Here is a 115,343-nt window from a genome sequence, read left to right as displayed (position 1 = left end):
ATGCTAATATTGGGGGTGGAAATATATTACAATATTTGCTATTAGAAAATCAGTATATGGAGTTGATAATAACATAATGGAGGAATTATTAATTCTCTTTATTTTTCTTTTAGTAATAATTATTGCTCTACTTATGGGATACTTTGTAACGAAAAAAGTATCCCCCTATATGGATTCATTAGGTAGAAAACTTTCTTTATGGATGTTAAGTAAAATAAAAACTAAGCATAAAATAGTACTTATAATAAGTGAGAGCATTTATATAATAATCCTATTATTTACTCTTTACGGAGTTTTAAGTATTCCATATTCACAAGAATGGAAAAATTATCTTCAGTCTTTTGTTATCCTTTTAACTTATTCTCTTTTTTTAATTATATTTACACCATTCATATTTGAATTAAGAAAAAAAATAAGCAGTAAAGTAGGGACGTTAAAGTTCGTAAGTATTTTAAACAATAAAATAAACAAAGAAAACTATATTATAAACAGATTTTTTTTATTATTTGGAAGAACGGGTTTAGGACTATATATTTATATTATTACAATTATAGTGTTACTTTCTGTGATTAATGAACTGCAAGAATTACCGTATCAAGCATACTATATTTTCCTAATTCTTATTCCAATTGGATTAGCAATTTGGGTAAACATTACTTCATTTGATAAAACATCTCAAAATTTGAGGAGGATTTTAGTCTATTTTCTACTCTTTGGGATTACTATTGTTAAAAGTTTTTATGATTTTAAGATATTATTAGATTTAGAGAAAGCAAACCCTTTTAATGATTATTTAATATTGTTGTTATTATCTATTTTTGTAGCTCTTGACAGATTAGCCAAAAGTATTTTTGATGATTACCATGACCACATGAAGTTTAAAAAAAATGAGGAAAACTGTGATGTAAACTAATATTACCTTAAACCTCATTTATAAAAAAAGATTTTACCGCATTACTAGTATAAATTAAGAGGAAGTGTGAATTAATAGAATTATTAAAATAATATTGATGCGAATAATACCAATTTATAGTAAGATAATTTAAAAAAGTGAATTGGAAGTGTAGATAGATGCTCAAACCAGGTACTATAGTAGAATTTGATAGGATAAAGCAATTTGTTCACGTCAAGTCTTTAGGGCAAGGTGGAACTGGTGATACACACCTTTTTAAGGATGAAACTACTGATATGTATTTTGCATTCAAAAAATACGCACCAAAAGACTCCAACTATATAGATGAGAATTATGTACGTTTTGTAGAGGAAATTAAAATTTTGTTTAAGATATCTCACCCTAATATTGTAAGGGTATACAATTACTACTTGTACCCTGAGAATAAATTAGGTTACCTGCAAATGGAATATATTGAAGGAGTTTCAATTGCCGATTTTGATCCGATTTTTTCGAATAAAGATTGGGGAGAAATTTTCACTGAAACAATTGCGGCGTTTCAATATTTAGAATCTAATAATATATTACATAGGGATATTCGCCCAGCAAATATTATGATAGACAAACATGATAATGTTAAGGTGATTGATTTCGGTTTTGGAAAAAAATTAATAGGACGGGATCAGGATGGAAGAAGTGTTCTTTTAAACTGGCCAGTAACACAGTTGCCAAATGAAACAGCCGATGAAGGAATATACAACCATCAAAGTGAAATTTACTTTGTTGGAAAATTATTTAGTAGTATTATTGGTGATGATCTTACTAATTTTAAGTTTAAGCATATTATCGACAAGATGAATCAATTAAATCCTCATGATAGATATGCCTCATTTCATGAAATTTCAGTTACTATTTCTCAGGGAGTACTTGGAGAAATAAACTTTACAGAAGATGAAAAGATTTTATATAGGAATTTTGCAGATATACTTTCAAATTTTATTTTAAAACATTTAAATCGGTATGAGCCTGTGAATGACCCTAATGTAACAATAAATAGATTAGCTACTCTAATACGAAATAGTTCTCTTGAAACTTATATTCAGGACAATAGTCAATTAATAAATTGCTTTGTTAATAGTAGTTATGAATATACACGAAGAAACGATATTCCACTTTCATTAGTAATTGAATTTTATAAACTATTACAACGATTAGTCTCTTATAAACAAAAAATAATGTTAGATAATATAAATAACAGATTATCTAATATAAAAATAGAAATAGACTTAGATGATTTACCTTTTTAAAAAGTAAGGGTAATACCATTGCTTTTTACAGAGAAGTTATCCAATTGGATAACTTCTCTTATTTATTCATTAAATAGAATAAATAAGTTTTAGAATATCTTAGCTGTTAATACCATTTAGAAATAAGAAGTGAAGATTTTAATTATTTATAAACTTTAAACGATCGTATACTTCATATTTTTTAAAATTCACCTCGAGTTCATTGTACAAAAAACGGTCGTTTTTGTTACAAGAATAGTATCATTATAAAAACATCCATAAACTCAGGAAATGGTTGTAACAAAAATATGTAACAAAATAAAATGTAACAATATGATAATTTTATAGTTTTTGATACAATAGAATAAAAAAAGGAGACATGACCTGGTGAAATTTGGATATATGCGTGTGTCAACAATGGATCAGAATCTCGACAGACAAAAAAGTCAGTTGGAAGATTCAGGATGCCAAAGGATTTTCTTTGAAAAAGTTACTGGAACGAAAAGAGACCGACCTGAACTGAATAGTATGCTCGAGTTTTTAAGAACGGGTGATGAAGTGGTAGTTACAGATCTTACCAGGTTATCTAGATCGACAAAGGACCTCATTGAGATTACTGAGAAAATATCCCAAAGAGGTGCTCACCTGAAAAGTTTGAAAGAAGCATGGCTGGATACAACAACGGCTCATGGAAAAATGCTTTTTACCATTTTTGCAGGAATCGCTCAGTTTGAACGTGACTTGACTTCTGAACGTACGAAAGAGGGAATCCTTGCTGCAAGAAAGAGGGGAAAGCATCCGGGAAGGCCTAAAGCTGATACTGAAAAGATACAATATGCGCTCTATTTAATAGAGCAGGGAATTACGCAGATGGAAGCTGCTGAAAAGGCTGGAATTTCTCGTATGACACTTTATAGAAAAATGCAAGAACTACAGCTGAAATAAATACGATGTATATAGCTATATATAATAGTAGAAACTCGTCTAGAAGAACACGTTCCAAAGACGAAATCAATGTGAACCAACCTAAATGGGTTGGTCTTTTTTTGTCGGGAAAATTGATAAGGAGTCTGCTTACAGCTGAATAGAAAAAGAGTGCTTCGGTTCAGAGGTGTCCTACAGGAAATAGTAAAGTAATCAGTTAAAATAGTGTGCTTTTTCATTAATGTAATTTAAACAGGATGTTGGATAATTGTGATAAAATGGAAATATCAGTTATTCCATTAAAGCAGGATTGTGGAATAAGAAATTTTGGAGGTGCTTATGTTTACATACGATTCATTCGAAACCTTAGGAGCATTCACGTTATTAAGACCTATCTATGTCACGTTTATTATTACGGCTTTGCTTATGTTTTTTATCATCATTTTTCCTAAAATAAAGCTGGCTAGTGGTCTATCTGTAGTGGGATTATCAATAGTATCGGTAATTGCATCTGCACAATTGCTTTACTACGACGCAATAATTGTAGATGAACTTGGTTTAGGAGGAGATGTAGTTACTACCTATATGTTCTTAGTAATTTTAATCCTCGGATTCGTTAACCCAATCACCTTTTATATACGACGTAAAAACCTAACGAATTAATCTTCTGTAAATGGGAGCGATTGCTTAACAAAGTGTCTCCTTTTCTTATTGAAGAATCGGGCGAGATTTTTGAAAAAGGGTTTATCCTAAAAATATCTGAAGGAGATGCTTATATGAGTGGTGATGGAGTAATATGGAGCGTATTATTCTTGAGTCTAATAGTTTTAAATATCTTAGCTATAACTTTATACAAGAAAGAAAAAATGCCTTTATGGGGGTCTGGTTTAATTATTGGAATTCTAGGACCAATAATTGCTTTTATATCGGGCTCTGTTTTTGTAAAGGTTGACCACAGTATGGGTGGAGACGGTGTAGGAGCAGCCTTTGGAGCTGCTTTCATAGGTATAGTCATCGTGAGTAATGGAATACTCTATCTCATTATCGGTATCATTTCCGTGATTAAGAATTTCATTAGACAACGTAATTTAAACCAGTCAAGATAGAAAAAACAATAGTTTTTCAATAATAGGGGGCTTTAATGGAAGAAGAAAAAAGGAACTTTGATATACTGCTGAAGTTCCTTTTTTTGCTGTTTTGTTAATACCGGTTAATAAATGGCAGTATGAATAGCACCTTAATCATAAGGACTTTGCTGCTAAACAAAGTTCTGCTAATTGCTATGAGACTTGATAGGTTAAATATGAGTAGTAACTACAAGTTACTCTATTAAAAAGCATACCAGCTTTCAAACGAACTTGTTAATAAAAGAATTCTAATTTTTGATTGGAAAAAATCCAACAATGAACAAGTACTAATCTTTGACTTGAACATGATAGAGTGTGGGTCGCAAGCGATAGACAATGGATGGTGTTTTGGGACTTAGTTGATATCCTTTCTGATTTCCCTGACGATGTGAGTGATTTCCAATAGAATGATTTTTTCCATGGCGAGAGAAACCGAACCGGTGGATCCAGGCATGGAGAAAACAGCCGTGTTTTTTGCGATCCCGGCAGTTGCTCTACTCATAATTGCAGCAGATCCGATATCTTCTGTATAGCTCAGCATACGGAATATCTCACCAAACCCTGGGAGCTGCTTTTCAATTAAACTTTCGACGACATCAATGGTTACGTCACGTTTCGCTACACCCGTTCCTCCATTCAACAATATCACATCAATTTCTCTGTCTAAACATCCTGCCATGACTTCTTTATAGATGGCTGCAAAGTCATCTATCACAATCTGATAATCCCGAATTGAATGTGACCTTTTCTGAAGCATCTCAATGATTAATTGACCACTTTTATCGGTCTCTTTCGAACGAGTGTCACTGACTGTAATGACTTTGCAAATTATATTTTTAGGTGCTTCAAGTTTATGTTGGGTAACACTCATTACCTATTCTCCTCTCATAAAGTATTTAATCAAACTCTTTAAAAGATTTTGGACGATTCAAAGACGAATGACTTTCCTCATCAAGATAAATACGACTTTGAACGGCCATATTCTGTCGATTATACTTACCAGAATAAGCAGGGCTTTCCTGATCAAGTTCGGCTAATACGAGTTGACATATCCTTCTACCAGCAATTAATTCAATTGGAACTTGGTTCGCATTGTATAATTCAAGGGTAATACGACCTTCGAAGCCAGGATCCACCCATCCTGCATTTTGGATAAATAATCCAAGTCTCCCGATAGAACTTCTCCCTTCGACAAAAGCCGTTAGATTATTAGGAAGCTTAACCCACTCTAGTGTCGTACCCAGAATAAATCCATTGGGAGGAATCAATATCTTTTCTTCATAAAACTCTTTATAGGCAGCTTCTTTTTCCAATGATAGGCAAGAAACTGATGTTTCATCGATCGCTAAGAAATGGTTTCCAAGGCGAAGATCGATTGAAGCTGGCTGAAGTTGAGAATTAGTTAATGGTTGAACCTCCAACTTTTTTTCGTTCATCTTTTGTTGAATGGTTGCACAAGAAAGAATCATTTATAGGTACCTCCAAATGTTATTAAGGGGAAAGGAAATACACACCCCTTGCAAAACGTAATGATTACGATTTATAATGGTGATTATAATTTATCATTTCATTTAGATTTGGACAAGTACTTTTACCGATTCCGATGGAGAGAGCGACTATTTGATTTAATCTGAAAGAAATAGAAGGAGGAGCACTATGGCGACTTGGGATTTAACCAATACAAAGCATCATTTATTATTTTGCAACGGGAGCAGTTGCAATCAAGCAGGCGCAGAGGAGCTAACTCAAGCCATCCGCAGGGAAATTTCTGAAAGAGAAATGGATGATGTCATTCACACTACACGAACACGTTGCAACGGAAGGTGCCATGATAGGTGTGTGGTCATCGATTATCCAAAAGGAACCTGGTATAAGGATTTAAAACCGGAAGATGCTTCCCCGTTCATTGATTCTCTCCTTGTCAATGAGGATTATATAGAAAAAGTAAGCCACACCGTTCACGATCAAGGGTTTAAGCGTTCTGACGGCATTAGTTCTGGTGTATCTAAGGACAAAGAACGAGTAATGAAAGTTTCAAAAACATTGTAAAAGAAGGAGCAAAAAAAGTGATTAATCCAAACAAAATCCCTGTAACGATCCTGACCGGATATTTAGGTGCAGGAAAAACCACGCTTTTAAACCGTATTTTAACAGAAAAGCATAACCAAAAAATTGCAGTCATTGTCAATGAGTATGGAGAAGTTGGGATAGATAATCAGCTTGTCGTCGATGCAGATGAAGAAATCTTAGAAATGAACAATGGGTGCATTTGCTGTACAGTTCGTGGAGATTTAATTCGTATCTTACGGACTCTTGTGTTTTCCATGGAACAAGGTCAAGTGAAGTTTGACCGTGTATTAATTGAAACTACCGGCTTAGCTGATCCTGCACCTGTCGCTCAGACATTCTTTATGGATGATTTACTCTCTAAGAATTTTGAAGTGGACAGTATTATTACCGTGATAGATAGAAAGCATATTACGATGCATTTGGATGGCCATGATGAAGCTCAAGAACAAATTGCTTTCGCTGATGTAATGATTTTAAATAAAACAGATTTGGTATCAAAAGACGATTTGAGTACGTTGGAACGAAGAATTATTAAGATGAATCCTGCAGCTAGACGGCTTCACGCCCAAAATTGCAATATCGAGTTAAAAGATATCTTAGGCATTAATACGTTTGATCTGAATCGCAAGCTTGAAATTGACCCCCACTTTTTAGAAGACCATCACCATCACCATCATGATGATAAGGTTTCATCCATTGCCTTTAGGGAAGAGAAACCTCTGGATTTCGAGAAAGTAAACAGGTGGATGGCTTATCTTGTACGTGAAAAGGGACAAGATCTTTTGCGTTACAAAGGTATTCTTCATATTCACGGAAGTGAACAACGACTCGTTTTTCAGGGTCTCCATATGTTGTTTTCTGGGCATCCTGATCGGAAATGGAGAGAGAACGAAACAAGAGTCAGTGAGCTCGTTTTTATTGGGAAGGACTTAAATAAAGAAGAGTTAGAAGAACAATTTAAACGATGCATAGCAAACTGAAATTGCTAGCCAAGAGATTGTGAGTATACTTGAAAAAATAAGCTCTAGGATGTAATAACTATAGAATTTCAGCTGACTATCAAACACTAAGGAGGTATTTATTATGGTGCTTGATAACCTTTACCGGCAAGTTATCATGGATCATTATAGACAAAAGCGGAATTTTGAGGAGTTAGAAGGAAGAAATGTGCAAAAGGTACATTATAAAAATCCTACTTGCGGTGATATCATGACATTGTTTTTAGACATTAATCAAGACCGAGTGAAAAAAGCAGCTTTTATTGGAGAAGGTTGCAGCATTAGCATGGCATCTGCTTCTATGATGACAGGTCTTATTGAAAACAAATCGATTAAAGAAATTGCATCCATTAGAGAAGCGTTTGAGAATTTAATTCGCTATGGAAAAACACCAGATGCTTTGGACTTAGGAGACAGTATTTCTCTGCAGAGTGTTCATCAATTAAGAGCGAGACATAATTGTGCATTAATGACGTGGCAGGCACTAGATAAACTATTGAAAGACGATAAGGAGTACAACGTCCCTGCAATGAGGTAGAATCAGGAAGTATTAACTGTTTGGTCACTTGCTTTAGTAAATTAGATGATATTTTAGGAGGAGTTATGAGCTCTAACATACATTCTTTTCAACTAGGGAAATTTCATTTGAAAGCTATATCGGATGGTGTCTTTCCTGTCTCTAAAGATTTCTTTTTCAAAAATACTCCCGATACCATCATTCAGCACATTCCACCCCATTATGATGCACCACTTAATTTCTTGTATATAGATACAGGTGAAAAAAAGATTTTAGTGGATGCAGGATTTGGTGTAGAGCATCTGCCGACAAGTGATCAGTTGCTGAGTCATCTCCAACGGGAAGGAATTTCACCTGAAGACATACACACGGTTATTATTACTCATGGCCATCTGGATTAAATCGGAGGATTGTCTCATGAAGGAGATCCTATCTTTCCAAATGCACAGCATATGATAAGAGAAGAAGAATGGCATGACTGGATGGCTCGTCCTGACACAAATGAATATAATAAATTATTCGCGTTAAAAAATCAAATAAAGTTAATTTCGTCTGACCTTGACATTCATCCTGGTATCCGTCTTCAGCATACACCAGGTCATACAAAGGGCCATCTGGCGATCTCCATTCAATCAGAAGGTTCTACATTGTTAGTGGCTTCAGATATTCTCAATGATCCGAGCACCCTTAAGCATCTACCTTCACATATCGCTGCTGAGGTGGAACCAGAAAAAGGACTTCTGACACGTGAGTTATTTTTGGAACAAGCTTATACTCAATCAGCACAGGTTTTTGTGTGTCACTACCCTTATCCTGGGTTAAGCCATGTAGAGAAAAATGATGAGGGGTGGACTTGGCTTCCTATTGGAGCTGATGAGAGGGGCTGATGATTTGCAAGAAGAGACATACATAAAGCGCATTAAACAAAACGGTTACAAATGTACACCACAACGTTTGGAGATCTTATCTTATTTTCTAAGGCAGAGAAACCGGTTGGTATCAGCCAAGCATTTACTCTTGCACCTTCGAAATACATTTGGAAAAGTCAGCTTTGATACCATTTATCGAAATCTCTCTTTGTTTTCTGATATTGGATTAACGGATTTCACTTTTAAAGACGGAGAAAACTTCTATTATTTAAAAGAAGATAAACAGACCCATCAAAACCTTTTCATCTGTAAGAAGTGTTTGACTACGAAGAATCTTACGATGTGTCCGATGGATATTATCCAGGACCTTGAAGGTTATACGATTTATCATCATAGGTTCGAAGTTTACGGAATCTGTCCGTCTTGTTTGTAAAGAAATGTCTAGGCGCAGTCTCTTCCTTCAGAAAGCTTTTCACAAATAAAAAATTCGTATCAGTATTAAATCGTAATATTTACGATTTTAGGAGGTAAATGATGAAGAACATACCAGTGACTGTTTTAAGTGGCTATTTAGGTGCAGGGAAAACAACGGTTCTCAATCACATATTGAATAACCGTGATGGACTAAAGGTGGCGGTTATCGTTAATGACATGAGCGAAGTCAATATCGATGCAGAAACCGTTAAGCAAGGCGGAGGATTAAAAAGGACAGAAGAAAAACTCGTGGAAATGTCAAATGGCTGCATTTGCTGCACGCTACGTGAAGATCTGCTAATAGAAGTTGAAAAGCTTGCACGAGAGGGAAACATTGATTACATCGTCATTGAGTCTACTGGAATCAGTGAGCCTGTTCCAGTTGCCCAGACTTTTTCGTATATTGACGAGGAATTGGGAATTGATCTCACGCGGTTTTGCACACTCGATACGATGGTTACTGTTGTGGATGCCAATCGATTTTGGCATGATTTTCGATCAGGAGACAGCCTCCTTGATCGAAAAGAAGCTCTAAGTGATGAAGATGACCGTGAAATTGCAGATTTATTGCTAGATCAAATAGAGTTTTGCGATGTGCTGATCGTGAATAAGTGTGATCTTGTCAGTGAGGAAGCACTAAATCACTTAGAACAGGTTCTTCGGAAGCTCCAGCCAGAAGCGCGAATGATTCGAACAAGCAAGGGGGAAATTCGATCAAGTGACATACTTAATACAGGGCTCTTCGATTTCGAAAAGGCCAGTGAGTCAGCTGGGTGGATCAAAGAGCTAACGGCAGGACATCAAGAACATCAGCCGGAAACCGAAGAATATGGCATTAGCTCTTTTGTCTATAAGAGAAGACTTCCTTTTCATAGTGACCGGTTTTATCAGCTTATGCATTCTCTTGCCAAAAACGTTGTAAGGGTAAAAGGAGTTGCCTGGTGTGCAACAAGAAACGAGTTTGCTCTTTCGGTGTCTCAAGCAGGACCCTCTATTATTATTGAACCGGTTTCATATTGGGTAGCAACCTTGCCAAGACTTAAACAAGAGGCAATCTTAAATGAAAATCCACATATTGAAAAAGAATGGGATCCCGAATTTGGTGACCGTATGACACAAATGGTATTCATTGGAACAGATATGAATGAAAAAGAGGTTTCCAAACAATTGGATGCATGCTTGTTGACTAATGATGAATTCAATAATGATTGGAATATGCTAACCGATCCTTTTGATTGGGAAATCCCAGTAAGAACCTAATAAAAACCCTGTAAAGGGTTTTTATTGTTATGTAATCTTTATTCTTTGATATAAAAAATAATTAGTATGGCTGGGGTATTATCATTGTGACCATAATGACGGTTTGGCAGGAATTTGGGAGAATGAGTGCGTCGCTATGTAACTCAAAAAAGATGGGCATTTCTTTTCTTCGCACCGGCATCATTTTTAGCTTTAGCCTGTTGTTTTAACGTATATAAACGAACAAAGAAACCTAATTAATAAACTGGAAAGAGGGACATGGTATGAAAAAAGAAGTTGAAATTTATATCCTGACTGGATTTCTTGGAAGTGGAAAGTCAACTTTGCTAAAGGATTTATTGATAGAAGAAAAAGAAAAAGGCCGAAAAGTGGCTGTGTTAATGAATGAGCTTGGTGAATATTCTGTTGATACGGGGATTATTGGGACAGATGTTGCCCTTAGGGAACTTTTAAATGGGTGCATTTGCTGTACGATGAAAGATGAGGTGGAGATTCAACTTCTTACGTTGTATCAGCAGGAAAAGCCTGACGTTATTTATATTGAAGCTACAGGTGTTGCACACCCAATTGAGATATTAGATGCTTGTTTGTCGCCAGTTATTGCTCCGTATGTTCATGTTAGATCAATTATTAGTTTAGTAGATTCAAAGAGATGGATCAATCGAAAAGAGTTAAACCTCCAGCTTCAAAAATTATTAAAAGAGCAGGTTAAGTATGGTGATCACATTATAATAAATAAATTGGACACTGTGTCAGAAGAAGAACAAACTGTTATTCAGGAAGACATAGCAGAACTAAATCCAAGGGCTAGTCTTTTCATGACCACCTTTTCAGATATTCCATTATCTGAAATCAGGAAAAGTCGAGAAGAAAAGAACAATCAAGACCAAGAAAAGTTGCATGTTCATAATCACCTACATATCCAATCGATGACTTATCCATTTCAAGGAGAAATACTTAGAGCGTCATTTGAGCAATGGCTTGAAAAGATTTCACCTACTATTTATCGGATTAAAGGGTTTGTTCGCTTTAAAGGAGATCCTCGTACACATTTGGTTCAATATTCATACGGAGTTCCGTATATCTTTGCCCAGTCGATCAAGTTTCCATTAAACATGGTCATAATAGGAGATAGCTTAGATAAAGACAAGCTGAAACAGGAGTTATCAGCCTTGGAGCACTAGGAAAATTACATTGAATTAAATAATTTAGCAAAGGGGTACTTTTCATGGGTGAAATGCTCCGTAAAGCTGTTGAAAGCAGAAAGAAGTTTATTATTCATGCTCTCTTAAAAAATGGACGTTATGAAAAAGATGATAAGCAGTTATATCAACTCTGCCTTAGTGATTTGGAAAGGGAGTATTGTCATGCAAATGAGGAGAAGATTGGTTATTCAAAAGAAAACTTTTAAAGAGTTAATAGACGATAATAAGAAAAGTATCTTGGATGATGCTAATCTATTAGATGAAATTTACGAAAAGATGGACAATAAATATTTAGTGACAACAAGTAGAGAAAAATCAAATGAGTCACCTCTTTATCGAGGTATTGATAAGAGATGATTTTGTATATTTCATGAGTATGTATTGGAAAGTCTATTTGGTAAATATAGACTTTTCAGATTTGCATAGGAATAGGCCAAGAGATTATATTTAGTTGCAAAAAGAAACGAATTTGATGCCTACTTTTGAGAAGAGAAGATCCAAGGGTTAAACAATGGAAATCATAACTATGAGGACTATAAATTTTTCGTGTTGATGGGCCTCATATAATAGCTGATGCTTGCTCGGATGTGCTTGTACAAGAAGTCACGAATCATACATGCTTACGTTTAATAAAGATTAAAGAACTAAAAAAGAAATGATAATATAAAGGAAAAGTGCTTGATCTAAGGATCAAGCACTTTTTTGTAACAGCAGCTGTTTTGCTGAAAAAATTAGAAACGTCCACCCATGTTTTGTTGAGCAAACTGCACCAATCTCTTCGTAATTTCGCCACCAACAGAACCATTAGCGCGTGCAGTAGTTTCAGCTCCTAAATGAACACCAAACTCTTGAGCAATCTCTAATTTCATTTGGTCAATTGCTTGCTGAGCTCCTGGAACCAACAATTCGTTGCGATTACTGTTTCTTTCTGTCATGGAATACAACTCCTTTATAAAGTGTAGAGGTTATGCTGGACTTGCACCAGCTGTAAATACTCTTTTTACCCTCTAGGCTAACCCTTAGAGGTTATTATTCCTTATAAAATGATATTTATGTAATTATAAACTTCCAAGTCAACACTAAGATAAAGGTAGAAGGAACAATTTAATAATCACCCTGAAAGATAAGGGAGTGAAGGATTTTCGTTATAACTTTGCGTTAAATTCTTATTTAACGAATATAATGCAGATAGATGTAATATATGGTAAAGTTAATTAAAAACCTTTTTAGATAATTACTTAAAGTTCTTATTTATTTAATCTTTTTGCATTTTACCATTTTCAAATAACTCTATATTAGGAGAGATAATTAGATGCTTAAGTGTAGAGGTAGCAAATGTAGAGAACAGTTAGTTAAGCAGTACAAGATAATTCCTCGTTCACACACAAAGCTCCTAAACGGACAGGTAAAGAAAAGCTGCACTGGTGATATTTTAATAGATAGCTATTATTCCTTTGAATACACTAGTCGAGTAGATTCAATGGATAAAGGTGGTTTTTTCTGTGGCAGCCATGCAACAAAACATTTTTTACAGTTAATAAGCCATCCTGGTTTAGCAGAATTTAACCCTCTCTCATCTTTTGGTAAGCCCACAGATTCATATTTGAGTAGCAACTCAAACAAAAATAAGCGTTGGGATCCTACAGCAAAAGAGCTTTATAATGCTATAAACTTGTTAATAATTTGTTGGGATAAACCCATCTATGGAAAATTAGCAGTAATTAAAGAAGGTTTAGAAAAGTTTCCGGATAAATCCTCTTTTTGTGAAAAAATTAAGCATGTAAATGCAATAATTAGTAAAGATTCAAGAAAAAGAACTTTGTCTACAATGTTAACTGAATTAAAAAAAACTAATCCTACATTAAAAACTTATAAATTTAATTTACTTAATACAGAATTATATGATATGAAAATCCCCTCAAACTTTTAATTACGATGAATTAAGGCAGGAAAGTTATTCACAGGTTCTCATTGTTCTGTGGAGGTATATTGGATTTAAATATCTTATTGCGCATTCTCAAAGAGCGTAAATAATCTACCATATGGTTTAGGCAATTATTCTCCATCAATTCGGTTGACAATTCCGGTTTTGTTGAATGTTTAACTTTAATAAAGTTAATAAGTCTTAAATTTCTGTCAGGGTTGTGAAGAGTTAGGGAAAAATAAAAAGGAGATATTTATATGCCCATACAATCAAGACAAAGAATTATTCATGAAAAAAGGTTAGATTCTCACCTCCCTTCGTTACCCGATTATGTAATTGAATATATATTGTCTAAAAAAAGAGCCGGATACTCCTCTTCTACCCTTCTAGGGTACGTCCATGAGTACATAAAGTTTTTTTCTTGGCTGCAGGAACAGGGAATCTCTAAAGTAGCAGATATTAAAGATATTCCGTACACTGTTCTTGCTGTTTTAAGTAAAGAAAATGTAGAGTTTTATATTGATTATTTACAAGAAGAAGACATTAGAACTGAAAAAGAAGTAAATGCCGGTCTTCCGGTGAGAACAAGATCTTCCCAGGCTGTCTATAGAAATGTTAATGCTTTAAAATCCTTGTTCAATTACTTAACGCAAGAAACTGAGAACGAAGACGGAGAATGTTATTTCTATAGAAACGTATTTAGTAAGATAAAACAAAAAAAGGAACAAGAAACTTCTAAACGTAGAGCAAAGAAAATAAACTCTACAGTGCTTACTACTGAAGAAATTAATGAATTGCTGGACTTCATCAAATTTGATTATGAAAAAGATTTAAGTGGCCGCAAATTAACGTCCTTTCTCAAACAAAAAGAAAGAGATATTGCAATTATTAGCATGCTCCTGGGAAGTGGGGTCCGGGTAGGTGAGATAGCCAGTTTAACTCTTACGGACATTGATTTTAAAGAAGAAGAAATAGACATCATTCGTAAAGGTAGCAAAGAGGATACAGCAGACGTGCTCCCTTCTGCTCTGGAGGATCTTAAAGATTACTTGTCAGTAAGAAAAGAACGATTTAAGACGAAGAACACAGATGTATATGTTTTTGTTACTAATTATGCCGGCAAGATTCACCCAATTTCTGTCCGCAGCATTCAGAATATGGTTTCTTCTTATACGAAAGCTTTTAAAATAAAATATGATGAATTTTATAGAGGAAACGGGTTGAGCCCACATAAATTAAGACATACTTTTGCAACTGACTGGATCAATAAAGGTGGAAATATAGTACTCTTAAGGGACCAGCTAGGGCACAGCTCAATAGAAACGACTTCTAAGTATACTAACCTCTCCAAAAAAGAAGGTAAGAAAGTAATGAACGCCATAGAAGAAACAAGAGCTAGCAATGTTAATTTATTGGATCGGTAACTCTTCAGATTAACTTCATAAGCATACTAAACAAAGCCCTTATCGAATTCGATAAGGGTTTTTGTTTAGGCGTTTACTGCAGCAACTATATTCCCATCTTCTCAAGAGATCTTTTAAGAATGTTTTCATCAATTTGGTTTACCATAGAATATTTTTCTTTATAAATAGCCTTTATAACATCATTCATCTCTCTCTCTATTATCTGATTCTGGTGATGTCTTTTATAAAATAGATTTAACGGGACATCGTTTTCCTCTGAATGTAAAGACGGTTGAACGTAATTTATCCTAGTGTACCGTTTGTAGTTATTTTTCTTGAAAAACTGGCTTCTTTTAATGCATTTTTCCTTTTCTTCCTCTGTGTGTGCCATTTCTTCTGTTTCCGTTTCTAAAACTATTGTATTTACTGACGGGTTTCCTGCTGAAACAGCATCTTGATTTAACAATTCTTCTAATCTTTTAAGAGTTCTTGTTCCCACTCCCTTACTTCGCGCTAAGGGATTTGTAACAATATATACGATGAAACCAGCATTTACTTCAGCCAAATAGTGCCCTGTTGCAAAAGATACAAGTTCTTCTCCCTCAAGACCAATTAAGAATCTGAAATTATTCGGTTTTCGATTGTTCCCGTACTTTAAGCTGTTGAAAAAAGTGTTATGGGACTCTCTTACTTCAATAGGAAAGGTTCTGTTATAAAGCAGAAAAACTTCGTCCAAATGCTTTTGATTAGTCAATGTTATTTCATTCCATTTTAAATTCATGATTGCTCCCCTACTTCTATTATCTATTCAATCCAATAATAATATTGCGTTTGAATTTAACATATATGTATATGTTAAATACAACATTGCTGTAATCAACAACTTATGTCTCATTATGGTTTGAATTTTTATACTCAGTATACCTAAAAAGTATTTTATAGAAAGTGAAAGAGTAAAAGAAGATATGTATTTAATTTAAATGAATTAAAGGAGCCAGCTTGTTAAAATCACACTATGGGTTTTAAATGTAGAATCATATTTCTTAGTTGTGCAATATCTAGATTCAATAAAATTTATACAACATTATTAAAATTGTTTTTAAAAAAGTAAATAATGTTGACAATGATATATATGTTAATGCATATGTTGTTTTATGTTAAAAATGAGACAGCGCGCACTGTCAGTGCGCGCTGCTGAAATTTTGAGAATTAAACCTTACTTATTGGCTCCATAGCTGATAAGGTTCGTAAATATTCGATAGCCCCCAGGCACCTGCCCCTGAATTTGACGGTAAAAGACCAAGTTTGTATAGAGGTAGGTCCCTTTTCCGTAGTTTGCCATCAAGATTCCGCCATCGAAGGCTTCCTCATTAGGGTCCGCCATGCTAACGAACGTTTCAAAACGATCGTCCCACTTCATCGGATAATAGAGTCCGCGCTCCTGGACCCAGCCACTCCAATCCTTTTCTGTAATTTTGTTAGGATAGTTGAAAAGGGCTGTCTCTGGCTGAAGTACATTGACAGCCGCATTTTCATCTGTCACTCTCCACCGGATAGAAGGATTTCCTATGGTAAGTGGATACGGTGCCGTAGTCATCGCATTCCATCCATCGTTAGGTTTGTGGTATTGGACAACAAGGTGCCCGCCATCTTCTACATATTTCATGAGGCGTGCATTATTTGTTTTCAGGTCTTCTCTTGAGAGGTAGGCCCTGATTCCGGTAACAATCGTATCGTATTGACTCAAGTCCCCTGTTGCAAGATCCGATTCAGACAACTCAATAATATTTAACCCTGTATTCCGTAAAGAATCTGCAACAGTATCAAATCCGCTGTCAATATAGCCTATTTTCAGGTCTGGCTGCTGCAGCAGTTCAAAAGCCACTCCATCTATTTGTGCAGGATACTGATAATAGAACGTTCCTATGTGGTCATATTTTATCTCCTGTATGGTGGAGCTATAGGTCTTTCCGTTTGCAGTTGCTTTCGCTGCAATCTGAAACTTGCCCTCTGAAATTCCTTTTGGAGGAGTCAGTTTGAATGCCACATCTTTTTCTTCATGCTGTTTACTGAAAGCGACGTCTGTCTTTTTCGGTGTTGCCTTCCAGCCATCAGGAACGTCTAACGAGATGGAAGATTGATTTTTACCCCTTTGATAGCTCTTAATCTTTACTGTAACAGGTATCTCTTTTTGTACATTTGCAGTGTTAACAACAACATCCTTAGGTGACATGGAAAGTGAAAGATCAGGAAGAACGGCTACTGTTTCTTCTAATTGCTTTGTGTACCCCGTCTGTGTGCCGTTGAATTTGTAATTAACATTGATTTGCACGGCAGGTTCTTCGTAGGCATGGTAGTATTGGGCGTTCTTTGGAACACTAACCTGGTAGCTGATCTCTTTTCTCTCTCCAGGAGAGAGTTTTTTTACTCTGTCTCCAGTCTGTACTTTCCATCCTTTAGGGAGAATCAAGTTCAGATCCATGTTTTTCAGTGTTTGCTTCCCTTTGTTTTTCAATGTAATTTTGATGGTCGTTTTTTCGCCTTTCGTTAAAACATTTGATGCTGTTTTAACAGAAACTTCAAGGTTTGAAGAAACAAGGCTTACGGTTTCAAGCTGATCTTCTTTGATAGACAGCTTATGCAGAAGATCTTTTTTCAGTTTCTCATCAAGTTTAGCTTTATTTGTTTTTTTGGTTAATTTACGGACATCATCTAATGCCGTTTGTGTTTTGGTGAATACCTGGTTTCTGTTTGGATACGCTGAAACGATCTTATCCAAATCTTTTTGAAGTTCTGTAAAATGCACGCCTAGAGATTTCTCTTTTTTAGGAAGTGCCTGTGCCCATTCTGCTAAGTCGTAAGGTACTCCTGCGAATAATTCATTGCTTTCATTCGTATCAACTGACGCTTTAAGCAATTCCAGGTGGGTTTGTCTAGGAGCGACCGGGATGTCGTTGCCCATGCCTTGGCTTTTGTGCATGTAACGTGATTCTTCTCCAAGCTGAGGGTAGGACATGTTGTAGACAGGATCGAGCATGCCGATCTCAATTGAGGTAGTAGCTGTTTGTTGTGATTCTGCCGGAAGGAACAATTTCTTAACTTGCCATACGGACAGTCCTTCCTTTAACTGCTGAGGGTATATATTGGGATTTGCTGCATCTTCAAAAGCTCGTTCACTTAAAATTTCCATTGCTCTGTGGTGTCCATGCTGGGTGTGGTCGTTTCTGAAAGACGGCATAAGGATATCAGGATGATACGTGCGAATGAAACGGATTAAACGTTCGTAAGTGAGGTCCTCTCCCCATTTTTCTAACGTTTCTTCTGGAGTTTTGGAGAAGCCGAAGTCATAAATTGGATCAGAAGTGGTCTTGCTCAAGTGATACGATTTAACGCCTGTTATTTTCGACGCTTCAATCATTTCCCTGGAGCGAATAATTCCCAGTGCATTGTCTAGCTCGCTGCCGATTTCGTTTTGTCCGCCCTCGCCTCTATTGGCGATCAGACTGGCAGTCGTAACGCCAAGACCTCTTGACAGATAAGCTAAGAAATCACTTCGTTCATCATCGGGATGAGCACCGGTATTTAAGAAAGTAACCGTTGTTTCTAGAGGCTTTAACGTGTTCCACAGTTCAACATCGTGTTTTTCCCCAGAAGCATTTGCCCTTCCTCCCAATTGCAGCGAAGATAAGACGAGACCGATAGAGAGAAAGATTACTATAAGTTTTTTCAATGAATGTAACCCCTTTCATTTTTTTGTTTTCTTTTCGTTGATATCTCCTTTCCAGCCAGGCGGGCATATAGTAGGTTAGTGAATCTTACTAACTAACTCAGGGTGAGAAACCTTACTTAATGAATAACACAAAGACCAAAAAAAGTAAATACTCTATATTTTCAGATAAATAAAGGTGGTGTTTATTTATTCCAACAGTTTTAGTGGGGATAACCTTTGTAAACGTGCTGAAATTACGATATATTTTAATTACTTATGAACTATATCAATATATTGAGGCCGTGATGCTATGAGTTTCAAAGGAATTCCCATGCATATGAAATCATACAATAAAAAGTGTATTCTTCAGTGCATTAAAGATCAATCTCCTATATCAAGAGCAGAAATTGCTGTAAAAACGAATATAAGCAAACCTACGGTTTCACTTTTAGTAGACGAATTAATCAGTGATAACTGGGTGCTTGAACGGGGGATAGGCGAGTCGTCCTCCCAAGGCGGAAGGAGACCTATCCACTTATATTTTAATGAGAAGGCCGCTTATATCTTTGGAACGGATATTGGCGGCACCAATGTCAGGATGGTTTTAAGTGACTTGAGTGGTAACGTTGTATCTTCCTGCAGCTTTTCAACACAAAAATATTTAAACTCAGGATTGCTTAAACATCTGTCCCAAAAGGCAGAGAAGATGCTGAAAAAGCAAAACCTTCAAGGTGCAAAGGTTCTCGGGATGGGTGTTGGCGTACCGGGCATCACAAATACATCCACAGGCGTTGTGGTTGAGGCACCAAGCTTAAACTGGATAAACTACTCTTTCATTGAAGAGAGCAAGCGCTATTTTTCTTTCCCTGTATTTGTTGATAATGATGTCAATGTTGCGTGCCTTGGGGAACAGTGGCTTGGAAATGCCAGAAATAAACGAAACGTTCTCTATATTTCAGTGGGTACCGGGATTGGCTGCGGAATTGTCATCAATAATCAGCTTTACCGCGGATCAGCGAGTGCCGCAGGGGAAATAGGGTATATGGTCACCGATAAAAATGATATCAAGAACGATTTTAAGCCGGTCTTCACCCATTACGGTTATCTTGAAAGTGTTGCAGGAGGAAAATCAATCGGGAATGCGTTTGCTGAGAAGGTAAAGTGTATGCCGGATCACCCTCTGTATGACGCTTCTATTTCTTCAGGCCTAACTGGAGAAGATGCGTTTAATGCTGCCAAACGCGGTGATAAGACTGCACTATCTGTTATTGATGAAGCGAGTGAGCACTTAGCTTACGGCATCATAAATGCTGCGAGCTTGCTCAATCCGGAAATCATCATATTAGGAGGAGGCGTCTTGAAATCATCAGATCTCATCCTTCCGAAAATAGAAGAAATCATCTCGAAGTATCTTCCGAGCACGGTGGAATTAAAATGTTCTTATTTAGGCGAAGATTCCGGGCCAATCGGCGCTGTTTCCCTTTTTCTGAGAGAGTACGACAGTATTGTTCAATTTACGTAAACAAAACCTGCTTTTGTTAACGGGTTTAGGTTTTCGAGTACAAAACTAAAAATCACAGATCAAAAGGAGTGCCGAATCGTATTGATTTTGTCACTCCTTTTTTCTTGATTTACCGGCGTTTTTGACGATAAATCTTCATTGTTCTTCAAATTATGTGATGAGATTTCTTATACACTTTAAGGCAAACAAAAAAGAACTGAGCGCAGTATGCATGATAAAATGGAAATATCAGTTATTCCATTAAAGGGCAGTTTAATAGAATAATGGTTTCAACTTTTTATTCAACAATCGGGCCAGATTGTTGAAGATCGCTTAGTAATAAGTTAATAGTTAATATATAGATGTATATATTTCACTTGAACTAAGCCGATCTCATTGTGAACAATGCCGAGAAGAAATGTTTCATGAATATTATAAAGGGATACATGGGAAGATGTATCGAATACAGTCCCCAATAATTAGGGTAGAAGAAAAATGGACCGGGCGTACTTTGTTCGGTTTTTTTTATATTTTTGTAAGATATTTGAGTTTATCGCGTCTTATATGTAAGGAGGTGAGTTGGTGACACAGCTTGAGGATATTTATAATACATACTTTAAAGATGTATTTTTATATGTGTATAGTATATCTGGCGATAAGCATATCGCAGAAGATATCACTTCGGAAACTTTTATGAAGGCATTAACATCGCTAGACAGTTTCAGAGGGAATAGTGATATCCGTGTTTGGTTATGCCAAATTGCCAAAAACAGTTATTACTCTTATTTGCGTAAGAATAAAAGCTCGGTGGATCTTGAGTCGGTTCCAGAATCAGCTAGTGGAGACAATGTAGAACAAGAAATAGCCATTTCAGAAGCATCTATGAAGGTACATGAAGTTATCCAGAATTTGAAAAAGCCATACAAAAAGGTCTTTACTCTCCGTGCATTTGGAGAACTGTCATTTAAGCAAATTGGCAAATTGTTTGGAAAAAGTGAAAACTGGGCTTGTGTTACTTATCACCGTGCTAGAGAAAAAATTAAAGCGCGATCGGAGGATTATCGATGAAAATTAGCTGTAATATGATTAGGGATATACTGCCGTTATATGTCGAGGATATGGCAAGTCAAGATACTAGAGATCTAGTTGAAGAACATATAGCTTCTTGTGAGAACTGTAAAAAACGACTTGAAGAAATGAGGACTTTTGAAGAACCGCCAGTAGATACCGATATAGCTCCCTTAAGAAACATACAAAATACATTGCGAAAGAAAAAGCTGCAAACGATTATTCTTTCAGTCATGGTAACATTGGTTTTTGCAGTGGTTACAATCGCTTATCTGACAACCCCAGCATACATCTCTTATAATGAAAATGCGGTTTCAATTATTGAAAAGGATGACGGAACTGTACTTTTGAATTTTAGTGAAGAAGTCTCTGGATTTAATGTAAATCACTATCCAGCAGCAGACAATTCAGGTTATGTCTATGATATAACAACATGGGAAACGATTTGGCAACAGAAAATAAACAAAAACAACCTGGAAAATACGGTCTTAAACCCGAATGGGGAAACGGTCGCTTCGATCTACTATTACAATACCGATGGAAGTGAAAATACTTTAATTTATGGAGATCCAATAACGGATGGTTCTGTCATGACGTTACCTCGGCTTGTTTTAAGCTACTATGTGTTGTTGGCTATAGGATTTTTACTTATTTGTGGAATTGGATTGGTCATATTCCGTAAGAACGAAAAAATAAGAAATGGACTAGAAAAAATGATTCTATTGCCTATCTCGTACCTGTTTGCTCACTTACTTATAAAAGGTCTTCACTCTGCCACTTACCTTGCTGGACGAGACCTTTATGTAATATTACTTGTCACAATTTCTTTATATGTTGCGTTGTTAGCTGGAAGGAACATATTAAAAAAAATATCAATTAAGAAGCCGAAAAGCACTTTATAATAGTAATAATTTCAAAAACATGGCAAAAAGTACTCTTTAAATTGGCCAAAAACTCAAAATTCTACTGACCATAGGCAAATTGCAGAAGATGGGCTAATTCTTTCTGATAAGGAGTCCATCTTCAACAAACGGGCGCATTTCCGAAACAAGGAAAGCGTTTTTTTGCGAAGAAAAAGATTGTGTTGTACGATTAGTTTTGAAATGATTGGTATTAAGCAATAGGGCAGTTTATTAGAAAAACTACAGTGTTCGATAGTAAAGGAATAAAAAAAGTGAGGATTTTTTTAATATGTCTAAAGAGATGTATATAAAAGTTTGTGATTTTCAAAATGAGGTGATGGTTTGGGGTTTGAGGTGCAGATTTCCAAACATTTAAGCTTAATTCTTTGTTTGAAAAGAGAGTTATATTTTCAGGGGTTATAGGTGTTATGTTAGTTGGGCTATCAGTCATCTGATTTACACCAGGCAGCTCCGATATTATCGCTGAGATTGAATAGTAAGGATTTGGGTGCTCTTCTGTTCCACCAATCCTTCTCATCGGTACAATAATATTAAATGCAAACACACTGTATATGTGTCGGGGCAGAATAGTAAGATGTTTATTTTTCGTTTGGAAGATAGATTGTGAAAGGTACATTAAGTAAAGATGAATGTTTGGAAGAAGCAGATACGCCTTTCACTATTTAGTCGAATAGTTAAAGAACCAGAAATAGAAAGATAAGTGACTTTTGGGGGCATTTTATGGGAGAGCAAGAGAAATTAAAGATCTTTGATGATAATAAGAATCTAATAGGTGTAGCTACTCGGAGTGATGTTCACAGGATTGGATATTGGCACGAAGCGTTTCATTGTTGGTTTGTTAGTAATGAACAAGGAATAGATTATATTTATTTACAGCTTCGTAGTAATAATAAAAAAGACTACCCTAACCTATTAGATATAACTGCTGCTGGACATCTACTAGCTGATGAAACAGTTGAGGACGGAGTAAGGGAAATTAAAGAAGAAATTGGTATAGATTTAGCTTTTAAGGAGTTAATAAGGTTAGGTGTAATTGATTATTGTGTTGTGCAAGAAGGTTTCATTGATAAAGAATTAGCAAACGTTTTTTTATACAAGTGCGGAAATATCTTTGATGACTTCACACTTCAAGTGGACGAGGTTTCAGGAATAGTAAAAACCAAATTTATTGATTTCACTCAACTTTGGTCTGGAGAAAAAGGTGAAATCGAAATAAGTGGATTTAAAATAAACGAGGAAGGACAAAAGCAAATAATTAAAGAAAGTGTAAACAGAGATAAATTCGTTCCACATCAAGTTACTTTTTACAAAGAAGTTATTCAAAAGATTCAGGAACAAATTAGATAAAAGGCAGTCACTCTTTCGCCGATGAGCAGTATATTAATTAAACAGTTCATAAACAATGGTTCGTTTCTTATTGAACGGAGAGAACCATATTGGAGGGGAAAATGAGCACATTTGTTTATATGGTGAGACACGGTGACTCACCAAGGGAAGGCAATGAAAGAACAAGAGGTTTAACCGAAAAAGGGCTTTTGGATGCTCAACGAGTGTATAACAAATTGACAAATGTGAAAATTGATGCAGTTATTTCAAGCCCTTACATTCGTTCAATTTTAACTGTCGAAAAATTAGCAAAACAATTAGGGCAAGAAGTTTTAATATTTGAAGACTTAAAAGAGAGGATGTTTTCTTCTGAAGACGATCGAATATCTGATAATGAATTGGTTCCACTGTTGGAGAGGTCTTTTTTAGACTCAAATTTCGCTCTAGTCGGAGGAGAATCAAATGCTGATTGTCAAAAAAGGGCTATAAAGGTTTTAAAAAAGGTATTAGATGTTTTTAGAAATAAAAGAGTAGTAATAGGTTCTCACGGAGCTGTGATGACTTTAATGATGGGATATTTCGATAGTAACTATGACTTGAATTTCTTACATAGTACATCAAAACCTGATATATATAGAATTGAATTTAATAATCAGGAACTAGTGGGTGTTAAAAGAATATGGAGTTAACGAACTAGTTTTGGCCACTAAGTAACTCTGATAATATTGCTGAAATTTTGTAGCGGTATCAATAAATGCTTGAGTGAATCATTCACAATCGGGGGCTTTAATTGAAGAATCGTAATAAAAAAATGGTCAGAGGCACATCAGCCACTGACCATTTTTAATAAAGCAGAACCCGTTATGCTTTTGATGGCATATCATTTTATCAAACCAGGCTTTTTCAATTTTTTAGGAGTCCTCTCTGTACAATATATTGAAAGGGCTCTAAACTTGCCAAAACCGAGCAACTCTTTGGAAACTGAGACTTTACCTTGCCTTCGAGCTGCTTTCGAATGTAGTCATTATGCTTTAAGATACCGCCTTGGAGCACGATTATGTTTGGCTCTTCTTTCTCCAATGTTTTGTTTATAACCGTTTCAAGCAGCGAATACAGTTCGTCTGCTGCCTGGTCCAAAATTCTTCTTGCAACAGCATCATTCTCAAAAGCGCAGGCTTCTACAGTTTGAGATATGGAGCCTATCTTTTCAACGGAACTGTTTGTACTGTATACCCAATTGTAGAGGGATTCAACGTTCTTAAGATCAAAAGCATCCAATACTCTTGTTTTTAATAGCGTGTCAGACCCTCGCCCATCACTCATCTTAAGGATGGCACGGATTGCCTCGAGTCCAATCCAATAGCCGCTGCCCTCATCTCCCACTGTGTGACCCCATCCCCCTGAACGGACGTATGAACCTTTTCCGTCATGGGCAAAAGCAATGGACCCCGTTCCAGATATCACGAGAGCACCCGGCTTATTTTTTGTTGCGCCGATTAAAGTGGAAAGGGCATCATTTTCAATAATCAGCTTTTCAAAACGGAGCCCAGCTTCTTTATTGACGTCTGTTACCAGGCGTTTAACTATTACCTCGTCTTCACTAGTATCAATGCCCGCCAGAGCAAAAACGCCCGTTTGAAACGAGATTCGCTCACTTTCGATGCCAAGTTTTTTAACTGCGTCACCAATGGCTCTAAAAATTGATTGTTTGGCACCTTCAACTCCTGTTACCTGATAGTTTGAAGCGCTTGAACGCCCAGTGGTCAGCACGTTCCCCTTAGAATCGGCTATTACGGCAAGTGTTTTCGTCCCTCCTCCATCAACAGCCAAGAGGGGAAACGATGAATTATTCATCCGTATGAGCCCACTTATGAACATAATCATTTAATACTTGCTCATACTGTTTGAGGGCTTCTTTTTTATTTTTCAGCCAGGAGGTAAGCTCCAGCTGTTCTTCTTTTCTCTCTTCCAAAGTTGACTCCATTCTGCTAGGCGCCGGTCCCCCGGGGAGTGTTCGGACCTTGATGAAATAGTCAGGGTCAAGTGCGCTTGCAAAGACTTCTTCAGTCAGAGTGGTCTTTTTCCCTGTGATTTTTACAGCGTATTCGTTAACGAGTTCCAGAGTAAGGTCTTTTAAAGAATCTTTTCCCTGCGTGGTCAGTGATGTGACAGCACCGCTTACAATATGATGTGATTGCCTGAAAGAAAGGCCGTCATTTCGCACGATCGTATCAGCAAGTTCCGTCACGTTTGCAAAGCTTTCTCTGGCCCGTTTTAACAATAGGTCTTTATCGACTTCCATCGTCAACAGGACACTTGATAGGAGGTGATAAATTCCCTTCAGGCGTTCCAGTGCTTTCCACAGGTATGGCTGCATGTCATCTTCTGTGTCCACGATATCTCCAAAAGGTGTGTTATGCACCATTGTAAGTACAGTCTGTGCATCACCGGCTACACCTGATAAAAGGGCTCTCATGTGTTCAATTGAAACCGGATTCCGCTTTTGCGGCATAATGGAACTGATTTGAACATAAGGAGCAGCAAGCCTGAATGCGGCAAATTCCTGAGTACCCCATAATAGGAAATCCTGTGTGGATCTTCCCAGATTAAGAGCTGCAATGTTTACAGCAGAGGCGGTCTCCATGATGTAATCCGCACCGGACACGGCGTCCCACGCATTATCGATCAGTCCATCAAACCCGAGCAATTCCTGCATGCGGCTGCGGCAAATCGGAAAACCGGATGTCGTGAGGGCCGCAGCACCCATGCTGCTTTTGTTTACGGTTTTAAAGGCAGATTGAAGCCGCGATATATCCCGTGTGAGCATGTCCGTCATGGCATTGAAATAATGACCCAAGGTTGTTGGCTGAGCCTGTTGGGTATGTGTGTAGCCAATCATAACGGTTCGGATGTGTTCTTTTGAAAGTTCAATCAGCGATTCCCTTAAATGCAATGCCCCTTCAATGAGATCAAGAATTTTCTCTCTGAGGGTCATACGGTAAATGGCTATACCCATGTCATTGCGGCTTCTCCCGATGTGAAGGTTGCCTGCAATGTCACCAGCCTGTTCAATCAGGCTGTGTTCCACCTGGAAGAACAAGTCTTCAAACTGAGGATCGTATTCGCCTTTTTGAAGCTTTTCAATTTCTACGCCGCCTACTGCCCGGCCTATCTCTTCTGCCTGTTCCTCAGACACCAGTCCTTGTTCCTTAAGCATCACAAGATGTGCCGTGTGTATTTGAAGCATTGACTTTAAAAAATTCTGTTTTGCTTCATTGTATGCCGGTTTTAAAACCATTGCTGTATATGAAGTTGAAGGAAACGTCTCACCCTCGAACTCAATCACTTGATTTCTTAATGGTAGCCTCATGTTATTCTCCTCCCTCGGTTCCGATTAGCCAATTTTCAATTAGATTGTTCATGTTTTTAGAAGCCGCCCTGACGATGACTTCTCCTTTATTCAGTGCTGTTTGCCCTATCCGTCCCGTATAGCCGTCCCAACTCTCAGGATTTCCCTCAACCGTGATATACGGATGGGTTGAGTATTTGGCTGTATCACGGAACTCGGCATCTTCTTTTTGTACGTTCACCAGGTCTGGCCGGAATGCTTTTACGGCAGACATTTCATAGGGTCCGCCATGTCCCCTGCCGCTTGTTCCCTCAAACCCGATTTGTTCAGCTTTTTCAACTTCAACCATTTGCCACCAGTTTATCAGTAGAAACTTCGCCTCAGGATGTCGAATGGTCACATACTCGGCAACAGACCGCGATAGGCCCATGTTTGCATCATGCGCATTAAGCAGGATGATCCGTTTTATACCAAGTTGAAGGATGCCTTCAAGCAGATCTGACAAGTACTCAAGCATGATGGATGGCCTGATGGAAACAGTACCTGGATAATTAGCTGTTTTTCCGGGGCAGGAGGAATACGGGACTGCCGGATAGACGATACCGCCAAGTTCTTTTTTTATCAAAGCCCCAAAACCCTCTGCAAGAATGATATCCGTTCCAAAAGGAGAATGAGGGCCGTGGTATTCAAAGCTTCCCAGTGGAAGGACCGCAAATGGTGCCTGTTTTAACTCATCTAGGTCTCTTCCGTGCATTTCGGATGCGTTCATTTTCCTCCCCCCTTACATGGCAGAACCGGCTTTGCCGTTTGTCAGTTTCTGCGAAACAAATAAAACGATGAGAATCAGCAGGATCTGCAATACGCCATACGCACAGGCAGTTCCAAACTTAAACGCGTACATCTTTTGAAAGATTGCAACGGATAAAGGCATTGTTGATGTGCTGTATATCAGAATGGATGCAACAAATTCGCCAATACCCTGTACAAAAGCAAGCAATGTCCCGGCAAGAATCCCGGTCATGGTCATAGGCAGGACAATCCTCCTGAAGGAAGTGATCCAGCCTGCCCCCAAACTGCGTGCGGCTTCTTCAATGGACTGATCCATCTGCATTAAACTTGCAGATGTGGACCTGAAAATCAACGGCAGATGTCTGACAAAATAAGCAAGGGGCAGGATCCAAAACGTTCCAATCAACACTTGATTGAAGCTGAATGCCGATGGCTCACTGAATGCTGCAATGAGGTTGACCGCAACGACCGTACCCGGAAGTGCCCAAGGTACCATGATCAGAATGTCTAAAACCGTTTTCCCTTTAAATTTGGTCCGTACCATCACATAAGCTGCAGCGACCCCGAATATGATGTTACCGACTGTTGCTACTAAGCTCATCTGAATTGAGTTCCAGATGGGGCGCCACGTTCGCTCGTCTGTAAACAGGGCCTGGTAATGCTCAAAGGTATAAGCAGGCGGCAAGACTTGAATCGTCCATGCTCCGTCGACCGAAAACGAAATCAATACAAGGACCAGAATCGGCAATAAGAGAACGATGACTCCAATGACTGAGAGAGTCATAGAGAAGTACTTCATAAAGGAAGAACGGACCTCCGTTCTGTGAACGCTTATTCCTTTACTTTGATTTTGATAGTTACGTTTGTTCTGGTACCATCTCATCAGGATTAAAAATGAGATAGAAACAAATGAGAGAATAGTAGACTGCGTGGCTGCCATGTCAAGATTCCCATTTGTTCTGGATAAATAAATCTGCATCGTCATGGTTCGCTCCACACCAAAAATAAGGGGAGCTGTATAGCTTGCCATGGCTATCATAAACACAAGCAAGGATGAAGCCACCATGGCAGGTGTCAGCATTGGCAAGATGACCTTCAGCCAGATGCGGATTCTTCCCGAACCCAAGCTGGTTGCAGCCTCTTCCAATGAAGGATCAAGCCCCTTAATGGCTGCTGAAGCTGTCAGATAAAAGTATGTGTACATGGTAAATGTATGTACGACAATGACTCCTGTGATGCCTTTTAAAGAAAAAGGCACGCTATCTAGATTGAACAGTTCCTGAAATGCACGTGGGAAAATTCCGCTTTCACCGTACAAAAACGTAAACGAAAGCACTCCGACAAGTGGAGGCAGCGCCATTGGCACCAGTACGAGAACGGATAAGATCTTTCGTCCGGGAAATTCATATCTTTCGAGCAAGAAGGCCATCGTGACACCGACGATTGCACACGTAATGACACTTAAAACCGATATGTACACACTGTTCCATAAAGCCTCTAGATTTGCGGTACTTTCAAAACTGAAAAACTTTTTGTAGTTGGCAAATGATCCGTCAGTGCCTGAAAAGCTCTCCATAAATGTCTGGTAAAACGGGTATACAACATATGCCAGCAGAATTAAAAAGAGAGGGGATATCAAAACATAGATAAAATACTTTGACCGCGTCAGTTTTGACCATGAAGTCTCTTTTATTGAACTGTCTCTGTCTACCATGCGTTCCACCTCCTATTCTCCAATAAAATAAATACTTCCTTCGGAAATGTGAAGCGTGATGAGATCACCCCGGCTCATTACCTTGTTCCCTTTATTGACGACCATGACTTTGAAGGTTGTCTCTTTTGCCTTTACGATATAATTAATGGTTACTCCCGTAAATTCCACAAACTGAACTTCTGCTTCGAACTGATTGGGTCCCGTTCCCTCTGCCAAGGCTTCTGGGCGGATTGAAAGCTTAACCGGTTCACCTGTACGGAATGATACGTTCGGAGACGCATTTTTAAGAAGTCCATTAAACGTCAGGCCGTCGCTTGTTCTAGCTGTTACCCGAGTTTGGTCCATATGCTCAACTGATGCATTCAGCACATTGGATTCCCCGATAAAGGAGGCGACGAATTTATTGACGGGTTTGTTATAGATCTCTTCCGGCGATCCAATTTGCTGTATCACCCCGTTATTCATGACCATTATGCGGTCTGACATCGCCATTGCTTCCGTCTGGTCATGTGTCACATAAATGGTGGTTACACCGAGCTCCAATTGCAGTCGTTTGATTTCAAGGCGAGTTTCCTCGCGCAGTTTGGCATCCAAATTTGACAAGGGTTCATCCAATAGAAGAATGTTTGGTTCAATGACAAGTGCCCTTGCCAAGGCGACACGCTGCTGCTGTCCGCCGGACAATTCGTTTATCTTTCGTTCACCATACTTCTCAAGATGCACCATTGACTGGGCTTTCTCTACTTTTCTTCGTATCTCTGATTTATTCAGTTTTCTTACTTCAAGACCGAATGCAATGTTTTCAAAAACAGTCATATGAGGGAACAATGCATAGTTTTGAAAAACCATGCCGATGTTCCTTTTGTTTGGCTGCAGGGTCGTTACGTCCTGATTATCAAACAGAACCTTTCCTTCAGAAGGAAAATAAAATCCTGCTATCATTCTTAGCGTTGTCGTTTTCCCGCATCCGCTTGGCCCGAGGAACGTGAAAAACTCTCCAGGTTTTATATCGATATTGACGTTTTCAACTCCACGGGCTTTACCGAACATTTTGCTTACCTTATCAAGCTTCACGCTTTTCATATTAAGCACCCCAATTCTATGAAACTTCAAATAAAGAGAAGGCCTTGAGAGAACTGTTATCTCCTCAAAGCCCTCCTGCTGCACTGCTTTTGCTTTTACTCAAAAGAACTTTTATTTTCCTTTTATGTTCTCATCCCAATGCTGCATCCATTCCGCTTCTTTTTCCGCCATGACTGACCAATCAATATCAAGCGCTTTTAAATCAAGCTCCTTATACCAGTCAGGCATATCCTCTTTTGCAATATCTGTACGAGTCGGAATTTGATACAGCTCGTCTGCAAGTTCAGCTCTTGTTTCTTTTGAGAATAGGAATTCATAAAAGAGCTCTGCATTTGTCTTGTTTTTTGCACCGTCCACCATCGCAACGCCATCTACTAAAATCGGTGCGCCGCTTTCAGGATAAATATAGTCAAAAGGCTGATTGTTTTCATTTTTCTGAAGGAGAATATCCTGCAGGTTCCAGAGCGATACCAATCCTTCTTGTCTGGCTAATTTTAGATAGAGGTTTGTTGGATCCTGAGCGTACTCTTTTGTATTAGCCTCGAGCTTTTCAAGCCATTCGTACCCTTTTTCAGGATTTTCGGCTCCTTCACGGAAAATCATAGATGAGTAGATGGTTCTCATCGTTCCTGAAGCCATAACCCCACGAATAATGATCTTGTCTTTCCATTCTTTATCCAGAAGGTCATCCCAGTCTTTCGGAGCGTCTTCTTTCTTTAAAGCTTCACTGTTGATCATGATGACCTCTGGCAAAAGCATTTCACCGTACCACCGGTTTTCTGAATCTTTGTGTTCGGCTTCAATCACATCATCAAAAGATGGCTTAAACGAAGCAAGCAAATCTTCATCAGCTGCTACCATGAGAGAAGACTGTGTACCGCCCCACCAAAAATCAGCCTGGGGATTTGCTTTCTCTCCGCGCACACGCTCCAATATCTGCTGAGCGCCCATCGTAAGTGTTTCAACTTCGATATCCGGATACTTTTCGTTAAACATTCCTACTACTTTGTCTACCACTGCCTGGTCACGGGCTGTATAGATGACAAGTTTTCCTGACTCTTCTTTTTTTCCTTCTTCTTTTGGTTCAGTTCCGCCGCTTGTGCTGCTATTGCAGGCAGTAACAATTAGCAGTACCAGTACCAAAAGCAAACTTAATAACCCCTTTTTCTTAACCATGTCAACCCCTCCTAGATTATAATGTTCTATTCTGATAGCCGAACTGGGTGAATTCCTCTAAAGCAAGATGAATGGCACCGTACAGCCCGGCTTTAGAACCAAGTGTTGTCAGTAAAATGGATGGCGCTTTTGGTATGTATCTTTCAATGCTGCTTTTCAACTTCTCGAGGTGCTTATCATGTAAATCCGACATCTCCCCGGATAGAACAATCAATTCGGGGTCAAGCATACATGCCAGGTTTACAATGGCCTTCGTCCAGCTGTCCAGAAATTCGTTTAATAACTCTCCAGCAGATGAATCCTGCAAAGAAAGGGCCTGAAGCTGTTTGACCGCTTTTTGACTGCTGTCAACAGGCAAACCAAGCTGGGTCATTTTTTGAAGCAATCCATTCGTCCCGTAATTAGATTCAAAAACACCCATATCAAAATTTTTATATAAAGGGTTGCCAATAAGCATGTAACCAATCTCTCCAGCTGCCATGTGAGACCCTCTGATAAACTCTCCGTTCAAAATGATACCGCTTCCAATTCCGTTGCCGGCAAATAAATAGATGGTGTTTTGAAAACTTGCACCCAATCCTTTATAAAATTCGCCCAGTGTCATGAGGTTTACATCGTTGTCGATGACAACCGGAACTCCTATGCTTTCCTCAAATTCGCTTGCAACATCATTGTCAGACCATGAAACTCCAGGAGAAAACCTTATTCCTCTTCCTGATTCCGCAGTAATTCCAGGAACACCAATGACCAAACCTGACACTTGAGTTTTTGATACTGAGATCGAGGACAGGATTTTAATCAAAATGGAATCTACCACACGAATGATCTCATTTTCGCTTATGGGCAAATGAACTGCTTCAGCATCCGTTTTAATTAATTTTCCGTCCATATCAGCAATCGTCACTTTTAGCGAATCATCCTGCAAAATGGCTCCCGCAACATAATTCGATTGGGCATTGTACTCCAGTAAAATTGGTTTTCGGCCACCGTTGGAAGTCGAATTCCCAACCCCTACTTCACGGACCATTCCTTCGCGTATCATTTCCTTTACCAGTTCGGACACACTGGGCCTGCTCAATTTTGTCTTTTTAGCCAGAGCAGCACGTGACTGATGAGGGTGAGAGCGAAGCTCTTGCAGTATCAAATTTCGGTTAAGTTCTCTCATTAAGGGGGGACTGGCTTTCCCTTTTGAAACAAAACTCAAAGTGTTCACCTGCCTTTTGTTTGTTAAGGTAACTAACAAACTATGTAAAAAGTATAGACTTGCCAGATTTAAACAGTCAAGAAGTTTTCTAAATTTTTTAACAACTATTGTGAATTTATGAATCTAGATGTATATTAAAATGGGAAAACGGGTAAACTGTTAATACCCCCCAATCAAATAAAGAATTACCGGTCCTTCTATCTAGAGAAGGATTTTTTTATCTGAATCAAAGTATCCCTATCGATAAAGTGTTATGAAATAAGTATTAAAGTTTTCTAAATGACAGATTAACATTATTGTTGTTGATGAAACATATGTTACAAACAATATATATTTTATTGATAATGTTAATTGTATAATTCCAGTCTGATGGTATGCAGTTGATTGCATTGAGGAGGGTTAAATAAGGCGGCTATGTTTCTTGTCTATCCCAAAGTATGAGATGCAAATAAGACAAAATTTTTTCAATGTAAAATAAAAGGAGTTAACCGAATATCACGGTTAACTCCTTTTCAGCTTTATTTTTTACAAAGAACGCTCTAGAATTTGTCTTACATCATCTTTGGCTAACGGAACATAGTTTCCTATTGTGTCTTTCGTAAGGGATCGTTCAACCATTAGATCAATTTCTTTATTATCAATATCATAGTCAGACAGTTTAGTAGGTGCACCAATAGCCTTCCAGAATTCTCTTAATCTGTGTATTGTTTCTTTTGCCAATTCTTTGTCATCTTTGGAAGCGTCAAGATCAAACACTCTGACTCCCAATTGTGCGACTCTTTCAGGTTTTGTTTCAGAGACATAGTCCATCCAATGAGGGAATAAGATAGCAAGTCCTCCGCCATGTGGAATGTCATGTACAGCCGAAACCGCATGTTCAATCATGTGAGTAGCCCAGTCGGTTTGAACTCCCATTGATAGAATCTTGTTGAGGGCAAATGTTGCATTCAGCATTATAACTTCACGGTAAGCATAAGATTCCAGATCATTAAGTAGTTTAGGTGCCACTTCAATCGTCGTTTTTAAGATGGACTCTCCAAAACGCTCTTGTGTCGGAGCATTCTCAGAAACATGGAAATATTGCTCCAACACATGTGACATCAAGTCAACAATTCCGTAAACTGTTTGATCCGTAGGCACGGAAAATGTGTTCTGAGGATCGAGAATACTAAATTTCGGATATGTGTGAATAGAGCTGAATGCCCTTTTATCTTTCTCTTCCCAATTCGTAATAACAGAGTTGCCGTTCATTTCTGAACCTGTAGCTGCCATTGTCAGGATAGTTCCGAGTGGTACAGAAGAAGATGGAGAAACTTTGCCTGTCACGATGTCCCATACATCTCCATCATAATGAGCACCTACAGAAATAGCTTTCGCACAGTCAATGACGCTGCCCCCGCCAACTGCCAGAATAAAATCAAGCTGGTTCTCCTTGACTAGTTGAATGCCTTTTTTAACCGTAGTAAGTCTAGGGTTAGGTTCTACACCTGCAAGCTCGATAATAAGTACATCGGAGCTAATGCGATCTAGTTGTTCTAGTACTTGTTCATACAATCCGTTCTTTTTTATGCTTCCTCCCCCATAGACTAATAGTACTCGATTACCGTAAGCTTCTACCTCTTTAGTTAGTGAATCTTTCACTTGGTTTTTACCAAAAATCAATTTTGTTGGATTCACATATTGAAAATTATCCATTCTTATCCCTCCTAAAATATTTCCTTCAGCTCAGCTGAATTCTTTTATACCCTACACCTTAGAGTCCAGTCGAAAGCAAATGATATGATTTTTTTTATTCGCAAAGAAAAGAAGAAGTATCACTATTTGGATACTCCTTCTTTTCCAGATCATCGAAGTACCGCAATTTTTTTTCTATTTTTTTAAAAGCAAGATCTAATTCTCTTTGTTTTTCTAACATCGCTTCTCTATGTGCTAATAGTATTGCTTTTCTCTCTTGTATTGTATGATTTCCTTCCAACGTCAGGTCCATGATCTTCTTTAATTCTGTTATAGGAATATCCGTTTTACGCAAGCAAGAAATAAAATCCAGCCACTCGATATCGTGATCAGAAAATGAACGATAACCTGTTTCGTCTCTTTTTAACAGAGGGAGCAATCCTTGTTTTTCATAAAACCGAATTGTGTGGGAACTCATCCCGACTTTCTCTGAAGCTTCTTTAATCGTAAAAGACATCTATTTTCACCTCCATATTGTTATTGAAATGATGGTTCAAGTGAATGCTTCCTTATGGATGAAAAAGTTTGAAAAGATGTTTTATCTTCAATCTTGAATAATTCAAATCCGACTAATGTATTAATAATTAATTGATTTCGGAATACAGACAGCTTTAGATTGGTCGATGCCGTACCATGTGATTGATCAAGATCAGTTAATGCGAAAAAATGATTGGGGTTGTTTTTCTTAAAAGAAAGATTATAATTTCTTCCCACTTTAAAGTGCTCATCGCTATCCCATTCAATCAGGTGTGCAAAATTGTTATGAAACCACTCCGGAATATTTGGTTTAACCCCTGTAGCTAAAATGACCGCATCTGTTTGAATGCTAAATGACTTTTCTTCTTCAAGATGTTTTACATTTAGTTTAAAGCCTTCTTCAATTGAAGATAATTCTGTATGAAGACGGATGCTTGCCTGTAAATCGTTCGGGCAAAGAGAACGATGATACAGTTTTCGGTAAATATCATCCAAAGTCTTAGGATTTATACCGTTTCTTAATTGATAAAAATAGGATAGTCCTTTTTGTCGCTTTTCAAGTGGTAATTCCTCGAAGTACTCAACATAAGCAGGAGTGAACATCTCCAGTCTAAATTTAGTCGTTTCCAATTCTCTGAGTGCCGGGGACCGGGTTATCCATTCTACCGCAAAAGAATGGTTTTGCTGTTGATCTAGAAGGTCAAGGAAAATTTCCGCTGCACTTTGACCTGATCCCACCACAGTAATAAGATCTAAGGTCAATATTTCTTCCCTTTTGAAAGAATATCCCAATGCAGGAAAGATTCGTTCACGCCATTCACTGTCTATTGTGACCGGAACGCTTGGTTTATGACCTGTTCCCAGTACTACATGTTTGGAATAATATTCTTTTTCTGTTTTCGTTATTGAATTATAGACGATTACAATATAGCCTTCCTCATCCAGCTCAACGTTAACCACTTTGGAACAGAATTGAATATTGTCTAACTGTCTCGCTACCCAGGATAAATAAGCGTTGTATTCCATTCTTGGAATGGTAAATTCATTGTAAGAGAAGAATAAATAAAGCTTTCCTGTCTCCTTTAAATAATTTAAAAAGGTATACTCGCTTTTTGGATTTGCCATTGTAACTAAATCAGCCATAAAAGGTACCTGAAGAGTGGCCTCTTCCAATAAAAGTCCTGGGTGCCAGCTAAACGTTTCTTTTTCTTCAAAAAATAATGCCTGACTATCTGTATTCTCTTTGAGAAGAGCTGCTAAGCCTAGGTTAGAAGGGCCGAGCCCTATTCCTATTATGTCGTATTTCATTTTTTAACCACCTCTAATGTTAAATGTTGTTCTTTTTTATTTAGATGTTCGTCTTTAAATATGAGTAGTAATGCTACTACCAGAAATAGTAATCCAACGCTCTTTGACCAACTGAAAGAAATCATATCTGCACCAAATAGACCAAATTGATCTATGATAAATCCTGCATTTAATTGACTTACCATCGCAGTGATATTGCTTACGGCAACACCTATCTTAGGGCTACTTGCTCCCTCTAAACTCAGCGCTATTCAGCAACAAGAGGAATCAAAAATAGAATACTTTCTACATATTTAAGCCTACTTGCCTTATTTGTTATTACTTGAGAAAGTCTATACGTTAGACACGACTCTAAGGCAAGAGAATTGATTCATGTTTCGTCGTTTTATATCAAAACAGAAAGTAACTTAATGATTTGAGATGAATTCAAACCAAAGTTTTCTTCATTCGCTTTAGGAAAGGGGGATTATTAGTAGTTGATTGAAGGGTGAGAATTTGGTAAAACAAAGGGACTGTAAAGGATAAGGGGCAATTCCATCCTAATCATCTGCAGATGAAAGGAACCGGATCGAATTGTTATTTTTTAGCTTTCTTTCCATACCATCCTGGAGATCAAACTGTAGCAAAAAGTCAGTAAATACAGGGAACATCGATTTATTTTCTTTACTAGATGTTGTAAAATTTTAATATGAATTTAGGAAGCGAGACAGCAAATTTCTCTATTCAGAATGGGATATTGCATTTTTGAAATTCACATTAAAAATAACATTAATAGTAAAATTAAAAACAACATTAAAAACAACATTAAAAACAATATTAAAAACAACATTAAAAACAATATATACATATATGTTTAATTTTATCCTGAAATTTTCCTTTTCCTTTTCCTGTTTATTAGGTGCAGTATTATATAGATGACAAATAAAAGTAGGTTTTTGAAACAAGGTAAGACATTTCGCTATTTTCGTGATATAATTTCAATCTTTATATGGTCATGAAAGGAGTAATTGATATGTTAAATCAAGAGGAAATCAGGTTTTCCAATGCCTTAAAATCAGTTGCAAGAAATGGAGATATAAAAAGCTACATCCAGAATTCAAAAGAGCTCTATCCCTTATTTATGCGTGCAGCAAAGCGTTTTGTATCAGGTGAAACGAGGCTGGATGCAATCAATAAAGCAAAAGAACTTATGGAGAAAGAGTATCTTGTCTCTTTAGAATATATAGGTGAAAATACAACAAATGTTGAGGAGTGCCATGCGGCAAAAGAAGAGTTTATTTCTCTAATTCACCAATTAGGTTCTAATGGAATTACATCTACGATTTCATTTGACTTGTCACATATTGGCATGTCGGTAGACAGAGAGCTTGGCTTGGGAAATTTGAAGGAAATGGCACAAGCTGCTGAAAAGTATAATATTAATTTAATGATCAGCATGGAAGAGTCTGAAAAGACAGATCCTATTTTAGATATCTATAAAGAAGCCGCTTCGATATATAAAAATATAGGAATTACACTACAGGTTCAGCTGAAACGTTCATTAGACGATTTGAATGAATTGTTTAAATATCCTGGAAAAATCAGAATTGTAAAAGGTGCTTATCAGGAACCTGCAGAAATTAAGATTGGCCGTTCTGAAGAGTTAAATAGTCGGTACCTTGAATTTATCGAAAAGTGCATCGAAGCTAATCAGCCCATATCGATCGCTACCCATGATGAGGAACTTCATCAGAAAATATTGGAGAAGGGTTATCTAAAGAATTCAAACGTTGAGCTTGAAATGCTAGATGGGGTTAGACCGGATCTAATTAAAAAGGTGAAAAATCAAGGATACAAAGCGAGAGTTTATATAACCTACGGCACAGAATGGTATCTGTACTTAGCTCATCGCATTGCAGAATACCCTCCTAATATATACACGGCTGTTTCAGATATTATTGCTTATGAAAATAAAACTTCATCTTACTAAGTCTAAACTCATATTGAATAGAAATAGACTCTCCGGTTTTAAGAAGTATATCTTGTATACAGCTTACGGATAGTTTAATTGCGGTTAAAATTTATATAAATCTAGATGTATATTAAAATGCTAAAACGGGTATACTGCTAATACCCCCTTATAAAAATAAAGAATTACCGGATCCTTCTCTTCAGAGAAGGATCTTTTTTTATCTAAATCAAATTATATCCCTATGTATAAATCTACCTCTTTTGGTCAATAGTGTTACCAATACACTACGAATCAAGGAGAATCAGAATCATGGAATGCAGAAAATGCGATAAAAACCTTAGAGTCAGAGACCGGTCCCAATTCAACAAGCGCAACGGACTGTGCAAGTCCTGTCATGACTTAGAATTAAAATGGATCCAGCAAGGACTGAAGTTTGCAGTACCACCAAAAAGAAAAGCAAAGTAAAAAGCCACCCAAAAAAGTGACTTAGTAAACAACCTGCTGTTTTCCCCCGACGCTAATGATGGTTGGATAGACTTTGTAACGGTCATTGACATTGTATTTCTCCTGCAGCGCATAGACAAAGTCCGGAGAGTTAACGCATGCTTGAAGCAGATAATCAGCAAGCTCTGAACGTGAGAACCCGGTGCTGACTGCCAAGGCATCCAATTTCTTTTCTGTATCATTACTGACGGATATGGAGAACCTGCAGCATCTCTTTCCGCCAAGGCCTTTTGTTTTCGCGCTCTTTGATCTGTTTGGAATCTTTATTTTAGCCAATAGAATCAACCTCCAAAAGTGAGTTAGTGGTGCAGTGATGTTATAGGATATGCAAGATCCTTAAGGAAAAGAACTGTTCATATTTATTTAAGCGTAGAAAAATACGTCTGTACTCATAACCGGTAATTTTTTTTAGCTTAACAGTCATGTCGAAAAACGTTTAAGAAAATTAGGTCACACAACTCGAGAGAATTTCTGTATTTTAATTCTTTTATGAACACGGGCGGATGAAATCGTTCGTGTTTTTGAGTTGTTTCAAAAGTACCGAATACTGGTCAAAGTATTTCTTAAAATTTATTAAGCTGCTAATCAATCATTCTTTCAGACTTATTTTCTTTTAAGACACCCCCTCCCCTCTCTTTGCTTTTTGTTTATTAAAGGGATTTTTGTAGATTTTTAAAGCCGAGAAAGTGGTTCAGTGATGCAAACGAGGTACTGCACCTAGAGAGGGAGGAGGGGGATATTTTTAAATGTTCGTTTCATATGATAGTTAGGAGCTAGCAAATACACTATCCTATAAGCTAGCTCCTTGCAGCGATTATTCAAAAAAAGTTTGGACAAATGCAGACAATCACTCGGTTGAATACAGAAAAGGTCTTTGATGGGTTATCTGAAAGGGAAAAAGATCTTATGATCCAAAAAGCTTTGTCAGAGGTTGTGATGGAACAGATAACATGGTTTCGTCTGCCCAATGAAGATAAAAACAATAATTAATTATTTAAGACATATATAGTAATAACAAAGTATATGTTGTTGTTAATGTTGATTATATTGTTATAAATATATTTAAAAACAGTGATGTCGTTAACAATGTTTTTATAGACGTTTATAATATTGATTATGTCATTAATTTTTATGACCTACTACATGACTTATATAAAAAAGAGTGCAATATACCCTTTCGGGAAATTGCACTCTTTCTTTTGCTTTTCATAGCAATCTTACTTCTGTATTACACCATACTCCTCAAGCAACTTTCTGATCGCTGCGTTAATGAGTTTTGACTTATCCCCTTTTTCGCCCCTTGAAGCAATCTTGTCAACTTCAACAGCAAGTTCTGGCTCCATATAAAAAGATGTAAAAACCTTTTTAGCTTTTCGCTTTGGCGTCTTTTTCCCCGATACAAGGCTGCGCAAGTAATCATCATCTTCATCTACAACATTATCAATATTGTCATTGTCATCATATGTTTTTGTATTGTTGTTATTATCAATTTCATTTTCAACAATATCTTTAGTGGTAATAACATTGTCAGTTTTGCTGTCAGATTTATCTATCGGAGATTCTGTTTCTTTGGCTGGTGTCTCTTTCTCATATGAATTGAAAAAAGCCTGAGTAGCGTTTGGTTTTTTAATTTTATCTTTGAGGCTGTTTTTGGTTGACACGTTCCTTCAGCTCCTTAACAAATGGTATGTAATATTCTAAAGCGTTCTTCAGTTCAATATTCCCCTCAAAACCAGAGATTGCGAGTCTTCTGGTGGAAGCTTTTCTTTTAATGATGGACTCGAACATTAAACCTGGATACTCCTCCCGTACGGCCTCTTCCATTCCTTCGTTTTCCTTAGCCCTGGCGTCGATTAAAGAAAATAATATTCCAGCCGTTTCTAATGCTGGATTATATCGCTCTTTTGCACCTTCTATAATTTCAAGGAACTTAGGGATGGCATAATACGCAAACATGGATCCGTCAAACATGACTACTGCGTAGGTGCCAGCTTCTGAATGTGTGCTTAATGGCATGACTGTTTGCTCTGATAAAGCTGGCGGTGTGTCAATAATTATCCAATCATAATCTTCCATAACCGGTTCTAGAGCTCTTTGCAGTGCGTCCAGTTTTAATCCCTTTTCAAACATCCTTCTTGGCAATGTTGCAAGAAAATCATTTGATGGAATCAAGTCCAGATTTTCCTGGATTTTAATAATATATGAGCGTGCATCTTCTTCCATAATAGCTTCAAGAATGGTTTTCTCTTCAAAGACATTGCATATATCATATTCTCCAGTCAAGAAGCTTGTAAGGTTACCCTGACCATCCATATCGATAGCTAAAACCTTCTCTTCTTTACTCAATAAGTAGGCCGTTATTCCACTGCTTGTAGATTTGGAACAGCCGCCTTTACTAATTCCAAATGTCACTATTTTTGCTGTCATAATAAACACCTCTTTTTCCCTTATTCAAATATGCGAATCTGAGATAAGAATTATAATAAAACATATGTTATTGTATATGTTATCTTATATATTATTTCACACTACATCGTTGATATCAATGGCTTTATCACTGAAAGTGCAAAATTAATATTCAGCTAGTACATTGATTCAATTATATGTTAACGTCACAAGTGCTTTAATAAACACAGCATATATGACATCATATACTTTAATGATAGCGTTAAAATCGTTGTTAAATACATAAATAACAATACTGTTTTGTTTAACATTGTTGTATTTACGTCTGTATACAATAATGTTAACAATATAAATAATGTTGATGTATAGTCTATGTTAAAGTTATGGTTAACAACGTTGCATGTTTCACTATATATAGTGAATTTAATAACTTTATTAACAATGTTGTATATATATAATTAGTTAATAATAATAACTACAATAATATTATTAACTATGTTGTTTATGTTGTTGTTAAAAACAACAACATTGTGTATGTTAAAATATATGTTAAGTATAAATATGAAAACAATGTTAATTATAAAAATAATGATATTGTTAAATATAATATCACTTTATATGTGTACATGATTATTAAAATTGAAAACGTAAATAATGTTTATGAAAACAATAATAATGCAATTGTTTTTAACAATATTGTATATGTTTATGTATATATCAATGTTAATGATATGAACATTATTATATTCATTAACAATCATGAAATTGAACGAAAAACATTTTATATAAAATGATAAGGGTTATTTTGTTTAAAGTATTAAATGACAGTTCAACCTGTTAAAATTAATGATGTTATTGTTATATACAACAACATTATTAACGTATATGTCGACAATGTTGTTGTCTTATTAATGTTAAGTATTTCTTTTTTTATGCCTGTTCAAGACAGCTTGAATCCTCCACTATTGAAAAGCTTTTAACTAATTAGGACTCGTTGTATAATTATAGGAGGAGGAGTTTGACTTGAAACGATTAAAGCCTTTAAATGATTTTGTATTCAAAAAACTGTTTGGTGAAAATAAAGACAAAGACATCTTAATTGGATTTCTAAATGCGGTTTTGGATGCAGAAGTTGATGACTTATACATTGTAGAAGAAAAACTGAATAAAGATAAGATTGATGATAAACAAGGAATTCTCGACATAAAAGCAATTTGTCATACCGGTGAGAAGATTAACATTGAGGTGCAGCTAGTCAACGAACACAACATGATCGAAAGAACTTTGTTCTACTGGTCAAAGCTTTATGCGGAAGACTTCAAGGCTGCTGAAAAATATTCAGATCTCAATCGAACAATTACAATAAATATATTGGGTTTTAATCTTTTACATGAAATTGAATCTTTTCATTCCATCCATAAAATAAGCGATACGAATACAGGAAAGACTTTAACAGACCTACTTGAACTACATTTTATCGAAATGCCGAAGTTCAGTAGCATCACACCAAATGTGCATAATTCACTTCATCGATGGTTATTATTTTTAAGAGAAGATAAAAACGAGCAGCAAAATTTAGAGGAGGTGTTTATCTTGGATCAATTGGTAGCAAAAGCTGAAGATAAACTACGCCGTTTAAGTGCTGACGAGGAAACCATCAGGATGTATCAGTTGAGGGAGAAATATCTATCCGATCAGAAGACACAAATTGATGGAGCCAGAAATGCTGGGAGAGATGAAGGGAAATCCGAAAAAGCAGCAGAGATTGCTAAAAACCTTCTCAAAGTCCCTGGCATGTCTGTTCAGGATGTATCAAATTATACAGGCCTCTCGTTCGATGAGGTTAAAGAACTCGAAAAAGAAATTCGTTAATGCAGAAAGTGTGTGATCCAAACCGATCATACACTTTTTTTATTCCTTGGGTTTACCTAGTTAATTAAGGTGTTGAGAAATGACAAACAAAAGCAAGGGTAGGGTAAAAATAATTAATATATGTCGTTGTTATTGTTGATTGCATGTTATAAACAAAAATATTTATGTAAATAACATTAATTTATTTAATAATACAATATATATTTTAATGACGTATTTAACATATATAACAACATATATGTTAAATACTCATTTAAAGAGGTCCTTTATAAAACAAATGTGATAAAATGGTAATTGGTGTTATTCAACAATCGGGCAGGATTGTTGAATAAGAGATTTACATTAGATAACAAGAAATTTAATTAGATATGACAGGGGAAATTAATGTGAAACAAATAGAAGCCATTTTTTTAGATAGAGATGGAACAATTGGTGGTGACGATACAGTTCATTACCCTGGAGAATTTAAACTTTTTCATTATACAGCTATGGAAATCAACAGATTAAAAAAAGAGAATGTAAAAATATTTTCTTTTACAAATCAACCTGGAATTTCAAGAGGATTAGCAAAAGAGAAAGATTTTGAAGAGGAGTTAAGAGGGTTTGGTTTTGATGATATTTTTATTTGTCCACACAGTCCTAGCGAGGGATGCTCTTGTAGAAAGCCAAATACAGGAATGTTAACAGAAGCTCAGCAAACTTATAACTTAACTCTTGAAAACTGTGTCGTAATCGGGGACCGTTGGAGTGATATTGTGGCAGCGGCAAAAGTAGGCTGCATTAAGGTATTGGTTAGGACAGGGGCTGGAGAATCTGCGCTTAATGAACACTTTGATAAAATAAGAGACTTAAATATAGACTACATAGCTGATGATTTTAAGGATGCTATATGTTGGTTATATAAAAATTTTATTTTTAGTAACTGAGCATAGCATTTATTCATTCAAAGGGAGCAATTGCAGCAAAGTGGATTCCCTTTTGTAATTGAAGAATTGGGGGCGATTGCTAAACAAAGACGCCCCTCCCTGAAGTATTATGGAACTTCTCAATGGGGTTATTTGGGGTGAGTGAATTTTGAAATTTATTGAAATTGGGATAGGAAACAATTGGTTAATAAGGACTGAAACAGAGTTGGAAGATGGCACTGAATACGAGGAGAAAGGCATCATAGGTCCAATCAAATTCCACTCCTTTTATATAAGAATTTGGTTTGGTAAAACCGTTCTAATAGCAGACTTCAAAGAAGGTTTTAAAACACAAAAGAAAAATCGTAAAAACTTTAAAATCATATTCGGCATAGTTAGTGTTTGAATTTTTTTCAACTATCGGGGGCGTTAATCCAAGAGGGATAACGCTCTATTTGTTGAATTAACTATGAGAAGTATTTTAAAACAGTTAAACTAAATTCTAACTTTCAGAGAGGCCTATTATGAACGATTACGTAAAAACAATGAGAAAATTAATTGGTCAAGAAACCCTACTCACTGTAGGTTGCGGAGCCATCATTGAAGATGAACAAGAAAGAATTCTGTTGCAACAAAGGACAGATTATGGGTTTTGGGGAATCCCCGGAGGCATACTGGAACTTGGCGAAACTTTTGAAGAAACAGTTAAAAGAGAAGTCCTAGAGGAAACAGGTCTGTTCATAACCAAGTTAGATCTGTTTGGTATATATTCAGGAGAAAAGGGCTTTGCTAATTATGCTAATGGTGATCAAGTATATAGTGTACAAATCATCTTTTATACAACGGATTATACAGGTTTCTTAGAATCTAACAATGAAAGTAAAGAGTTATGCTTTCTACATAAAAACGAATTACCGAAAAATATTAACCCGCACCAATCTTCCTTTATTTTAGATTGGAAAAATAAAGTAACCAAACCCGTTATAAAATGAATTTTTATTGGATGTATATTAGATTCTTAAATTAAAGTATGGGGTGATCTTATGGATTATATAAAACATTTAAGGTCAATGGTAGGGAATGAAAAAGTAATTATGGTAGTAGCAGGTGCCTTGGTGTTCAATTCAAAAGGTCTTTTGTTGTTGCAGCTAAGATCAGATAATCAAAAGTGGGGACTTCCAGGTGGCTTTATGGAATTAAATGAATCTGTTCAAGACACTGCTAAAAGAGAAGTGTTTGAAGAGACTGGGTTGAATCTTGGAGAGATGTCTTTGTTTGGAATCTACTCAGGTCCAAACAAAGAAAAAACATTTCCTAATGGAGACCAAGTAGCTTTAGTTGAAGTATTTTTTAAATGTAATGATTATACTGGAGTTCTAGTTGAAAAAAATGAGGAATCTCTAAAAAATAGATTTTTCTCGTTAGTTGAGTTGCCTAATAATATATTTTTAGAACATATAGGAGTAATCAATGATGTGTTGTCTGAGAAGAAACTACCTGTTATTGGTTGAAAGTTGGATCCTCTTCACTTAGTCAGATATTCAACAATCGGGGGCGATTGCTTAACAAAGTGTCGCCTTTTCTTATTGAAGTAAAGGAGCAATTTAGTTAAAGAACGGGTTAAGCTACTATAATTATGCTGGTTAAAGAAAAAGAAGTAATGCGGGGGAACAAATTTGAATATTGAACAAAAAATATATCAAGCAGCAAAAAAACTGATTGAAAAAAGATACCCTACTGGCTGGGGCGGTGCGGCAGCAATGTACACTAACAATGGTGAAATATTGACAAGTGTTGCTCCAGAGGTCATAAATGCTTCAACAGAGTTATGTATAGAAACAGGTGCAATTTTGGAAGCACATAAGCTTAATACAAAAATAACTCATTCAGTTTGTGTTGTAAGAGATAATGAAAATGAAGAATTTAAGGTATTAACTCCTTGTGGGGTCTGTCAAGAAAGATTGATTTACTGGGGAAGGGATGTAAAGGTAGCGGTATCTTCAAGTGACGAGAAACCATTACTTTTCAAAACATTAAAAGAAGTTCAGCCGTATCATTGGTCTCAAGCATACAAAGATGAAGAATTATTCGACTAACGTATGCTTTTCTTTAATAAGACTTCACAATGATCTTCAAAAAGCTGGCCCTTTTCTTTGGTAAGACAACATAATTGATATTCAACAATCGGGGGCGTTAATCCAAGAAGGATTGACGCTTTTTGTGGCGAAATTTAGTGGAATGGCTTATTAAAGGAGCAATGAATAAATAATGAAAAAACAATTAGCCGCGGCACTACTATTACTCGGTTGTTTAGTATATTTGATTTTTGCCCTATTCCAAAGCGAACTATACCTTTCTCACTTCTCTGTAGAGGCAGTCAACCCCATTAGTTTGGACTGGAATAGCATCAACATTGATACTAAGTTTCAAGATGGAGAGCCTGAATCAGTCTACCGTATTTGGTTAACGCCCATATACGGAGTTGTATGTTTGTCTTTAGTATTAATTGCTTTGTCATTTAGAAGGAAGAACACATAGTTATCAATCTTCCGCAATCGGGGACAATTGCTTAACAAAGTTTCTCCTCCTCTTCATATTAAAGAAAAGAGCAGAATTGTTGAAAGAACTAAGGTTAATTGTTTTAAAGATAAGAGATGGAGGATTTATTATTGAGTTCTAATGAGATTACTTTAAAAGCAAAGACTGATATTGATGTGGATACATATAAAATTTTGAGTGAATATCTAGGGGAAGGTCAAGTGAAATCCTTGAACAATAAAGCTGTAACCTTACAAAATGTTGAGGTTATCAATAAGTTTTATTATTCAATGAGCGTAAAAGACACTAGAGATCATTCAGACGTGGCGTTCACATTTCATGTATTTAAATTAAAGAATGAATTATTCATTGTATATGTTAAGACTGATATAAAGTTCTCTTTTGAAGTTAAAGAAACAATTCAAGAAGTGAGAGAAAAACATACCTGGTTCATTGAGCATATTATTGATTTTCACAGAGATGTAATTATTTCAAAAAGAAATTAGTACAAGTGCATTAGATATCATCATTAATGCTATTACTGTATGGAATACAGTTCATCTCACAGAAGAAACAAAAGTTTTAAGTGAAAAAGAAATACTAAAACATACATTATCATTAAGGTGGGAAAAAATTAACTTCTTACGAGAGTATACACTTGAGATGAAAAAATGACAGAACTTAACTCTTTAATATCATTAGATCGAGAAGATCCTGAAGGTACCCCTGTTAAATAATCATTTAATTCCTGGAATGGAAATCAGTTGTATTGACAGATTTAAACGACACAGATAAAATCAAAAATATTAATATCTGCATAATGAAGATTTGTTCAAAACATATCGGAGTATAAGGGTAAAGGCTATGATAAGAAAGAGTAGCAATCATGTAAACAAACAGAAAGTTACCGGTTGATGAGAGGTGCATGTTGAACGATTGTGAATACATCTTGGAGCTGTGTATCGAACGGGTATTCCTTAGTAGACTACACCGGTTAGGCATCCGTAATCATGTGCTAAAGTATTGTCAAATGACTTTACTTATAAAGATAAGCGATGTGAGTTGCTTATAAATTAAAGGTGGTAACACGAGATGAATCGTCCTTTTGGTTAATCCAAAAGGGCGTTTTTTTATTATCCTTTACTTCTTATAGAACTTGCAATGTTAGAAATAATATTTCAAGGAGATGTTAGTATGATGGTAAAACCTGTAGAACAATTAAAAATTATTATGAAAGGTGTGCAAGAATTAGTAAACGAGGAAGAATTGATGGCGAAATTAGAAAAGTCATACCAATTACAGACTCCGCTTACTATTAAATTAGGACTTGACCCTTCTGCACCTGATATCCACTTAGGTCATGCAGTCGTCTTAAGAAAAATAAAACAGCTGCAAGATTTGGGGCATAAAGTTGTAATTATTATCGGTGATTTTACAGGTCGTATTGGAGACCCAACTGGAAAAGCGAAAGGCCGAGTGGCTCTAAATGACGAACAGGTTATAGCAAATGCAAAAACATACTTTGAGCAAATCTTTAAGGTGCTAGATTCAGAAAAAACAACTGTCCGCTTTAACAGCGAGTGGCTTTCAAAATTAACCTTCGAGGAAGTCATTAAACTAGCAGCAACAACATCGGTTGCAAGATTATTAGAACGTGATGATTTCCAGAATAGATATAAAAATCAAGTGCCAATAGGAATACACGAATTTTTCTACCCACTAATGCAAGCGTATGATTCTGTAGAGATTCAAGCGGATATTGAATTAGGTGGAACAGACCAAACATTTAACATTCTAATGGGCCGTACACTTCAAAAACATTTGGGATTAGAAAAGCAAATTGCCATTTTCATGCCCTTACTTGAAGGTCTTGATGGTATGGAAAAGATGAGCAAAAGTCTTGGGAATTATATCGGAATTAATGAACCTGCAGAAGTAATGTTTAAGAAGGTTATGGAAGTACCAGACAGCCTAATTATTAAATACTTTGATTTGGCTACGGATCTACATCCAGATGAGATTGCAAACATTAAACAACAACTAGAAAACGGAGTTAATCCGAGAGATATCAAACTTGTTTTAGCTAAAATCATTACGAATTTATACTGGGGAGAAGAAGAAACCAAACGAGCGATAGCATACTTTGAAACAGCATTTAGTAAAAAAGACATCCCAAATGATATACCTAAAATTTTGATAGAAATTGGGGAGGAAACAGTTGAAGCCATCATTCCCCAGTTAATAGAAGAAGGGTTCATAAAAAGTAAAAGCGAATTTATTCGTTTAGTTAAACAAGAGGGTGTACAGCTCAATAAAGAAAAAATAAATCACGATGATTTAGACCGAGTATTAATGAATGAAGACGTACTACAGATTGGTAAAAAGAGATTCCTGCGTTTCATTAAATAATTTAGTGATTTTGAGGAGCGTTAATTGTGTATTCCAGCATTAACGCTCCTTAATTTATACCTACACCTAATATAACTTTTTTTCTCTAATCTACATGAAGACGTTTTTTATGTGGAACAACCATTCCGAAAAGCCAACTAGATATTTCTTCCTGTTATTTTCGCAAAATAAGAACTACTCTATTTAGTGCATATAATCAAAAAGTATCATTTTCCTTTTTATGTATTGACTCTAAGTGTGATTAGGATATAATTCATACTAATTTAATAGAATTACTTCTTTATCAAGAGCAGGTGGAGGGACAAGCCCGATGAAACCCGGCAACCGGTCGACATTGATTCGATACGGTGCTAATTCTTGCAGCTTTTAGAGCTGGGAGATAAGGAAGAGGAATATTGTCTTTATTATACAAAGCCTCTTTCTTAGGAAAGGGGCTTTTTTGTGTGGAGAAAGGAGGATTACCGACAAAGCAATTGTATAAATACAAAATACTGAAGGAGAATGAAAATGAAACGACCCATTATATCAATGTTACTAAGTGTCTCTTTACTTGCTGGAATACTTCCAGCTACTGATGTACTTGCAGAAGGTAATAAACCCGTCGAACGAAAACATAGTCTTTTCAACACAGAAAAATACGACTACATAACGTATGACGCGCTTAAACAAAAACTAACTAACTACGAAAAGACAAGCAGCAGAGTTAATTTAAATATTACAGGTAAGTCCTCTACTGGCAAAGACTTATACACAGTGACGATAGAAGAGTCAGAGTCTAAGAGTTCTGCTGAGAAATATAAAACGCTCCGTAAACTAATGTCTGATGATCCTGTAAAAGCCCAGCAATATTTAAAAGGTAATCCTGATATAAAAGCACCCATATTAATTCACGCGTCTATACACGGTACAGAGTTCGTAGGCACGGATGCGGTTATCGAACTGATTGAACGATTTGGTTATGAGAACGACAAGGAAACGAAGGAGATTTTAAAAAATTTTACAATAATCATAAATGTCAATGCTAATCCAGATGGAAGAATAGATGCAACCAGGTTTAATGCTGAGGGAATTGATCTAAATCGAGATTTTGTAACACAATCTCAGCCAGAGACAAAAGCAGTGGTTAAACAAATTGCAGATTACAACCCGTTAGTTCTCTTGGATCTTCATGGATACGTGAAACAGAGGGGAGCTGCTAAACATCCTGGCCTCATCCTTCCAGGAACACCTCCTCATAACCCAAATTATGAATATGATCTGTTATATAAATGGATGAACAAACAAGCGGAAGCGATGGAATCAGAACTAGTAAGTGAAAGAGAAAACTATGAATCTGAACTCTATCAAACAATGGAAGGGACGCATATTCCATTAAGAGATTCAGCCTCCGGATGGGACGTATATCCGCCGATTTACACACCTGCGTATGCAATGCTGCATGGGGGCTATGGATACACACTTGAAGCGCCTACAAACGATTGGGACGGTGTGAAGTGGCAAGTCGATGCTGTTTCGGGCGCATTGAAATTTGCTCTTCAGAATAAACAGGCAATGCTAAATGATCAGATTGAAGTTTTTGTTCGCGGGGTCAAAGGTGAACATCCGAATAATGAAGAACATTTCTATCCGGAAGCTTATGTAATACCAGAAAATAAAGAAGATAATTCAGTAGTGCAGAAGGCTGTTCAGCATTTAGTAGACAACGATGTGAAGGTGGAAAAAAGCAAGCAGTCCTTTACCTTGGATGGAAATCGTTATGAAAAAGGAACGTATATAGTAGATCTGGACCAAGCGAAGGCGGGTTTAGCAAACGTTTTTCTGTGGGACGGTGAAGACATTTCAAATGATATCGATGCCATGTATGACATTTCTGCCTGGAATCTTCCTGAGTTATGGGGATTCGAAGCAGTCGAATCGCATAAAGAACTTAATGTAAAATCAACAAAAGTGAAAAAGGCAGATCATGCGGGGAAAGTAACTGGCTCTGGTCCGTACGTTATCCCAAATACCTCTGTCGAAGCTGTTTCACTTGTTAACGCACTTCTAAAACAAGGAGTATCCATAAAGAAAGATACAAAAGGGAATTTCTATGCCTATGCAAAAAGAGTGCAAATTCAAAAAGAGGTTCAGAAATCTGGATTATCTTTAAAATCTGGTAATACGCCAAGTAATGCTGTTACTGTAAAAAGTAAAAAGGTTGCGATTCTAAAAGATGGTGGATTGGGGAAAGTTCAATCTCATGCTGGAACGAAACTAGCATTAGAACGTTTAGGGTTTGATGTGATTGAAGTACACCCAAGAGAAGTAGCAGATCAGGGGTTAGATTCTTACGATGCTTTTGTTTATAGCGGTTCAGCAAGCCTCGTGTCTTATAAACTAAGCGAAGCTAACAAGGAATTTGCTCTAACAAGTGAAGATGAAGTAAAGGCGTTTTATGAAAAGTTGAATCAATATGTCCAAGGAAAAGGTAAGTTCATTGCAGTAGGAGCAGGAGGATCTCAAATTGCGAAAGAAGCTGGACTTACAGATGTTGAAGTGAAAAGAGGCTTTTCAAGCAGCAATGGAATCGTAAACGTTGAATATAAGGATTCACCGTTAACAGCAGGCTATAAACAACAGGATATTGGGTTTGTCTACAGTCCTGTCTGGTACACCAACACAGACAATGTGAACGTTGCTGCAACTTTTGCAAAAAGCGATGACTTCTTTGTAGCAGGACACTGGAAGGATAGAAACGATGCAAAAGGACAGGCGGTAATCATACAGGAAAAAGAAAAGCCTGTGACGCTGATTGGTTTGGAGGCAGGCTTTAGAAATCACACGGATTATTTGTTCAGATTGTTATCTAATAGTATTCACTAAAATCGAGTTAAATTGTTGCAACATAGGGAATCACGATCTACTACTTTAATTGGACATTGAAGTTGACTCAATAAGGAGTTAACCCAAATCGTTAGGTCCTTTGTAAATGAAAAGATATTGTAAGTGATGGCGTACACACTAATAAGCACCTAATTTAGCGTTGGGGAAAATATGGTCCCCTCTAGATTAGGTGCTTTTTTCATGTTTTCAAGAATTCATTCTTCATGTTACCCTTCTTTCAAAGTATGCAAAACAAATAGCCAAGAAAGGTATCTATTGCGTTTAATTTAAGCATTGTTTGCATAATTTTACGCCAATGTATTTTGCGCTGTTTTTTCTTTCAGCCAATTAAGCATCTTTATATCATTGTTTTTATTCTGTCTTTTATTTTCCCTGCGAATGTATCTTGAAAGCGTTGTGTGAGAAATCCCGATTTCAGATGCAGACTGACGGATGCTTATGTTCAATGCCTGAATCATTTCCTGCATAGCATTGGGAGAGAGCGTTATTTCCGTATCTGTACCTGCCTCTGCAAAATGAAAGCTCTGCTGGGTGTACTCCTCTTTCTTGACCAAATCTGGCTCCATCATTTCAATCGATGCAGCTGTCTGCCTGTGGCCAATTGCTTCAGGTTTATATGAGTCTGAAACAGCAACAGGATAGTCACTGTGGTGCATTTGCTGCTGGATACTGCTCATGATCTTGTCTTCAAGACTAGTGCCTGTATTCTCCAAAAGGTTTTTCTGATTTTCCTTAACCACGATCTCCGTCGGTAAAAGCACAATGCTCAGCTTGCTCCAGTAATTTTTAACCCATCCCTTTTTTCCGACTTTTTCTTCTGCAATTTCTTCCGTATAAGCCCAGGATTTAATCACTTCATCCTTTTGCAGTTCATCAAGGACTGTCTCGAATTTGTCTCTTATCTGTACGCCGTTATAACGGGATGAAATATCCATCACCTTGAGCAATGTAGCCACTTTAAAAGGCTGCTGGAGCGTCTTTTTCATCGTGCGTATTTTCCATTGAAGGTTCAAATACCTCGTTAATCGCTTTTGTTCCCTCTGTGTAAAGTGACTGTATTGGAACACTTTCAAGTCGAGAAGGCCGATGGATCTGTTCGGCCCGACGAGATAGGGGGTAAGAATGGACGTGGGCTTCACTTGCACCGCGTATATTCCTTTTGCTTCTCCCGATTTTTTGTCATAAGCCACCCGTATCTTCCCAATCTCAAACATGCGCTGGAAATCCTTGAAGTTGTAGAGCTCATTTTCCTGCATTTCCTGCGTGTTGAGGACTTTCACTTTTTGGTCTCCAAGTGATATCCAGATGCTTGAGAGGGCTGCGACCCGTTTCATGATATTGAACCGGTCTTCTTCCCTGAAGTCGAGCACTCTGCCGTTTGACGTTCTCTTTTTTAAGTTTCTGAGCCGAAGGGCGTCGCTGCTGTGAAACTCTATGTACCCGTCGCTGCTTTTAGGGGATACCATCCATAAGTATGTAATCAAATCAAAGAGATCTGCAGTCATTTCGTCTAAAGAGTTAATGGTTGAACCGATCATTTCAAGCCACATAGCCTGCTGTTCGGTTGTCACTTCAGCAATCGATGTCTCGTATGGCCTGAGCTCAGCCAGACCTTTGACCTTTCCTCTGTTATCAATGATTTCGGTTGCGAGGTGTCCGGTTTCATTTTCTTTGAATTCTTTTTTCTTCGTGACGATATCTCTCATCAAATGGAAGTCTATGTCCATGCTGCCATATATGTAATCACGGTCCAAGGCTTCAGTGATTTTTTCCTCATTCATACTCCGTTTGATTTCATCGTTCGGAAACTCATTTATGAAATGTCCAGCAAGAATGATCCTGATGGTTTCACTGTATTTTTCTACGCCTTCGCGAATTAACTTCTTTGTTATATGCTTTTCTGAATAGAGAGTCTGCGTGAAGAGGTAAAACAAGGCCCGGAAACTGGGGCGCATCTCTTCACATGGCGATTGGTGCCTGTACTCATAATCAGTCATTTCAAAAGCATCTTTCTTCCAGTGATCTCGTATGTAGGGCCTGTCGTCAAACAAATGCTTTGTTTCTTCATATATCGCTATTTTCAGAAGTTCATAGTTTAGTATCAGTGAGTCGGAAATATCTGCATATTTCATGTAATCATCCTTTCTTCATTCAATGAAGAACAGTGTGCGCTAAACCATAAAATGCACCACTTCTTTTTATTATAGCAACTGCCATGATTCCTGTGTATATGAAATGCACCACTCCCTGCGAAAATGCACCGGATTATTCAGATTTAGGACCTGATTCGACAAGAAACGCACCAATTGAGCACTCAAATGCACCAAATACTACACATGTTCCGCTGAACTGAGCACTTTGGTGCATATTTCATAACAGCCCTATAATTTTTCAAGGTAAAGTGGTGCACAAAAACCTTCCGAGTGTCTTGAGCGGAACCTGTTCACTATTTCCCTCAATAAATGTGCACCATCAGGACAGGGTGAGCGGAACCTGTATGGAAAGAAACTTTGTCTTGGTGCACTTTTATAATGTATACCGATCTATTTTGCACCACGACTGGTGCGGAAAAACTCATAATAGGGCGAAACCTGTACCCCACAAATGCACCACTGTACAACATGTTAGAGCGGAAACCGTGTACTAACTGAGCAGACCGTATTTTCATCATTCCTTGATATAGAAGTATTTTTGTGTGTATTAACGGACCAAGTTCAATCCTTACACGTGGTGCATTCAACGTAAAATGGTGCAAAAGATGAGCGGAACCTGCATCATATAAAAATTGCAAAGTTTTTTTCTAACCCTTGGTGCATAAAGCATCAAGGGGCTTTTTTATTTTGGTGCATTTTGCTTAGAGAGAGGCAAGTTGCAAAATTCGATTTCGTTATACTGATTACAGCAAAATATTCCAATAAATTTAACGTGGGAGGGTGTGTACAGTGGGGAGAGAAAATATAAACAGCGTTCCAAAACAGACAGCAACACCAGCTGAAATCATGCAGTTTATGACCCACAGCAGCCTCTCACTCTATAAAAAGAAAGGCTCCCGTGCGCCGTTTCATAAACTATCGGTCTATCAAAAGGCAGAAGATCAAGCTCCGTACCGAAAGGGTGCGGTATTTGTGTCGCCATCAAAAGAGGACTTGTCCGAAGGAAAAGGGTACGTGGTAACCTCTTACGAGACGTTAGCGGAAAAACATCCCCATCTGTCCCACTGGACACCAAACGTCTACCGCGGCGGCACGTATTACGATTTCAGGAGACGGATCATCAAAGGCCATACGCGTGAAAACTTAAAGCAAGTGAGCGTGATAGGCTTTGATATAGACACAAAAGAAACGGATCTTTACGCACTCTATATCGGCTGTGAGGAGTTAGGTCTCCCGAGGCCCAATCTTCTTTTAGAGACGCCAAGGGGCTATCAGTTCTTTTTTGTGCTGGACACCCCGTTTTATGTGCACAGCCGCCACGACTATAAATCTCTGAGAATCGCAGAACGCATCAGCGACAATCTCAAAACGGCGCTGTCTGCTTATGTCCCTCTGGACAAAAACTGTGTGCCTTTTGGTTTTTACCGGATCCCTAGACACGACAACATACTCGATTTCTATGAACACACAGCCAATACTAGCCGCCTGCTCTCCTGGTCCAAGCAGTTTGAGGAAAAGGAAAAGAGAAGGTTTCTTCGCGTTGTACTTAACCCTTCACAAAAATCAGATCTTTGTTCATCAGACTGGTACAGAGCTTTAATATCTGCAACAGGAATTGACCGGGGCTACAACAGCGCAAGCCGCAACAACGCCCTAATGACACTGGCGCTAGCCAATTATGCAAGCGGCCGGTCTTTTGAGGATGCGTATGACGAACTAGACCAGTTTAACAGTTTTCTAGACAGTCCGCTAAGCAAAACGGAGTTTGAGAAAACGATAAACAGCGCATACTCGGGCAAGTATAAAGGCGTGAAACGATCCTATGTGGAAGGGTTGCTTGAACTGTGGACGGACGGACAGGCAAAATTCCACGGGAGAGACGGCTGGTACAAATTCAAGAAAGAACGCGGAGAGAGAGAGCGTTCGCACTATGAAGAGTGGGAAGAAGATATTGTGTCTTACATAGAACAGCACAAGAGCCCTGACGCACCCTTTTTGGAGGGTTCTTTAGCTATGCTAGCAGAAAGATTCGGCATGGCCGTTTCATCTTTGAAAGAAGTACTCAAGCGTTCTACTAAGATCGTAAAGAAAACAATCGGTAGAGGCAGAGGCGCCGTGACCAAGATCAGCAGCAGAAACATCTTGTTTAAGAGTCTGCTCCAATCGCGCAAGAAAGCGTCAGTGCAATCAAAACAAACAATGAACAGAGCTATTGCAGAGAGCATAAGTGTTTTCTTTACTGGCACATTTTCAACTCAGGAAGAGCTAAACTTGTTCCGCAACATTGAACTGCCGATGTACAATACCAGCTGAAATTAATAAGCCAGTCTGCCATTACATATCTATACTATCCTGTCCGTCCTTCCTGGAGCATAGCTTTTTACTTTAATACTTATTCTAATCTAGACTGTACACTTAGCTTATGCTGCTGCTTAGCAAGTTTTAAATTCATCTTCTATTCAAGGGAGAGATTATAAAGCTTTAGTTGAGTTCAGGCCAGATCTTTGCTATCTTTACCTGCTTATGGAACTTAAGACCTTTTTTACAATTATGTGGGAATTTATGTCTAGTGCTTTTACCCTTTTATGATGAAAATACGAACATTCGCTCTCTAAACAGGAGGATAGTCTCTTTCCAGAATTTTACCAAGATGGTAGTCTTAACTAGTATAAGGGCTTGTAAATAGACTAGTAATAAACGTATCTAGCATATGCAACACCTAATACAAGTAGGAATATGCGGAAAACCTAAGTGCAGTCCTGCTAAATGGTCACGGCATGGTGGTGAGTTATTCCGTGACCATTTAGCAGGACCTTAGATAACTAATCCACTTACCCGAATTAAATGAATATATGTAAGTAAGTGTAAAGTAAGGGGTGGTGGTGTAAGTAGTGTAAGAGTAAGAGAGAGTAGTAGTAGGTAGTGGTAAGTGTGTGGTGAGGTAGGAGAGAGGGAGTAGAGGTAGAGTAAGTGAGTAAGAGAAGTAGAGAGTAAGTTCAAGGGATAAAAGAAAAAGAGATAAGTTAAAGTGCAAGGTTCAAGTGCAGATCAGGAAGTGAAATGGTTAAAAGTGAGGGAAGTCAGGGGCATAGTGAAGTTTGGAGTAATTGATAAATTGTTGGTTTAATTGAGAATCTTTTTGGGCTCAGGTTATAAGGGGTGAGGACGAGTGAGGTATCATTTGCTGCCGTTTTTGATTCCTGGAGAAGGAAAAGTTTATGAATTAAGGACAACGATGGATGCGAAGATTTTGTATTTCAAGGATGAGACGGCTTGGACGACGATGCTCAGTTTTTTGACGAGGCCCTGGTACAGAAGAGTGGTTAAACAGGAATGGATCAGCTGGGAGATAGTTGCGACGAAAGATGAGATCCGGTATTTCGTTTGGGTGCCCGATGAGCAGACGGGAAGAGCGTTTAAAACGAAGTTCTACGCCGAGCATTCAGATGTCGAGATCATAGAAGCCGAGAATAGAGTCCCTGACTTTACACGCCCTCATGCAGGAACGAAGCTATATACTGAAAGTCATTGGACAATTCCAATCAAGACTTATCACAATGAAGTGGTGGATACACAGGCTGAATTGATTGAGTTTCTGGATGCATTAGAAGAAGGTCAGGAGGTTCATATGCAGTTTCTCGTGCAGCCTGCGTACCGGACAGAAAAGAGCTTTAGGGGCATTGTCCGTCAGTTCCACAGGCAGGGAGAGGCGGATGAGAGCCTGCAGAAGGACAACGAGCTCTATCTTTCTGCGATAGAAGGAAAATCGACGAGGGTTCTATCTAGGGTAGGCGTGAAGGTCATTGCCTTTGGCAGGGACAAAAAGGATGCGAAGGATTTGATCAAGAGCGCGAAAGGTTCCATCGGCACGTTTTCAAGCGGTCGGCTCAACCAGCTGAAAGGCAGGGAGTGGTGGTGGTTTCGTACGATCCGTCCTTTGTTTCGGTGGGAGTTTACACGACGTATCTTTCCGATGGAGAGAATGAAGCAGCGCGTGATCCTAGGAACGGAAGAAATGGCTGCGATGATGCGTCTTCCAAGTGAACGGGTTTTGACAAATAAGCTGAACCGGCAGAAAATGAGGTCAACGCCTCTACCGAAAGAATTGAAGCAATCAGCAGTATCGGATTTGTCTGTTTCACTCGGGGTTCATATGTATCATGGAAAAGAAACACAGGTGATGTTTGACCTTGAGACGCTCCGGTATCATGCGGCGTTTATCGGGATGTCCGGGATGGGGAAGAGTACCGCGATGTATAACCTCGTTGAGGATTTGATACATCGCGACGGGGCCGGTGAAATGATTGGGGGTACGATCATCGATCCTCACGGTGACCTGTGCCAAGATGTGGCAGCAAGGATTCCTCCCGAGAAACAGCATCTTGTGCGGTACATCAAGTTTTCTGAGGGCGATATTCCGTTTAACGTTTACGACGTCGATTTTGCAGTATCCGAGGATAAGGTTGCCCAGACCGTGGCAGATGTTTTGAAGCGGACGTGGAAGGATTTTTGGGGTCCCAACATCGATGATAACTTCCTGAACGGCGGTATGGCGCTACTGCGCCTTAGAGAAGCAAGCCTGCCTAACCTGCAAAAGCTCTTGAGCGATCCGGAGTACCGGGAAAGCGTTCTAGAGAGGCTTGACCGAAGTGATGCAATCGAGAACGATCTGTACCTGTATTTTTCAAACCTGCAGGGTCTTCAGGAACGGGAGCTGCAGGCAAAAACGAACTCAACCTTGAACAAACTGCGAAAAATTACGCTATCCGGGGTAGTTGGAAAGATGCTACGGGCAAAAACGAACGGGCTGCGGTTTCGGGAGAGCATGGACAGGGGCATGATCATCCTGCTCGATTTGTCTGAGCTGACAAGTGACGAGAAGAAGCTCATCGGCTCCATGTGTCTGACGTATGCGGAACTTGCGGGCAAAAGCAGGGCGGATACACCGCCATTAGAACGAAACAAGCTTCCCTACCATTTTGTAATGGTGGATGAGGCCCCGACGCTTATGGAACACAGCGTGGATGCGATCGAATCGTTCGCTTCAGAGCTCAGGAAGTATAAAACGTCCATCATCCTCGGGATGCAGGGGGTCAAAGATCAGCTTCCCCGTGAAGTTGCGTCTGCTATTTTCAGAAACTTCGGAACTTTTGTATCGTTCAGGCTTGGGGAGCCGGATGATGCTGAGTATGTGAACCGGTCCATGAAGTCAGAGGTGCTCTATTCAAGTGATTACCTGCAGATTGAACCGTTCCATGCCTACATGAGGATGCAGGCAGGAAACGAGCGCACAAGGCCGTTTCTGCTCAAAATGAAGGCCCCGAAGCCTGCGCGGTTTGGCGAGCAGATCCCTTTACTCAAAAAAAGAACGGCAGAAGAGGCGCTTGAGATTGAACGCATTGCTCTAGAGAGTATGCCTGCAGCTAACGTTAGTGAAGAGGATACTGAGGCTATCCATTTTGCAGAGGGTGAAATCATGCAGCACGCGTCTGAGGCTGCGGCATCACTTGAACTGCCCGAAACAGAGGAGGAAACAGACGTAAAAGCAGAAGAAACAGCCACATCGGTATCTGAGAGCGATGAAGATGAAGAAAAGTCAGACCGTGCAGGGGCTTTAGAAACAGAAAAAGAGAGAGAAGAAGAGACAAAAAAAGCTGTCAGCCAGGATGATCTATGGGTGTAGCAAGGGGGATAACACAATGGCCAAGAGAATCACACTGCTTGAGGAGGAACTGTTCGTTTCGCTTCACGATCTCGTGTTTGTGGACGTTCAGTACTTAGAGAAATACATTTACGTACATGAAGACAAAAAGCCCTACAGCAAATACTGGATTTCAAAGCAGATGAGGGCAATGGAGGCTGAAGGGTACATCAAGTCGTTTCCTGTTGCAAAGGCGTCTGTTCAGGGGAGAGACCGGCTTGTGTATACACTTGATTCAAAGGGTGTTCAGGAAGTGAAGGAGATTTTAGGCGAAGCGGACTGGGACACAAGATGGACGCAGCGGACGCCGACTTATGTGTACCATTCGCTCAGGATGTCTCATATCCAGGCGGCGTATGCCGCGCAGCGTGATGAGCATTTCAGGTTCAAGGAATTTTTCTCGGAGAGACGTTCATTCAGGAACTACGGAGAAGTAAAAAGGGACAGTGAAGGAAGGAAAAAGCAGTCAGCGACAACCGTTATCCGTCCGGACGGAGCGTTTACCCTCCAGAGGGAGATCAACGGCCAGACGGTCACATTCCTGTATTTTGTGGAGCTTGAGAGAAGCAGACAGCGAATCGACGTGACCCTGAATAAGATCAGGCGCTATAACGAGTATGTCCGAAAGAAAGCCTATGAAAGGGACGAGGTATTTGGGGAAAACATACGGGTCATACGCGTTTTGTTTGTCTCCAACAACGACACGGAACGAAACAAGATTCTGGAACATTCCCTGAAGGCAGACTCAAGGGAGCTTGAAAAACTGGGAGGGGGCCTGATGTTCGCGACGTATGAGGATGCAGTAAATGACCCTTACGGAGCGATCTGGAAAGCGAAGCATTCAAGCGATACTAACACCCTTTACCGTCTCTATAAAAAAATCGATTGACTATCTCAGCCCTTGAAAGGAGGTGAAGAGAGTGGCCTACAAGGTCAAAAGGGGCAAAAACCCCACTGGCAGCTCTTTGAAAGAAATGCTTGTATCCTTTGCACGGAACCTAACGTTTGTTTTCATCATCATGAGCGCCATAGGCGCGGCCGGATATTTCCTCTTTCAGTTTGCCTATGATGCCTATCCGCCGTTTGCAAAAGCGTCGGATGAGGTACTCTATACGGTTCAGTCCTTTTACAGAGAGCACGGCTTATGGACCACAGCCGGCATGTTTTTATTCATCTGCCTGTGCGTGTGGGCGTTTGGCGAAGAGTCCAGAAGGCGTGATGACAGGAGAGAAGCCATGAAGGAAATGATGAAATGAGGAGGAGCCATGAAAAGACGAGAATACCCCAAAACCGTTCTCCGGAGGAAAGTCATCAAAGGCTTTTTCTGGACAGTCTTTGTCATGATGCTGTTTTTGTCGGTCGTCTCCATCGTGCGCGTTGCAAACGCCGGGAGTGATGCGGCAGACGCACAGCCTGTCAAAGAAGAAAGAAGACTTGAAAATCCAGCTGCAAGTGTCGGCGCCCAGTCTTTTGCAGAGTCCTTTGCAGGAGAGTACTTCCAGTGGGAAAACACTGATAATGCAATTAAAGAAAGAGCCGAGCGCCTAAAGCCGTACCTCGCAAACGGCATGGATGAGCAGGCTGGCCTTTCATTTGAAGGAATGGAACAAGACAGTAAACTAACAGAAAGACAAGTATGGAATGTTGAAGAACAGTCTGATGATACAGCGATCATTACCCTCCGTGTTAAGCACACCTTAAAGAAAACCACACCGCCTGACGCCAAAGCGACAGAAGAAGCGAAAAAGGCCAAAAAACCACTTCCAAAGGCAAAAACTGAGAAATCAGAGCCGATTGAAAAGTTCCTTGCCGTTCCCGTCAAGAGTGACGGTGAGAGCTACGCTGTTCATAAGGTCCCTTATTTCGTCCCTCCAGCCAAAAAACCAGAAATCAATGCAGATAATGCCATCAGTGACGAAGGAAACATACAAGATTCCAAGCTTAAAGGTGAAGTTACTCAAGGCCTGAACACTTTCTTCAAAGTGTACACAACAGGCAGCGAGGAAGAACTGTCCTATTACACGAAGAATGACGAGATCAAGCCGATGACCGGCATCATCGTGTTCAAGGAACTAAAGGATGCGGTCGTCAAACAGGGCGATGCGGCAAACGAGTACCGTGTCCATGCCACTGCCGTTTTTCAGGAAAGTCAATCCAAAGCGCAAATCACCTATCCGTATGAGTTCGTTCTTGTAAAAGAAGAGAACCGCCTATTTGTCAAAGAGATGAAAAACGAGTAACCATGAGGAGGAAGAAAGATCATGAACTTTGGAGAAAACATTCAAAACTGGTTTTCCACACAGGTAGGAGCGTTATTCCTTGTGATCATTGGGACAATTGCCATTTATTTTCTGGTAAGACGCGAGTTTTCGAGATTTGTAGGGTTCGCGGTGTTTGCGATGATCGTCGGGGTGTTCGTCTTTTCACCGGACAGCGTCAAAGATCTTGGAACCAAGCTTTGGGCTACCGTTTTTGGCAGCTAGATTGAGTGAAAGCGAGGCTACGTAATGAAACCCAAAATTCTGCGCACCTATAACAGCGTGTGGAAAGTGGAGAAGGTTCTGTACGGGATTCAAGACATCCCACTGCCGATTCCCCTGACGTATCGGCAGATCGGATTTTTCGCAGGCGGCGTGTTTGTAGTTTGGGTGCTGAATCACTTTCCGCCTCTCAGTTTACTGCAGCTCGGGCTTGTCGAATATCTTTTCCTGCCTGGAGTGTTCGCCTGGTTTTTCACGAAACAGCTGCTTGACGGGAAAGCGCCGCACCGGTTTTTCATGAGCGCGACGCGCTACTTCATGTCACCTCATCACATGAACCGGTATAAGGAAGTATCAGACAGAAAAAGACCTTACCAGTACGAGGGCAAAACAGGATACAGAACACTCAGCTATGACGAGAGGGGTGACGATTTTGAGCATTGAATTTCCTATCAGGTACTTTGAAGGCAACCTTGTGTTTTCACAGGACGGTGCGTGCTGGGCGTATTATCAGCTTGCCGGGTACAACTACGACTTTTTGGCAGATGATGAAAAAGAGATCATCTTCACAAAAATCAAACAGTTTTTCTGGCAGATCAACCTTGATACGCATCTCCTCGCCGTTCCAAACTTTCAGTCGATCGAGGAGAAACATGAACGCTTCAAACAAAAACTATCCGGTCCCTTGAAAGGTGCCGCGATCAAACATACGGACGATGCTGCTTTGCAGCTTGAGAAGATGCTCGGGAAAGAAGGTACAGAGTACCGTTTCTTTATCGGAGTGAGACTGCAGAGGCCAGAGGGGCAGATGCAGAAGAATTCCCTCCTAAAAGACATCAAAGAAGCGTGGAAGGAGTTTGTGCACGGTGTGAACGAAGCATCAGGCCTTGATGTGAAAGACGTGACGGAGGATGAAATCAACAGGTACCGGAAGGCTGAGCGCCGCGTGTTCAACAAGGTCTCGACAAAGCTTCAGGCAAATCCGGTTACCGAAGAAGACATTCAGTGGCTCGTTAGGCGCAACTGGTACCGGTCAATCGGGAAAGCGCCGATCCTGAAAAACTGGAGCCCACAGTACAGCGTTCACTACAAAGAGTATGAAGACGGGGAGATCAGCGTCAGAAGGCCCCTTTACCATGACGTCCTGCGCTTGTCAGAAGGGTTTGTCGATGATTCACCAAAGAGGAGCATCATCTTGAAGCAAATGTTCGACGGGAGAGAGGCAGAAGGGCATGTGGCGTTTCTCACCGTCTCAAACGTCCCTTACGAGATTGAGTTTCCGGGCGAGGAGTGGATGTATGTCATCCAGAACCTTGATTTCCCGGTTGAAATAAGCGTCCGCACCGACGTGATGGAAAACCGCAAAGCCCTGTCTTCTGTTCGCAACGCGCAGAAAGACTTGAAAGATCAGGACCGCCACGCACGCGAGACCGGAAATGACACCGGGCTGAACGTCCTTGACGGCAGGGCTGAGGCCCATGAACTTGAAGCTCACCTTCAGAAATCCCGTATGCCGTTGATCAAGACGTCGATTGTTCTGGCGGTATCAGCAGACAATGAGGATGAGCTGAAGAGGCGGTGCGATGCGGTGAAGGATCTTTATCAGGACATGATGTTTAGTATCGAACAGCCTTACGGGGACCAGTGGCTCGCTTTCAATGAATTTCTGCCCGGTGCAAAGCGCTACATCAAGGACTATGTGCATTTCATGGAACCGGCAACGGTTGCAGGCAGCATGTTCGGTGCGACCAAGCAGCTAGGAGACGGTGAAGGGTTCTTTATCGGAAGCACGGGAATCTTGGATCAACCCGTTTATATCATGCCGAACCGCGCCGCACAGGGAATTCGCGGAACGAAGACCAATGCCCTGTCGGCCGCGTTTTTAGGCTCTCTCGGCGGAGGGAAGTCCTTCAGCTCCAATTTGATCACGTACCTGTCGGTCTTATCCGGCGGTAAGGCGCTTGTGATCGATCCAAAGGGCGAGCGCGGAAACTGGGACCGTGATTTGCATGAGCTCGGCGGAGAGGTGAACATCATCTCCCTTTCGACGCAAGCAAAAGACAAAGGAAGGCTCGATCCCTTCTCCATTCATGACGACAGGAAAGAAGCCGAGACGCTCGCGCTTGATATCCTGACGTTTTTGACAGGGGTCCGTCTTGATGATTCGGAACGGTTCCCGAAGCTCACCCGGGCAGTGAGAGAAATAGCAGAAGGCGAGAAGCCGTGCCTCGGAATGGTTGTCGAACATTTACTGAAAAGCAAGGACAAGACGGCCAGACAGCTAGGTGAACATATCCGTTCCTTCAAAGAATTATCGTTTGCACAACTGCTCTTTGGGGACGGCGAGAATGATAAGGCGATTAATCTTCGCACGGCCCTAAATGTTCTTCAGATTCAAAACCTTGAGCTTCCTGCGCCGGATACGCCGCAGGAGAAATACAACCTGTCAGAGATGCTTTCTGTTGCGATGATGCTGCCGATCTCATCGTTTGCCCTGAAATTCATCCACAGCGACAGGAGAATCTTTAAAACGGTGCTATTGGATGAGGCGTGGGCGGTCCTTAACACGAGCCAGGGAAGCCATCTCGCGTCGCGTCTTGTCCGTGCAGGACGAGCGATGAACGCCGGGATCTACTTTGTGACACAAAACGCGAACGATCTTCTTGATGAAAAGATGAAGAACAACATCGGCATGAAGTTTGCCTTCCGGAGCACCGATCCGAATGAAATCGAGAACGTTCTGTCTCTATTAAACTTAAAGAATACGGAATACAATGCATCCACCTTAAGAGAGCTTCAAAATGGCCAGTGCCTGTTTCAGGACATCACCGGACGGGTGGGGGTCGTATCCATCAATGCATTATTTAAGGATTTGTTCGATGCATTTGATACACGTCCTCCGATGGATGACTTGAAAGAGAGTGAGACTGAAGGGACGGAACAGCTGCAGATTGAAGAAAACCACAAGAAGGAGGGCGTGTATGTATGAAAAAACTGATCTTGCTTATGGGTCTAACCCTACTGCTTGCGACGGCAGGGTGCGGAAGTAATGAAGTGAACGGAAAAGGACCTGATGATATACCGGTTGATTGGGTAAATGCCAAAATTCAGAATGACCAAAAAATGATGTTGGATTTACTTGATCAGAAGACAGAAGCGCTAGATCCGGAGGCTGAAAAATACAGTGACGAAAAAATTAAACAATATAGATTAACAGAATGGAAAGCAAGTAATGAAAGATATTTTTACGAAATTGAATATAAAAATCCAACCAATAACGAAAAAGTAGAAACGGAAAAATTGGAAGTGATTAAATCCGAAGAAGGTTGGAAGAGGACAAAATATAGTAATTTACAAAATTTTGATAAACTCGTTCAAGATATTAAGCCAGAAGTCCTTCGTGAGTTGCATGATGAATGAAGAAGTTAATAAAACTTTCGGCTTTGTCTATTCTGGTGTTTTTAGTGTTTCAGGTACAGGCTTCTGCTGCCAGTATTCAAGATCATTTGGTCCCTCAGGATACTGAGGCTAAAACAATAGGAGAGGTTGAACTTAAATACAATGAGTACCCCCAGCACCATTATAAATTAGACACCTGGGTAAACACCGATGGCGACTGGATGCCGTGGAACTGGGCTGATGGGGCTGGAAAGCAGATTTATATCGCCATGATGGAAATCATCAATTCCATTTGGAACGTCAATATCCTGCTTGCCAACTTCACGATGAAAATCGTCGAGGAAGCATTCCAGCTTGATTTTGTCTCAAACGTCACCGAAGAAATCGGATCAGCCATTCAAAACATCGCTGGATTCGGCCCGGGAGGCTTCATGGGAAACGGATTATGGCCTCTGCTTGTCACGTTTATCATCGCGATTGTCGGTGCGTGGGCGACTTATGTAGGGATGGTGAAACGTGAGAGCAGCCGGGCGTGGGGTGGTTTGATTTCTTCTGTTGCTATTTTCATCTTTGCGCTTGGTTTCTTCTCGAATGCACCATCCATCTTAAAAGGTATCAACGACTGGTCTAGTGACCTGCAAAGTGATGTATTAGCCGTTTCGGCTAGTGTCGTGAATCCAGGTGCATCGTATTCCAAAGAAGAAGGTATAGCGACCGTTCGCAATCAGATGTTTGATCTGATGGTAAAGAAACCGTATTTACTCATGCAATATGGAACGACACAGATAGAGGAAGATAGAGTAAATGATATGTTGTCACTGGATCCATTTACAGATGGAGAAGGCAGAAATGAAAAAGCTAGAGAAGAAGTTGAACAACAAAAAAATACAATGATGTCCATCGACGGAATATCACAGCGTGCAGGCTTTGTGCCGTTGCTCTTTATCGCCAACAGCATCATCGGCGTTTTCCTACTCATGGTGTCAGGAACGATTATTCTTTATCAGATGGTTTTTTTGGCATTGGTCCTGTTTGCGCCGGTTCCTTTGCTCATGGCGCTTGTTCCCCGGTGGAAGCATGCGGCGTTTGACTGGGGGATGAAAGTGTTGCATGCACAGCTGATGAAAATCTCCATCGCGCTGCTCCTTACGATATTGTTTGGGATCTCAGCCATCCTGTACCGTGCGACAGAGAACTCGGATCTTGGGTATTTAGGTGCCATGCTGCTTCAGATCATTTGTTTTGTCGGCGTCTGGGCCAAACGAAAAGAATTATTTAACATTGTATCAACAGCTGTAAATAATGTTGAAAGCAGCACGGGAGCAACCCTGCAGAATTACCGCCAGAAGTTCAATCAGGCCAGGAGTCTGGCGCGAAATGCCAAGAACGATTTGGATGAAAATATGGGAAAAGGTCGTATTCGCAACCAGCCATTAACAGAACGCAGGAAGGCAAGTCAGAAAAAGGCTGGTGCACTATCAAAAGAGCAGTTGGCTGATCGGCGAAAGCAGCTAAAACCAGCAAATGAAAGGCTTCTTAAAACAAACGCTGGTCTTGCTGCAGGAGCAATTGGAGTCGTGATGGCTGACCGAGAGGGGTTTACTGACAAGGTTGAAGATGACGGGAAAGGGAAGAATCATGCCGGAGTCGACAACGCGAGTATGGACCGTGAACAGCTGATGGACCGCACGAATGGTTCACAATCTAAATCACAAAACGGAAGCATTACGACAATCGATGACTTAAGGCGCCGGAGAATTGGAAGCGGAAACCTCCCGTTAACCGACCGGCAGTCCATAATTGACGCAAGAAACGAAGTCGCGACGTCACTCGAGAGGCCGGATGTGGAGGATACAGAATTGTCAGAGCGCACGCAGAGCGAGCGCAATTTGAACCTGATGAACAGGAACAGGCATGAAGATAACATACATGTTCAGCATCGTGACCGGTTAGCTGAACGCAGAATGACCGACAGTCAGTCGGATCACGAAGTCTCGAGTAATGAAACGAAACATGAACGCAATGCAAATGAGTCCGTGAAGCGAAAGTTTGAAAATAATGATCACAACGAACGCACCATTAACCATGTGACTGACAGAAATGCCGTTCAGACGGAAACGCATCACCGGTCACAGGAGAGTGTTACAAACAGGGATACCCATTCCAGGGAGGTTCACAGAAGGAATGAGGTTCAGGAAAACGTCACTGAGCGTATTGAAGAGATGATACGCAGGGGTAAACACATCACCCAATGGGAAGCCCAGCAACAAATCAACGAACGGAACCGCAAACGCGACAAGGACAGGGAGGAATGAACAGGGGGGTGAAGCATGTTTGGATGGGATGTACAAAACAGTAAAAGCGACCGGATCAAGCTGTTCCTTTTTCTTCTTGCCGTCTTTCTGATCGTCGGGTTTGCAGCATCGACTTTTTTTAGGAGTACGTCTTTGGTTTCTCCAGTCTCAAAGAGTGCTGAGATCAAGGGGTCCCCTTCTGAAGAAAGTGAAGACACCAGTGGTGCAGTGATGCAGGGTAATGAGAACGAGTATGACCAGACTGAAAAGTTTACGGAAGAGGAGCTCTCAGAAACAAAGGACGCCGCGGTGGGGTTTGCTAAAGCGTTTCATACGTATGATGCAGAAAAGCCTGATGAGTATCTTTCGAACGCCAAGCCCTATATGACAGAGGCCCTCTATAAAAAGATGAAGCGGAACGGCAGAAGAGAAGTGCTCGAACGATCTTATTTGAGTGTGCGAGATACAGAGGTTACTCCCGTTTCAAATAAAAGCAGTACGGTTGTGCGGTGGAACGTCATTGTCAGGGGAGAAGCGACTTCAGTAGACGGAAAAACATCACAAACCGAAGACTGGTACCTGATGAGCCTGAGGGAAGCAGACGGCGAATGGAAGGTAGAGGATGTGAGAGTGAATGTCCCAAACTAACGAGCCGAATCGTCACGAGACGGATGGGAGCTCTGCTTTAAAGAACATCACTGGTGCAGTGGTGAAGAAAACAGTAAAAACAGCAGGTGTCAAAGGGGCGGCGGCCGCAGGGTCTGCTCTAGGCCTGCCGGTCCTTTTAGGTATCGGCGCAATCCTTCTTATCCTCATAGGAGGTCTTGTCATCACCTTTTTCCTCATCCTGTCATCAACAGGGGGAGAAGAAGATCAGGCGCCCGGAAAAGGATTTTACGGAGGCGAGATCTCAGAAATCGGAGCGAACGAAATTCCTGCAGACTACGTCTCCATTTATCAGGCGGCAGAAGAAAAGTACGGGGTGCCTTGGAACCTGATAGCAGCCCATCACCGGGTGGAGACAAGGTTTTCGACCATCGATCCGATGGTTTCCCCGGTTGGCGCAGAAGGGCACCTTCAATTCATGCCATGCACATGGGTAGGATGGAGCCATCCGTCGTGCGGAGGACTCGGTAAAGGGGATATTTCCGATACTGAAAAGATGAATCCGGATGTCATCGCGAAACATGGAGGGTACGGGACTGACGCAAATGGGGACGGGAAGGCCGATCCGTGGGACCTTCATGATGCTGTTTTTTCTGCGGCCCACTACCTGGCAGCAAACGGTGCAGCAGAAGGGGACCTAAGACGGGCTGTATTTGCATATAATCACGCCGACTGGTATGTCGAGGAAGTACTCGGTTTTGCTGATCAGTATGTGAAAGGGTTTGTATCGATAGGCGGCGGAAGTGGCCAAAAGACAGGCATAGAAGTGGTTGACGTGGGAAACAGGTGGATTGGAAACTCCGAATACGTATTTGGCGGGGGAAGGAATCAAAGTGACATAGCGAGAGGCCGTTTCGACTGCTCGAGCTTTGTACACTGGGCGTTCATGGAAGTCGGCGTTGATCTCGGTCCACTCACATCAACGAGCACCGAAACACTAAAACATTTGGGTGAGCCCGTATCAGCAGAAAGCATGAAACCCGGTGATCTTGTATTTTTCAATACGTACAAACGAGACGGTCATGTTGGAATATATGTCGGTGACGGCAAATTCATAGGAGCCCAGTCCAGCACCGGGGTTGCGGTTGCGGATATGTCTGAGGGGTATTGGAAAGAAGTATTTAATGGGCGTGTAAAGAGGATTTAAACTATGGTAGAAAAAAAGGAGTAGCATTTTACTACTCCTTTTTCGTTGTTCGTTTGTGGTTACCTTGTTGTTTTCCGTAATCAAAGCACTTTTTGTACAGAGCACCTTCTATGGCGTCCTATTTAATTTTAGAAGGAGAAATGAGGGATATGCCGTTTTGATCCACAAAAATGGATAACAATTTTCTGCGCTGGGTGTTTTTCAAGGTGGAGGTTGTCATCTTATTTCCGTATTTGATCGAGGGCATCATCATCTTCCTTCCTCGTTTATTTTAACCAATCTTTCTCTATCAATACTAAATCATTATAAGTTTAACTTCTTTAGATACTCAATTGTTTATGTTTTTGGTTAAAGAAGGTAGATGAAGTTTCTGATATTTTATTATAAGTTTATCCAGCTTTTCACTGTGGTTTAAGGTTTTTGGGTTGTTTAATCCGTGAATACTGGCTATCTGAATTAATTCTTCTCTCAAAACGTCTATGTTTTCTGCTATATCTTCTACTGTTTGCGCCAATCTATGTTCCCCTTCATTAATGTTATCTTAAATTATAATACCATTTCCCAAAAAAAGGGGAAAGTAGTGAGGGAAGTTACGTTTTTCTTAAATAGATTTTCAAAATCAATCTTTTCCATCGAAAGGCCTTGTCAGTGCGTCAGTTCCTGGAAGAACCAATATTTTTCAATCATATCTGCGTATGTACCAGTATCTTTAATAAAGCTTGATACAAACCGGTAGCACCTTTTATGTGTAAGACAATTCATTTCATTTAGAATAACATGATCCTCTTTTTTCAATAGTTCTTTACATTCTCCGCAAATAAAAGTAATTTTAATCCAGCCTCCTTCCAAATACTATCATACATATAATTAGGTACAAATATCTATATATTTACAATTTTTTCACAAGTAAATGGTTTTTTTACATGATGAATAATACTCCTGTGCAAATGTCCTTCAGATATAAGAAGAGGCGATGCTAATTTTTATAGGTTGAGGTTGGTTGGAGAGGCATTATTATGATCAGGGGAACGGTCAGTTGCAAGACTTGGTTCTTGAGGCAAGTCGGGCAAAAGCAGGTCCATTGCCTATAATACCCGGCTGGCACGTTCGCTCCTTCGCAAGTGAACCCTTCACACGGTTTGCGCCCATCATTACTTCCTATTCAAACAAAGAAAGGAAGTGTTAAAGATGAAAGCAGTATACGAAATTCAGGGCATTAAACAGGTCATTCAAGAGGTGGAAGGGGGAGTGGCATATATCGTTCGTTCCCCTAAGGAGGCTGCTGAGATTGCTGCAAAACTGGAGCCTTGCTACTGTTGAGGATTTCTGCAAACAGGAAAAAAACCGCCTTCAAAAAGGATAGGTGTCACTCTTTTAGTCTATGTGCTGCATTGTAGTATATTAACTGATAATTGGTTCTCATGGACTCCAGTCTCAAAGGGAAGAGGAGAACGAAGAGGTTGATTGGATCCTAATGCGGCTAAAAGAATTGCACCTCTGTATTCTCTGACAGTTTATAGACCTGTATTGGCCGTCCTCTCGCTGACATTTTTTCCTTTCCGACTATTTCAATCAGCTGCGCGTCCATCCATTTCACAAGGATATGATGGGCACTTCGCGGGATGATCCAAATAGTCTTTTTGCGTTCGAAGGGTTAAAATGAAAGGAAAACGACAAATAGGTGAGATTTCATGACCATAAGAGTATTATTTATTGCACCGTACGAGGCGATGACGCCCTTAATAAAGGAATGCGCGGAGACTGAGCCGGACCTTGAGTTAACGATAAGGACTGCAAACCTTGCAGATGCCATACCGTATGCAAAACGGGCCGTGGAAGATGGATATGACGCCATTATAAGCCGCGGAGGGACAGCTAAGCTGATTGAGAAAATAGTGACTATTCCTGTCATCGATGTCCATATATCCGGTTACGACATGCTGAGAGTCCTGACGCTTGCAAGCGCATTTCCGGCCAAAAAAGCGATGGTCGGCTTTCCAAATATCACGCTTGGGGCACAGTCCATAACGGATTTGCTCGATATCCCGATTGGCGTTTTTACAGTAGATCATGCTGAGGAAGTGGATGATCTTGTGCAGAAGCTTAAAAATGACGGATATGGCCTTATTATTGGGGACGTTATTACAATAAATGCAGCTTTAAGGTCCAACTTGGAAGGCATTTTGATTCAATCAGGAAGGGAAGCTATATTTGATGCTTTTCAGCGAATAAAATCTGTGCATGCACTATACCGCAAAGCTCAAGATGAGCTGGAGGTCTTAAAGTTTGCTGCAAGAGAAAACTTACAGGATTATTTGGTATTGAATGAAAAGGAAGAGATTGTGTCTCAGAACTGGATTTCTTTCTCTGGATGTCCTGTCCCAAAAGACCAAGTAGTCAGTTCAATCAGAGAAAATCAGGAGGCAGAGTCTGAGTCTGTGAGTGTCAATATACATGACCATATTATTCAATCACGGTACACAGTATCGATTGGTGGACAAGGGTATGAAATTTTTGCATTCTCAAAAATTTCAACTGATCAGAGCTATCATGTTGAGCGACTTATTCAACAGCCGAACATCATAGCTGAAAGTGAAGCGATGAAGAAGTGTTTATCCTCAATCCACAGAAAAAGAAGATTTAATCTTTGGGTTTTAAAGGGGGATAGTGGCACCGGAAAGAAACTCATCTCTGCCTATATTCATTACATGAAACACGAAGGGGCCGGTCTGTTTGCGACCGTATCGGCAGAGGCGGCCTTAAAACAAAGAAGCAAACTTGATTCAGATATTCGAACTGTTTATTTAATCGGTGCAGAAACAGTCAGTGATGATCTTCATTCTCTTCAGACTATCATCGATGAATGGAGAAGCAGCGGACGCACGGTCATCGTCGCTTTTCGGGACGAAGATCCCTTGTATTATCCCATTATGCATCACGAAGAAGGCATAAGAGTGACCATCCCTTCACTCAATCAAAGAGAAGAAGACCTTAAGCCTTTGGTGAGTTCTTTCATAGCGTTGTTTCATGCAGAACTTGGCACATCTGCAGTAAAGATTAAGAGCGCGGCCATCGATTTATTAAAACAGTATGACTGGCCTGGGAATGTCTTAGAGCTAAAGGCTTTAATCAAGGATGCAGTTTTGGAAGAGAAGGGGTACGTGATCGGTGCTGAACTGATCTCCCGGCTGCTAAGCCAAAAACCAGAAAAGCAATCAGTGTTTGACGAAGCGTTTTTGGAAGGTTCACTCGAAAAGATTGAAAAAAGAATCATCGATGCCGTGATGGAGCAAGAGGATCACAACCAAACGAGAGTTGCTGAACGGCTGAAAATCAATCGGTCAACGCTATGGAGAAAGCTGAAACAATAGTTTCAGCTTGTTTTATTTTGCAACGATTTTTAGTGGTTTAGTTGAATTGGAGAATGGAAGAACGTATTGTTATAGCTGTAAACGATTACAATTACAAGTTAATTGTTTTATATTGAAACAATTGACGGGGGAGTGGTAGAATAATGAAGATTAAAGCAACTCTTGATCGTATTCCGGGAGGCATGATGGTAGTGCCGTTGCTTCTTGCAGCGACCATCAACACGTTTGCTCCAGGACTGCTTCGAATCGGAAACTTTACTGAAGCGCTATTTGTAAACGGTTCCGGTACTTTGATTGCCCTCTTTTTACTTTGCACAGGGGCACAAATCAACGTGAAATCATTTGGGGTGTCAATTGGAAAAGGAGCTACACTTTTATTTACAAAATGGGCAGTAGGGGCTCTATTCGGGCTTGTCGCTTATCTCTTTGCAGGTGATAACGGTCTATGGCTCGGCCTTGCCCCAATCGCAGTCATTGCAGCGATGACAAACAGCAACGGCGGGTTGTTCGTGGCGCTTGTTGGTCAATATGGAAGCAAGGAAGACCGTGCGGCTTATTCATTGCTTGCATTAAATGACGGTCCATTCCTCACGATGGTTGCCTTATCCATCTTCGGTGCCATGGGATTTGTTGATGGAATGTTCTCATTCGTCTCGTTCATCTCCGTTTTATTGCCGATCGTTGTCGGAATGGTGCTTGGAAATCTTGACGAGGAAATGCGCTCATTTTTAGATAAAGGAAGTTCGATGCTAATTCCGTTTTTTGCTTTTGCCCTCGGTATGGGAATTGATTTTGCCGCAATCCTCAAGGGAGGACTTTCCGGTATTATCCTTGGCCTGCTAACGGTCTTTGTTACTGGATCTGCTGGGTATTATGTATTTAAAGCGCTGAATTGGAATCCAATTGTCGGCGCGGCGGAAGGATCAACAGCCGGAAACGCTGTTGCTACACCTGCAGCTATTGCGGCAGCGAATGCAAGCTTTGCAACTGTAACCGACTTAGCCACTGTTCAAGTCGCAGCTTCTACCGTGACAACGGCCATTCTGCTCCCAATCTATATAGGGTTTCTTGTAAAGAGGATGGAGAAAAAGGGCTTCGTTTTTGAAAGGGAAGATGTGACAAAAGCAAATGTATAGAGGTGTTTGTGATTTGAAAAACAGAGTAGGAATTATTGCTGATGATTTAACGGGAGCCAATGATTCAGGGGTTCAGTTAGCTAAAAAAAACCTGTCAGCAGCCGTAATATTCAACATAGAATATGCTTCAATCAAAGAGAAGCCTGACGTATTGATTATTGATACGGACAGCAGGTCAAAGTCTGCTGAAGAAGCTTATGATGCTGCCCATCAAGCAGCAAAGCTTTTAAAAGATATTGGTTATCAGCACATATATAAAAAGATTGATTCTACATTAAGAGGGAACATCGTGACTGAACTGCTTGCTGTTCATGACGTATTTAAGCCTGAAGCAGTGGTCATTGTGCCTGCTTTTCCAAAGATGAACAGAAAAACAGTAAACGGACATCATTATGTGAATGGAAAGCTTATAACAGATACAGAGTTTGCAAGGGATCCGAAAACACCTGTGAGAGAAGCCTATCTGCCGGAGTTCTTTAAGGGAAGTGACAAGAATGCCGTCCTTTTGGACAGCGAGTTTTTCTCACTCCCTAATGATGAGATTGCAGAAAAAATTCTCTCCAGGATGGATGATGGGGACAGCTGGTTTGTCTGTGACAGTGCATCTGAAGAAGATTTGAAAAGAGTGGCATCTATCTTTATGGAATTAAACAAACAAACCCTGTGGTGCGGTTCAGCAGGTTTAATCGAATATCTTCCGGATTACATTGAGTTCACACCTGAAGCCGTCATTTTTGAGGAAACATCTGAAATCGATCATACACTCGTTGTGTCAGGAAGTCTGTCAGATGTCACAAAGAAGCAGCTGGAGAGGATTAGTGACAGCCAGAATGTCTGTTTTATCGAAGCGGACCCTGCGGAGCTTGTCGCAGATTCCTATGATTTAAACCAGTACACACTGGAATTGAAGCAGCATGCGGACTGTTCCTGTTTTGTATTGTACGTTGACTCTTCAGAGATCAATCGCCGAAGAGCAAAAGAGACTGGTGATGCATTAGGATTAACTACAACTGAAATCAGCGTGGCCATCTCAAAAGGGCTCGGGAAGATTGCTGGTGAGCTCCTTAAAGCAGATCAATCCATCAAAGCGATGGTGTTGACCGGCGGAGATACCGCTAAAGCCGTATGCATGGAACTTGGCGTCACCAAGATGGATTTGTATGCAGAAGTTGAACCAGGGCTCCCTTTCGGGAAAATCAGTACGGATCAGCATTCATACTGGACAGTCACAAAAGCAGGCGGATTCGGACATGAACAATCGCTTGTGAATGCAGTAAACTATATGGCTAATATGGGATGGGTGAGACTATGAAAAAACCTTTAGTGGGCATCACCATGGGTGATGCAGCAGGAGTTGGACCTGAAATTATTTTAAAGAGTCTGGCATATGAGGAAATGTATGAAATCAGTCGACCTCTTGTAATAGGCGACAGAGCTATCCTGGAGCGTGCAAAGACATTTGTAAACAGCGATTTGACACTCGAGAATGTGAGCGAGGAAGAGATCGATGATCTGACATTCAAACGAGGAACAGTCTACATCCTCGACCAAGGTCTGTTATCTGCAGAACTTAAGGTTGGGGAAGTGTCTGCGGAAGCTGGGAATGCTGCATTCAGGTACTTGGAAACGGCTATACACTTAGCCAACAGCAAAAAAATCGATGCGATATGCACGGCTCCCCTAAACAAGGAAGCTTTGCATAAAGGAGGGCATGCCTATCCCGGTCATACAGAGATTCTAGCCGACCTTACGGACACTCAGGACTTTTCAATGATGCTGTCTGCGCCGAACCTAAAAGTGATACATGTGACCACGCATGTCGGCATCATCGATGCGGTTAAGATGATTCATCCGGAGCGCGTGTATCATGTCATCAAACTTGCTCATGATACCCTTGTGAAATCAGGAATAGCTTCCCCGAAAATTGCTGTGTGCGGCATTAATCCTCACGCAGGCGAAAACGGCCTGTTTGGATACGGGGAAGAAGAAGAAAAAGTAATCCCAGGTGTAGAAAAAGCGCAAGCTGAGGGGATTGACGCTATTGGTCCTCTTCCGGCAGACACTCTGTTTTTCAGAGCGGTCAGAGGGGATTTTGATATTGTTGTCGCCATGTATCACGATCAGGGACACGGTCCTGTAAAAGTTTTGGGTCTTGATGCAGGCGTCAATATAACAGTAGGACTTCCAATCATTCGCACAAGCGTTGATCACGGCACTGCATTTGACATTGCCGGCAAGGGCATTGCAGATGAAAAGAGTCTTATGGAAGCTCTTCGACAGGCGGTTGAACTTGCTCCGAAATCATAACTTAAAGACAGAGGCGAAAGAGTATGACCGACAAACAAGAAAATCAGCTTCCTGAAGAATGGGTTGAACTGGTGAAAGAAGCAATGAATTCAGATGTAACAAAAGAAGAATTTAAAAAGTTTCTGGAAGAAAAATCCAAGGAGAAAAAATGACCATCTTGGTGGTCATTTTTTTCTCGTAAAATCAGTACATGCTATGCTCGCAGAAGCAGCTGCAGCTTCAAGTGGAGGATCAGAGCGCTTTGCCAATTGTACTGAACTAAGAAAGAAATATCCTAATGGCGTAGCTTCTGATCATCCAGCCTATCAATCTAAAATGGATAGAGATAAAGATAATTTTGCTTGTGAAAGATAGTGTATTATCACTTAGTAGACCTTTCTAAGATATTGGATTATGAATAATCCCTTCTCAAATAATGAGAAGGGATTATTTTTTGTATTACGTTATCAATTCTTTCTTTAGGTATAATTGAAATACAGTCGAATATTTTACAGGAGTATATAAATAGGTTAACAAACTTAATCTATGCTAACATTCCGAGATGTTTAGTAAGAAGAGTATGAAACTATTATAGGAGAGTCCTAAAATGAAAAAGAAAATGAACTGTTTAATCTTACTTTTAACGGCCATCTTTATGGTTGGTTGTACCAACGCAGAGGATACATCAATTACAGATGTAGAAACAAATACACAAGAAGAAACCAGTGTTGAAACAAATAAAAACAGTGAAAAAGAAGAAAGTATCACTACGGTTGCTGATGAACCAGTAGTAGAGGAAACACCAACCCGACAAAATAATGAACTGTTCTCAGGATACAAACTTATTAAAGTTGATGGTGGTGATTTGTCTGGTTATCGTGAACCTAACGTCGTTGTTGACATTGGTTATGGGGATCGTGAATATTGGGCATTTACTAATGAATACGGACAACTAGTACGTGTCATTGCTGACGAAATCATTGTGCAAGATGATGATAATGAAGCAGTATTATCGTCTGGCAGATACTATTCTGATGAGGCAAAGGTTCCGGGTGTTGAAAGTGACGTTTTAGATGAAGGCCATATCATTGCTGATTCTCTCGGCGGGGTAGCAAATGCTTATAATATCACTCCACAAGATAGCACACTCAATCGACACGGCGATCAAGCTTATATGGAAGATTCAATCAGCAGAGCAGGTGGTGCTACTGATTTTGAAGCAATTATCACTTATTCGAATACAAAAACACAGATTCCTTCGAGTTATCAATATACTTATACGATAATGGGCAACAAGATTGTTGATACATTTGACAACGTAAACCCTGACGAAGTAAACGCATCACTCGATTTAACAGACAGTGAACCAGTTGAATCAACTGAACCAGCTGAATCAACTGCATCAAACGCAAACGGTGATATTTCCAGTGTTGATACAAACGGCAATGGACAGGTGACCATTAAAGAAGCAAAAGCAGCAGGTTTTAGTATGCCAATAACGAGTGATCATTGGTTATATCCATATATGGACGATCGTGATAACGACGGTATGGTAGGTGATTAACCCCCTAGAACCTTGAGGTGAAATAAATGAACGAAAGAACATTTTCCTCGTTGGACGGATTTATTACAATTGGCAAATGGGTGTCTATCCAGGAACAACTGGTGATGAAGATAAAGGCAATAAACTGATCAGAGATTGGTGTGAAGAGCATTACGGGAATGGATATAGAACAGGATTTGAGCACCTGGACGATGCACTTGAGCGCGAAATGGTGACACATGCTTTCAGGTGATATAAAAAAGACTCATTACGAGTCTTTTTTTATTGTGAATTATTCACATATACGCAGTGTTTTCTATTTATTGCTATTTTAAAAATGTTCTTTTAGATTTCGAGGTATTTTATTCAATTACTCCCCCGCCAACTCCGCTTAGGGCGATTGCTTCTTTCACGAGGGTGGAGTTTGTCATTTCATCTCCATAGAACGCATCCAAAGCTTCAACGAACCAATCTGCATCAGCATTTACAACCGTTCCATGACTTCTTATATTGGTCAATGCTTCGCTGACAAGACTTGTTTTTTCATCTGACGTCAGTGTCACCCAATCGCTGCCGTCTGCTGTTGACAGATCAGGGGCATTATCGTCTTCTGTAACTTCAACGGGTTCTTCTATAACTTCTTCTTCATCTGTTTCTGTGACTTCTTCAGCTTCTGTTACGGGTATGCCGTCTTTCTGGCTTGCGTCGTATATGGGTTCGTCATTTTTATAGAGCAGGGGCGACATACTTTCATCTTCAGAATATCTTTTTGTGTACGTGTGATTCTCTGTTTTTATTTCAATATCGCCTATGTAACACTCGTAGTCTTCACCGCAGAAGAAGGAACCGTCCTTCGGATCACCGTTGTACTTCAGGGCAATTTCATTCATGTGATCAACGTAATTGTTTTGCTCTTTTGGTGAAAGGCTGTCAAAAGAATCTGATACTGCCGCAGTTAAGTCGTCTTCATAGTCTGTTTCTGCAGATATGTCATAAGACAGGCTGGACAAATGCTCCAACATCACTTTGTCTTCTGACATTATGGTCATCATTTTTTCCAGCTGTGATTCGTCTATTCCACATCCAGAGAGCAGAACAACCATTGAAATACCTAGTAAAATTTTCTTCATTTCTTCCTCCTGAAATTGATTGCAACATTATCTACTATAGCGATTTCCAAGATCATCTTCTACAGTAAAATAATATAAAATAATTCAATCTTTTTTCTTATGTTGAAGATAGGTAAAACTCACATTTTTTAATGTCACTAATCTCTACTAGAGAGGCTATGCTGCTGTTCATTTCTACTTGGACCGTCAAGAGGGCAATCAGCTGTCAGGATATAATTTGTTTATAGAAAATCAACCTTACTATATATGATTATTATTACCAATAACATATAAGATAATATATATGTATATGTTATTGATAATAATGATGAAACATAAATGCTTGCAACGTATTAAAACATCGTTCTTTAGAGATAAATGACCCAGTTCTACAAATTATGGGGGGCAGCACGACAGTGTGATCGAAAAGGAAAACCGTCTTTCCGTCACTCTGTAACGTGTCGCTTCGGCATTAAATGGCCCGACAACCACGGTCTGTACGGCTCATTCTTCACCTACACACCGGTAAGTTTCTGTTCCATTTGCGGATGACCGCCATACCGAACGAGCCGGAGAGCATAATTATAAAGAGAAAAAAGGAAAGCAGCCGGCCGGCTGCTTTTTATATTGTCTTTCTTTCAGCCCTTTTGCGCTCTGAATCGTACAATGGCGCAGTCCGAGCTACCCTTTCATCAGCCTGAGCCTCCCAGGCTTACGCCCTCTGACTGCTGAAAGGCAAGTCGGACAGTCAGCCGGTCAAGGGGCAAAAACTTTTGTGATGGGATCGGACTCCATCAAAAACTTTTGTGCTGTTCCCTTGACCCCCTGCCTATGCTGCTTGTTCGTTCTCCGCGTTAAAAGGGCGAAAATCCTCCCCTTTAGGGAAGTGACTCGCTCAGAGCGCAATTACAAGGGAGGAAAAACAAGTGGCACAAAACAAAGCATTGGAAGAAATCAAGGAGCAACTCGACAAAGGGATACAGGAGGTCATGATGAGCGAGAAGTTCCGCGGATGGCTGAAGTTTATTGCAAGCTTTCACAGCTACAGTTTCAATAACACCATCCTCATCTACACGCAGAGGCCTGATGCAACCCATGTAAAGGGATTCCAGGAGTGGAAAAAGCACGGCCGGTTTGTAGTGAAGGGGGCAAAAGCCATAAGGGTCCTTGCGCCGTTGATTGGGAAAAAGAAAGAAAAAGAAGAAGAGGGCAGTGAAGAAAAGAAGGTTCTTTACGGTTTCAGGTATGTGAATGTTTTTGATGTCACGCACACAAACGGCGACGAACTCCCTGAGCCTCCGGTCAGCCTGTTAGAAGGAGACGCGGATAAGGAGAAGGCGTTGCTGAAGGAATGGATAAAAAAGATAGGGGTGCCCGTTGAGTTTAAAGACACAGGCGAGGCAAACGGGTATTATCACTTAACCGGTCATTACATTGCGATTCATAAGGAGAGAAGCACGCTTCAGCAGCTGAAGACACTGATACACGAATACGCTCATCACCTGCTTCATAGGGAAGGAGCCAAATTCGAAGAGGCAGACAGCCGCATCAGAGAAGCACAGGCGGAGGCTGTTGCGTATGTGGTCATGAATCATTTGGGATATGAAACAGGAGAATACAGTTTCGGTTACATTGCAGGGTGGAGCAAAGATATAAGCATCATGAAACAGATTGGAAGTGACATTGTTTCCTGCAGCCACCAGGTGATTGAAGTGCTCAAAAAAAAATGCCTAAAGACGCGGTGACTGCTTAGCAGTCGCCCCCCTTCAGGGGGCTTTTAATCGACTTGATGTAATCAAAAAGCGCTTTGGTGATCAGAAATACGCATGGTTAGAAAAACGACCGTTTTTCTCTTAGTAAAACAGGCATGCGAGCCTGTCAAAGAGAACATAAAGACAAAACAACAGATCATTTCCTGAAGGTTATGACAAGATCTGTGATAAAGAAAACAGCCAGGCCACTTGCCAGAATTTCAAATGAGCTAAACAGCGGCCGGTTCAAGATAAACATTTCGGCGGCAGAGTTTATAAGAGAAGCAAACCAAAACAAACGAATGCAAACCAGCATGCAACGCCGGCATTTCTCTTCGTGTTTTTTTGCCGTCTTAAATGAACATAGACAAATCATCCTTTCTGTTCAAAGTGACAAAGAAGTTATGTTCTTATCATCCGTTTAAAAGATATATTGAATAAGGGAACAAAAGTTCGCATACTTGATTATAGTGAACGATAAGGGCGGTAATAGTATGAGTATAATGCCGAGTGAAAAGGCCGTGAGCATCCAGCAATCTTTGAGTCTAGCGATGGAGTTCAGTATGAAATCTCCGTTGTTTATTTGCAGAACAATCAAATCCTGCATTTTATTGGTTTCATCCATTACTGGAACGAGGAAACGGATGAGATTAGAATCATCAACCAATTTAACGATATTGTCCGCATTAAGCTCAATGAAATAGTTCTTTTGCATGCATTGGAGAAGACATCTAACTACAAATACAATTATTCAGCCGAGTAGGAAACGGATATGTGCAAAATCAGCCTATTCTTTAACGCTTTGAACCCATGTTGTAGGTAAGGTGAAATACTCATAGCTATATAAATATATGTATAATACAACATATATTTTAGGTTTCTGAATCCTCTTGGTTCATTCTCAATATGAATTGCCTCACCTTAAATTTTACCTTTTTTATCCTTATGTAAAAACCTATTATCAAGATCACTTGATATGCCCAAATTTGGTGAACGAGCCTGGGATGATAAGAAGGTTCCCAAGTTCCCCCCTGTTATTAACTTTACGAAACGTCTGCCTGTTCTTTACAAAGAAAGATATCCTGAAGAGTAGGCTCCTCTACTTCAACACGTAAAATATCAATATCGGAAAGTGTCATTGCCCGGATAACGGCTGAAATTTTATGTTCTTCTGCTACTGTAAAATGGACATTTTCATTTGTGTAGACAATTTCATCAGCCATGCCGTAAATAAATTTCTTCAGCACTGTTTTGTTACTGCCTATTTCCTGCCTGAGTTTCATTGATACTCTGTATGCTTTTTGATGCTGCTTTTTCAATTGCTCCATAGAACCGAGGCTGATAATAGATCCGTCTCTCATAATGCCGATCTTTGTGCAAATTTTTTCTACCTCGTCAAGATTATGGGACGTCATGAAAATGGTTTTTCCTTCTTTATGGAGTTCAAGAATCAGGGAGTGTATGTCAAGGATGGATTCCGCATCTACACCTGAGGTTGGTTCGTCCAGAAAGATAAGGTCAGGATCATTAATGAGGGCCTGCGCAATTCCCAGCTTTTTTTTCATTCCAAAAGAAAATTTCTTGGTTTTCCTGTGAGCTGCCTCACTTAAACCGACGCGATTCAGCAGATGGAGTAAATCAGTTCTGCTTTTTTTCGTGCTAAGGATGCTTGAATAAAACTCTAAGTGCTGTAAAGGGGATAGGTCATCATAAAAGGATGAATAATCAGGAAGGACGCCAATTTTGTCTTTCATTTTTTCTATCTCGTCCATGCCTGAACCGAGAAGCTTGTATTCACCGGAAGTAGGCAGGATGATGCCAGTTATCATATTAATAAATGTTGATTTACCGGCGCCATTTGTGCCAAGAAATCCAAAAATCTCTCCTGCTTCAATTGTTAGTGAAATGTCGTTAACGACTGTAGTTGCTCCATATTTCTTTGTCAGAGACTTCGTTTCAATCACGTTCATTAAAAATCCCTCTTTCTGAAGATAATGACCGATCCCATCACCATAAGCAAGGTTAAAATAAGCGTTAAATAACTGAGAGCCGGAGTGTCTGTAAAACTGAAGAAATAGTAGGGCGTAAAAACACTCAGGATATTAATGATCATATTGCTGTCACTCACAAGGCCCCATATTCCGATTACCGGCAGAGCTATGCTCAATATGATTCCTGAAAACATCGTCAGGGCAGGGCGGCCGATTATGATGCTCATCAGCAGGCTCAGTGCGATGAAATAGGACAAGAAAACGATGTTTTCAATAAAAGGAAGAAGATAAAATGATTGAGTAAAGATCGAAATCAGCACCAGTGCTGCAAACAGACAGGCAGTCCAGAAAGCTGTTATTCCAAAGAACTTGCCGAGCACAATGTCATCCCGTTTTACTTTTGTTATCAGAAATCTCATTGTTCTGCTCTGGGTTTCCCTATTAATGATGTCGTGGGAGAGACTTGTTACAAACAGCGGTCCAAAAAAATACATTAAGAACATCAGGCCTGATATGTATCCATTTTTAAGACCGAGTTCTTCTAGTTCCTGAGGGGGAATGCCGGACATTACATCACCTATCAAAAATGTCATCCCGGTTATAATCAGGATGAAAATGACAGACTTCATACTTTTAAACAAGCTTAGAAATTCTCTTCTGCAAATGGCAATCATGTTAAACCTCCTTTTTTTTCCATAGTACAATGAAATAATATAAACGAACCCTTAAAATTACCTTAAAATGTAAAGTGTTTTGTGAGACATACATCTTATTAGGATGATCCCATTAGCATGCATAAATGCCATCTAATAAAATCACTTAACGGTACTTTGAAAGTTGTCGTCAGAAAATCACATTGTATTTCACAAATACATGTACTTCCTATTACGATATACAACTATCTTCCTATTATGATTTTTATTGATTAAAAAATCGAATAAAATATCAGAAAATTAAAACTATTAATTGAAAGTATTTTAAAGTATGTTTTATGGTCTAATTAGTCAAAAAAACCCTTTATTTGCTATTATTAGACAAATTTTCCCTTAAATTTTGTTACAATTTTCCTGAGTTAGAAAAAGGGGAGGTGAGAAAATGTTATACAGCTTATTTACAACGGGCAAGGTGAGCTATACATATGTAGCTAATAAGATCGTTGACGGTCTGGTAAGTTTAGTTCCAGGTATAGATGCAGCAAGAATTGCTTCTACAATCGCTTACAAACTTAAAGCAATGGTACGAGCATCTGATGGAGTAACGTGGACAGATATCGGTGGAATCATTGTTGACTTAGCAAAATTCATTGCAGACTTGATTCCTGCAGCTAAGTTCTCTAAAATCGTCGGTTTGCTTTGGGATATAGCGCAACTGCTATAATTAGCCGGTTTAATCAAATGAACTACAAATTTCAAATTATCATTGGGGGATTAAAAAATGTTATACAGCTTATTTACAACAGGCAATGTAAGCTATACATATGTAGCTAATAAGATCGTTGATGGTCTGGTAAGTTTAGTTCCAGGTATAGATGCAGCAAGAATTGCTTCTACAATCGCTTATAAACTTAAAGCAATGGTACGAGCATCTGATGGAGTATCTTGGACAGATATCGGTGGAATCATTGTTGACTTAGCAAAATTCATTGCAGACTTAATTCCTGCAGCTAAGTTCTCTAAAATCGTCGGTTTGCTTTGGGATATAGCTCAACTGCTATAATTATCCATATTTTAAAAGAATTTTAAGATTTTGTAAATATTTGTAGGAATAAGGGTTTATATATCGAAAATGGTATATTTTACCCTTTTTTTCTGGGGTAAAAAGTTGTAAATTTCTAGTGAAAGGAGATATTTCCATTTGTTGTATAATAAGATAACTTTTTCTATCTTTTCAGTTCTAGTTTTATTGTGTTTCTCTATCGGCTTCTTTATTGGGAGCGGTGACCAAGATAATTTAATTATGCAAGGAGGGCTGTTGGATTATAATTTCATTTTTCTTATATTCATAAGTAACGCTTTTACAATTTTATTATTATTTTTTGTTGCTCCATTTGGCATAGCTATACCATTTGTTATCAAAATCCTAATTACTATTGGTCTGGCAGCTGGAAACAGCGGAATCAACCCGTTAATATATTTTCCAGTATCATTAATACACGGTGTTTTTGAGTTGTTTGCATTACTGGTGATATCTTACGTTTCAACAAAGAACTTACATATCATTTACCAAATAATCAAAAAGAAATTACCATCTAATTATTATTGGCATTTTAATCTAGGAATCTTAAAAAAAGAGCTGCCATTGGTTTTTTCTTTGCTTCTGATAGGCGCAGTTCTTGAAGTGATGGTTTCCAACCGCATAATTGCCTTTATACTTACATAATAGTTAGGGAGATGTATGTGAAGGTTTTAAGACATGATACGCAGCTTATTTTACAAGAAAAAAACAGAATTGTTTTTTTTGACTTGAAGGATATTTTATTTGTTGAAAAATTAGGCACACAATCAATCATACACACTACTGATAGAGAAATCAGTATTCAACTACCATTAAAGTTAATCCATGAGTACCTCCCTGAGGAATTTGTGCGTTCCCATCGATCATATATTATCAATAAAAATAAAATCTTAGAAATAAATCTCGGAAGTCCCTCATGTTATGAAGTTGTATACGGTGTCAAAAAAACAGCTTTACTCAAAAAAATAAAATTCAATGAAATTTTTTCGAAAGGAAGATAATAATTGCAGCTCTTTGAATACAACTGGAGAACTAATTATTCAACAAAAGCTTCCGAAATCTTTAATGAAAACAATGAGAATATTGGGAGCATTAGAAAAAAATATTCTAATGGGTTGGTGCGCATGCTTGACGTCTTTTTTGAGGGGAAGTATTTCGTTGAATATGAAGTATTGGATTCCAAAAATAAATTAATCTTTAATGCAAAGGCTAACCTTAATCCGATGAAACGGAGACAGTATAAAATCAGTTATTTCGAAAATGGAGAAGAGTATACTATCCATTTAGTTGATAAAAGAATGTTAGATATTGTAGAAAAAACAGATTTTGATTTCGATGGACAAAATTACCACATAAAAAAAGTTCCTCTTGAATGGGCAAAATTGACGGTAGACAATCAGTTAATTGCAGAATGGCACATTCCCTTAAAGCCTCCTTTTAAAGGGAAGTTCAAACTACATGATACCGAGTATAAAGATCGAGTTTTACTTTTAATTGGTATATGCCATACATACTTTAATGCGGCTTAATTGAGTCAAGGAGATGAACATTATCAGTAATGAACTTTTAATAGTTAATGGATTATCAAAAGTTGCAGGAAAAAAAACAATATTAGAAAAAGTTTCTTTTAGTGTTCAACGAGGAGAAATTTTTGGACTAATTGGTCCGAATGGTTCTGGAAAGACTACTCTCATCAGGATGATCATGGGGTTAATCAAGAAAGATAGTGGCAGTGTTTTTATGAACAACATTAATATAACTAAAGACACTCAGCGTGTTTTAGATGATATTGGTGTAATCATTGAAAGTCCGAGTATGTATAAATTTATGTCTGGTTACAAGAACCTCATACATTTTAAAAGGATGTCCAAAAAAGATATAACTATGAAACAAGTTGATGAAGCCATTAGAATGGTTGGTTTAGAAGAAGCGATACATAAAAAGGTTAAGAATTATTCGTTGGGTATGCGTCAGCGACTCGGAATTGCTCAAGCCATTATGCATAATCCTTCCTTGTTAATCTTGGATGAGCCTACCAATGGATTAGATCCTCAAGGGATAATAGACTTTAGAAACTACTTAAAACTTCTTAAAGCTGAAGGTAAATCTATTATTGTTTCAAGCCATTTGCTTTCAGAAATGCAATTAATCTGTGATAGAGCTGCAATTTTAGAAAACGGGAAGTTATCAGCCATAATTGCTTTAAATGATGACGTTATTTTGCATCAAAAGGAGATTGAAGTAGACAATGTTAATGCCTCTGTGACTATTCTAAGAGAGACAGGTTTTCAAGTTGACTGTAATGATGAAGATTTTATAAGGGTTTCCACTCCTAAAGAAGATATCCCTAACATCGTTTCAATATTAACCTCAAATGGAGTAAAGATTTATGGTATTAGAGATTTAGAAGTTCAATTAGAAAAAGAATATTTTAAACTTACCAAAGCAGAGGGATTGTGATGGGATTCCTAAAACTAATTCAGAATGAACTAATGAAAATGTTCTCAAGAAAAAGCATTTGGTTCTTTATAGTAAGCTTAGTGCCGCTAATATTCCTATCAATCTATATCGATAAAAATATTGAGCCAACAGTAAATGGTGAATATTGGAAGCAGGAAGTTAAGTCCGAAATGAGAAATTTAGAAAGTCAATTAAATGAGATGGATGATGAATATAAAGAATTTGTTGAACAAGATATTAAACAACTGGAAAGTTACCTAGAAAACAATATAAATCCCTATCAAAAATCTCAATGGACTTTTATGTCTTTTTCAGCTGGTATCACACTATTTATCACTCTCGCAGTGGTAATACTGTCTAGCAGAATAGTAGCTAATGAGTTTTCTGAAGGAACTATTAAATTATTATTGGTACGACCATTTTCTAGGTTTCAAATACTTGCTTCAAAATATATTACATTACTAATTATTATTGCTCTGTTATTGGCTGAATTATTAATTGTTTCATATCTAACAGGCGGAGTTTTATACGGCTTTGCAAGTTTTGATACACCAACCTATCTATTAAACAATCAAGGGGAAATTATTACAGAGAATCACACTATGTATCTTCTCAAGAAATATATGTTTGAGTGTATCTCTATCTCTGTAATTGTTACCATTTCTTTTATGATCTCAACTTTGATAAATAATAGTGCTTTTGCTATCACTGCTAGTATACTGACTATGTTCTCAATAGGGACACTCACTTCAATATTTAGTGGGTTTACATGGGGAAAATATCTACTGTTCCCTAACTTAAACCTGAAGCAATATCTATCCAGTTCAACAGGACCAATTGAAGGAATGACCTTAGAATTTTCAATCGTAATTAACTTCATTTATGTTATTGCGTTGCTGTCTATAACTTTTTTAGCATTTAAAAGAAAAGAGATAAAATTTTAGGAGGAAATAAAATGAAAAAAACATGGTTATCAGTATTATTGTCAATTATTTTTCCAGGTCTTGGACACTTTTACTTAGGAATGTTTGCACAAGGAGTTTTACTAGTTGGCTTAGCGATTGTTTTATCGTTGCTTAATGAATTTGTATCTGTATTGTTTATATTTTTATTCCTTATTGTTTGGATTTATGGACTAGTTAGTAGCGTAAAAAGTACAAAAAAAGTTAATAAAAGCATAGCTTAATAATCTTTATGGATATATTAAACACAATTTTCAGCAGCAGTCTAGATTTCTTCAACTCTTTTTTCAGCAATTACGGGATCTCTGTAATAGTCGTTACAATTATTTTCAAATTGTTACTTGCGCCATTAAACTTTAAGCAATATGTGACTTCGAACCTAATAGAACTGATAGATAAGGAGATAGCTTCAACAAAAACTCCTATAGCATCAAAAGAAAAAGACAAAATCGAATTGAATAAAGAAAGAAAAGAAATTTATAAGAGATATAGTATCACTAAGTCAGGCAGTTGTATGTTCTCTCTTATTAGTTTAATCGTCCAGACAATATTGATATTCTCTTTTTATTCCGTTATAAGAAACAACCCAGGTATTTCAAGTGATAGCTTATTGTGGTTTGAATTAGGAAAAACAGATACTACATTTATTTTACCTATCTTCTCAGGGGTTATTACGATGACATATTTTTATATAAACAGCAAGAATCATAGTAATAAGAAATTGTCCTATATAGTTGGAGGGATAATTACTGCATTAACGATAATCTTGGGTTTTTCACTCCCAGCGATTATTTATATCTATTGGACGACTAGTAACTTGTTTACTATCCTATTGGTTATTTTCTCACATGGATATGCCAGTAAAATCTATATGCACAGATCCCCTCTTACTATAAATTAATTAAAACCTGAGCTATTATAGGACTATGAAGCTCTATCTAGGTTTAAATCTTTCTCAACTACCACATTAAATAATTTAAGTAAAAGGCATTTCGTATAGACGAAGTGCCTTTTACTTATCCTCTATTTCCTTTTTTTACCTTCTTAATACCCTTAACTATTAAAAATGCAAAGGATGAAATCAAAGAATTAAAGCGTTTCTGCTGGCAGCACTACAGGCTGATCAAAATCTGTCAGCCTGTAGTCGCTTTCCCACTAAACGGCCCGATAACCACGGACTGTAATCGACTCCGTAGGTTCCTGTGCTGTTTGCGGCAGGCCGCCGCGGCGAACAAGCCGGGGAGGGCAAAGCAGAGTTTTTCTTACTTCTTTAAATACCAAAGCATGGAAAGTAGCCTTGATCGCTGCTATTTTTATTAATCTTTACCATTTTGAATCCGAATCGTAAAACAGCGCAGGACGGCTACACCTCAGTCCGGCAAGAATTATTAAGTTACTTGATAACGTTGGGTTACGGCATTAATGCAAACTTGCACGAAGTGACCCCTAGAATCTTTAAAAGCAGATAATTTGTGCCTACAACATATTAGAAGAAGGGAATCTGAGTCGCATTTAATCTTAAAGCTGATTGAAGAAACAGGGAATATGTTGCGTGAGACGGTAGAAATGGTTGAAAGACAATAACTAGAAAAATGCGATTAAGTGTTTTGTGGAGGGGTAGTAATAATCAATTATCAGTAACAGTCAGTTCATAATATGCAGCAATGTATGTCAATGTAAAATATGACTATTTTACTGTTTACAGCCCAGTTATCTACTATAATAGGATTATGAAAATACTGGGTTAGGAGAAATATAATGGATACAGCGTTACTCTACGATGAAGAAGTAAATATTGTTTTTGAACTTTGGGAACATCAGAAAAAGGGGCACTCACAGCAAGAGGCCAAGTCTGTGTTTGAGGAGAAATACAGAAACTTCTCAAGGAAGAAGGCGTTTAAGTGCTTGTGCTGCGGAACCAGTGTGAAAATCGTTCTACCGAATGAACATCTGTTTTCGTTCAGTCACTTTGATAAAAGAGAATGTTCCTACAGTGAAAACTATAGAACATATAATCAGCAAAAAAGTAAACATGAAAACAGAAAAACACATGATTTAGGAAAGACCTTGATCCGTACATTCATTGAAGCCCAGCTAAAGCTGTTTCATTCCCTTAATCTCGCTCTTATTGAGGGATACAAATTTAAGAGCAGGCTTGGTATCGTGCCGGATTTTATCCTTGAGCTCCCTGACGGTACCATTTGGGCACTTGATTTCCTAACAGGTTTAAAAACGAGCAAGCAGTATAGTGACCAGATAGAAAAGAGGAAGGCACTTTATACGGAACACGGGTTTAAGCCGTTCTTTTTCATTGATCAGCAATGGCTTGCCTACAATGAATCCGTATCGCCCCATACGACTCTTGTGGAGGCAGAAGCGAAGCTATTGATGAAGACCCGTCAAGATCAAGAGTGGCAGGATGAATACTACAGTATCCATCCGGAGGAACAAAACTATATACAGGACACTATGGGGATCCGCCATTTTTCCGTTGTAAGTCTTGCCTACTTCAATCCGGTTGAAAGAAGCTGTACCATTCTCAGACTTGTAAAACGGGAGAGTGGAGATTTTGATTACTATGTCGTAGGAAAACCCGTTACTTTAAGCCTCGAGCGAGCTCTGACCGTAGATTTTGAAGAGAACCTTTTTACTCTTCACGCCGAAAATGAAGGGGACCTTATCAAAGATTACCAAGAACACATCGTCACTGAGTACATACAGCACTTAAAAGATATTGAAAGTAAAAAGCAAGAAGAACTTGAGAGACAAAGAGAGAAAGAACGTTTGGAGCAATTTAATCACCCGGAAACTTATCACCAGGCTGAGCTTGAGCCTTATTCAAACGGAACACGGGATTATAAGCAGCAAGTGACTGCATACTTGCTGAAGGATTCTGGCATCAAAAATTTACCGTTTAATTTAGAGAAAAAAGAAAAGGAACTAAAGGACAAGAGGGAGAAACTGCTGAATAAATCTGTTGTCGGAGAATCATATATACGAAGTGGTCCGGACAGACCGTGGAAGGATATTGTCATCCGTTTCTTCTTCCCGTACATCCTGCAAAGAATGGATATTGATGCAATGGTTAAAGAAATTCAGGGATCCGGTGCAACATTTACTCAAAAGCAGAAGAATTTAATTGAACATCCTATAGAGTCATTTATTGATGCTATTAAAAAAGAACTAAAGATAAGAGTATAGACGAACAGAAGGAGGATGGAAAATGGACATAGAAGTACGAGTAAACGAGAAAACGGAGGATGTTCTTCATGAAATTGCGCGGAACAGGGACTACTCCATTGAGATGGCTGCGCGGATCGTACTGGAAAGATATGCAGAAAGAGCAAATTCAGAAATGAAAAAGGCACAAGCAGCTATTGATAAAGCCTTGAACAAGTAGTGTTAGGGTTGTCATATCACATCGTTATGGAGCCGTTTATGACCATATGACCAATCAATCACTCATGGACATCCACAATTGATATCAGATGAAGATATTATTGGCAACATATCCATCCTATTTAAAGGTGAAGCCATTTTTAAAAAATCACTGAAACGATTAATAACAGAAAGTGCCAGAAAAAACTCCCAGGAAGGACTTCCTGGGAGAACGCAAAGGTCTATTTGTAAGCCTTTAAAGAGTTTTGGATCATCTGGGGGATGGCCAAAGGCTTTCATAGGAACGAATAGGGAGGGTGATCATGGCTTAGGCTTTGCTATAAGATCACTCTTTTTTACATTGTATATTTCGCAAATCAAGTGTAGCTGGTCTCTATCCATGTGCTGCTTGCCTCTTTCAATGGACATCAGGGTACTGACCGAAATGCCAAGAGCGTTAGCAAGGTAACCGATGGGAACTCTGCGTTCTTCACGCATATTTCTCAAGTTTGGTCCCTCAATCATTTCATCAATCCTTTTGAAGCATCTATGACTATAATATAGCACATTTGATAAGTTTGTTTTTGCTTAGTGTGTTTCCTTTGATTCCGGTTTGATTCATTTAGATCGAGAATCTTATGGCTCCTTTAAGATGCATTTTTCCTTGATACATAAAGTCTTCTGCCAAACCACCCAAGAACAATTGCTCCGGCTACACCAGCACCTGCAACTGCATTCCGTTCTTTTTGATTTTCTTCATATTCTTTATAGCCTATTTTGTAGTAGTGCTTATAAATTGCTTCACCTTGTTTGTATTTGCCCGGAACAACATACTCTTCTCCAGCTTCACCCGATGAAAGGGCTGCTTTTTTGATACTGTCGATTTTCTCGTTTGATTCAAAGCCTTCTTTGTACCAGCCTGTTATTTTTTCATTAGGCAGGGACCAAGAGCAATAGGCTCTTGACCCTTTAACCCCGAAATCTAGGTTCTTTCAGATAGAAACCAAGAACTTTAAACAACAACAATATATACTTATTAACATAATACAGCATATACAATGACATATATTTCATTGTATATGCTGTAAGAGGTCCTCAAAGATTTTTGTTATTTGTCTTTAATCCTTATTTCCGGTCCTTTAATAGGAATCGGTTTTTTGTTTTTGTGGTGGAATTTTATCTTTTAAAGATAACCAAGCTAAAAGATGCTAATTGTATTTCTTAAAGAAATCAGCAAGATGAATTGCTGTTATTTACAGTAACCATTCACACAACGACTTATAGGTCGTTGTATATGTTAAAGGTGTTTTATACATATAATATCTCTTTTGTATTTTAGAATATGTGACATGGCAATGGTTACATAATTAAGACAGAAGATAAGAAAAGTGATGTCAGGATCACCTAAGTCATGAAAAACGACAGAGGTGTCTTTTTTATATTGACAATGATGCTGGTATGTTATACATTAATAATAACGACAACACTGTCGTTTTAAAGATTAAACCCAGGAGGTTTCACATATGTTAATTACCATGCTTTCTACCGGAACTAGAGGAGATACACAGCCGTTTTTAGCGCTCGGCACAGAACTGAAAAAGAAAGGGTACCGGGTACGCATTGCCGCATCGGAATCATACCGCCAGCTTGTCGAAGGGTACGGGTTTGAGTATGCACCCATGCGCGGTGATATTACCAAAATTTTAGAAAGCGGAGTGGTGAAGGATGCAGATAGTCCACTGAAATTTTTCACGAGCTTAAACTTTAAAAATGAAGACTTGGCTGAGCTGATGATCGGCGGCCAGGAAGACATGCATAAAGCCTGCGAAGGGGCCGATGCTATCGTCTACCATCCAGGAGCTACGCTCGGATATTTTGTTGCGAAGGAAATGGGCATTCCAAGCATCCTGGCCACACCTTTTCCAATGACACCTACAAAAGAATATCCGGCCATCATCTTTTATGATCGTCTGCGTCTTGGCAAGACCGTGAACAAACTGACTCATTCCATCTTTGAAAAAGGATTTTGGAAGATGGCCAATACTGGCTTGAAGAAATACTGGATGAAGAAGTATGGACAGCTCCCGAAAGATTTTTCGAATCCCTATCCAAAACAGCGTACCGCAAGCCATCCTACAATTACGTCACTAAGTCCAAGCGTTTTCCCTGTTCCGGATGACTGGCCTGAACATGTTCACTCTTTTGGATACTGGTTCATTGAAGATCAATCCGATTACAAACCGTCAAAAGAGGTGGAGGAGTTCCTCAAAAACGGAGAGCCGCCGGTATATGTTGGATTTGGAAGTGTGGGGGATAAGGCAAATGCTTCTGAATCTACAGACATGGTCATAAAGGCGCTTGAGAAGAACGGAAAGCGCGGAATCATCAATGCTGGCGCAGGCATGGAAGAAAGAGAAAACACAAAAGATATCCTGTACGTTAAAAGTGTGCCTCACGAGTGGCTCTTTCCACAGCTGTCTGCCATTATCCATCACGGTGGGGCAGGGACGACGGCGGCAGCACTTCGTTCTGGTGTGCCTCAAGTGGTGATTCCGTTTGGAAACGACCAGTTTGCCTGGGGAAAGAGAATGGTTGAGCTGGGTGTAAGCGGAGGGTCGATTCCGCGCAAGGAATTGACTGCCGAGAAACTGGCTGACGCCATTGCTGCGACCCAATCCATTGATGTCATCAACAAAGCGAAAGAATTAGGTGTCATGGTTAGAGCGGAAAACGGTGCACAAAAGAGTGCAGAGTTTATTCATAAGACCATTGAAAACTATTACAAATAAGAAGGGAATGGTATTGGTTATGCCTAAAGTCAGTGAAAATCATGCTCTTTTAAAACAAAAGGAAATATTGGAAGCAGCCAGAAGAGTCTGCATGCAAAAGCCCATTTTTGACGTATCGATGAGAGATATAGTGATAGAAGCCGGTATGAGCCAAGGAGGCGTATACAAATATTTCTCAAATATTGATGAAGTGTTTGGGGCGTTACTGAACGAAGAAAGCTTAAACGGAGAAGTTCAAGAAGAGATTAACGTTATATTTGCAGGTAAAGACGAGCCCTTGCATAAACTTGAAAAAATTCTGATTTACATTGGCGATTATATGCAGAAATCTTTACTGGACCGGGGGCCTGTCTATTACAGCTTAATGGCCCTATACTCCAGAGATCCAGAACGGTTTGAAAAGGTGCAGAGCATCGTGAAGGACATCTCTAACCTTCAATACCTTCATGAAAAATTCTGTGCATTTTTAGAAGAGCAAATCAATGATGAGACATTCACACCTGCCATGGCAAAAGAAGATATCATCATGTTTATTGAAACCTATATGTCAGGCATTGTGAATCAGGTAAGCATCGGCAATAGAACAAAACAAGAGCTCTCAAGTGAAATACAGAAACAATTGAGGATTTTATATCTGACTCTTACTCGTGTGCTGGTGATATAACGTATGAAAGGCTTTAACCGTGATTTTAAAATACTGGTGTTTGGTCAGATCATATCCATATTCGGTGCGTCTGTTCTGCGCTTTGCGTTGTCTTTATATGTGCTTGACTTAACGAAATCAGCCACGATTTTTGGGACGATCATGGGTCTTTCCATCGTGCCTGCAATTTTTATATCGCCAATCGGAGGAGCGATTGCAGACCGATTTGATAAGAAAAAGATCATGGTTATCTTAGACCTGTGCACCAGTCTTCTCATAGTCGTATTTGCCATTCTGCTCTTTAGCGGAAACGGGACGGTCATAACAATCGGTATCCTTTTGATGGCCCTGACCTTGATCAGCTCAATGTATCAGCCAGCTGTTCAAGCAAGCATTCCTGTCCTTGTCCCTAAGGAACTGCTTTTAAAAAGCAATGGCATCGTATCAGGAGTCATGTCCATTGCCAACTTTGTCGGCCCTATCGTCGGAAGTGTGCTGTACAGTTTTACGAGTATTAAAGTGATTGTTATTGTCAGTGCCCTGTTCTTTTTTGCTGCAGCCATGATAGAACTTTTCATGAAGATTCCGTTTGAAAAACGAGCGCCAGAGCCCTTTGCTCGAATGGTCACAACTGATATCAAAGAGGGTATTTCCTATATCATTCACGAAAACCGATTCATTCTCAAAAGTATCGCGATAGCCTTCAGTGTCAGTCTGTTTATTGCACCAATGTTTTTTGTAGGACTGCCCTACATGATCAAAGTGCTTTTTGACATGCCGGATACTTATTTTGGGTTTACCCAATCAGGCATTTCACTGAGCATTATCTTCTCTGCCATGACGATTGGACTTCTAAAGAGCAAAATCCGGAGTGACAATCTCTATCTGTGGATCGCAGGGTGTGCAGCCGTCTATTTCGGAATGGCATTCGGCACAAGCGGATTGATAGAAAGTTCATTTGTGAAATACTTGATCGTCAGCATCAGTTCCATGCTCGTCATGTTTGCCTTGACCGTCGTGAACATTTACTTGAACACGATCATTCAGGAGAAAACTCCTGGAAATATGCTGGGTAAAGTTATGTCCATCCAAGCAGCAGCGGCTACAACAGCCGTTCCAATAGGACAAATTATATTTGGGTTTTTAGTAGATGCGTTCTCAAGCAAAATCTATCTTTTAATCGTGATAATTGGGGTGGTGTCACTTCTTATCAGCTTAATGGTAAAGCAAGTGTACAAAGTCAGATCAGTGCAAAAATCAATATGATTGGATGTTAATGAAACATGAATTTAAATGGCGTTAAAAAATTCTTTTTATTCTTAGGAACAATTTTAATCCTTCCAATCGGAATCGGGGTATTGATCGGTGGAGGATACATTCTGTTTTTGCTGCTTAACGGATCCTCCTTTGATGATTCCATCAAAGAAGTTGTATATCTTAATCAAATGATTCAGCCGTATATGAAGTATTTGATGATTCTCTTTATCATCCCACTATTGCTAAAAGCGATTAAAAGGTTAAAGAATCAAGAAGGTTAAACTGATGTGACAAGTTCGTTTCTTGGTATGAAAAATAGATAGCTTAAAGTAATTAGCACACCATTTATCAACTAGAATGGTGTGCTTTTACGTTTCTATTTTTAATACGGAGTAATGGATAATCATGTTAAAATGGAATTGTTAGTTATTCCTTTCTTTATAGAGGGAGTTTAATTGAAGAATGGTTTCAACTTTTTATTCAACAATCGGGCCAGATTCTTGAGGAAGGTGCAATTCTATCCAAAATCGTAATTAGGGATGCGGAATAAATTTATGTTTACTTAACAATCGGGGGCGGTTGCTGCAAAGTGGGTCGTCTTTTCTTATTAGCAGTTGGACCGGATTGTGGGAAGATAATTTTTGGATGATTTCAGAAGATATTTATCTGGAAGAGCAAAAACCATAAAAAACATAAGCATTTTCTCAAAGGTGATATAATTTCTGGATGTATCACTTTTTCTTATTGAACATCTAATACGAAATCTGGATATGGAACAGTAGGAGGATGCACTTTGAACAAAAAATGGATACTAAACGAGAATTTTAATTGTACAAGTTTAAATGAAATGCTGGAGTGGCGCTGTGAACCAAAGAAATGGTTTTTAGACAAAAAATCTTCTCAACTTGTTTTAGAAACAGACCTAGAAACGGATTATTGGCAAAAAACTCACTACGGTTTTCAGGTGGATAATGGACATTTTCTTTATATCAAAACTGACAAGAACTTCAGAATGACAACAAGAGTTGAGGCTTTCCCAAAATCCAAGTATGACCAAGCAGGACTTATGATTAGATTTTCGGAAGACATATGGGTAAAAACTTCCTTAGAATACATTCCAGATGGTTTAAGCAAGTTAGGGGCAGTTGTAACTAATAATGGCTATTCGGATTGGTCTACGCAATATGTAGACTATGAAAATGTTCATTTATATTACCGCATATCCAAAATTGGACAAAATTGTTATGTTGACTTTTCTTTGAATGGAGAAGTATGGAACCAAATTAGAATCGCTCACCTAGATGTACCTGAAAATTCAACTGTTTCAGCAGGCGTTTATGCCTGTAGTCCTCAAGGAAAAGAACAAGAAGTTCGTTTTGATTTTATTGCAATTGAAGAACTTAATAATGAACCAGCATCTGTATATTTGTAAATCATGTTCAGCTATTCAAAATGTACCTGAACTTAGATGCGCATAAAGTACAAGATGGTGAGGAGATGTACCTAACCTATATAAGGCTAGGACTATATTGTGGATTAAGAAAGGGAACTCAATACGTAGTTCCTTTTTTTATGTGCTGTAATATCGGTTGTAATTATTATGATCGTGTATTTTGTTAATTTACACCAAAATATAATTCTTATAGGGAATTCTCCATTTATTCAACAATATTTAATGGGGGAATTTTTAAATTTTTGGCTCTCAACCGTTGAGAAGTCATAAAAGACTTGATTGTATAATTCATTTAATTTAGGGAATTTCTATTCCTGTACACTCTGTATAATAAAACACACAAATTAGACAAATCAAGGAGGTAGTTCATTTGGATAAGAATAGCACTTTGATTGTTGGCGCAGGACCTACTGGTTTAATTCTGGCCATTAGCTTAGCAAAACAAAATGTTCCTTTCAGAATTATTGATAAAAAGAGCAGACCAGGTACTGCATCAAGGGCTTTGGTCGTACATGCTAGAACATTAGAATTTTACAGACAATTAGGAATATCAGATGAAGTGGTTGACAGGGGATTCATTATGAATGGTGTTCACATTTATGAGAATAGAAAGGAAAAAGCGTATTTGAAAATTGAAGAACTCGGTGAAGGATTAAGTCCATTTCCATACATGCTTATTTTCCCTCAGGATGAGCATGAACAGCTTCTAACACAAATACTGTCAAGAATGAATATCCATATAGAATGGGAAACAGAATTAATTTCTTTTGAAGATACTGGCGATGTCATTGAAGCGGTTCTAAGTAGTGACAACATAGTTGAGAATAGTACCTTTGCATATATCTGCGGCTGTGACGGCGCTAAGAGCAGTGTAAGAAAGCAAGCAGGCTTTGAATTCTTGGGGGAAACACAAGAGGAAGCATTTTTTGTAGCAGACGTCGAATTTTCCGGCATGGATGTTTCAAATCATGAATTCTATGCATTTTTCGATGATGAAGGATTTTGCGCATTTATCCCAGTCAGAAAGACAGGAATAAGAAGATTATTGGGATTGATTCCTTCTTCATTGAATAAGGAGAGGGTAGAATTTGATGAATTACGTCCCTTAATTGAAAAACAGACTGGTCTTGAAATCATTCGTGCCGATTGGTTTTCAACATATAAAGTGCATCATCGGGTCAGTGAAAAGTTTCAATCGGGCAGAGTGTTTATATGTGGAGATGCAGGGCATATTCACAGTCCAGTAGGGGGACAAGGAATGAATACAGGAATAGGTGATGCAATAAACTTGTCATGGAAAATTGCAGCTGTGATAAAAGGAAAGGCAAGCCGAAATATTTTAGATACGTACGAAACGGAAAGAATAGCTTTTGCAAAGAAATTGGTCGCGACGACAGATCAATCCTTTAAGCGTTTCGTAGGACGCAATTCAGAAAACCCGTTTCTTTTAAATCTGTTCCTGCCATATGTCGTTCCATTTTTGCTCGAGTTTCCACTTACAAAAAAGAGAGCGTTCAATATGCTATCTCAAAATCGTATTAACTACCGGGACAGTGATATAAGTTGGGGTAAGGCAGGCAAATTGCGTGGTGGGGATCGTCTTCCTTGGATTGAGGGTGAAAACAATAACTTTGACCCCTTAAAGACTCTTGATTGGCAAATACATGTTTACGGAACGATTCATTCAAGTCTCAAAGAACTTGAGAATTATAGGAACATCACTATAAACTGTTTTGAATGGACACCGACTATGAAAGAGACGGGAATTGAAAAAGATGCAGCTTATTTAGTAAGGCCTGACGGGTATATATCTGTTGCAATTCCCGATCAGGACTCAGGAGAAATAGAAGAATTTCTGGAACTTTATAAAATAAATCCTGGAAATAAAAGCTGATTAGAAAAGCTCATTGACTGACGTCAATGAGCTTTTCTAATCGAATTTCACTTGCATTCCAATCAGATTTAGTGGTCCCTGAGAAAAGAGTGCAGCCATTTTCTCAGCCATATATTCAGTTGAGAACATCATATTATTTTTAAGCCACCAATCAATAATACCGACTACGGAACTAGAGAGGTAACTGAATAGCATATCATGTGGGAAATCCAATCGATTCACATCTATTTCTAATTTAAGAAATTCTATTTTGAATTTATCAAATAAAAATTTGGTAAGGTGCTGCTGGAAGTTAGGAATATCCTCTGCCGTCAGCATTGTCTTATAAAACATAGAATTATCTCTGATCTGATCAAAAACAATCACCAACATGCCTTCTAATGCCTTTGCATAGAAAACACCATTTTGAATATGTAAAGATGTTTGAATGCAAGATGCTAAATCATTTAAGACTCCATCTGTTAGTTTCTTAAGTAAATCATACTTATCCTGATAATGGAGATAAAAGGTTCCCCGTCCAATTTGCGCTTCTGATGCTATATCTTGAACCGTTATGGGGGAAAATCCCTTTGAATCAATAAGACTGATAAACGCGCTGCGAATAAGTGCCTTTGTTTTAATGACTCTAAGATCTTCTTTAGACAATTTTTTTCCTCCTGTTCATAAATGAGTGTTTTATTAAACAAATTATACGTTTTTTGTTTTATAAAAAACATTTACTATTATTCTGGACATTGAGTGATCCTCTTTATCATAATATCATGAAAATGAACATTGCGTTTATTATTATAACTCATGTTCAATTTATGAAAATGGAGGAGATAATTTTGAAGAATGTACCTTTGAAAGATCCTTTAGACCCGTTCCCATACTATCAAAAAATGAGGGAACAAAATCCAGTTGCTTACAACCCACAATCAAACACTTGGAATGTCTTTAAAATGGAACACGTGAAGCAACTTGCTTCTGATTATGAAAGGTTGTCCTCAGAAAAGCAATTTACGGAACAATCACCAATTGCATCAAGTCTTATCATGATGGATCCGCCAAATCATCGACGGTTAAGAGGGCTCGTTTCCAAAGCATTTACCCCTAAATCTATCCAGAAACTTGAACCTAGAATCCGGGAAATTACGAAAAACCTTTTGGATTCATGTGCACCAACCCAAAGTATGGAATTTGTACAAGATCTGGCATATCCTTTACCGGTTATCGTGATTGCAGAACTTCTAGGGGTAGAACCGTCTAAAAGAGAAGAATTTAAGAACTGGTCAACACATATCATTAGTGTTGCCGGGCAAGTTGGCGGGAAGGGTCTGTCAGATAAACAAATTAAAAACTTTATGGATGCCCAGAAAGAGATGACTCAGTATTTTTTAACCGTTTTTGAAGAACGCAGAGCTTTTCCTAAGGATGATTTGATATCGATCCTCCTAGACGCTGAGGTTGATGGGAAGAGTCTTACAGAAGAAGAGCTGCTAGGTTTTTGTATGCTGCTATTAATTGCTGGCCATGAAACTACCATTAATTTGCTAACTAATTTCGTCCGCTGTCTGATTGAAAAGCCTGAATTGCAAGATAGACTAAGGACCAACCCAGAAGAGATTCCTAAGGCTCTAGAAGAGGTATTGAGGCTTTATTCACCTGTTCAAGCGGTTATTCGAACAGCAAGAACTAATATTGCAATTGAGGACGTGATTATACCAAAGGATTCAAGAGTTCTCTTATGGCTGGGGTCTGCAAATCACGATCCAGAAGTGTTTGAGAGTCCAGATACGTTTTTATTGGAACGAGTCAATATCAAGCACACAGCATTTGGACATGGAATTCATTACTGTCTAGGTGCACCGTTAGCAAAACTAGAGGCGGTTATCGCCGTTGAAGAGCTGCTCAAGAGGTTTAGCATGATGGAATTGGAAGAAGGAAAAACATTAGAGCCTCTATCTGATCCTGTGATGTTTGGACTAAAAGAACTTTGGTTGACTGTTAAATAATTGAGATGCTGATGCAGAAAATGCATCAGCTTTTTTGTGAAAATAACAGTAAATATGAGACAAATAACTGTTACTTGTCTATTAAATAACAATTTATCTGAAAGTGAATATTGTGTTTTTTAAAAGTAAATTATACTATTTTATTGAACATTATGTCTAATAAACACAGGAGGAATAAGAGTGAATAAATTCTTTAAGGGAATAGCTGCCGCTGTCAACTCAAAACCAAAACAGATTATAATATGGGTTTTGCTTGCGACGGTTTTAGTTGGATTTGGTGCTTCTAAGATAAAAGTTGATTTAGGGCAAGAAACAATGATTTCGCATGATGACCCTATATACAAAGCGACTGAGGAGTATCAGGATAAGTTTGGGAGTGATACATTATTTATTCTTTTGTCCGAAAAAGAAGGCTCACTATTAAATGACTCAACAATAAAAAAAATCAGTGGACTTCAACAGGAACTTAAGGGTATAGAAGAAATACAAACTACTTTCAGTTACGTAAATCTATTAGAAAACTCGGTCGAAGAAGCTACAACGATGAAAGTGACTGCAGAAGAGAATTTGAAAGATGCTGTTTCGAAAGCAATGAAAGAAGCAGCCGAAAAAGGAGCTTCTCCTCTCGAACAACAGGAGACAGCTAAGCGTGTGCAAGCACAATACTTTAGTGCAATGAAAGAGAAATATGGAACTCAGTTTGAGGAGCTTCAAAAAATGGGAGAACCAGGATTAGATAACCCTGCATTCGTCCAAGGTGTGATTTATAATCAAGATGGAAAATTAAGAGATGAATTGACTAAATTGATGCCTCAAAATGGTGAACATGCCATGATCATCATGAAAATAAAAGGCGGAATTCCTTACAGCGAATTTCCTGCACTTGTGAAAAAGGTAGAAAACAACGTAAGTGATGCATCGTTAGAGGGAATCGAATCAAAAGTTTCAGGAACTCCAAAAATTTACGGAGCTATATATAACAGCATGGTAAGTGATATGTCCCTTATGCTTGGTTTATCGGTTGTTCTTATGGCCATTATCTTATTTGTTATCTTCCCGGTTAAATGGCGTCTTCTATCCTTACCGGTTGTCCTGATTTCACTGGTTTGGACTGTTGGAATCATGGGGTACTTGGGTGTGCCAATGAGTATGGTAACTATGGCCATTCTGCCAATTTTAATTGGACTTGGGACAGACTTTGCTATTCAATTTCACAACCGTTATGATGAAGAACTAAAAGAAGGAAAGACTGTACAGCAAGCCATTACACAGTCAATTCGAAAGATGGGACCATCAGTTGGAATTGCTGTTTTTTCAATGACACTGGGCTTTATCACGCTGCTGATCTCAAAGGTGCCGATGATTCAGCATTTCGGGATTATGCTCTCAGTCGGTGTCATCGTGTCTTATTCACTCAGTTTGGTTCTCATGTTTGCCATCTTTAAACTTAGAGATAAAGAAAGTGTCGCTTACAGCTCTGCTGCACCAAGTAAAATTGAGTACTTTATGAAAAAGCTAGCCAATCGTGTTGTAAAGCGACCGGTCATTCTTATCGTATTTGGACTTTCACTTGCAGTTGCAGGCTTTTCAATGGATCATTCTCTTAAAATTGAAACCAATCTTGAGAATCTAATGCCGCAGGATGCCCCAGAGTTAAAAGAGCTGAATTCCATAAGAGAAGTAGTAGGAGCTACGAATGAGTTAACCTTTATGGTCAAAGCGGACGATGTGACTAAAACAGAAGTCATTCAGTGGATGAATCGCTTTCAGCAAAGCCAGCTTTCCAGTCATCCTGAGCTGGAAGAGGGAACAAGCATCGTTGATGCAGTGAAGCAGGGTAATGCTGGTGAGGTACCATCGGAACAAGAAAAAATTGATATGGCACTCGAAAGAATTCCTTCAGAACTGAAAGGAAATATCGTGTCTGATGATGGAAAAGCTGCATCTCTCTCTTTCTCTATAGGGGATATCGGCATGAAAGAACAAAAAGTTCTTTTAGATGAGATGACAGAAAATATCGATACTCCAGAGGGCATCACAATTGTTCCGGCAGGATCTCAAATCATTAACATCGAGTCCGTCGGTTCCATGACTGAAAATCGTCATTTCTCTACATTTATAGGAGTAGCAGCAATCATAGCAGGACTTCTTGCTGTGTATAGAAGCATAAAAATGTCACTGTATCCGGTAATTCCAATTCTTTTAGTCATTGGTTGGTCTTCGGGTATTATGTATCTGCTTAATGTAGAAATAAACCCTTTAACAGCTGTTTTAGGCTCATTGGTTCTGGGAATAGGCAGTGAGTTTACAATACTTGTTATGGAACGCTATCATGAAGAAAGAAAAGCTGGATTAGAGCGTGACGATGCCTTGATTAGAGCCATTTCAAAAACGGGAAGAGCGATAACAGCATCTGGACTGACAGTTGCAGCTGGTTTTAGCACCCTGATTTTTTCTGATTTTGTTATGCTTCGATCTTTCGGTATCACGACTGTTATAGATACACTTCTTTGTTTGATCAGTGCTTTAATTATCCTACCGGCAATTATCGTTTTGACGGAAAAGAATAAAAAAAGGGTCTAACATTTTAATAATGCATAACAAAAGAGCACATCATTTCGGAGTATGAATGGTGTGCCTTTTTTATACGGTGAAATAAAATGGTGTTATCTGTTATTCATTAATCGGGCAGCATTATTTAATATGAAGTAAAAGCCAATCAACTTATAGCTAGAATCCCTGATCAAATTTTTCCAGCTGGCTATATTGGAGAAACTGTTATTATTTATGAATATCGAGACAAAATGTATCAAGTTAAATCAATTGATTTTCAACCAGGAAAATTGTGATATCTTCATCATTCTAGGGCTTTAATTCAATAAGAAAAGTGTATTTATATAATTACTATTGTTTGGAACATTCTATGGTGTGAAAAGGAGCTTTTGATGAAAGGTTTAAAATGAATTAAAGGGGATGACAATTGTCATCCCTAAAGGTTTCAGTTCCAATTTACTGGAGGTTTTACTAACTGTGCCTTCATGCCGAGCTCTTTTGCTGCAGCTAAAATAAATTCTTTTCTGAAGAAATAACTTTTATGGCTTACTATTTTTCCATTTTCAATCTCTTGCATTTGTATGTCATGTATTTCACGCCCATGATCACCATCAGTTAACACAATGATAACTGGTTTTCCCCAAAGGATGATTTCTTGAGCCGTATGGCCGGGCAATCCAAATCTTAGAGACCCTTGCAGCATTTCCTTCTTAGAAAATTCCTGGAAACCAAAGAACGCTTCATTTTGTGCTTGCTCACTAAATAAACTCAACATATTATTTAAATCTCCATTATTAAAAGCCTCTAAGTATGCTTGGATGGTTTCGTTATGACTTTGTGTATTTCCTTTAGTTTCGGATCTCGAAAAATCTATAGAGGCTATTTTCCTCCTCGCGCGTTGCACAGCTGAATAGACACCTCCTGGAGTACTTTGGACAATCCCAGCTACTTCTTCTGCAGTAAATTGGAAAATATCCAATAGTAGGAATGCTGTTGTTTGTTTAGGGGTCAAATTTAATTCCAACGCTGTTAGGATTTCTTCCAAGAATAGACGGTCTGAAAATTCAATATTCGGTTCAGGTACTTCATCTAAAGACCCTACTTCTCGTTTAAGCTTTCTGCACTGATCCAGCCAAGTGTTTGTCGCAACTCTGAATAGGTAGTATTTTTTGTCAGTGATATCACTCCACCTGTGAGGAAGTAATCCAAAAGACTTTATCATAGTTTCTTGATAAAGATCTTCTCCGTCCCAAGGGGAACCAGTGACGTATTTACAATAATTCCACAGATCTGTGGAATATACTGAAACGATTTCTGCAAATTCATTTCTTAATTTTCGAGCTTCATCCACAAATTCCTTGTTAATGTTCCTTGTTTGTTCCATATTATTTCCCTCCTAATGTGCTTACAATAAAAAGACGTTTAGATATAGAGGAATTATACGGTTAAGAAAAAAATATATAAAGAAACTTCCATATGGCGTACACAGAAGTGGTGCATGTCATTTATTATACGGTGTAGGTTATCTTGTAATATTCAAGTATGGTGTTATAATGTTAAAATTATTGTATATGATGACACATATGTTAATGTATATGTTATCTAATGCATATTTTCATTCTTGCCCTATAATTGAGGAAGGGCGCTTGCGTCGAGAAACCTGAAATTCACATGTTTTCTTGAAAGATATAAATAAAAATACTACTGTATACGATAATGATAATAACTGTGCAAAATGAGAGAAACCTTCTGTATGCAGGGAATCTAAAAACACTGTATATAGCTGCTGCACTCATTAATACTGCCAGTGCTGCAAGGGTCATTGTATTCCAGTTTAAGGGCATAAGAATACCAGCCTTTCCACTTATTCATTTACTGGTGGGTTGTAATTTGCCGACTTGAAAGAATAGTGTATCTATTGTTTTCATCTATCAATGGTATAAAATGAATGACAACCTTAAACTTTAGCCAGAAAATCACTCTTTTTCATGTCGAACATATCACAAATTACAATAACCTGGTTCTTATTTGCATGCTTTTTCCCTCTTTCAATAGCTATAAGGGCACTGACGGTTATTCCTAAAGCGTTAGCAAGATAGCCCATTGGTACGCCGTGTTCTTCCCTAATATTTCTCAAACGTGGTCCTACAATCATCGTAATCCTTCCTTTAAAAGCAACTATAGCTATCATCGGATTTTTGTCTGAATATCTTAAGCTTCATCTTCTTATTATGGAATAGCGCAACAGCTTTGGCCGATAACTATCTGTTCAATCACGTATGAATATAAATAGCTTTTTGTTAACTCGTGAATCTATGGATACTTCTACATTTCTTGATCAAAACCTTTTGTAATCAACCTACATGGATTTTGGGTGACGAGACAGTTTTGGAGAATAAGGTGGCTGCCAAGCGCTTTTTTCTTTCAATTAGTATCTAAAATTAAAAGCCATACCAATACTGTCTATTGGTATGGCAAGATCTAAGTAATGTATCGATATCTGCTGAGTTTTGTTTCCTTTTAGAACGGTTTTGCTCTTTCTCTCGACTTATTTACGTGTGATGGCACGGTCTTGTTTTTGGGTTACCATGTTAGCGAATAAATCTTCTACCCCATAACACCATTTTACGGAATAAGGACATCGAATGCCTCCTTTAAGATGCCTTTTTCTTGGCTACATAAAGTCTTCTGCCAAACCACCCAAGAACAATTGCCCCAGCGATGCTTACACCAGCAACTGCCATTCTTTGTTCTTTTTGATTTTCTTCGAATTCTTTATAACCTATTTTGTAGTAATGCTTATAAATTGCTTCACCTTGTTTGTATTTGACCGGGACATCATACTCTTTACCGGCTTCACCAGATGAAAGGGCTGCTTTTTTGATGCTGTCGATTCTCTCGTTTGATTCAAAGCCTTCATTGTACCAGCCTGTTATTTTTTCGTTAGGCAGTGAAGGATCCTTGTACTTCAGCATCGTAAAGGCAGCTTCGTACCCTTGTTTGGTGTATTGCTCTTTTAGCTCTGCTTGGGCTTTGTCATAGGCCTCTTGATACGCTTTTATAAACTGTTCATCTGTGTCAGTCGGAAGATTGAGTACATCTTTCTTACCGTCTGAATAGCCTTTGTCCGCGTATTCTGTACGTTTCGCTTCCATCCGTTCATTTACAGCTGTTGTAAATCCTGCTTCAAACGCACTTTTTAAACTTTCATTTTTAGCGTAGGTTTGAGGAATTGAGATGGAATCCTGTTTTTCACCCAGAGCCATACCGGCTGCTAGTGCCTTTTCCTTTTCAGCTTCAATCTTCTTATTACTCTCTGCATAGGCTGCTGTATAGCCTTCTTCATAGCCTTCAGCATAGGCAAAGCTTCCTGATGAAGCACCTTCATTAGGCGTTACTTCGTTGTATCCATCTTCCAAACCTTTTGCACGGCCATCCTTCATTCCGTTTTGCTTATCTGACGCGTCTTGCTTTGCCTGGATTTGTTCAGGGCTGTTGTTGATCTTTGACTTGTCATAGCTGTCAGGCGCTTCGCAGGGAATACCGTCGTCAACGACCCCATTCCCCCAGCCATCCAGATTCTCAGGATCATTCTCTGCAGAATATCCTTTAGCGTTCCAGTAGTTTACGACTTCATCATAGCTTTCAAATTCCGTACAGTCCTTATCGTTTCGCTGAGGCGCAGCTGCCGGAGCTGTGCTTTTTGGCTCGCTTGGTGCAGTTCCTCCGCCATTATGATAGTGATAACCTGTGCACAGGCCTTTTGCCTGTGATTTGGCACTGCAATTATGTCCGCCTCTGCTGTCAGTCCTTCCTGAGTGAGCAAATGATACTGATCCAAAAACGAACAAAAAGGCGAGTGTTAACAAACAAATTTTTCTACTCATACTTCCTCCTGAAAATCTATTAATAATTGACTAGCTAAATTTACCAGACTGCTCATATTGTACCAGAAAATTACCCCTTTTTATCCAATTGGTGATAAATATTTACTGGAAATAACTATATTTCAAGTTTCATGTAATAGGAGATTTTACAGGAGAGAGCAATGCTATTACATAGGTGCAATGAATCTGAACTGACAGCACCAAGGAGATTAAGGGAACGAACATTCGTATGGTGAATTAAAAGTGAAGTAAGGGCGGTTATGTTACGAGTATAATCCCAAGTGAAGTCTCGCTATGGAGTTTGAGCGTGAAATTTCCGTTATTTATTTGCAAAGTGATCAGATGCTACATTTCATTGGTTTAATTCATTTTTGGAACGAGGAAATGGATGAGATCAGAGTCATGAATCAATTTAGTGATGTTGTTAGCATTAAACTCTGTGAGGTTTTTGTTATGTATGTTGAAGGCATCAAAATCTAATAATCTTTTTGTTGAGGTTGGGGAAACAGCCCTAATCTACTTTAACCGAACCTCTTTCTTATTATTAGAAAGTGTTTTTGATTAACAGGATAAGAAATGTAACAATAAAAGCAATATACTTGATAGAAACATTAATATGATTGTGAAAAATAAAAACAACATATACTTATATGTATACAATAACATATAAGTATATGTTGGGAAGGCAACATTTACTTCCTTTGTTTAGGGTATCCTATTAAAAGCGAAGAGACGACTAATTGAAAAATTACTTAGACTTAGAAGAAATATATCGTTTTACTACCTCATAGACATAATCTTGTTGGCAACTGCCGTTTTTGTGTTATATTTTCCGCCGGTTCCTTAACCATGTGAATGAAGATCTGTTGTTTTATACTTGGGGCTTTAGTAACGCGGCATTATTAAATTGATTCATAGCACCGGCAAAATCGATTAAAGATATAATTTCAACGAGTTGTTTATCCGTAAAACCAACATTTTTAAGGTATTGGGTATAACTTGAAATACACATTTCACAGTTGTTCATGATGGATACTGTCAAGCAAATAATGAGTTTGGTGCTTTGGTCAAATTCTTGAGAATTTTTAAAAAGCTCGGCTTTTTGAGCAACTATTTTCATGTACTCAGGATGATTGGCCATTGCTCGTATCGATTCTGGCAATTCTCCAAACATTTGCTTGGCCATTTCGAACATTTCTTTGATTTCCCCTTGGGCTTCCTGTTCTGAAACTAATTTGATTAGTGACACTTAAAAATCCTCCTCAAGAATCTTGTATTTCTTTTGCCGCAATTGCAGGTAAGAGATATTAATCCATGTTGGTGATTTTTCAACTGTTTCCTGCTAATCTTTTCAATTAGGCCAAATGAACGCTTCTGTTACAAATCACTTTAGCCAAATTTTCATTATGGGTAATCACTAGAATTCCTATGTTGTTTTCCTTTGCATAGTCAAGGACAACATGCCATATTTGAGATTGTGTGATGACATCCAACATGGTACTGATTTCATCCGCAATTATAAAGCGTGTTTGCGGCTTAAGTACTCGCATCACGCAAATTCTTTGAAGTTCTCCTCCCGAAAGTTCATTTGGCCAACGATTTAAAAAGTGTTCCTGAATTCCCATTTTCTCTCTGAGCTTGTCGTCGTATCCCCCTGCCTCCTCTAATGTCTTTCTTAGTTTCCATCTTGGATTCACGGCTAGTTCCGGATGTTGATAGATCAATTGTACAGGAGAAAAGCCTGCCGTTGGAACAGGCTGACCGTCAAGAAGCACTTGTCCTTTGTAACCGTCAATTTGTCCAGCCAATATTTTTCCTAACGTACTCTTTCCTCGTCCGCTTGTTCCAACCAATCCCACTACTTCACCGGCATTCACTTCTAGAGAAACATCCTCTAATACCCATTCTCGGCTGCTATTATATTGATAATGAATTCGCCTTGCCTCAAGCATCATGTTTCCCTGCCTTGTCCATCATGTATTAAACGGATATATTCTCCGTAATCCTTGCCAGAAATGGAATGAAATCCGTTTTGCGGTAAAGCATGCCACAGAGCCTTGCTGTAAGGGTGTCTAACATTTTCAGGAGACTCTTCAAATGCTTTGGCATCTACGACCTCGACCGATACCCCTTTGTTAAAAACTGCAATTCTGTCTGCTATGATAAAGGCAAGATCGATATCATGCGTAATCATCAAAATGCCATGGCCGTTGTTTGCTAGCTCCTTCAACGCACTCAAGGTCTCATCCACCATCGACTTATGCAAACCAGGAGTGGGTTCATCCGCAATGACCAGTTCGGCCCCCGACGTTAAGGCTGAACCAATAAGGGCCCTTCTCGCCATGCCTCCCGACAATTGAGAGGGGTACTTGTCTTTTACATCTTCAGACAACTGAAACCGTTTCATGATACTATTAACCCTGTTTTTTTGGCTCTTTAAAGGACTATCTATTTGTTTCCCCGTTTTCATGAGAGGATCTAAGTAACTGATGGATTGGGGGATAAGGGATATTTCTCTTCCACGCAGTTTTTCTATTTTCTTTTGAGTAAGTTCCTCTCCTTTATACTTAATGCTCCCATTTGTGTGGGCATTGGAGGGCAAAATACCTAATAAAGCATGGGCCAGGAGACTTTTCCCTGACCCACTAGCACCAACAATGGCCATAATTTCGCCTGGGTACAGATCCAGTGTAAAATTTGAAATAACGTGCGTATTCTCTTGATTCAAGTCTTTTTTGTATTGCTTAAAGCTTACGCCAAAGTCTTTGACTTCTAGAAGAGGCATTCTTGGTTCCATTGTTATACCTCCTATTCATGAGCCTTGTGTGGATTATACAAAGCTTGGATGTTTTCTCCTAAAATATCAAACAATCGAACAATGAAAAGCAAGGATAACCCTGGCATAAGGGCAACCCACCATTGTCCTGTGCTTAAATAATTGAGGGATTCTGATAAAATCACCCCAACCCCGGGTTGATGGGGGGATAAACCGAAACCAAGGAAGGTCAACGATGCCTCGTGCAAAATGGTATGAGGGAACATCAGAATCAACCCCACCAGGAATTGCGGATATACATGTGGCAGGATATGATGCCGCGCTATGTATGCATTGCTTTTTCCAAGATTTTTTGATGCGAGTACGTACTGGCTAGACTTGAGCTGCAATATTTCAGCACGAATAACCCGTGCAAGATGCGTCCAATGCGTAAGAATCATACCGATAATGATACCTTGGGGACCCTTTCCAAAAATAAAAGAAATCAAAATCAAGAAGATAAGCATAGGCACACCCATCACCACATCGATCAGCCAGTTAATGCAAGCATCCAGTCTTTTGCCGCCTATAGCTGCTGCTGTTCCCATGAATAAAGCAACAATTCCACTTCCAATAGTTGATAAGATCCCGATGACGATACTAAGAGAAAGGCCCTTTAGGGTCCGTAAGAACATATCTCGCCCTAACCAGTCTGTACCATAAATATGTTGGAAGGAAGGTTGAAGATTCTTCTCCATAAAATTGACTTTTAATGCACTCTCTGTTATTAAATTTCCTGCTGTAAGAATGGTGAGAAGAAGGATCATGCACACACCCATATAGATTACGGTTTTTTTGCGCTTGTTCATGAATCCTGAATGAATCCATCCTCTTTTGGCCTGTCCTTTGAACATACCCGTTCTAATTTCCACGGCTAGAACCCTCCCTTATTCGAGGATCAATTACGGAATACAGCACATTGGCCAAAAAATTACCTGTGAAGACGAAGGCGGAAGCAAATAATGCAATCCCTACCAGTAAAGGAAGGTCAGCTTTTGTTCCCGCCTCTACAATGGCATTTCCAAGCCCCGGATAGGAAAAGAGACCCTCAGCTAGTGTAGAACCTCCAAACAACTCGGCAATAGAAGCAAACTGCAAGGTGATAGCTGGAAGTAAAATATTCTTAAATCCGTGCCGCTTCATAATTAGCCAATTGCCTTCTCCCCGAGCTCTGGCAAAAAGCACATAATCGCTATCTAGCACATCAATACATTTTTGCCGTGTATGCAGTGCGATACTGGCCACTCCCGTTAAGCTGAGAGTTAAGGCTGGAAGAACTAAGTGGTATAGCTTATCACTCCAGCTAGCGTCATTAAGGGTTGAATGGATTGGCGTACTAAGGCCAATGGGAAACCAGCCCAATTGAACCGATAATACAATCATAAGAAGAATACCAACCCAAAAGATGGGGGCTGAAGCCAAAGTAAGACAGTATATTTTGATTATTCTATCAATCCATTTATCTTTATTTAGAGCTCCTACAACTCCCATGAGAAACCCAATAACTCCTGAAATGATCCACGCCGTTCCCATGAGAAGGAGGGAGGATGAAAATTTTTCCATAATAACATCCTTAACCGGCTGGTTATAAACGATGCTTGTTCCCATATTGCCGCTCAGCAATCCACCCATCCATTTCACATAACGTTCGAAAAAATTGTCGTTAAGCCCCCAATACTCACGCAGATTCTCAATTTGGTCTGGTGGTAAAGAGGCTTGTTCTCCCCCTATATAGGCTTGAATTGGATCAATGGGAGAGAATTTCATTAAGACAAAACAAATAACGGTCACAGCAAATAAGAGAAATATTAAACGCAGAAGCTTTTTCCCAAGGAAGGAAAGAATATTTGAAAGTTTAGAATACTGTTTCTTTAAGCTGGGAGTGGCTTCAACACTCATTATTTCTTCTTCCATTCTTTAATATTCTCAACCGGAAGCCAGTCAGCCCCTCTATGTGGAACCGGTCTAAAATCACCGATTTCGACTCCGTCTTTAATAAAGTAAGAGTGATGAAATGCCGCTATGGGCACATACGGGGTATCGCCCAGAGAATTGACGCCATGCTCTCCATCCCATTGCGCCTTCTTCCAAAATGCCATGGCTTCATCTTGATCCGTCGACTGCATCGCCTTGTTAAGGTACTCATCCACGAACTCATTCTTATAACTCGGAGCATTGGTTGTCCCATTTGTAATACGGTCTGAACTATAGTTTGTATAAATTTCGAATGGACTATCAGCCCCTTTACCAAATAAATAAGCATTCTTGTAAATTAGATTTTGTTTGATCGTTTCATCCCACACTTTAGTATCAAGGTTGATTTTTATGCCGATTTTTTGGGCACTTTCCTGAATAGCCAAAGCCACAGCCTGCCTCTCTACTTTTTCAGGTACATAAAGCAGTGTAAACTCTGCTTTAAGCCCATCCTTTTCGACAATTCCGTCTTTATCCGTGTCTTTCCAGCCACCTTCTTTGAGAATTTTCTTAGCTTTTTTTTCATCTCCATCTTTTATAAAATTCTCTTCTGTATCCCAAGGCATTCCTGGATTATGTGAATAAACAGGACGCGCTCCACCATTCAGCACATTTTCACTGATTCCTTTGCGATCAATTCCATAAGATAAGGCTCTTCTAATTGCTTTATCGGATGTTATATCATTTCCAATCGGCGATCCATCCATGTTATAAGTTCCTTTTTTTACGGTAGGCAAGCTTAAAGAGACAACATCCATTGTTTCTATATTTCTCTGCGTATAGCCGGGAACTTTTTGACCGATGTAATTCATGCTAACACGGGCAATATCCACATCTCCCCGTTTCACACCTGCAAAACTAGCATCTTCATCCAGGAACAGGAAGGTAACTTTCTTAACATTCGGCTTTTTTCCATAATAGTTTGGATTTTCTTCGATAATAAGCTTCTGTCCCTTTTGCCACTCGACCATCTTGTATGGTCCAGAACCTATCGGATTTTCAGCGTAAGTTGCACTGTAAGCGTGTTCTGGAATAATCGCAATTCTAGTTAATGTATATTCAAAAGTTGAGTCTGGTTTATTCAGGATAAATTTCACCGTGTAATCATCTTCTGCAATGACTTTTTTTACGTTGGAAAGATCGATATAGGATGTCGTTTTCCTTACTTGATCAAAGGTGAAAACAACATCGCTCGCCGTAAGCTTTTCTCCGTCTGAGTAAAGGACATCATCTCTCAAATTGACTGTGAGTTCTTTCCCATCCTCACTTACTTTCCTATCAGTTGCTAGATCGTTTACTAAATTCATCTTTTTATCAAAAGCAACTAGCTTGCTTTGAAACAATGACTCTCCCAAACCCGGCCAGTCAAAAGCCGGATCAAACCCTTTAGAAGGTTCGCCCTTCATCGACACCACCATCTCCTCAGATGAAGTATCTGATTTTGCAGCTGTTGGTTTAACATCCTTTTCATTTGAACAGCCTCCAAGCACAATAGATCCTATTATGAGCAAAGACAACCATAATGATTTAAAATTCATGATATTTCTCCTGTCTCCTCTATGTTTTGTAAATTATAAATCGTAATACTTACGGTTTACAACTTACATACTAATACCTCTTCTTCCAGATGTAAACACCTATTTCCAGAAAGTAGCTTTTTCGCACAATTATGTAATTTTCATAACTCTATCGGAAGTCCTATTTTCGTAGATTACCAATTTCAGCGAATAAACCTTCTGCTCCATAACACAATCTTACGGAATAAGGACATCGTGAACCTATAAGATGCCTTTTTCTTGCTACATAAAGTCCTCTGCCAAACCACCCATGAACAATTGCTCCAGCTACACCGGCAACTGCGGTTTTTCGTTCCCTTTAATTTATTTCATATTTATTTTAGCCTTTATTGTAATAGTGCTTATAAATTGCTTCACCTTGTTTGTATCTGTCTGGAACGTCATACTTTTGGCACGCTTGGAGCAGCTCCTCCGCCGTTATGATAGTGATAACCGATGCACAGACCTTTTGCCTGTGATTTGGCGCTGCAGTTATATCCGCCTTTGCTGACGGTCCTTCCTGAGTGGGCAAATGATACAGATCCAAAAACGAACAAAAAGGCGAGTGTTAACAAACAAATTTGTCTACTCATACATCCTCCAGGGAATCTATTAATAATCGACAATATCTTAATTTATCAGACTGAACATGTTGCACCATAAAATATCCGTTTTAATCCAATTAGTGATAAGTGTTTACTGAAAATAACTATATTTCAAGTTTAATGTAATGGAGATTTTATACGGAGAACAGTGCCGCTAAATAGGTGCTATGAGTTTGAAATAAGGGTCACCAGGGAGAGTACCTTAGAAGGATGAAATAGAAGAATTAAAGCACATCGGCCGGCAGCACGACAGGCTGATCAAAGAACGTCAGCCTGTAACGTGTCGCTTCCCCACTAAACCGCCCGATAACCACGGACTGTAGAGAAACAGTCCGTAGGTTCCTGTGCCGTTTGCGGCAGGCCGCCGAGGCGAACGAGCCGGGAATGATGAAAGATGAAGGTCTCTTACATACAAAAGCATGGAAAGCAGCCTTGACGGCTGCTATTTTATTGGACTTTTCCCTTTTGAATCCGAATCGTAAAACAGCGCAGGCCGGCTACACCTCAGTCCGGCAGGGGCCCCGACCCTATCCGGCCCGAGATGAAGACGGCGAGCCCTCCGGTCAAGGGGTCCTAAACTTTTT

The 115,343-nt window shown here is 39.0% G+C and carries 108 protein-coding genes, 1 pseudogene, 1 riboswitch and 1 other annotated feature; of the genes and pseudogenes, 73 read left to right on the top strand and 36 right to left on the bottom strand.

The window, feature by feature from the left end:
- Positions 1 to 76 precede the first annotated feature (76 nt).
- The 5 genes from RKD52_RS22840 to RKD52_RS22820 all read left to right on the top strand — a co-directional run bounded on the left by RKD52_RS22840 (position 77) and on the right by RKD52_RS22820 (position 4,208).
- Positions 77 to 913: a hypothetical protein gene (locus RKD52_RS22840; RefSeq protein WP_454101691.1), complete on the top strand. Its 837-nt coding sequence runs from the start codon at positions 77 to 79 to the stop codon at positions 911 to 913.
- Positions 914 to 1,071: 158 nt separating this feature from the next.
- Positions 1,072 to 2,199, top strand: a complete 1,128-nt coding sequence (locus RKD52_RS22835) for a protein kinase family protein (protein ID WP_454101690.1) — start codon at positions 1,072 to 1,074, stop codon at positions 2,197 to 2,199.
- A 366-nt stretch (positions 2,200 to 2,565) separates the two neighbouring features.
- Entirely contained in the window at positions 2,566 to 3,123 is a 558-nt protein-coding gene (locus RKD52_RS22830) for a recombinase family protein (RefSeq protein ID WP_454101689.1), read from the top strand.
- A gap of 318 nt (positions 3,124 to 3,441) precedes the next feature.
- On the top strand, positions 3,442 to 3,765 hold the full coding sequence (locus RKD52_RS22825; protein WP_454101688.1) for a hypothetical protein: 324 nt from the start codon (positions 3,442 to 3,444) through the stop codon (positions 3,763 to 3,765).
- A gap of 20 nt (positions 3,766 to 3,785) precedes the next feature.
- Positions 3,786 to 4,208 carry an ABC transporter permease gene (locus RKD52_RS22820; protein WP_454101687.1) on the top strand — a complete coding sequence of 141 codons (423 nt, stop codon included), beginning with the start codon at positions 3,786 to 3,788 and terminating at the stop codon, positions 4,206 to 4,208.
- Positions 4,209 to 4,584: 376 nt separating this feature from the next.
- Here the strand turns inward: RKD52_RS22820 and RKD52_RS22815 are convergent, their stop codons facing one another.
- Together RKD52_RS22815 and dcd are read right to left on the bottom strand one after the other, a co-directional pair.
- Positions 4,585 to 5,100 carry a MogA/MoaB family molybdenum cofactor biosynthesis protein gene (locus RKD52_RS22815; RefSeq protein WP_454101686.1) on the bottom strand — a complete coding sequence of 172 codons (516 nt, stop codon included), beginning with the start codon at positions 5,098 to 5,100 and terminating at the stop codon, positions 4,585 to 4,587.
- A gap of 25 nt (positions 5,101 to 5,125) precedes the next feature.
- Positions 5,126 to 5,698 (bottom strand): dCTP deaminase, encoded by a 573-nt coding sequence (dcd, locus tag RKD52_RS22810; protein WP_454101685.1) that lies wholly within the window; start codon positions 5,696 to 5,698, stop codon positions 5,126 to 5,128.
- A gap of 187 nt (positions 5,699 to 5,885) precedes the next feature.
- Between dcd and RKD52_RS22805 the strand changes: the two genes are divergently transcribed.
- The 10 genes from RKD52_RS22805 to RKD52_RS22760 all read left to right on the top strand — a co-directional run bounded on the left by RKD52_RS22805 (position 5,886) and on the right by RKD52_RS22760 (position 11,979).
- Entirely contained in the window at positions 5,886 to 6,278 is a 393-nt protein-coding gene (locus RKD52_RS22805) for a (2Fe-2S) ferredoxin domain-containing protein (protein ID WP_454101684.1), read from the top strand.
- Between the two features lie 17 nt (positions 6,279 to 6,295).
- On the top strand, positions 6,296 to 7,279 hold the full coding sequence (locus RKD52_RS22800) for a CobW family GTP-binding protein (RefSeq protein ID WP_454101683.1): 984 nt from the start codon (positions 6,296 to 6,298) through the stop codon (positions 7,277 to 7,279).
- 106 nt (positions 7,280 to 7,385) lie between these two features.
- Positions 7,386 to 7,835, top strand: a complete 450-nt coding sequence (gene sufU / locus RKD52_RS22795; protein ID WP_454101711.1) for a Fe-S cluster assembly sulfur transfer protein SufU — start codon at positions 7,386 to 7,388, stop codon at positions 7,833 to 7,835.
- Positions 7,836 to 7,900: 65 nt separating this feature from the next.
- Positions 7,901 to 8,215 (top strand): MBL fold metallo-hydrolase, encoded by a 315-nt coding sequence (locus tag RKD52_RS22790; protein ID WP_454101682.1) that lies wholly within the window; start codon positions 7,901 to 7,903, stop codon positions 8,213 to 8,215.
- Between the two features lie 9 nt (positions 8,216 to 8,224).
- Complete coding sequence (locus RKD52_RS22785; RefSeq protein ID WP_454101681.1) at positions 8,225 to 8,701, top strand: hypothetical protein; 477 nt, start codon at positions 8,225 to 8,227, stop codon at positions 8,699 to 8,701.
- Positions 8,652 to 9,116, top strand: coding sequence for a Fur family transcriptional regulator (locus RKD52_RS22780; RefSeq protein WP_454101680.1), 465 nt, complete (start codon positions 8,652 to 8,654; stop codon positions 9,114 to 9,116). Before RKD52_RS22785 ends, RKD52_RS22780 begins: the two co-directional genes overlap by 50 nt.
- Before the next feature lie 101 nt (positions 9,117 to 9,217).
- Entirely contained in the window at positions 9,218 to 10,417 is a 1,200-nt protein-coding gene (locus RKD52_RS22775; RefSeq protein ID WP_454101710.1) for a GTP-binding protein, read from the top strand.
- 263 nt (positions 10,418 to 10,680) lie between these two features.
- Complete coding sequence (locus RKD52_RS22770) at positions 10,681 to 11,601, top strand: CobW family GTP-binding protein (RefSeq protein ID WP_454101679.1); 921 nt, start codon at positions 10,681 to 10,683, stop codon at positions 11,599 to 11,601.
- A gap of 44 nt (positions 11,602 to 11,645) precedes the next feature.
- Positions 11,646 to 11,828, top strand: coding sequence for a Fur-regulated basic protein FbpA (locus RKD52_RS22765; protein WP_454101678.1), 183 nt, complete (start codon positions 11,646 to 11,648; stop codon positions 11,826 to 11,828).
- A complete protein-coding gene (locus RKD52_RS22760; RefSeq protein ID WP_454101677.1) occupies positions 11,785 to 11,979 on the top strand; it encodes an FbpB family small basic protein in 195 nt (64 codons plus the stop codon). Before RKD52_RS22765 ends, RKD52_RS22760 begins: the two co-directional genes overlap by 44 nt.
- A gap of 374 nt (positions 11,980 to 12,353) precedes the next feature.
- Here the strand turns inward: RKD52_RS22760 and RKD52_RS22755 are convergent, their stop codons facing one another.
- Positions 12,354 to 12,557, bottom strand: a complete 204-nt coding sequence (locus RKD52_RS22755) for a small, acid-soluble spore protein, alpha/beta type (RefSeq protein ID WP_454101676.1) — start codon at positions 12,555 to 12,557, stop codon at positions 12,354 to 12,356.
- 377 nt (positions 12,558 to 12,934) lie between these two features.
- Here RKD52_RS22755 and RKD52_RS22750 point away from each other — a divergent pair, with 377 nt between their 5' ends.
- Both RKD52_RS22750 and xerS read left to right on the top strand, forming a co-directional pair.
- Positions 12,935 to 13,552 (top strand): hypothetical protein, encoded by a 618-nt coding sequence (locus tag RKD52_RS22750; protein ID WP_454101675.1) that lies wholly within the window; start codon positions 12,935 to 12,937, stop codon positions 13,550 to 13,552.
- 251 nt (positions 13,553 to 13,803) lie between these two features.
- Positions 13,804 to 14,970 carry a tyrosine recombinase XerS gene (gene xerS, locus RKD52_RS22745; protein WP_454101674.1) on the top strand — a complete coding sequence of 389 codons (1,167 nt, stop codon included), beginning with the start codon at positions 13,804 to 13,806 and terminating at the stop codon, positions 14,968 to 14,970.
- An 85-nt stretch (positions 14,971 to 15,055) separates the two neighbouring features.
- Here the strand turns inward: xerS and RKD52_RS22740 are convergent, their stop codons facing one another.
- On the bottom strand, positions 15,056 to 15,730 hold the full coding sequence (locus tag RKD52_RS22740) for a GNAT family N-acetyltransferase (protein WP_454101673.1): 675 nt from the start codon (positions 15,728 to 15,730) through the stop codon (positions 15,056 to 15,058).
- Between the two features lie 435 nt (positions 15,731 to 16,165).
- Positions 16,166 to 18,679, bottom strand: coding sequence for an NEW3 domain-containing protein (locus RKD52_RS22735; protein WP_454101672.1), 2,514 nt, complete (start codon positions 18,677 to 18,679; stop codon positions 16,166 to 16,168).
- A gap of 316 nt (positions 18,680 to 18,995) precedes the next feature.
- On the opposite strand from RKD52_RS22735, the gene RKD52_RS22730 reads away from it, so the two are divergent.
- From RKD52_RS22730 to RKD52_RS22710, 5 genes are all read left to right on the top strand, one after another.
- On the top strand, positions 18,996 to 20,180 hold the full coding sequence (locus RKD52_RS22730; RefSeq protein ID WP_454101671.1) for an ROK family transcriptional regulator: 1,185 nt from the start codon (positions 18,996 to 18,998) through the stop codon (positions 20,178 to 20,180).
- A 561-nt stretch (positions 20,181 to 20,741) separates the two neighbouring features.
- Positions 20,742 to 21,227 carry an RNA polymerase sigma factor gene (locus RKD52_RS22725; RefSeq protein ID WP_454101670.1) on the top strand — a complete coding sequence of 162 codons (486 nt, stop codon included), beginning with the start codon at positions 20,742 to 20,744 and terminating at the stop codon, positions 21,225 to 21,227.
- Positions 21,224 to 22,129, top strand: a complete 906-nt coding sequence (locus tag RKD52_RS22720) for a zf-HC2 domain-containing protein (RefSeq protein ID WP_454101669.1) — start codon at positions 21,224 to 21,226, stop codon at positions 22,127 to 22,129. The genes RKD52_RS22725 and RKD52_RS22720 overlap by 4 nt, the downstream gene beginning before the upstream one ends.
- Before the next feature lie 741 nt (positions 22,130 to 22,870).
- Positions 22,871 to 23,497, top strand: coding sequence for an NUDIX hydrolase (locus RKD52_RS22715; protein ID WP_454101668.1), 627 nt, complete (start codon positions 22,871 to 22,873; stop codon positions 23,495 to 23,497).
- Between the two features lie 101 nt (positions 23,498 to 23,598).
- Positions 23,599 to 24,165, top strand: coding sequence for a histidine phosphatase family protein (locus RKD52_RS22710; RefSeq protein ID WP_454101667.1), 567 nt, complete (start codon positions 23,599 to 23,601; stop codon positions 24,163 to 24,165).
- A gap of 214 nt (positions 24,166 to 24,379) precedes the next feature.
- On the opposite strand, the gene RKD52_RS22705 is transcribed toward RKD52_RS22710, so the two are convergent.
- From RKD52_RS22705 to RKD52_RS22655, 11 genes are all read right to left on the bottom strand, one after another.
- Positions 24,380 to 25,330: a BadF/BadG/BcrA/BcrD ATPase family protein gene (locus RKD52_RS22705; protein WP_454101666.1), complete on the bottom strand. Its 951-nt coding sequence runs from the start codon at positions 25,328 to 25,330 to the stop codon at positions 24,380 to 24,382.
- On the bottom strand, positions 25,323 to 26,846 hold the full coding sequence (gene argH / locus RKD52_RS22700; protein WP_454101665.1) for an argininosuccinate lyase: 1,524 nt from the start codon (positions 26,844 to 26,846) through the stop codon (positions 25,323 to 25,325). The genes RKD52_RS22705 and argH overlap by 8 nt, the downstream gene beginning before the upstream one ends.
- 1 nt (position 26,847) lies before the next feature.
- Complete coding sequence (locus RKD52_RS22695; RefSeq protein WP_454101664.1) at positions 26,848 to 27,594, bottom strand: creatininase family protein; 747 nt, start codon at positions 27,592 to 27,594, stop codon at positions 26,848 to 26,850.
- A gap of 12 nt (positions 27,595 to 27,606) precedes the next feature.
- Positions 27,607 to 29,328, bottom strand: a complete 1,722-nt coding sequence (locus RKD52_RS22690) for an ABC transporter permease (protein WP_454101663.1) — start codon at positions 29,326 to 29,328, stop codon at positions 27,607 to 27,609.
- Positions 29,329 to 29,340: 12 nt separating this feature from the next.
- On the bottom strand, positions 29,341 to 30,411 hold the full coding sequence (locus RKD52_RS22685; RefSeq protein ID WP_454101662.1) for an ABC transporter ATP-binding protein: 1,071 nt from the start codon (positions 30,409 to 30,411) through the stop codon (positions 29,341 to 29,343).
- A 111-nt stretch (positions 30,412 to 30,522) separates the two neighbouring features.
- The gene (locus tag RKD52_RS22680) at positions 30,523 to 31,587 is read right to left on the bottom strand and encodes an extracellular solute-binding protein (RefSeq protein ID WP_454101661.1); all 1,065 of its coding nucleotides are present in this window, start codon (positions 31,585 to 31,587) and stop codon (positions 30,523 to 30,525) included.
- A gap of 16 nt (positions 31,588 to 31,603) precedes the next feature.
- Positions 31,604 to 32,752 carry an ROK family transcriptional regulator gene (locus tag RKD52_RS22675; RefSeq protein ID WP_454101709.1) on the bottom strand — a complete coding sequence of 383 codons (1,149 nt, stop codon included), beginning with the start codon at positions 32,750 to 32,752 and terminating at the stop codon, positions 31,604 to 31,606.
- Between the two features lie 564 nt (positions 32,753 to 33,316).
- Positions 33,317 to 34,486 carry an iron-containing alcohol dehydrogenase gene (locus tag RKD52_RS22670; RefSeq protein WP_454101660.1) on the bottom strand — a complete coding sequence of 390 codons (1,170 nt, stop codon included), beginning with the start codon at positions 34,484 to 34,486 and terminating at the stop codon, positions 33,317 to 33,319.
- Between the two features lie 94 nt (positions 34,487 to 34,580).
- Complete coding sequence (locus tag RKD52_RS22665; protein ID WP_454101659.1) at positions 34,581 to 34,982, bottom strand: MerR family transcriptional regulator; 402 nt, start codon at positions 34,980 to 34,982, stop codon at positions 34,581 to 34,583.
- Positions 34,983 to 35,002: 20 nt separating this feature from the next.
- Positions 35,003 to 36,310 (bottom strand): lysine N(6)-hydroxylase/L-ornithine N(5)-oxygenase family protein, encoded by a 1,308-nt coding sequence (locus RKD52_RS22660; protein ID WP_454101658.1) that lies wholly within the window; start codon positions 36,308 to 36,310, stop codon positions 35,003 to 35,005.
- Positions 36,307 to 36,555, bottom strand: coding sequence for a DMT family transporter (locus RKD52_RS22655; RefSeq protein ID WP_454101708.1), 249 nt, complete (start codon positions 36,553 to 36,555; stop codon positions 36,307 to 36,309). The genes RKD52_RS22660 and RKD52_RS22655 overlap by 4 nt, the downstream gene beginning before the upstream one ends.
- A 767-nt stretch (positions 36,556 to 37,322) precedes the next feature.
- On the opposite strand from RKD52_RS22655, the gene RKD52_RS22650 reads away from it, so the two are divergent.
- Positions 37,323 to 38,279 carry a proline dehydrogenase family protein gene (locus RKD52_RS22650; protein WP_454101657.1) on the top strand — a complete coding sequence of 319 codons (957 nt, stop codon included), beginning with the start codon at positions 37,323 to 37,325 and terminating at the stop codon, positions 38,277 to 38,279.
- A 468-nt stretch (positions 38,280 to 38,747) separates the two neighbouring features.
- On the opposite strand, the gene RKD52_RS22645 is transcribed toward RKD52_RS22650, so the two are convergent.
- The 3 genes from RKD52_RS22645 to RKD52_RS22635 form a co-directional block, all read right to left on the bottom strand.
- Positions 38,748 to 39,041 carry a ribbon-helix-helix domain-containing protein gene (locus RKD52_RS22645; protein WP_454101656.1) on the bottom strand — a complete coding sequence of 98 codons (294 nt, stop codon included), beginning with the start codon at positions 39,039 to 39,041 and terminating at the stop codon, positions 38,748 to 38,750.
- A gap of 941 nt (positions 39,042 to 39,982) precedes the next feature.
- On the bottom strand, positions 39,983 to 40,426 hold the full coding sequence (locus tag RKD52_RS22640; protein WP_454101655.1) for a ribbon-helix-helix domain-containing protein: 444 nt from the start codon (positions 40,424 to 40,426) through the stop codon (positions 39,983 to 39,985).
- A complete protein-coding gene (locus RKD52_RS22635) occupies positions 40,398 to 41,192 on the bottom strand; it encodes a ParA family protein (RefSeq protein WP_454101654.1) in 795 nt (264 codons plus the stop codon). Before RKD52_RS22635 ends, RKD52_RS22640 begins: the two co-directional genes overlap by 29 nt.
- A gap of 1,002 nt (positions 41,193 to 42,194) precedes the next feature.
- Here RKD52_RS22635 and RKD52_RS22630 point away from each other — a divergent pair.
- The 9 genes from RKD52_RS22630 (at position 42,195) to RKD52_RS22590 (ending at position 51,757) form a co-directional block, all read left to right on the top strand.
- Complete coding sequence (locus RKD52_RS22630; RefSeq protein WP_454101653.1) at positions 42,195 to 43,043, top strand: Rpn family recombination-promoting nuclease/putative transposase; 849 nt, start codon at positions 42,195 to 42,197, stop codon at positions 43,041 to 43,043.
- A gap of 386 nt (positions 43,044 to 43,429) precedes the next feature.
- Positions 43,430 to 43,969, top strand: a complete 540-nt coding sequence (locus RKD52_RS22625; protein WP_454101652.1) for an HAD-IIIA family hydrolase — start codon at positions 43,430 to 43,432, stop codon at positions 43,967 to 43,969.
- A gap of 148 nt (positions 43,970 to 44,117) precedes the next feature.
- Positions 44,118 to 44,354: a DUF3977 family protein gene (locus RKD52_RS22620; protein WP_454101651.1), complete on the top strand. Its 237-nt coding sequence runs from the start codon at positions 44,118 to 44,120 to the stop codon at positions 44,352 to 44,354.
- A 118-nt stretch (positions 44,355 to 44,472) separates the two neighbouring features.
- Positions 44,473 to 44,940 carry an NUDIX hydrolase gene (locus RKD52_RS22615; protein ID WP_454101650.1) on the top strand — a complete coding sequence of 156 codons (468 nt, stop codon included), beginning with the start codon at positions 44,473 to 44,475 and terminating at the stop codon, positions 44,938 to 44,940.
- 51 nt (positions 44,941 to 44,991) lie between these two features.
- Positions 44,992 to 45,459: an NUDIX hydrolase gene (locus RKD52_RS22610; RefSeq protein ID WP_454101649.1), complete on the top strand. Its 468-nt coding sequence runs from the start codon at positions 44,992 to 44,994 to the stop codon at positions 45,457 to 45,459.
- 165 nt (positions 45,460 to 45,624) lie between these two features.
- Complete coding sequence (locus RKD52_RS22605; protein ID WP_454101648.1) at positions 45,625 to 46,044, top strand: cytidine deaminase; 420 nt, start codon at positions 45,625 to 45,627, stop codon at positions 46,042 to 46,044.
- Between the two features lie 573 nt (positions 46,045 to 46,617).
- Positions 46,618 to 46,992 (top strand): hypothetical protein, encoded by a 375-nt coding sequence (locus RKD52_RS22600; RefSeq protein WP_454101647.1) that lies wholly within the window; start codon positions 46,618 to 46,620, stop codon positions 46,990 to 46,992.
- A gap of 349 nt (positions 46,993 to 47,341) precedes the next feature.
- Positions 47,342 to 47,594: a binding site (T-box leader), on the top strand.
- An 86-nt stretch (positions 47,595 to 47,680) separates the two neighbouring features.
- Positions 47,681 to 48,895 (top strand): tyrosine--tRNA ligase, encoded by a 1,215-nt coding sequence (tyrS, locus tag RKD52_RS22595; protein ID WP_454101646.1) that lies wholly within the window; start codon positions 47,681 to 47,683, stop codon positions 48,893 to 48,895.
- Positions 48,896 to 49,172: 277 nt separating this feature from the next.
- A riboswitch (SAM riboswitch) is annotated at positions 49,173 to 49,281 on the top strand.
- 121 nt (positions 49,282 to 49,402) lie between these two features.
- A complete protein-coding gene (locus RKD52_RS22590) occupies positions 49,403 to 51,757 on the top strand; it encodes a M14 family zinc carboxypeptidase (protein ID WP_454101645.1) in 2,355 nt (784 codons plus the stop codon).
- Positions 51,758 to 52,065: 308 nt separating this feature from the next.
- On the opposite strand, the gene RKD52_RS22585 is transcribed toward RKD52_RS22590, so the two are convergent.
- Entirely contained in the window at positions 52,066 to 53,910 is a 1,845-nt protein-coding gene (locus tag RKD52_RS22585; RefSeq protein ID WP_454101644.1) for a helix-turn-helix domain-containing protein, read from the bottom strand.
- Between the two features lie 810 nt (positions 53,911 to 54,720).
- Here RKD52_RS22585 and RKD52_RS22580 point away from each other — a divergent pair.
- The 12 genes from RKD52_RS22580 to RKD52_RS22525 all read left to right on the top strand — a co-directional run bounded on the left by RKD52_RS22580 (position 54,721) and on the right by RKD52_RS22525 (position 69,618).
- Positions 54,721 to 56,244: a primase C-terminal domain-containing protein gene (locus RKD52_RS22580; RefSeq protein WP_454101643.1), complete on the top strand. Its 1,524-nt coding sequence runs from the start codon at positions 54,721 to 54,723 to the stop codon at positions 56,242 to 56,244.
- 856 nt (positions 56,245 to 57,100) lie between these two features.
- The gene (locus RKD52_RS22575) at positions 57,101 to 59,614 is read left to right on the top strand and encodes a type IV secretory system conjugative DNA transfer family protein (RefSeq protein ID WP_454101642.1); all 2,514 of its coding nucleotides are present in this window, start codon (positions 57,101 to 57,103) and stop codon (positions 59,612 to 59,614) included.
- Positions 59,615 to 59,630: 16 nt separating this feature from the next.
- Positions 59,631 to 60,521, top strand: a complete 891-nt coding sequence (locus RKD52_RS22570; RefSeq protein ID WP_454101641.1) for a replication-relaxation family protein — start codon at positions 59,631 to 59,633, stop codon at positions 60,519 to 60,521.
- 31 nt (positions 60,522 to 60,552) lie between these two features.
- The gene (locus RKD52_RS22565) at positions 60,553 to 60,888 is read left to right on the top strand and encodes a hypothetical protein (protein ID WP_454101640.1); all 336 of its coding nucleotides are present in this window, start codon (positions 60,553 to 60,555) and stop codon (positions 60,886 to 60,888) included.
- 9 nt (positions 60,889 to 60,897) lie between these two features.
- Entirely contained in the window at positions 60,898 to 61,872 is a 975-nt protein-coding gene (locus tag RKD52_RS22560) for a conjugal transfer protein (RefSeq protein ID WP_454101639.1), read from the top strand.
- 21 nt (positions 61,873 to 61,893) lie between these two features.
- The gene (locus RKD52_RS22555; RefSeq protein WP_454101638.1) at positions 61,894 to 62,115 is read left to right on the top strand and encodes a hypothetical protein; all 222 of its coding nucleotides are present in this window, start codon (positions 61,894 to 61,896) and stop codon (positions 62,113 to 62,115) included.
- A 24-nt stretch (positions 62,116 to 62,139) separates the two neighbouring features.
- On the top strand, positions 62,140 to 62,556 hold the full coding sequence (locus tag RKD52_RS22550) for a conjugal transfer protein (protein WP_454101637.1): 417 nt from the start codon (positions 62,140 to 62,142) through the stop codon (positions 62,554 to 62,556).
- Entirely contained in the window at positions 62,546 to 65,101 is a 2,556-nt protein-coding gene (locus RKD52_RS22545) for an ATP-binding protein (RefSeq protein ID WP_454101636.1), read from the top strand. The genes RKD52_RS22550 and RKD52_RS22545 overlap by 11 nt, the downstream gene beginning before the upstream one ends.
- Complete coding sequence (locus RKD52_RS22540; protein WP_454101635.1) at positions 65,098 to 65,532, top strand: hypothetical protein; 435 nt, start codon at positions 65,098 to 65,100, stop codon at positions 65,530 to 65,532. The genes RKD52_RS22545 and RKD52_RS22540 overlap by 4 nt, the downstream gene beginning before the upstream one ends.
- Positions 65,529 to 67,826 (top strand): CD3337/EF1877 family mobilome membrane protein, encoded by a 2,298-nt coding sequence (locus tag RKD52_RS22535; protein ID WP_454101634.1) that lies wholly within the window; start codon positions 65,529 to 65,531, stop codon positions 67,824 to 67,826. Before RKD52_RS22540 ends, RKD52_RS22535 begins: the two co-directional genes overlap by 4 nt.
- A gap of 15 nt (positions 67,827 to 67,841) precedes the next feature.
- On the top strand, positions 67,842 to 68,453 hold the full coding sequence (locus RKD52_RS22530; protein WP_454101633.1) for a hypothetical protein: 612 nt from the start codon (positions 67,842 to 67,844) through the stop codon (positions 68,451 to 68,453).
- A complete protein-coding gene (locus tag RKD52_RS22525; protein ID WP_454101632.1) occupies positions 68,440 to 69,618 on the top strand; it encodes an NlpC/P60 family protein in 1,179 nt (392 codons plus the stop codon). Before RKD52_RS22530 ends, RKD52_RS22525 begins: the two co-directional genes overlap by 14 nt.
- Positions 69,619 to 69,946: 328 nt before the next feature.
- Here the strand turns inward: RKD52_RS22525 and RKD52_RS22520 are convergent, their stop codons facing one another.
- Positions 69,947 to 70,132, bottom strand: a complete 186-nt coding sequence (locus RKD52_RS22520) for a Spo0E family sporulation regulatory protein-aspartic acid phosphatase (protein WP_454101631.1) — start codon at positions 70,130 to 70,132, stop codon at positions 69,947 to 69,949.
- A gap of 674 nt (positions 70,133 to 70,806) precedes the next feature.
- On the opposite strand from RKD52_RS22520, the gene RKD52_RS22515 reads away from it, so the two are divergent.
- The 8 genes and pseudogenes from RKD52_RS22515 to RKD52_RS22480 all read left to right on the top strand — a co-directional run bounded on the left by RKD52_RS22515 (position 70,807) and on the right by RKD52_RS22480 (position 77,975).
- Positions 70,807 to 70,938, top strand: coding sequence for a hypothetical protein (locus RKD52_RS22515; protein ID WP_454101630.1), 132 nt, complete (start codon positions 70,807 to 70,809; stop codon positions 70,936 to 70,938).
- A 371-nt stretch (positions 70,939 to 71,309) separates the two neighbouring features.
- Positions 71,310 to 72,989, top strand: a complete 1,680-nt coding sequence (locus RKD52_RS22510) for a PrpR N-terminal domain-containing protein (RefSeq protein ID WP_454101629.1) — start codon at positions 71,310 to 71,312, stop codon at positions 72,987 to 72,989.
- A gap of 143 nt (positions 72,990 to 73,132) precedes the next feature.
- The gene (locus tag RKD52_RS22505; protein ID WP_454101628.1) at positions 73,133 to 74,125 is read left to right on the top strand and encodes a 2-keto-3-deoxygluconate permease; all 993 of its coding nucleotides are present in this window, start codon (positions 73,133 to 73,135) and stop codon (positions 74,123 to 74,125) included.
- Between the two features lie 13 nt (positions 74,126 to 74,138).
- Entirely contained in the window at positions 74,139 to 75,437 is a 1,299-nt protein-coding gene (locus RKD52_RS22500; RefSeq protein ID WP_454101627.1) for a four-carbon acid sugar kinase family protein, read from the top strand.
- The gene (pdxA, locus tag RKD52_RS22495) at positions 75,434 to 76,432 is read left to right on the top strand and encodes a 4-hydroxythreonine-4-phosphate dehydrogenase PdxA (protein ID WP_454101626.1); all 999 of its coding nucleotides are present in this window, start codon (positions 75,434 to 75,436) and stop codon (positions 76,430 to 76,432) included. Before RKD52_RS22500 ends, pdxA begins: the two co-directional genes overlap by 4 nt.
- Positions 76,433 to 76,455: 23 nt before the next feature.
- Positions 76,456 to 76,584 (top strand): anti-repressor SinI family protein, encoded by a 129-nt coding sequence (locus RKD52_RS22490; RefSeq protein WP_454101625.1) that lies wholly within the window; start codon positions 76,456 to 76,458, stop codon positions 76,582 to 76,584.
- A 73-nt stretch (positions 76,585 to 76,657) separates the two neighbouring features.
- Positions 76,658 to 76,786, top strand: a pseudogene (locus RKD52_RS22485) (excalibur calcium-binding domain-containing protein); the annotation flags it as partial.
- Between the two features lie 232 nt (positions 76,787 to 77,018).
- Entirely contained in the window at positions 77,019 to 77,975 is a 957-nt protein-coding gene (locus RKD52_RS22480; protein ID WP_454101624.1) for a DNA/RNA non-specific endonuclease, read from the top strand.
- Positions 77,976 to 78,316: 341 nt separating this feature from the next.
- On the opposite strand, the gene RKD52_RS22475 is transcribed toward RKD52_RS22480, so the two are convergent.
- Positions 78,317 to 79,084 carry a membrane lipoprotein lipid attachment site-containing protein gene (locus RKD52_RS22475; protein WP_454101623.1) on the bottom strand — a complete coding sequence of 256 codons (768 nt, stop codon included), beginning with the start codon at positions 79,082 to 79,084 and terminating at the stop codon, positions 78,317 to 78,319.
- Positions 79,085 to 79,989: 905 nt separating this feature from the next.
- Between RKD52_RS22475 and RKD52_RS22470 the strand changes: the two genes are divergently transcribed.
- On the top strand, positions 79,990 to 80,808 hold the full coding sequence (locus RKD52_RS22470) for an ArdC-like ssDNA-binding domain-containing protein (protein ID WP_454101622.1): 819 nt from the start codon (positions 79,990 to 79,992) through the stop codon (positions 80,806 to 80,808).
- Positions 80,809 to 81,857: 1,049 nt separating this feature from the next.
- On the opposite strand, the gene RKD52_RS22465 is transcribed toward RKD52_RS22470, so the two are convergent.
- Entirely contained in the window at positions 81,858 to 82,784 is a 927-nt protein-coding gene (locus tag RKD52_RS22465; RefSeq protein WP_454101621.1) for an ATP-binding cassette domain-containing protein, read from the bottom strand.
- Positions 82,784 to 83,479 carry an ABC transporter permease gene (locus RKD52_RS22460; RefSeq protein ID WP_369734324.1) on the bottom strand — a complete coding sequence of 232 codons (696 nt, stop codon included), beginning with the start codon at positions 83,477 to 83,479 and terminating at the stop codon, positions 82,784 to 82,786. The genes RKD52_RS22465 and RKD52_RS22460 overlap by 1 nt, the downstream gene beginning before the upstream one ends.
- Positions 83,480 to 83,900: 421 nt before the next feature.
- Here RKD52_RS22460 and RKD52_RS22455 point away from each other — a divergent pair, with 421 nt between their 5' ends.
- The 11 genes from RKD52_RS22455 to RKD52_RS22405 all read left to right on the top strand — a co-directional run bounded on the left by RKD52_RS22455 (position 83,901) and on the right by RKD52_RS22405 (position 91,361).
- Positions 83,901 to 84,182: a hypothetical protein gene (locus tag RKD52_RS22455; RefSeq protein ID WP_454101620.1), complete on the top strand. Its 282-nt coding sequence runs from the start codon at positions 83,901 to 83,903 to the stop codon at positions 84,180 to 84,182.
- Between the two features lie 57 nt (positions 84,183 to 84,239).
- Positions 84,240 to 84,521 carry a hypothetical protein gene (locus tag RKD52_RS22450; RefSeq protein WP_454101619.1) on the top strand — a complete coding sequence of 94 codons (282 nt, stop codon included), beginning with the start codon at positions 84,240 to 84,242 and terminating at the stop codon, positions 84,519 to 84,521.
- Between the two features lie 138 nt (positions 84,522 to 84,659).
- Positions 84,660 to 85,184 carry a hypothetical protein gene (locus tag RKD52_RS22445; RefSeq protein ID WP_454101618.1) on the top strand — a complete coding sequence of 175 codons (525 nt, stop codon included), beginning with the start codon at positions 84,660 to 84,662 and terminating at the stop codon, positions 85,182 to 85,184.
- A 17-nt stretch (positions 85,185 to 85,201) separates the two neighbouring features.
- Positions 85,202 to 85,540, top strand: coding sequence for a LytTR family transcriptional regulator DNA-binding domain-containing protein (locus RKD52_RS22440; RefSeq protein WP_454101617.1), 339 nt, complete (start codon positions 85,202 to 85,204; stop codon positions 85,538 to 85,540).
- 3 nt (positions 85,541 to 85,543) lie between these two features.
- Positions 85,544 to 86,068, top strand: coding sequence for a tubby C-terminal domain-like protein (locus tag RKD52_RS22435; RefSeq protein ID WP_454101616.1), 525 nt, complete (start codon positions 85,544 to 85,546; stop codon positions 86,066 to 86,068).
- Between the two features lie 13 nt (positions 86,069 to 86,081).
- Entirely contained in the window at positions 86,082 to 86,999 is a 918-nt protein-coding gene (locus RKD52_RS22430) for an ABC transporter ATP-binding protein (RefSeq protein ID WP_454101615.1), read from the top strand.
- Positions 86,999 to 87,943 carry an ABC transporter permease gene (locus RKD52_RS22425; protein WP_454101614.1) on the top strand — a complete coding sequence of 315 codons (945 nt, stop codon included), beginning with the start codon at positions 86,999 to 87,001 and terminating at the stop codon, positions 87,941 to 87,943. Before RKD52_RS22430 ends, RKD52_RS22425 begins: the two co-directional genes overlap by 1 nt.
- 11 nt (positions 87,944 to 87,954) lie before the next feature.
- Positions 87,955 to 88,185, top strand: coding sequence for a sugar ABC transporter permease (locus RKD52_RS22420; RefSeq protein WP_454101613.1), 231 nt, complete (start codon positions 87,955 to 87,957; stop codon positions 88,183 to 88,185).
- 8 nt (positions 88,186 to 88,193) lie between these two features.
- Positions 88,194 to 88,862, top strand: coding sequence for a membrane protein insertase YidC (locus tag RKD52_RS22415; RefSeq protein WP_454101612.1), 669 nt, complete (start codon positions 88,194 to 88,196; stop codon positions 88,860 to 88,862).
- An 857-nt stretch (positions 88,863 to 89,719) separates the two neighbouring features.
- Positions 89,720 to 91,162, top strand: a complete 1,443-nt coding sequence (locus RKD52_RS22410; protein WP_454101611.1) for a hypothetical protein — start codon at positions 89,720 to 89,722, stop codon at positions 91,160 to 91,162.
- 22 nt (positions 91,163 to 91,184) lie between these two features.
- A complete protein-coding gene (locus RKD52_RS22405) occupies positions 91,185 to 91,361 on the top strand; it encodes a hypothetical protein (protein ID WP_454101610.1) in 177 nt (58 codons plus the stop codon).
- Between the two features lie 299 nt (positions 91,362 to 91,660).
- Here RKD52_RS22405 and RKD52_RS22400 read toward each other — a convergent pair whose 3' ends face one another.
- Complete coding sequence (locus tag RKD52_RS22400) at positions 91,661 to 91,837, bottom strand: helix-turn-helix domain-containing protein (protein WP_454101707.1); 177 nt, start codon at positions 91,835 to 91,837, stop codon at positions 91,661 to 91,663.
- A 1,025-nt stretch (positions 91,838 to 92,862) separates the two neighbouring features.
- Between RKD52_RS22400 and RKD52_RS22395 the strand changes: the two genes are divergently transcribed.
- From RKD52_RS22395 to RKD52_RS22370, 6 genes are all read left to right on the top strand, one after another.
- Positions 92,863 to 94,128, top strand: coding sequence for a glycosyltransferase (locus RKD52_RS22395; protein WP_454101609.1), 1,266 nt, complete (start codon positions 92,863 to 92,865; stop codon positions 94,126 to 94,128).
- Positions 94,129 to 94,147: 19 nt separating this feature from the next.
- Positions 94,148 to 94,792, top strand: coding sequence for a TetR/AcrR family transcriptional regulator (locus RKD52_RS22390; RefSeq protein ID WP_454101706.1), 645 nt, complete (start codon positions 94,148 to 94,150; stop codon positions 94,790 to 94,792).
- A 3-nt stretch (positions 94,793 to 94,795) separates the two neighbouring features.
- Positions 94,796 to 96,037: an MFS transporter gene (locus RKD52_RS22385; protein ID WP_454101608.1), complete on the top strand. Its 1,242-nt coding sequence runs from the start codon at positions 94,796 to 94,798 to the stop codon at positions 96,035 to 96,037.
- A 17-nt stretch (positions 96,038 to 96,054) separates the two neighbouring features.
- Positions 96,055 to 96,309: a hypothetical protein gene (locus tag RKD52_RS22380; RefSeq protein ID WP_454101607.1), complete on the top strand. Its 255-nt coding sequence runs from the start codon at positions 96,055 to 96,057 to the stop codon at positions 96,307 to 96,309.
- A 512-nt stretch (positions 96,310 to 96,821) separates the two neighbouring features.
- Complete coding sequence (locus RKD52_RS22375; protein ID WP_454101606.1) at positions 96,822 to 97,460, top strand: DUF1349 domain-containing protein; 639 nt, start codon at positions 96,822 to 96,824, stop codon at positions 97,458 to 97,460.
- Between the two features lie 391 nt (positions 97,461 to 97,851).
- Positions 97,852 to 99,375, top strand: coding sequence for an FAD-dependent monooxygenase (locus RKD52_RS22370; protein ID WP_454101605.1), 1,524 nt, complete (start codon positions 97,852 to 97,854; stop codon positions 99,373 to 99,375).
- Between the two features lie 36 nt (positions 99,376 to 99,411).
- Here the strand turns inward: RKD52_RS22370 and RKD52_RS22365 are convergent, their stop codons facing one another.
- Positions 99,412 to 100,020 (bottom strand): TetR/AcrR family transcriptional regulator, encoded by a 609-nt coding sequence (locus RKD52_RS22365; RefSeq protein WP_454101604.1) that lies wholly within the window; start codon positions 100,018 to 100,020, stop codon positions 99,412 to 99,414.
- Positions 100,021 to 100,202: 182 nt separating this feature from the next.
- Here RKD52_RS22365 and RKD52_RS22360 point away from each other — a divergent pair, with 182 nt between their 5' ends.
- Together RKD52_RS22360 and RKD52_RS22355 are read left to right on the top strand one after the other, a co-directional pair.
- Entirely contained in the window at positions 100,203 to 101,369 is a 1,167-nt protein-coding gene (locus tag RKD52_RS22360) for a cytochrome P450 (protein WP_454101603.1), read from the top strand.
- Between the two features lie 180 nt (positions 101,370 to 101,549).
- On the top strand, positions 101,550 to 103,952 hold the full coding sequence (locus RKD52_RS22355) for an efflux RND transporter permease subunit (RefSeq protein WP_454101602.1): 2,403 nt from the start codon (positions 101,550 to 101,552) through the stop codon (positions 103,950 to 103,952).
- Positions 103,953 to 104,367: 415 nt separating this feature from the next.
- Here RKD52_RS22355 and RKD52_RS22350 read toward each other — a convergent pair whose 3' ends face one another.
- The 10 genes from RKD52_RS22350 to RKD52_RS22305 all read right to left on the bottom strand — a co-directional run bounded on the left by RKD52_RS22350 (position 104,368) and on the right by RKD52_RS22305 (position 114,747).
- Positions 104,368 to 105,306, bottom strand: a complete 939-nt coding sequence (locus RKD52_RS22350) for a sigma-70 family RNA polymerase sigma factor (RefSeq protein WP_454101601.1) — start codon at positions 105,304 to 105,306, stop codon at positions 104,368 to 104,370.
- A gap of 573 nt (positions 105,307 to 105,879) precedes the next feature.
- On the bottom strand, positions 105,880 to 106,077 hold the full coding sequence (locus RKD52_RS22345; protein ID WP_454101600.1) for a helix-turn-helix domain-containing protein: 198 nt from the start codon (positions 106,075 to 106,077) through the stop codon (positions 105,880 to 105,882).
- A 499-nt stretch (positions 106,078 to 106,576) separates the two neighbouring features.
- Positions 106,577 to 107,809 carry a YHYH domain-containing protein gene (locus RKD52_RS22340; protein WP_454101599.1) on the bottom strand — a complete coding sequence of 411 codons (1,233 nt, stop codon included), beginning with the start codon at positions 107,807 to 107,809 and terminating at the stop codon, positions 106,577 to 106,579.
- 871 nt (positions 107,810 to 108,680) lie between these two features.
- Positions 108,681 to 109,058, bottom strand: coding sequence for a carboxymuconolactone decarboxylase family protein (locus RKD52_RS22335; RefSeq protein ID WP_454101598.1), 378 nt, complete (start codon positions 109,056 to 109,058; stop codon positions 108,681 to 108,683).
- 106 nt (positions 109,059 to 109,164) lie between these two features.
- Positions 109,165 to 109,764, bottom strand: a complete 600-nt coding sequence (locus tag RKD52_RS22330) for an ABC transporter ATP-binding protein (protein WP_454101597.1) — start codon at positions 109,762 to 109,764, stop codon at positions 109,165 to 109,167.
- Complete coding sequence (locus RKD52_RS22325) at positions 109,761 to 110,606, bottom strand: ATP-binding cassette domain-containing protein (protein ID WP_454101596.1); 846 nt, start codon at positions 110,604 to 110,606, stop codon at positions 109,761 to 109,763. The genes RKD52_RS22330 and RKD52_RS22325 overlap by 4 nt, the downstream gene beginning before the upstream one ends.
- An 11-nt stretch (positions 110,607 to 110,617) precedes the next feature.
- Positions 110,618 to 111,496, bottom strand: coding sequence for an ABC transporter permease (locus tag RKD52_RS22320; protein WP_454101595.1), 879 nt, complete (start codon positions 111,494 to 111,496; stop codon positions 110,618 to 110,620).
- Positions 111,486 to 112,538 (bottom strand): ABC transporter permease, encoded by a 1,053-nt coding sequence (locus RKD52_RS22315; protein WP_454101594.1) that lies wholly within the window; start codon positions 112,536 to 112,538, stop codon positions 111,486 to 111,488. Before RKD52_RS22315 ends, RKD52_RS22320 begins: the two co-directional genes overlap by 11 nt.
- Positions 112,523 to 114,136, bottom strand: a complete 1,614-nt coding sequence (locus tag RKD52_RS22310) for an ABC transporter substrate-binding protein (protein ID WP_454101593.1) — start codon at positions 114,134 to 114,136, stop codon at positions 112,523 to 112,525. Before RKD52_RS22310 ends, RKD52_RS22315 begins: the two co-directional genes overlap by 16 nt.
- Before the next feature lie 419 nt (positions 114,137 to 114,555).
- Positions 114,556 to 114,747, bottom strand: a complete 192-nt coding sequence (locus tag RKD52_RS22305; protein ID WP_454101592.1) for a YHYH domain-containing protein — start codon at positions 114,745 to 114,747, stop codon at positions 114,556 to 114,558.
- 396 nt (positions 114,748 to 115,143) lie between these two features.
- Here RKD52_RS22305 and RKD52_RS22300 point away from each other — a divergent pair.
- A partial coding sequence (locus RKD52_RS22300; RefSeq protein ID WP_454101591.1) for a hypothetical protein occupies positions 115,144 to 115,343 on the top strand: 200 nt, incomplete at its 3' end.

The sequence above is a fragment of the Metabacillus sp. SLBN-84 genome, from assembly GCF_053629595.1.
This window is presented reverse-complemented; position numbering and strand designations above follow the sequence as displayed.

Excerpts from the sequence above, each read along its gene's own strand:
- RKD52_RS22840 (WP_454101691.1), top strand. The coding sequence starts at position 77 with ATGGAGGAATTATTAATTCTCTTTATTTTTCTTTTAGTAATAATTATT.
- RKD52_RS22835 (WP_454101690.1), top strand. The coding sequence starts at position 1,072 with ATGCTCAAACCAGGTACTATAGTAGAATTTGATAGGATAAAGCAATTT.
- RKD52_RS22825 (WP_454101688.1), top strand. The coding sequence starts at position 3,442 with ATGTTTACATACGATTCATTCGAAACCTTAGGAGCATTCACGTTATTA.
- RKD52_RS22815 (WP_454101686.1), bottom strand. The coding sequence starts at position 5,100 with ATGAGTGTTACCCAACATAAACTTGAAGCACCTAAAAATATAATTTGC.
- dcd (WP_454101685.1), bottom strand. The coding sequence starts at position 5,698 with ATGATTCTTTCTTGTGCAACCATTCAACAAAAGATGAACGAAAAAAAG.
- RKD52_RS22805 (WP_454101684.1), top strand. The coding sequence starts at position 5,886 with ATGGCGACTTGGGATTTAACCAATACAAAGCATCATTTATTATTTTGC.
- RKD52_RS22790 (WP_454101682.1), top strand. The coding sequence starts at position 7,901 with ATGAGCTCTAACATACATTCTTTTCAACTAGGGAAATTTCATTTGAAA.
- RKD52_RS22780 (WP_454101680.1), top strand. The coding sequence starts at position 8,652 with ATGATGAGGGGTGGACTTGGCTTCCTATTGGAGCTGATGAGAGGGGCT.
- RKD52_RS22775 (WP_454101710.1), top strand. The coding sequence starts at position 9,218 with ATGAAGAACATACCAGTGACTGTTTTAAGTGGCTATTTAGGTGCAGGG.
- RKD52_RS22770 (WP_454101679.1), top strand. The coding sequence starts at position 10,681 with ATGAAAAAAGAAGTTGAAATTTATATCCTGACTGGATTTCTTGGAAGT.
- RKD52_RS22765 (WP_454101678.1), top strand. The coding sequence starts at position 11,646 with ATGGGTGAAATGCTCCGTAAAGCTGTTGAAAGCAGAAAGAAGTTTATT.
- RKD52_RS22760 (WP_454101677.1), top strand. The coding sequence starts at position 11,785 with ATGCAAATGAGGAGAAGATTGGTTATTCAAAAGAAAACTTTTAAAGAG.
- RKD52_RS22755 (WP_454101676.1), bottom strand. The coding sequence starts at position 12,557 with ATGACAGAAAGAAACAGTAATCGCAACGAATTGTTGGTTCCAGGAGCT.
- RKD52_RS22750 (WP_454101675.1), top strand. The coding sequence starts at position 12,935 with ATGCTTAAGTGTAGAGGTAGCAAATGTAGAGAACAGTTAGTTAAGCAG.
- xerS (WP_454101674.1), top strand. The coding sequence starts at position 13,804 with ATGCCCATACAATCAAGACAAAGAATTATTCATGAAAAAAGGTTAGAT.
- RKD52_RS22740 (WP_454101673.1), bottom strand. The coding sequence starts at position 15,730 with ATGAATTTAAAATGGAATGAAATAACATTGACTAATCAAAAGCATTTG.
- RKD52_RS22730 (WP_454101671.1), top strand. The coding sequence starts at position 18,996 with ATGAAATCATACAATAAAAAGTGTATTCTTCAGTGCATTAAAGATCAA.
- RKD52_RS22720 (WP_454101669.1), top strand. The coding sequence starts at position 21,224 with ATGAAAATTAGCTGTAATATGATTAGGGATATACTGCCGTTATATGTC.
- RKD52_RS22715 (WP_454101668.1), top strand. The coding sequence starts at position 22,871 with ATGGGAGAGCAAGAGAAATTAAAGATCTTTGATGATAATAAGAATCTA.
- RKD52_RS22710 (WP_454101667.1), top strand. The coding sequence starts at position 23,599 with ATGAGCACATTTGTTTATATGGTGAGACACGGTGACTCACCAAGGGAA.
- RKD52_RS22705 (WP_454101666.1), bottom strand. The coding sequence starts at position 25,330 with ATGAATAATTCATCGTTTCCCCTCTTGGCTGTTGATGGAGGAGGGACG.
- argH (WP_454101665.1), bottom strand. The coding sequence starts at position 26,846 with ATGAGGCTACCATTAAGAAATCAAGTGATTGAGTTCGAGGGTGAGACG.
- RKD52_RS22695 (WP_454101664.1), bottom strand. The coding sequence starts at position 27,594 with ATGAACGCATCCGAAATGCACGGAAGAGACCTAGATGAGTTAAAACAG.
- RKD52_RS22690 (WP_454101663.1), bottom strand. The coding sequence starts at position 29,328 with ATGGTAGACAGAGACAGTTCAATAAAAGAGACTTCATGGTCAAAACTG.
- RKD52_RS22685 (WP_454101662.1), bottom strand. The coding sequence starts at position 30,411 with ATGAAAAGCGTGAAGCTTGATAAGGTAAGCAAAATGTTCGGTAAAGCC.
- RKD52_RS22680 (WP_454101661.1), bottom strand. The coding sequence starts at position 31,587 with ATGGTTAAGAAAAAGGGGTTATTAAGTTTGCTTTTGGTACTGGTACTG.
- RKD52_RS22675 (WP_454101709.1), bottom strand. The coding sequence starts at position 32,752 with ATGAGAGAACTTAACCGAAATTTGATACTGCAAGAGCTTCGCTCTCAC.
- RKD52_RS22670 (WP_454101660.1), bottom strand. The coding sequence starts at position 34,486 with ATGGATAATTTTCAATATGTGAATCCAACAAAATTGATTTTTGGTAAA.
- RKD52_RS22665 (WP_454101659.1), bottom strand. The coding sequence starts at position 34,982 with ATGTCTTTTACGATTAAAGAAGCTTCAGAGAAAGTCGGGATGAGTTCC.
- RKD52_RS22660 (WP_454101658.1), bottom strand. The coding sequence starts at position 36,310 with ATGAAATACGACATAATAGGAATAGGGCTCGGCCCTTCTAACCTAGGC.
- RKD52_RS22650 (WP_454101657.1), top strand. The coding sequence starts at position 37,323 with ATGTTAAATCAAGAGGAAATCAGGTTTTCCAATGCCTTAAAATCAGTT.
- RKD52_RS22635 (WP_454101654.1), bottom strand. The coding sequence starts at position 41,192 with ATGACAGCAAAAATAGTGACATTTGGAATTAGTAAAGGCGGCTGTTCC.
- RKD52_RS22615 (WP_454101650.1), top strand. The coding sequence starts at position 44,473 with ATGAACGATTACGTAAAAACAATGAGAAAATTAATTGGTCAAGAAACC.
- RKD52_RS22610 (WP_454101649.1), top strand. The coding sequence starts at position 44,992 with ATGGATTATATAAAACATTTAAGGTCAATGGTAGGGAATGAAAAAGTA.
- tyrS (WP_454101646.1), top strand. The coding sequence starts at position 47,681 with ATGATGGTAAAACCTGTAGAACAATTAAAAATTATTATGAAAGGTGTG.
- RKD52_RS22590 (WP_454101645.1), top strand. The coding sequence starts at position 49,403 with ATGAAACGACCCATTATATCAATGTTACTAAGTGTCTCTTTACTTGCT.
- RKD52_RS22585 (WP_454101644.1), bottom strand. The coding sequence starts at position 53,910 with ATGAAATATGCAGATATTTCCGACTCACTGATACTAAACTATGAACTT.
- RKD52_RS22570 (WP_454101641.1), top strand. The coding sequence starts at position 59,631 with ATGGCCAAGAGAATCACACTGCTTGAGGAGGAACTGTTCGTTTCGCTT.
- RKD52_RS22560 (WP_454101639.1), top strand. The coding sequence starts at position 60,898 with ATGAAAAGACGAGAATACCCCAAAACCGTTCTCCGGAGGAAAGTCATC.
- RKD52_RS22555 (WP_454101638.1), top strand. The coding sequence starts at position 61,894 with ATGAACTTTGGAGAAAACATTCAAAACTGGTTTTCCACACAGGTAGGA.
- RKD52_RS22550 (WP_454101637.1), top strand. The coding sequence starts at position 62,140 with ATGAAACCCAAAATTCTGCGCACCTATAACAGCGTGTGGAAAGTGGAG.
- RKD52_RS22540 (WP_454101635.1), top strand. The coding sequence starts at position 65,098 with ATGAAAAAACTGATCTTGCTTATGGGTCTAACCCTACTGCTTGCGACG.
- RKD52_RS22535 (WP_454101634.1), top strand. The coding sequence starts at position 65,529 with ATGAAGAAGTTAATAAAACTTTCGGCTTTGTCTATTCTGGTGTTTTTA.
- RKD52_RS22530 (WP_454101633.1), top strand. The coding sequence starts at position 67,842 with ATGTTTGGATGGGATGTACAAAACAGTAAAAGCGACCGGATCAAGCTG.
- RKD52_RS22525 (WP_454101632.1), top strand. The coding sequence starts at position 68,440 with ATGTCCCAAACTAACGAGCCGAATCGTCACGAGACGGATGGGAGCTCT.
- RKD52_RS22515 (WP_454101630.1), top strand. The coding sequence starts at position 70,807 with ATGAAAGCAGTATACGAAATTCAGGGCATTAAACAGGTCATTCAAGAG.
- RKD52_RS22510 (WP_454101629.1), top strand. The coding sequence starts at position 71,310 with ATGACCATAAGAGTATTATTTATTGCACCGTACGAGGCGATGACGCCC.
- RKD52_RS22505 (WP_454101628.1), top strand. The coding sequence starts at position 73,133 with ATGAAGATTAAAGCAACTCTTGATCGTATTCCGGGAGGCATGATGGTA.
- pdxA (WP_454101626.1), top strand. The coding sequence starts at position 75,434 with ATGAAAAAACCTTTAGTGGGCATCACCATGGGTGATGCAGCAGGAGTT.
- RKD52_RS22490 (WP_454101625.1), top strand. The coding sequence starts at position 76,456 with ATGACCGACAAACAAGAAAATCAGCTTCCTGAAGAATGGGTTGAACTG.
- RKD52_RS22480 (WP_454101624.1), top strand. The coding sequence starts at position 77,019 with ATGAAAAAGAAAATGAACTGTTTAATCTTACTTTTAACGGCCATCTTT.
- RKD52_RS22475 (WP_454101623.1), bottom strand. The coding sequence starts at position 79,084 with ATGAAGAAAATTTTACTAGGTATTTCAATGGTTGTTCTGCTCTCTGGA.
- RKD52_RS22465 (WP_454101621.1), bottom strand. The coding sequence starts at position 82,784 with ATGAACGTGATTGAAACGAAGTCTCTGACAAAGAAATATGGAGCAACT.
- RKD52_RS22460 (WP_369734324.1), bottom strand. The coding sequence starts at position 83,479 with ATGATTGCCATTTGCAGAAGAGAATTTCTAAGCTTGTTTAAAAGTATG.
- RKD52_RS22455 (WP_454101620.1), top strand. The coding sequence starts at position 83,901 with ATGTTATACAGCTTATTTACAACGGGCAAGGTGAGCTATACATATGTA.
- RKD52_RS22450 (WP_454101619.1), top strand. The coding sequence starts at position 84,240 with ATGTTATACAGCTTATTTACAACAGGCAATGTAAGCTATACATATGTA.
- RKD52_RS22430 (WP_454101615.1), top strand. The coding sequence starts at position 86,082 with ATGAACATTATCAGTAATGAACTTTTAATAGTTAATGGATTATCAAAA.
- RKD52_RS22425 (WP_454101614.1), top strand. The coding sequence starts at position 86,999 with ATGGGATTCCTAAAACTAATTCAGAATGAACTAATGAAAATGTTCTCA.
- RKD52_RS22420 (WP_454101613.1), top strand. The coding sequence starts at position 87,955 with ATGAAAAAAACATGGTTATCAGTATTATTGTCAATTATTTTTCCAGGT.
- RKD52_RS22415 (WP_454101612.1), top strand. The coding sequence starts at position 88,194 with ATGGATATATTAAACACAATTTTCAGCAGCAGTCTAGATTTCTTCAAC.
- RKD52_RS22410 (WP_454101611.1), top strand. The coding sequence starts at position 89,720 with ATGGATACAGCGTTACTCTACGATGAAGAAGTAAATATTGTTTTTGAA.
- RKD52_RS22405 (WP_454101610.1), top strand. The coding sequence starts at position 91,185 with ATGGACATAGAAGTACGAGTAAACGAGAAAACGGAGGATGTTCTTCAT.
- RKD52_RS22400 (WP_454101707.1), bottom strand. The coding sequence starts at position 91,837 with ATGCGTGAAGAACGCAGAGTTCCCATCGGTTACCTTGCTAACGCTCTT.
- RKD52_RS22395 (WP_454101609.1), top strand. The coding sequence starts at position 92,863 with ATGTTAATTACCATGCTTTCTACCGGAACTAGAGGAGATACACAGCCG.
- RKD52_RS22390 (WP_454101706.1), top strand. The coding sequence starts at position 94,148 with ATGCCTAAAGTCAGTGAAAATCATGCTCTTTTAAAACAAAAGGAAATA.
- RKD52_RS22385 (WP_454101608.1), top strand. The coding sequence starts at position 94,796 with ATGAAAGGCTTTAACCGTGATTTTAAAATACTGGTGTTTGGTCAGATC.
- RKD52_RS22380 (WP_454101607.1), top strand. The coding sequence starts at position 96,055 with ATGAATTTAAATGGCGTTAAAAAATTCTTTTTATTCTTAGGAACAATT.
- RKD52_RS22350 (WP_454101601.1), bottom strand. The coding sequence starts at position 105,306 with ATGGAACAAACAAGGAACATTAACAAGGAATTTGTGGATGAAGCTCGA.
- RKD52_RS22345 (WP_454101600.1), bottom strand. The coding sequence starts at position 106,077 with ATGATTGTAGGACCACGTTTGAGAAATATTAGGGAAGAACACGGCGTA.
- RKD52_RS22340 (WP_454101599.1), bottom strand. The coding sequence starts at position 107,809 with ATGAGTAGAAAAATTTGTTTGTTAACACTCGCCTTTTTGTTCGTTTTT.
- RKD52_RS22330 (WP_454101597.1), bottom strand. The coding sequence starts at position 109,764 with ATGATGCTTGAGGCAAGGCGAATTCATTATCAATATAATAGCAGCCGA.
- RKD52_RS22325 (WP_454101596.1), bottom strand. The coding sequence starts at position 110,606 with ATGGAACCAAGAATGCCTCTTCTAGAAGTCAAAGACTTTGGCGTAAGC.
- RKD52_RS22315 (WP_454101594.1), bottom strand. The coding sequence starts at position 112,538 with ATGGAAGAAGAAATAATGAGTGTTGAAGCCACTCCCAGCTTAAAGAAA.
- RKD52_RS22310 (WP_454101593.1), bottom strand. The coding sequence starts at position 114,136 with ATGAATTTTAAATCATTATGGTTGTCTTTGCTCATAATAGGATCTATT.
- RKD52_RS22305 (WP_454101592.1), bottom strand. The coding sequence starts at position 114,747 with ATGAGTAGACAAATTTGTTTGTTAACACTCGCCTTTTTGTTCGTTTTT.